Source organism: Rhizobium sp. BK376, assembly GCF_004341625.1.
Taxonomy (GTDB): domain Bacteria; phylum Pseudomonadota; class Alphaproteobacteria; order Rhizobiales; family Rhizobiaceae; genus Rhizobium.
Genome location: NZ_SLZG01000016.1, coordinates 1 through 115,343, shown reverse-complemented (window position 1 = coordinate 115,343; position 115,343 = coordinate 1). Strand labels below are relative to the sequence as shown.

Annotated in this window: 101 protein-coding genes (1 of these 101 running past the window's edge); 56 read left to right on the top strand and 45 right to left on the bottom strand. The window is 59.5% G+C overall.

Going from position 1 to position 115,343, the window contains the following annotated elements; genetic code table 11:
• Together EV561_RS27225 and EV561_RS27220 are read left to right on the top strand one after the other, a co-directional pair.
• On the top strand, positions 1-489 hold the 3' portion of the coding sequence (locus EV561_RS27225; RefSeq protein ID WP_132526396.1) for a sugar O-acetyltransferase. Its footprint begins 75 nt before the window's first position; the window shows 489 of its 564 coding nt (coding positions 76-564); its start codon lies off the left edge, out of view; it ends in the stop codon at positions 487-489.
• 375 nt (positions 490-864) lie between these two features.
• Entirely contained in the window at positions 865-1,788 is a 924-nt protein-coding gene (locus tag EV561_RS27220; RefSeq protein WP_132526394.1) for an SMP-30/gluconolactonase/LRE family protein, read from the top strand.
• 20 nt (positions 1,789-1,808) lie between these two features.
• Here the strand turns inward: EV561_RS27220 and EV561_RS27215 are convergent, their stop codons facing one another.
• Positions 1,809-2,840, bottom strand: a complete 1,032-nt coding sequence (locus tag EV561_RS27215) for a GH25 family lysozyme (RefSeq protein ID WP_132526392.1) — start codon at positions 2,838-2,840, stop codon at positions 1,809-1,811.
• Between the two features lie 362 nt (positions 2,841-3,202).
• Here EV561_RS27215 and EV561_RS27210 point away from each other — a divergent pair, with 362 nt between their 5' ends.
• From EV561_RS27210 to EV561_RS27200, 3 genes are all read left to right on the top strand, one after another.
• The gene (locus tag EV561_RS27210; RefSeq protein WP_132526390.1) at positions 3,203-3,910 is read left to right on the top strand and encodes an XdhC family protein; all 708 of its coding nucleotides are present in this window, start codon (positions 3,203-3,205) and stop codon (positions 3,908-3,910) included.
• Positions 3,907-4,563 (top strand): nucleotidyltransferase family protein, encoded by a 657-nt coding sequence (locus tag EV561_RS27205; protein ID WP_132526388.1) that lies wholly within the window; start codon positions 3,907-3,909, stop codon positions 4,561-4,563. The genes EV561_RS27210 and EV561_RS27205 overlap by 4 nt, the downstream gene beginning before the upstream one ends.
• A gap of 69 nt (positions 4,564-4,632) precedes the next feature.
• Complete coding sequence (locus tag EV561_RS27200; RefSeq protein ID WP_132526386.1) at positions 4,633-5,409, top strand: SDR family oxidoreductase; 777 nt, start codon at positions 4,633-4,635, stop codon at positions 5,407-5,409.
• A 31-nt stretch (positions 5,410-5,440) separates the two neighbouring features.
• Here the strand turns inward: EV561_RS27200 and EV561_RS27195 are convergent, their stop codons facing one another.
• A complete protein-coding gene (locus tag EV561_RS27195; protein WP_132526384.1) occupies positions 5,441-6,316 on the bottom strand; it encodes an amino acid ABC transporter substrate-binding protein in 876 nt (291 codons plus the stop codon).
• 197 nt (positions 6,317-6,513) lie between these two features.
• Positions 6,514-7,269, bottom strand: coding sequence for a histidine utilization repressor (gene hutC, locus EV561_RS27190; RefSeq protein WP_132526382.1), 756 nt, complete (start codon positions 7,267-7,269; stop codon positions 6,514-6,516).
• A gap of 194 nt (positions 7,270-7,463) precedes the next feature.
• On the opposite strand from hutC, the gene EV561_RS27185 reads away from it, so the two are divergent.
• The 5 genes from EV561_RS27185 (at position 7,464) to hutH (ending at position 12,159) form a co-directional block, all read left to right on the top strand.
• Positions 7,464-8,309, top strand: a complete 846-nt coding sequence (locus EV561_RS27185) for a transporter substrate-binding domain-containing protein (protein ID WP_132526380.1) — start codon at positions 7,464-7,466, stop codon at positions 8,307-8,309.
• A 115-nt stretch (positions 8,310-8,424) separates the two neighbouring features.
• Positions 8,425-9,147, top strand: coding sequence for an ABC transporter permease subunit (locus EV561_RS27180; RefSeq protein ID WP_132526378.1), 723 nt, complete (start codon positions 8,425-8,427; stop codon positions 9,145-9,147).
• A 9-nt stretch (positions 9,148-9,156) separates the two neighbouring features.
• Positions 9,157-9,861 carry an ABC transporter permease subunit gene (locus EV561_RS27175; protein WP_132526376.1) on the top strand — a complete coding sequence of 235 codons (705 nt, stop codon included), beginning with the start codon at positions 9,157-9,159 and terminating at the stop codon, positions 9,859-9,861.
• A 28-nt stretch (positions 9,862-9,889) separates the two neighbouring features.
• Entirely contained in the window at positions 9,890-10,666 is a 777-nt protein-coding gene (locus tag EV561_RS27170; protein WP_132526374.1) for an ATP-binding cassette domain-containing protein, read from the top strand.
• Complete coding sequence (gene hutH / locus EV561_RS27165; protein ID WP_132526372.1) at positions 10,663-12,159, top strand: histidine ammonia-lyase; 1,497 nt, start codon at positions 10,663-10,665, stop codon at positions 12,157-12,159. The genes EV561_RS27170 and hutH overlap by 4 nt, the downstream gene beginning before the upstream one ends.
• A gap of 70 nt (positions 12,160-12,229) precedes the next feature.
• On the opposite strand, the gene EV561_RS27160 is transcribed toward hutH, so the two are convergent.
• The 9 genes from EV561_RS27160 to EV561_RS27120 form a co-directional block, all read right to left on the bottom strand.
• On the bottom strand, positions 12,230-14,215 hold the full coding sequence (locus EV561_RS27160; RefSeq protein ID WP_132526370.1) for a mechanosensitive ion channel family protein: 1,986 nt from the start codon (positions 14,213-14,215) through the stop codon (positions 12,230-12,232).
• A gap of 383 nt (positions 14,216-14,598) precedes the next feature.
• Positions 14,599-15,318 carry a ParA family protein gene (locus EV561_RS27155; RefSeq protein ID WP_132526368.1) on the bottom strand — a complete coding sequence of 240 codons (720 nt, stop codon included), beginning with the start codon at positions 15,316-15,318 and terminating at the stop codon, positions 14,599-14,601.
• Positions 15,319-15,676: 358 nt separating this feature from the next.
• Complete coding sequence (locus EV561_RS27150) at positions 15,677-16,951, bottom strand: glycerate kinase (protein ID WP_132526472.1); 1,275 nt, start codon at positions 16,949-16,951, stop codon at positions 15,677-15,679.
• Positions 16,952-17,052: 101 nt separating this feature from the next.
• Entirely contained in the window at positions 17,053-18,126 is a 1,074-nt protein-coding gene (gene ugpC / locus EV561_RS27145; protein WP_132526366.1) for a sn-glycerol-3-phosphate ABC transporter ATP-binding protein UgpC, read from the bottom strand.
• 1 nt (position 18,127) lies between these two features.
• Positions 18,128-20,056 (bottom strand): glycoside hydrolase family 127 protein, encoded by a 1,929-nt coding sequence (locus tag EV561_RS27140; RefSeq protein ID WP_132526364.1) that lies wholly within the window; start codon positions 20,054-20,056, stop codon positions 18,128-18,130.
• A gap of 24 nt (positions 20,057-20,080) precedes the next feature.
• Positions 20,081-20,944 (bottom strand): carbohydrate ABC transporter permease, encoded by an 864-nt coding sequence (locus tag EV561_RS27135; protein WP_132526362.1) that lies wholly within the window; start codon positions 20,942-20,944, stop codon positions 20,081-20,083.
• Positions 20,941-21,861 (bottom strand): sugar ABC transporter permease, encoded by a 921-nt coding sequence (locus tag EV561_RS27130; RefSeq protein WP_132526360.1) that lies wholly within the window; start codon positions 21,859-21,861, stop codon positions 20,941-20,943. Before EV561_RS27130 ends, EV561_RS27135 begins: the two co-directional genes overlap by 4 nt.
• 73 nt (positions 21,862-21,934) lie before the next feature.
• Positions 21,935-23,173 (bottom strand): sugar ABC transporter substrate-binding protein, encoded by a 1,239-nt coding sequence (locus tag EV561_RS27125; RefSeq protein ID WP_132526358.1) that lies wholly within the window; start codon positions 23,171-23,173, stop codon positions 21,935-21,937.
• Between the two features lie 51 nt (positions 23,174-23,224).
• Positions 23,225-24,259, bottom strand: coding sequence for a LacI family DNA-binding transcriptional regulator (locus tag EV561_RS27120; RefSeq protein ID WP_348633757.1), 1,035 nt, complete (start codon positions 24,257-24,259; stop codon positions 23,225-23,227).
• 250 nt (positions 24,260-24,509) lie between these two features.
• Here EV561_RS27120 and yghU point away from each other — a divergent pair, with 250 nt between their 5' ends.
• A complete protein-coding gene (gene yghU / locus EV561_RS27115) occupies positions 24,510-25,385 on the top strand; it encodes a glutathione-dependent disulfide-bond oxidoreductase (RefSeq protein ID WP_132526354.1) in 876 nt (291 codons plus the stop codon).
• Between the two features lie 122 nt (positions 25,386-25,507).
• On the opposite strand, the gene EV561_RS27110 is transcribed toward yghU, so the two are convergent.
• The 4 genes from EV561_RS27110 to EV561_RS27095 form a co-directional block, all read right to left on the bottom strand.
• Positions 25,508-26,620 carry an ABC transporter ATP-binding protein gene (locus EV561_RS27110; RefSeq protein ID WP_132526352.1) on the bottom strand — a complete coding sequence of 371 codons (1,113 nt, stop codon included), beginning with the start codon at positions 26,618-26,620 and terminating at the stop codon, positions 25,508-25,510.
• 3 nt (positions 26,621-26,623) lie between these two features.
• Positions 26,624-27,565, bottom strand: coding sequence for a carbohydrate ABC transporter permease (locus tag EV561_RS27105; RefSeq protein WP_132526350.1), 942 nt, complete (start codon positions 27,563-27,565; stop codon positions 26,624-26,626).
• Complete coding sequence (locus EV561_RS27100; protein ID WP_132526348.1) at positions 27,562-28,515, bottom strand: sugar ABC transporter permease; 954 nt, start codon at positions 28,513-28,515, stop codon at positions 27,562-27,564. Before EV561_RS27100 ends, EV561_RS27105 begins: the two co-directional genes overlap by 4 nt.
• A gap of 81 nt (positions 28,516-28,596) precedes the next feature.
• Positions 28,597-29,856, bottom strand: coding sequence for an ABC transporter substrate-binding protein (locus EV561_RS27095; RefSeq protein WP_132526346.1), 1,260 nt, complete (start codon positions 29,854-29,856; stop codon positions 28,597-28,599).
• A 267-nt stretch (positions 29,857-30,123) separates the two neighbouring features.
• Between EV561_RS27095 and EV561_RS27090 the strand changes: the two genes are divergently transcribed.
• Entirely contained in the window at positions 30,124-31,251 is a 1,128-nt protein-coding gene (locus tag EV561_RS27090) for a LacI family transcriptional regulator (protein WP_132526344.1), read from the top strand.
• Between the two features lie 33 nt (positions 31,252-31,284).
• Here the strand turns inward: EV561_RS27090 and EV561_RS27085 are convergent, their stop codons facing one another.
• Entirely contained in the window at positions 31,285-32,451 is a 1,167-nt protein-coding gene (locus EV561_RS27085; RefSeq protein WP_245512963.1) for a dihydrodipicolinate synthase family protein, read from the bottom strand.
• Positions 32,452-32,721: 270 nt separating this feature from the next.
• On the opposite strand from EV561_RS27085, the gene EV561_RS27080 reads away from it, so the two are divergent.
• From EV561_RS27080 to EV561_RS27055, 6 genes are all read left to right on the top strand, one after another.
• Positions 32,722-33,768: a LacI family DNA-binding transcriptional regulator gene (locus EV561_RS27080; protein ID WP_132526340.1), complete on the top strand. Its 1,047-nt coding sequence runs from the start codon at positions 32,722-32,724 to the stop codon at positions 33,766-33,768.
• Between the two features lie 120 nt (positions 33,769-33,888).
• On the top strand, positions 33,889-35,502 hold the full coding sequence (locus EV561_RS27075; protein WP_132526338.1) for an acyl CoA:acetate/3-ketoacid CoA transferase: 1,614 nt from the start codon (positions 33,889-33,891) through the stop codon (positions 35,500-35,502).
• The gene (locus EV561_RS27070) at positions 35,495-36,274 is read left to right on the top strand and encodes an enoyl-CoA hydratase/isomerase family protein (protein WP_132526336.1); all 780 of its coding nucleotides are present in this window, start codon (positions 35,495-35,497) and stop codon (positions 36,272-36,274) included. The genes EV561_RS27075 and EV561_RS27070 overlap by 8 nt, the downstream gene beginning before the upstream one ends.
• Positions 36,274-37,797 carry an aldehyde dehydrogenase family protein gene (locus EV561_RS27065; protein ID WP_132526334.1) on the top strand — a complete coding sequence of 508 codons (1,524 nt, stop codon included), beginning with the start codon at positions 36,274-36,276 and terminating at the stop codon, positions 37,795-37,797. Before EV561_RS27070 ends, EV561_RS27065 begins: the two co-directional genes overlap by 1 nt.
• Before the next feature lie 79 nt (positions 37,798-37,876).
• Positions 37,877-38,650 carry a 3-ketoacyl-ACP reductase gene (locus EV561_RS27060; protein ID WP_132526470.1) on the top strand — a complete coding sequence of 258 codons (774 nt, stop codon included), beginning with the start codon at positions 37,877-37,879 and terminating at the stop codon, positions 38,648-38,650.
• A 13-nt stretch (positions 38,651-38,663) separates the two neighbouring features.
• Entirely contained in the window at positions 38,664-40,319 is a 1,656-nt protein-coding gene (locus EV561_RS27055) for a GMC family oxidoreductase N-terminal domain-containing protein (protein ID WP_132526332.1), read from the top strand.
• Positions 40,320-40,382: 63 nt separating this feature from the next.
• On the opposite strand, the gene EV561_RS27050 is transcribed toward EV561_RS27055, so the two are convergent.
• Both EV561_RS27050 and EV561_RS27045 read right to left on the bottom strand, forming a co-directional pair.
• Positions 40,383-41,879 carry a DegQ family serine endoprotease gene (locus EV561_RS27050; protein WP_132526330.1) on the bottom strand — a complete coding sequence of 499 codons (1,497 nt, stop codon included), beginning with the start codon at positions 41,877-41,879 and terminating at the stop codon, positions 40,383-40,385.
• 328 nt (positions 41,880-42,207) lie between these two features.
• A complete protein-coding gene (locus tag EV561_RS27045) occupies positions 42,208-42,543 on the bottom strand; it encodes a DUF6665 family protein (RefSeq protein ID WP_132526328.1) in 336 nt (111 codons plus the stop codon).
• Positions 42,544-42,716: 173 nt separating this feature from the next.
• Here EV561_RS27045 and EV561_RS27040 point away from each other — a divergent pair, with 173 nt between their 5' ends.
• Positions 42,717-43,625 (top strand): LysR substrate-binding domain-containing protein, encoded by a 909-nt coding sequence (locus tag EV561_RS27040; protein WP_132526326.1) that lies wholly within the window; start codon positions 42,717-42,719, stop codon positions 43,623-43,625.
• Positions 43,626-43,640: 15 nt separating this feature from the next.
• Here EV561_RS27040 and EV561_RS27035 read toward each other — a convergent pair whose 3' ends face one another.
• From EV561_RS27035 to EV561_RS27000, 8 genes are all read right to left on the bottom strand, one after another.
• The gene (locus tag EV561_RS27035) at positions 43,641-44,537 is read right to left on the bottom strand and encodes an NAD(P)-dependent oxidoreductase (RefSeq protein ID WP_132526324.1); all 897 of its coding nucleotides are present in this window, start codon (positions 44,535-44,537) and stop codon (positions 43,641-43,643) included.
• 64 nt (positions 44,538-44,601) lie between these two features.
• Positions 44,602-45,381 (bottom strand): SDR family oxidoreductase, encoded by a 780-nt coding sequence (locus tag EV561_RS27030; protein WP_132526322.1) that lies wholly within the window; start codon positions 45,379-45,381, stop codon positions 44,602-44,604.
• A 148-nt stretch (positions 45,382-45,529) separates the two neighbouring features.
• Positions 45,530-46,504: an aldo/keto reductase gene (locus tag EV561_RS27025; RefSeq protein ID WP_132526320.1), complete on the bottom strand. Its 975-nt coding sequence runs from the start codon at positions 46,502-46,504 to the stop codon at positions 45,530-45,532.
• A gap of 421 nt (positions 46,505-46,925) precedes the next feature.
• Positions 46,926-48,308: a dipeptidase gene (locus EV561_RS27020; RefSeq protein WP_132526318.1), complete on the bottom strand. Its 1,383-nt coding sequence runs from the start codon at positions 48,306-48,308 to the stop codon at positions 46,926-46,928.
• A complete protein-coding gene (locus EV561_RS27015) occupies positions 48,305-49,063 on the bottom strand; it encodes an SDR family NAD(P)-dependent oxidoreductase (protein WP_132526316.1) in 759 nt (252 codons plus the stop codon). Before EV561_RS27015 ends, EV561_RS27020 begins: the two co-directional genes overlap by 4 nt.
• Positions 49,060-50,079 (bottom strand): 2-dehydropantoate 2-reductase, encoded by a 1,020-nt coding sequence (locus EV561_RS27010; RefSeq protein WP_132526314.1) that lies wholly within the window; start codon positions 50,077-50,079, stop codon positions 49,060-49,062. The genes EV561_RS27015 and EV561_RS27010 overlap by 4 nt, the downstream gene beginning before the upstream one ends.
• Positions 50,076-50,777 (bottom strand): creatininase family protein, encoded by a 702-nt coding sequence (locus EV561_RS27005; RefSeq protein WP_132526312.1) that lies wholly within the window; start codon positions 50,775-50,777, stop codon positions 50,076-50,078. The genes EV561_RS27010 and EV561_RS27005 overlap by 4 nt, the downstream gene beginning before the upstream one ends.
• A gap of 26 nt (positions 50,778-50,803) precedes the next feature.
• Complete coding sequence (locus tag EV561_RS27000; RefSeq protein WP_132526310.1) at positions 50,804-51,817, bottom strand: GntR family transcriptional regulator; 1,014 nt, start codon at positions 51,815-51,817, stop codon at positions 50,804-50,806.
• Between the two features lie 189 nt (positions 51,818-52,006).
• Between EV561_RS27000 and EV561_RS26995 the strand changes: the two genes are divergently transcribed.
• The 6 genes from EV561_RS26995 to EV561_RS26970 all read left to right on the top strand — a co-directional run bounded on the left by EV561_RS26995 (position 52,007) and on the right by EV561_RS26970 (position 58,993).
• Positions 52,007-53,584 (top strand): ABC transporter substrate-binding protein, encoded by a 1,578-nt coding sequence (locus tag EV561_RS26995; RefSeq protein WP_132526308.1) that lies wholly within the window; start codon positions 52,007-52,009, stop codon positions 53,582-53,584.
• 76 nt (positions 53,585-53,660) lie between these two features.
• Complete coding sequence (locus tag EV561_RS26990) at positions 53,661-54,599, top strand: ABC transporter permease (RefSeq protein ID WP_132526306.1); 939 nt, start codon at positions 53,661-53,663, stop codon at positions 54,597-54,599.
• A complete protein-coding gene (locus EV561_RS26985) occupies positions 54,596-55,453 on the top strand; it encodes an ABC transporter permease (protein ID WP_132526304.1) in 858 nt (285 codons plus the stop codon). The genes EV561_RS26990 and EV561_RS26985 overlap by 4 nt, the downstream gene beginning before the upstream one ends.
• Positions 55,450-56,454, top strand: coding sequence for an ABC transporter ATP-binding protein (locus EV561_RS26980; protein ID WP_132526302.1), 1,005 nt, complete (start codon positions 55,450-55,452; stop codon positions 56,452-56,454). The genes EV561_RS26985 and EV561_RS26980 overlap by 4 nt, the downstream gene beginning before the upstream one ends.
• Positions 56,451-57,461 carry an oligopeptide/dipeptide ABC transporter ATP-binding protein gene (locus EV561_RS26975; protein ID WP_132526300.1) on the top strand — a complete coding sequence of 337 codons (1,011 nt, stop codon included), beginning with the start codon at positions 56,451-56,453 and terminating at the stop codon, positions 57,459-57,461. Before EV561_RS26980 ends, EV561_RS26975 begins: the two co-directional genes overlap by 4 nt.
• A gap of 17 nt (positions 57,462-57,478) precedes the next feature.
• A complete protein-coding gene (locus EV561_RS26970) occupies positions 57,479-58,993 on the top strand; it encodes a carboxypeptidase M32 (protein ID WP_132526298.1) in 1,515 nt (504 codons plus the stop codon).
• Positions 58,994-59,007: 14 nt separating this feature from the next.
• Here the strand turns inward: EV561_RS26970 and EV561_RS26965 are convergent, their stop codons facing one another.
• Positions 59,008-59,655 (bottom strand): TetR/AcrR family transcriptional regulator, encoded by a 648-nt coding sequence (locus EV561_RS26965; RefSeq protein ID WP_132526296.1) that lies wholly within the window; start codon positions 59,653-59,655, stop codon positions 59,008-59,010.
• 134 nt (positions 59,656-59,789) lie between these two features.
• Between EV561_RS26965 and EV561_RS26960 the strand changes: the two genes are divergently transcribed.
• Both EV561_RS26960 and EV561_RS26955 read left to right on the top strand, forming a co-directional pair.
• Positions 59,790-61,010, top strand: coding sequence for an HlyD family secretion protein (locus EV561_RS26960; RefSeq protein ID WP_132526294.1), 1,221 nt, complete (start codon positions 59,790-59,792; stop codon positions 61,008-61,010).
• 28 nt (positions 61,011-61,038) lie between these two features.
• Positions 61,039-62,637 (top strand): DHA2 family efflux MFS transporter permease subunit, encoded by a 1,599-nt coding sequence (locus tag EV561_RS26955; protein WP_132526292.1) that lies wholly within the window; start codon positions 61,039-61,041, stop codon positions 62,635-62,637.
• A gap of 118 nt (positions 62,638-62,755) precedes the next feature.
• Here EV561_RS26955 and EV561_RS26950 read toward each other — a convergent pair whose 3' ends face one another.
• A complete protein-coding gene (locus EV561_RS26950; protein ID WP_132526290.1) occupies positions 62,756-63,931 on the bottom strand; it encodes an adenylate/guanylate cyclase domain-containing protein in 1,176 nt (391 codons plus the stop codon).
• Positions 63,932-64,012: 81 nt separating this feature from the next.
• Positions 64,013-64,657, bottom strand: coding sequence for an HD domain-containing protein (locus EV561_RS26945; RefSeq protein WP_132526288.1), 645 nt, complete (start codon positions 64,655-64,657; stop codon positions 64,013-64,015).
• Positions 64,658-64,993: 336 nt separating this feature from the next.
• On the opposite strand from EV561_RS26945, the gene EV561_RS26940 reads away from it, so the two are divergent.
• Complete coding sequence (locus tag EV561_RS26940; protein ID WP_132526286.1) at positions 64,994-66,268, top strand: carbohydrate porin; 1,275 nt, start codon at positions 64,994-64,996, stop codon at positions 66,266-66,268.
• Positions 66,269-66,319: 51 nt separating this feature from the next.
• Here the strand turns inward: EV561_RS26940 and EV561_RS26935 are convergent, their stop codons facing one another.
• Complete coding sequence (locus tag EV561_RS26935; RefSeq protein ID WP_132526284.1) at positions 66,320-66,937, bottom strand: isochorismatase family protein; 618 nt, start codon at positions 66,935-66,937, stop codon at positions 66,320-66,322.
• 177 nt (positions 66,938-67,114) lie between these two features.
• Between EV561_RS26935 and EV561_RS26930 the strand changes: the two genes are divergently transcribed.
• The 13 genes from EV561_RS26930 to ugpC (EV561_RS26870) all read left to right on the top strand — a co-directional run bounded on the left by EV561_RS26930 (position 67,115) and on the right by ugpC (EV561_RS26870) (position 81,168).
• On the top strand, positions 67,115-68,026 hold the full coding sequence (locus EV561_RS26930; protein WP_132526282.1) for a LysR substrate-binding domain-containing protein: 912 nt from the start codon (positions 67,115-67,117) through the stop codon (positions 68,024-68,026).
• 104 nt (positions 68,027-68,130) lie between these two features.
• Positions 68,131-69,009, top strand: a complete 879-nt coding sequence (locus EV561_RS26925; RefSeq protein WP_132526280.1) for a pirin-like C-terminal cupin domain-containing protein — start codon at positions 68,131-68,133, stop codon at positions 69,007-69,009.
• Positions 69,010-69,110: 101 nt separating this feature from the next.
• Positions 69,111-70,058 carry an alpha/beta hydrolase gene (locus EV561_RS26920; protein ID WP_132526278.1) on the top strand — a complete coding sequence of 316 codons (948 nt, stop codon included), beginning with the start codon at positions 69,111-69,113 and terminating at the stop codon, positions 70,056-70,058.
• Between the two features lie 99 nt (positions 70,059-70,157).
• Positions 70,158-71,327 (top strand): NAD(P)/FAD-dependent oxidoreductase, encoded by a 1,170-nt coding sequence (locus EV561_RS26915; protein ID WP_132526276.1) that lies wholly within the window; start codon positions 70,158-70,160, stop codon positions 71,325-71,327.
• A 262-nt stretch (positions 71,328-71,589) separates the two neighbouring features.
• Positions 71,590-72,249 (top strand): DUF1684 domain-containing protein, encoded by a 660-nt coding sequence (locus tag EV561_RS26910; RefSeq protein WP_132526274.1) that lies wholly within the window; start codon positions 71,590-71,592, stop codon positions 72,247-72,249.
• Positions 72,250-72,486: 237 nt separating this feature from the next.
• Positions 72,487-73,221 carry a GntR family transcriptional regulator gene (locus tag EV561_RS26905; RefSeq protein WP_132526468.1) on the top strand — a complete coding sequence of 245 codons (735 nt, stop codon included), beginning with the start codon at positions 72,487-72,489 and terminating at the stop codon, positions 73,219-73,221.
• Positions 73,222-73,356: 135 nt separating this feature from the next.
• A complete protein-coding gene (locus tag EV561_RS26900) occupies positions 73,357-74,427 on the top strand; it encodes a substrate-binding domain-containing protein (protein ID WP_132526272.1) in 1,071 nt (356 codons plus the stop codon).
• Positions 74,428-74,673: 246 nt separating this feature from the next.
• Positions 74,674-75,603: a sugar phosphate isomerase/epimerase family protein gene (locus EV561_RS26895; protein WP_165927925.1), complete on the top strand. Its 930-nt coding sequence runs from the start codon at positions 74,674-74,676 to the stop codon at positions 75,601-75,603.
• Between the two features lie 10 nt (positions 75,604-75,613).
• Positions 75,614-76,738 carry a Gfo/Idh/MocA family oxidoreductase gene (locus EV561_RS26890; protein ID WP_132526268.1) on the top strand — a complete coding sequence of 375 codons (1,125 nt, stop codon included), beginning with the start codon at positions 75,614-75,616 and terminating at the stop codon, positions 76,736-76,738.
• A 209-nt stretch (positions 76,739-76,947) separates the two neighbouring features.
• The gene (locus EV561_RS26885) at positions 76,948-78,195 is read left to right on the top strand and encodes an ABC transporter substrate-binding protein (protein ID WP_245512961.1); all 1,248 of its coding nucleotides are present in this window, start codon (positions 76,948-76,950) and stop codon (positions 78,193-78,195) included.
• 73 nt (positions 78,196-78,268) lie between these two features.
• Entirely contained in the window at positions 78,269-79,156 is an 888-nt protein-coding gene (locus EV561_RS26880) for a sugar ABC transporter permease (protein WP_132526266.1), read from the top strand.
• 29 nt (positions 79,157-79,185) lie between these two features.
• Entirely contained in the window at positions 79,186-80,064 is an 879-nt protein-coding gene (locus EV561_RS26875; RefSeq protein ID WP_132526464.1) for a carbohydrate ABC transporter permease, read from the top strand.
• Positions 80,065-80,082: 18 nt separating this feature from the next.
• Positions 80,083-81,168: a sn-glycerol-3-phosphate ABC transporter ATP-binding protein UgpC gene (ugpC, locus tag EV561_RS26870; RefSeq protein WP_132526264.1), complete on the top strand. Its 1,086-nt coding sequence runs from the start codon at positions 80,083-80,085 to the stop codon at positions 81,166-81,168.
• Positions 81,169-81,191: 23 nt separating this feature from the next.
• On the opposite strand, the gene EV561_RS26865 is transcribed toward ugpC (EV561_RS26870), so the two are convergent.
• Positions 81,192-81,614: a helix-turn-helix domain-containing protein gene (locus EV561_RS26865; protein ID WP_132526262.1), complete on the bottom strand. Its 423-nt coding sequence runs from the start codon at positions 81,612-81,614 to the stop codon at positions 81,192-81,194.
• Positions 81,615-81,686: 72 nt separating this feature from the next.
• On the opposite strand from EV561_RS26865, the gene EV561_RS26860 reads away from it, so the two are divergent.
• Positions 81,687-83,981, top strand: coding sequence for a heavy metal translocating P-type ATPase (locus tag EV561_RS26860; RefSeq protein WP_132526260.1), 2,295 nt, complete (start codon positions 81,687-81,689; stop codon positions 83,979-83,981).
• 25 nt (positions 83,982-84,006) lie between these two features.
• Here the strand turns inward: EV561_RS26860 and EV561_RS26855 are convergent, their stop codons facing one another.
• The 3 genes from EV561_RS26855 to EV561_RS26845 form a co-directional block, all read right to left on the bottom strand.
• Positions 84,007-85,194: a YcaO-like family protein gene (locus tag EV561_RS26855; RefSeq protein WP_132526258.1), complete on the bottom strand. Its 1,188-nt coding sequence runs from the start codon at positions 85,192-85,194 to the stop codon at positions 84,007-84,009.
• Between the two features lie 66 nt (positions 85,195-85,260).
• The gene (locus tag EV561_RS26850; protein ID WP_132526256.1) at positions 85,261-85,971 is read right to left on the bottom strand and encodes a TfuA-like protein; all 711 of its coding nucleotides are present in this window, start codon (positions 85,969-85,971) and stop codon (positions 85,261-85,263) included.
• A 137-nt stretch (positions 85,972-86,108) separates the two neighbouring features.
• Positions 86,109-87,017, bottom strand: coding sequence for a LysR family transcriptional regulator (locus tag EV561_RS26845; RefSeq protein WP_132526254.1), 909 nt, complete (start codon positions 87,015-87,017; stop codon positions 86,109-86,111).
• Positions 87,018-87,125: 108 nt separating this feature from the next.
• On the opposite strand from EV561_RS26845, the gene EV561_RS26840 reads away from it, so the two are divergent.
• The gene (locus EV561_RS26840; protein ID WP_132526252.1) at positions 87,126-88,553 is read left to right on the top strand and encodes an aldehyde dehydrogenase family protein; all 1,428 of its coding nucleotides are present in this window, start codon (positions 87,126-87,128) and stop codon (positions 88,551-88,553) included.
• Positions 88,554-88,648: 95 nt separating this feature from the next.
• Here EV561_RS26840 and EV561_RS26835 read toward each other — a convergent pair whose 3' ends face one another.
• Complete coding sequence (locus EV561_RS26835) at positions 88,649-89,281, bottom strand: DUF1062 domain-containing protein (RefSeq protein WP_132526250.1); 633 nt, start codon at positions 89,279-89,281, stop codon at positions 88,649-88,651.
• A 552-nt stretch (positions 89,282-89,833) separates the two neighbouring features.
• On the opposite strand from EV561_RS26835, the gene EV561_RS26825 reads away from it, so the two are divergent.
• Positions 89,834-91,327: an MDR family MFS transporter gene (locus EV561_RS26825; RefSeq protein ID WP_132526246.1), complete on the top strand. Its 1,494-nt coding sequence runs from the start codon at positions 89,834-89,836 to the stop codon at positions 91,325-91,327.
• A 30-nt stretch (positions 91,328-91,357) separates the two neighbouring features.
• Here EV561_RS26825 and EV561_RS26820 read toward each other — a convergent pair whose 3' ends face one another.
• Positions 91,358-92,155, bottom strand: coding sequence for a FadR/GntR family transcriptional regulator (locus EV561_RS26820; RefSeq protein ID WP_132526244.1), 798 nt, complete (start codon positions 92,153-92,155; stop codon positions 91,358-91,360).
• Between the two features lie 440 nt (positions 92,156-92,595).
• On the opposite strand from EV561_RS26820, the gene EV561_RS26815 reads away from it, so the two are divergent.
• Positions 92,596-94,059: a DHA2 family efflux MFS transporter permease subunit gene (locus EV561_RS26815; protein ID WP_245512959.1), complete on the top strand. Its 1,464-nt coding sequence runs from the start codon at positions 92,596-92,598 to the stop codon at positions 94,057-94,059.
• A 324-nt stretch (positions 94,060-94,383) separates the two neighbouring features.
• Here EV561_RS26815 and EV561_RS37990 read toward each other — a convergent pair whose 3' ends face one another.
• Together EV561_RS37990 and EV561_RS37985 are read right to left on the bottom strand one after the other, a co-directional pair.
• Complete coding sequence (locus tag EV561_RS37990; RefSeq protein WP_245512957.1) at positions 94,384-94,686, bottom strand: hypothetical protein; 303 nt, start codon at positions 94,684-94,686, stop codon at positions 94,384-94,386.
• A 33-nt stretch (positions 94,687-94,719) separates the two neighbouring features.
• Complete coding sequence (locus EV561_RS37985; protein WP_245512955.1) at positions 94,720-95,088, bottom strand: MgtC/SapB family protein; 369 nt, start codon at positions 95,086-95,088, stop codon at positions 94,720-94,722.
• A gap of 450 nt (positions 95,089-95,538) precedes the next feature.
• On the opposite strand from EV561_RS37985, the gene EV561_RS26805 reads away from it, so the two are divergent.
• Positions 95,539-97,278, top strand: a complete 1,740-nt coding sequence (locus tag EV561_RS26805; protein WP_132526242.1) for a cation:proton antiporter — start codon at positions 95,539-95,541, stop codon at positions 97,276-97,278.
• A 10-nt stretch (positions 97,279-97,288) separates the two neighbouring features.
• Here the strand turns inward: EV561_RS26805 and EV561_RS26800 are convergent, their stop codons facing one another.
• Together EV561_RS26800 and EV561_RS26795 are read right to left on the bottom strand one after the other, a co-directional pair.
• Entirely contained in the window at positions 97,289-97,891 is a 603-nt protein-coding gene (locus EV561_RS26800) for a methylated-DNA--[protein]-cysteine S-methyltransferase (protein ID WP_348633755.1), read from the bottom strand.
• Between the two features lie 133 nt (positions 97,892-98,024).
• Positions 98,025-100,268: a glycoside hydrolase family 2 TIM barrel-domain containing protein gene (locus EV561_RS26795; RefSeq protein WP_132526240.1), complete on the bottom strand. Its 2,244-nt coding sequence runs from the start codon at positions 100,266-100,268 to the stop codon at positions 98,025-98,027.
• 271 nt (positions 100,269-100,539) lie between these two features.
• Here EV561_RS26795 and EV561_RS26790 point away from each other — a divergent pair, with 271 nt between their 5' ends.
• The gene (locus EV561_RS26790; RefSeq protein ID WP_132526238.1) at positions 100,540-100,749 is read left to right on the top strand and encodes a molybdopterin-binding protein; all 210 of its coding nucleotides are present in this window, start codon (positions 100,540-100,542) and stop codon (positions 100,747-100,749) included.
• A 6-nt stretch (positions 100,750-100,755) separates the two neighbouring features.
• On the opposite strand, the gene tsaA is transcribed toward EV561_RS26790, so the two are convergent.
• Complete coding sequence (tsaA, locus tag EV561_RS26785) at positions 100,756-101,280, bottom strand: tRNA (N6-threonylcarbamoyladenosine(37)-N6)-methyltransferase TrmO (RefSeq protein ID WP_132526236.1); 525 nt, start codon at positions 101,278-101,280, stop codon at positions 100,756-100,758.
• 145 nt (positions 101,281-101,425) lie between these two features.
• On the opposite strand from tsaA, the gene EV561_RS26780 reads away from it, so the two are divergent.
• The 3 genes from EV561_RS26780 (at position 101,426) to EV561_RS26770 (ending at position 103,859) form a co-directional block, all read left to right on the top strand.
• A complete protein-coding gene (locus tag EV561_RS26780; protein WP_132526234.1) occupies positions 101,426-102,829 on the top strand; it encodes a PLP-dependent aminotransferase family protein in 1,404 nt (467 codons plus the stop codon).
• Between the two features lie 164 nt (positions 102,830-102,993).
• Positions 102,994-103,419 carry a DUF983 domain-containing protein gene (locus EV561_RS26775; RefSeq protein WP_132526232.1) on the top strand — a complete coding sequence of 142 codons (426 nt, stop codon included), beginning with the start codon at positions 102,994-102,996 and terminating at the stop codon, positions 103,417-103,419.
• 212 nt (positions 103,420-103,631) lie between these two features.
• Positions 103,632-103,859, top strand: coding sequence for a hypothetical protein (locus tag EV561_RS26770; protein WP_132526230.1), 228 nt, complete (start codon positions 103,632-103,634; stop codon positions 103,857-103,859).
• A gap of 166 nt (positions 103,860-104,025) precedes the next feature.
• On the opposite strand, the gene EV561_RS26765 is transcribed toward EV561_RS26770, so the two are convergent.
• Complete coding sequence (locus tag EV561_RS26765; RefSeq protein WP_348633756.1) at positions 104,026-104,886, bottom strand: AraC family transcriptional regulator; 861 nt, start codon at positions 104,884-104,886, stop codon at positions 104,026-104,028.
• A gap of 245 nt (positions 104,887-105,131) precedes the next feature.
• Here EV561_RS26765 and EV561_RS26760 point away from each other — a divergent pair, with 245 nt between their 5' ends.
• The 6 genes from EV561_RS26760 to EV561_RS26735 all read left to right on the top strand — a co-directional run bounded on the left by EV561_RS26760 (position 105,132) and on the right by EV561_RS26735 (position 114,135).
• Positions 105,132-106,598 (top strand): alpha-glucosidase/alpha-galactosidase, encoded by a 1,467-nt coding sequence (locus EV561_RS26760; RefSeq protein ID WP_132526226.1) that lies wholly within the window; start codon positions 105,132-105,134, stop codon positions 106,596-106,598.
• Between the two features lie 128 nt (positions 106,599-106,726).
• A complete protein-coding gene (locus EV561_RS26755; RefSeq protein ID WP_132526224.1) occupies positions 106,727-108,811 on the top strand; it encodes an ABC transporter substrate-binding protein in 2,085 nt (694 codons plus the stop codon).
• Positions 108,812-108,931: 120 nt separating this feature from the next.
• Complete coding sequence (locus EV561_RS26750; protein ID WP_132526222.1) at positions 108,932-109,942, top strand: ABC transporter permease; 1,011 nt, start codon at positions 108,932-108,934, stop codon at positions 109,940-109,942.
• Positions 109,942-111,069: an ABC transporter permease gene (locus EV561_RS26745; RefSeq protein ID WP_132526220.1), complete on the top strand. Its 1,128-nt coding sequence runs from the start codon at positions 109,942-109,944 to the stop codon at positions 111,067-111,069. Before EV561_RS26750 ends, EV561_RS26745 begins: the two co-directional genes overlap by 1 nt.
• A 10-nt stretch (positions 111,070-111,079) precedes the next feature.
• Positions 111,080-112,747, top strand: coding sequence for an ABC transporter ATP-binding protein (locus EV561_RS26740; protein WP_132526218.1), 1,668 nt, complete (start codon positions 111,080-111,082; stop codon positions 112,745-112,747).
• Between the two features lie 20 nt (positions 112,748-112,767).
• Positions 112,768-114,135, top strand: a complete 1,368-nt coding sequence (locus EV561_RS26735) for an alpha-glucosidase/alpha-galactosidase (protein WP_132526216.1) — start codon at positions 112,768-112,770, stop codon at positions 114,133-114,135.
• A gap of 288 nt (positions 114,136-114,423) precedes the next feature.
• Here EV561_RS26735 and EV561_RS26730 read toward each other — a convergent pair whose 3' ends face one another.
• On the bottom strand, positions 114,424-114,636 hold the full coding sequence (locus tag EV561_RS26730) for a hypothetical protein (RefSeq protein WP_132526214.1): 213 nt from the start codon (positions 114,634-114,636) through the stop codon (positions 114,424-114,426).
• A 76-nt stretch (positions 114,637-114,712) separates the two neighbouring features.
• On the bottom strand, positions 114,713-115,343 hold a 631-nt coding region (locus tag EV561_RS37310), incomplete at its 5' end, for a hypothetical protein (protein ID WP_165927924.1).

The following is a 115,343-nucleotide window of genomic DNA, read 5'->3' as shown; positions in this document are numbered from 1 at the left end:
CTGCAGCGTCGCGCCCGTGAGGCGGTGCACCAGCACAATAGTATGCCGCCGGCAGAGCGCGGCAGCATGGCGCCGGCGCTGAAGGCACTCTTTTCCGAAGTCGCCGAGGGGAGTTTTATCGAGGCGCCGTTCCATTGCGCCTATGGTATGAACATCATCCTCGGGGAGAATGTATACCTCAACGCCGGCTGCGCCATCCTCGATACGGCGCCCGTGCGGATCGGCGCTTCGACGATGCTTGGGCCCGGCGTGCAAATCTATTGCGCACAGCACCACAAGGATCCGGCGCTCAGAAAAGACGGGCTTGAGATCGGCCTGCCGGTCACGATCGGCGAAAACGTCTGGATTGGCGGCGGCGCAATTATCCTGCCCGGTGTGACGATCGGGGACGATGCAATCGTAGGCGCAGGCGCGGTTGTCACTAAGGATGTGCCGAAAGGGGCTACGGTCATCGGCAATCCCGCGCGGCCGATATCCGTCAAATCATAATTCCGGACAGCAAAAAGGGCCGCTGCTGGCGGCCCTCCATGAGCTTTGGTCTTGTGAAAGACCCGGACTGCACATAGCAACCCGTAGGAAGGTTGGCTTAGAGCGAGGGCTGCCTCGCAATCATTACCTTAACTCCCATGTCCTTCACGAGCACCGAAATCTCATTAGACATTGGATCACCTTCCTTTCGTTACGTTTCAGATGATTCAAACATAGGCCGATTCTCCTGACATGCAAGCGTTTGGCGGGATTATCCGTCGATGCCGGGGTGGCGTGTCGCTATATCTCATTGTTTTCATCTTGATTCCTGACGGCGTTGATCGTTAGCTGCGCTTATCGATTTGGCGTGGGAAGCGCCGCTCTGGGAGGAGCAAGATGAGCCTTTACGACAGTCTCGACCAACGCTTTTCGGCGCTGATTCACGGATCCGCCAGGCTGGAGCAATTGTGGACCGGCGGACGCTGGACCGAAGGCCCGGTCTATGTTCCCTCTGCCCGCCACGTCATATGGTCCGACATTCCGAACAATCGCATTCTGCGCTATGACGAAGTGACCGGGTCGGCGGGCGTCTTCGAAAGCCCCTGCGGTCATCACAACGGCCACACAATCGATGCCGAAGGCCGCATCATCGCTTGCGAACATGGCAACCGCCGAGTGAGCCGACTGGAGCACGATGGGCAGTGGAAAACACTGGCTGACCGCTTCGAGGGCAAGCGCCTGAATTCTCCGAACGATGTAGTGGTCAAGTCCGACGGCTCGATCTGGTTTTCCGATCCGACCTACGGGATAGACAGCGATTACGAAGGATTTGCCGCCAGCTCGGAAATCGGCGCTTCGAATGTCTACAGGCTCGATCCTGCCGACGGATCGCTGTCCATCGTGGCGACCGATCTGGTCAAGCCGAATGGCCTGGCATTCTCTCCCGATGAAAGCATCCTTTATGTCTCCGACACCGGCGCGACGCATGTGCCGGGTCATCCGGCCGCCATGCGCGCCTACCCGGTGTCTGGAAATGGATCCAGCCTTGGCGAAGGGCGGAATTTCGCCATCTGCGATGTCGGCCTGTTCGATGGCTTCAGGGTCGATCGGTACGGCAACATCTTCACCTCAAGCGGCGATTCCGTGCGTGTCTATGCCCCGGACGGCACATTGATCGGGCGGATCCTGACGCCCGAAGGTGTCTCGAACGTCTGCTTCGGTGGCCCAAGGCGAAACCGGCTCTTCATCACCGCAACAACCTCGCTTTACGCCATCTATGTCAGTACAGGTCCTGCCGGCTTCGTGCCGCCGACCGTTTGAGGTTAAGCGCGCGAAACGCCTCAATTCGCGCGTGACGCCACCCAGTTGTGCCAGTCGCCCGGGCTGCCATTGAAGACATTGAGGTCGATATGGCCATCCACGCCGTGCGAAACACCGGAGCCGGAATACTGCCAGAACAGCCACTTTCGTCCCGGATAGACCTTGGACGGATGGGCGGCGACCGAGCGGAGCCAGAAGGGATAGTTGAGCAGTTCGCCACGCAGGTTGTCGCGATAGAAGTCCGGGGCCGTGTAGACAATGGGTCGTTGGCCGTAATGCTTCTCCAGCTTGTCCAGGAAGACCTGCATCTTTTCCAGGACTCGCGCACGCGAGATGCGCTGGCTGCAACTCGACTCGCTGTTCCATTCAACGTCGATGACAGGAGGAAGGGCACCCGCCTCCTTCGGCACGTTGCGGATGAACCAGTCGGCCTGTTCGCCGGCCGTTCGGCACCAGTAGAAGAAATGATAGGCGCCACGCTTCAGGCCGGCCTCCTTGGCCTTTCGCCAATTTTCCTTGAACATCGGGTCGAGATGATCGCCGCCATCGGTGGCCTTGATATAGACGAAATTCGCGCCCTGGCTTTGTAGCTTTGCCCAGTCGATATCGCCCTGCCAGCGCGAAACGTCGACGCCGTGAACGGCAAGCTTCTTTGGCGAGTAGGAACCGAAGTTGATCGGTTTGGCGTCTCGGAACTGGCGGCTGTAAATCCGCGCTCGGATTCCTGGCGGTGCCTCGATGGCGGGACTGGTCTGCATGATCAGTGCGACCGGCCTCTCCGACGGAACGGGTAAGCCAGGTGTCTCAATGGCGTCAGGGAATGGCTGCGCTTCCGGAGCTGGCCCTGTCCAGGCCAACTCTTTGGGCGGCCGTGCCACAGTGGAGGCTCCCTTGCCGACGTCGACCGTAGGCACCGGCACCGGGAGGCGGACGGAGCCGGTCGTTTCCGGTGACGGCTGCTCGCTCACGGCGACTTCCGGGCCTGATTTGGCGGTGCATCCTGCCATGACCAGGGACACAAGGAGCATTGCCGGCAAGATGATTGGACGCATGAAAACCCGTACGCAAAACAACGGCCGACGGACGAATCCCTGCCGCGGAAAAACACAGAGAGCAAACGCTAACGGAGAATTACCAAAAAAGGCTGAATCCAATCTTTACGATGCAGTGGACGCGGCGTTGGGGCCAAAAAATGGATAATGGACACTGTCGATCTTCGGAAAGCGTCAGCCCGTTCATCCTCAACGCAAATTGATGAGGCTTATGCACGCTTGCGCTTGCCGAACCAGCCGGTTCCGATAACTATGATATTTCAAGCCAATCGCGCTTCGCTTGGTCCTGCCTGTCGGGATCAATTTCCCTCCTGCAAGCTCGGTGTCATGCCGCGACAAACATACCCTGAAAGGCTCGGCTGATGAATGCTTCAGACTTGATGGCGCTGAACAGTGCGAGGCGCGCTCGCAAAGCCGTGGTACAGGTGACTGACCTTGCGAGTGGAAAGAGCGATCTCCTCCTGGAAGGCGAGTTGGTGGATGGTAGTCTCGGCGAGGCCGTCGCCGACAGATTTCGATCCGGAAAATCGGGCGTGGTGGAGGCCGACAGTCGATCGTTTTTCGTGAACGCCTATCTGCCTCCCGTCCGAATTGTGGTCATCGGAGCGGTACATATCAGCCAGGTGCTGGCGAATATGTCGGCGCTTGCCGGATTCGATATTCGTATCATCGATCCACGCACCGCTTTTGCCACACCGGAGCGCTTCGCCGGCGTCGATCTCGTTGCGGATTGGCCGGTTGACGTTCTCAGCGATCAACCGCTCGACCGGTACACGGCGCTCGTTGCTGTTACGCATGATCCGAAGATAGATGACTACCCGATCGGCCAGGCATTGCGGGCCGGCTGCTTCTACGTCGGAGCGCTTGGTAGCCGCAAGACCCATGCTGCTCGTCTCGAACGTCTGAAGAAAGCGGGGCTCGATGACCTCGAACTGGCAAGAATCCGTGCTCCCATAGGATTGGCGATCAAGGCGGCAAATCCGGCAGAGATTGCGGTCGCAATCCTTGCCGAGATCATCCAGTCGCTGCGCACACGAGAGCACATCTTGCCGGGCAGGAGCGAGCCATGATGGCCTCTGGTGTTCCGCAATCAAGCGATGAGGTCGGCAAGCCGCCGATATCTGTGGCCGTCGTGCTGCTTGCTGCGGGAAGGGCGAGCCGTATGGGTGAGGGCGGACCGCACAAGCTGCTTGCGGAGTTCGATGGCGTGCCTCTCGTCCGGCGTTCCGCAGAGGCTGCGGTCGGGAGCGGAGCAGATTCTGTGATCGCGGTGACGGGCTATAGGGCAGACGAGATCGTCGGGGCTCTTTCCGGACTGAGGGCTGTTTTTGCTCATAACGCCGATTTCGCCTCGGGCATGGCGAGTTCACTGATTGCAGGTTTTTCATGTGTCGAGGCCCGTCAGGCGGACGGAATCCTCGTCATGCTGGCCGATATGCCCGGCATTACGACGGAGGATTTACGGTTGCTGTTGGCTGCGTTCCGCGGTGCGGGCGGCAATGCAATTGTCCGTGCCGTCTCGCGGGGTAAGCGCGGCAATCCGGTCATTCTGCCCCGCGCGGTTTACGGCGAGGTTATGCGGCTTAGAGGGGATGTCGGCGCGCGGCATATCATAGAGGGCTCGGGAATCCCGATTATCGATGTCGATATAGGCGAGGCAGCCCACCTCGATGTCGATACGCCAGAGGCGGTCGTTGCTGCTGGTGGCGTTCTGAAAGCCTGATCACGAGCTTGGAAGCGATGCATGGCCAGCGCGACATGCGATCTGGCTGAAGATGGGAAAGGAAATGCGATGCAATTGGATTTGAACGGCAAGATCGCCCTCGTCACAGGTGGTTCAAAGGGTATCGGACTTGCCTGCGCCCGCTCTCTCGCGTCTGAGGGCGCACGCATCGTTATCTCATCGCGCTCGCAAGCAAATATCGATACTGCTCTGCAACAAATTCCCGGCGCAATCGGCTTTGCTGCCGATCTGACATCGGACGAGCAGGCCCGTGCGCTCGTTGAGAAGATCGAAGCGGAGATCGGTAGCCTGGACATCGTGATCAATAGCGCCGGCGCTGCCCGACGTACTCCGCCGGCGGAGCTGACACCAGCTGCCTGGCGGGCGGCGATGGATGCCAAGTACTTCTCCTATATCAACGTGATCGATCCGGTGGTGAAGCGAATGGCCGACCGACGCGACGGCGTGATCGTGAATATTATCGGGTCAGGCGGAAAGGTCGCGTCCCCGACGCATCTTGCCGGCGGCGCTGCCAATGCCGCGCTCATGCTGGCGACGGTTGGCCTAGCCAATGCCTATGCCGATAGCGGCATCAGGATCATCGGGCTGAACCCCGGCACGACCGAGACCGACAGGGTGGCCGAGGGTATAAGGGCTGAAGCAAAGCTTGCCGGGACCACGGAAGAGGAGGCGCTTTCACGGGCGGTCAGTCGCATCCCGCTTGGTCGGATGGCAACGCCTGAAGAAATCGCCAACGTCGTGACGTTCCTGAGTTCGGCCAAGGCAAGTTATGTGACCGGCGTGGTGGTTAGTATGGATGGAGCGCAGGTCCCGATCGTCGTTTGATCCTGACGACCTTCCGCCGGGTGCTTTCAGTCTATTGCGGGATCGACTGCATCATGATTTCGGCTCGGAGCGTCCCGGCCTCCCCTCCGAAATATGTCTTCAGCAGCTTTGGAAAATCGTCGGAAAGATAAAAATCTGTCAAGGCACGATCTACGAGGAGGCGGAAGGCGGAATCGTCTCGCCGTAATGCGATTGCGTAAGGCTCATGCGTGAACAGACGATTACCGATCTCAAGTGCCGTAGGATTGCGAGCGCGACTTGCCAGGCTAATAAGAAGAGCCCGGTCAGCGAAGTATGCGTCGATCCTGTGATCCTCCAGCGCTTTGAGCCCGTCTTCATGGGTCGCGAAGTCAGCAACCCGCGCTTCCGGTATCCCGGTGCCGAGCGCGCCGCGCAGCGTAGTGCCTGTCGTCGTGTCTGCGCGCACTCCAATGCTGCTGTTTGACGTCGGCCGTGCGTCCACCGCGCGTACCGAGGGGCTGTCGAGAAAGAGTATCTGGAGATAGTCCGGCGAGTCCTTCCGCAGGAGGGCGCTTGCGCCCGTCACGAAGATCGGCTGGGAAAAATCGACGGTTTCGCGCCTGGTAAGATTGACGGTCAAGGCGCCACATAAGAGATCGATGCGTCCGCTCTTCACCGCTTCAAAGCCGTCGGCCAGTGTGGTTTCGACGTATTCCCGCTTGATATTGGGAAGGCTGCGTTTGGTTTCGTCACTAATCTTCCGGCAGAGATCGATGGTGTAGCCGCCGGGCGTGCCATCCTTCTTCTTGGAGGAGAACGGCGCCTCGTCTGCTATGTAGCCGATCCGAATAGCCCCTCTTTGCGCGATGAGATCGAGGGTCTGGGCCGCCATGGCCGCATAAGACGAAAAGCAGAGAGCAACGCCGGCTAAAATCAACCGTTTCATGCGTTTGGCCAGGTTGTGCTGCACTGTTCCTGCATCGGCATGATCTTTATCTCCGAGGATCAAGTCGGTGGCGTAGGGTGCGGCAGAGCTTATGAACTGCTTGCCATTTGTCAACGGTCGCCCTTCTTCTCATCTCGGACGCGAAGGGCCTTGGCACGAGAAAAATAATACCCTCCATATACAACTCAAAGAACCGGCTATTCTTCGAACATTTTACCGCTATGCGTCTCGAGCCTGTAACGATGGCCGGGATAGATCAGCCTGGCAATTGAGACGATTTCCTTTCCCGACCATGTCCGCCGCCGGATGGTGAGACACGGCTCGCTTTTGAGGATCGTCAGAAGCTTGCATTCCCAGCCTTGCGGCATCGCCGCCTCGACGACATGTTCAGAGCCGCTTAGCGGTGCCGCTGCCGTCAGGTACGCGTTGGGCGTCAGGGAGGAGAAGTCCTGTTCAAGGTAATCCGGCGCGGCGGACGGATTGACGAAGCGATCTTCGATTTGCACCGGTACGCCATTCTCGCTGTGAACGATAAGCGAGTGAAAAACCGGATCTCCTATGTTCAATGCTAGCCCGTCTGCCACCTCAGGGGATGCGGTTTCCCGCGCAAGAACAATAACAGTCGCCTCGTGGACATGGCCACGCTCGGCTATCTCCTCCGCGATATTGCGTACTTCGAATAGGGCTGAAGAGCCTTTTCGCTCCGCGACGAACGAGCCTACGCCCTGGATGCGGATAAGTTCGCCTTCGCTGGCAAGTTCTCGAAGGGCGCGATTGGCGGTCATCTTGCTGACGCCGAGTTCGACAACGAGTTCGTTTTCGGATGGAACCCGATGCTTCGGAGGCCACTCGCCACTGTGGATCCGATCGAGGATCATTTGCTTGACGCCCGCATAGAGCGGACCATTATCGTTTTCCGTCAGCTCGCGTCTTCGATCGGTGGGGCGTCTCATTGCCTAATCCTTGTGCATGCGCGAAATTGGCCTATAAATCGACTTGCCACTTGCATAACACAAATTTTATCATATGGTACCCTATACAACTTCCCGATCAATCCGGCTAGCCTATGTCGGTGCATGAGCGGCAAGCCGGCAAAGACCGGCGTAAATATTGAAACGGCCATTTCGATCTCAAGAGGAGAACATAGATGAAGATTAAACACGCCCTTCTTTCCGGCGCGCTTGCGCTCTCCGTTCTTGCCGGCCCCGCCGCCCAGGCGAAGGACTGGAAGACCGTGACCATCACGCTCGAGGGCGCCTATGCGCCTTGGAATATGACCAATTCGGACGGCACGCTCGGCGGCTTTGAGCCGGAACTCGCCAAGGTTCTTTGCGAACGCGCGAAGCTCGATTGCAAGCTCGTAGCGTCCGATTGGGACGGCATGATCCCGGCGCTGAACGCCGGTAAGTTCGACGTGATCATGGACGCACTGTCGATCACCGACGAGCGCAAGCAGGTCATCGACTTCACCGTTCCCTATGCCGCGACGCCGGCCGCCTTCGCGACCGCCAAGGATAGTCCGCTGGCAAACGCTGCCGGCACCGGCGCGACGGTTACCATGACGCCCGGCCAGACTGGCGTTAAGGAAATCGCGGCGCTGAAGGAAGCCTTCAAGGGCAAGACCATCGGCATCCAGGCGGCAACCGTCTATGCGAAGTTCATCTACGACAACTTCGGTGATGTCGCCACGATCCGTGAATACAAGACCGGCGCAGACCGCGACCTCGACCTGCAGAACGGTCGTATCGACCTCGGCTTCGACGACGCCGTCTATTTCCAGACTGCTTTCGACGCCGCCAACGGCGCTCTCGTCTTTACCGGCCCGCAGGTTGCAGGCTCGATCTGGGGCGTTGGCGAAGGCCTCGGCGTGCGCAAGGCCGACACAGACCTTCGCGATATGCTCAGCGCAGCTATCAAGTCGGCGCTGGCGGACGGTACCGTGAAGACCCTGTCGATGAAGTGGTTCAAGACGGACGTTTCGCCGAAGGAATAATCGGTCGCCGGCGCATCGGGATCCGAGGCGCCGGCTTTCGGCTTTGATGCCGCAATTCGCATGTTATGCTTGCATACAAAAGAAAACTGACCACTCGCTGCGGGGAACGAATGCGATGGCGACACTGGAATTGATCGGTTTCGGCTCGACCGGCTGGGGCGCACTGCTGTTGTTGGGTGCGTTGATGACGCTCTGCGTCACCGCAGTCGCGTTGGCGATTGGTGCAGTTTTCGGGACCATCGTCGCTTCGGCCAAGCTCTCGGGCAACATCATTCTCGTAACGCTTGGAAACGTCTATACGACCGTCTTTCGTGGCGTACCGGAACTGCTGATCATCTATCTCATCTATTTCGGCGGATCGACGGCCGTCACCACGATCGGCAAGGCGTTGGGCTACGAAGGCTTTCTCGGCCTGCCGTCCTTTGCTGCTGGCGCACTTGCCGTCGGCATCATCTCGGGCGCCTATCAGGCCGAGGTTTTTCGCGGCGCCTATCTCGCAATCTCGAAAGGCGAGCTTGAAGCCGCTTCCGCGATCGGGATGCACAGGGGGCTGCGTTTTCGGCGTATCATCATGCCGCAGGTGCTGAGACTCGCCATCCCCGGTATGGGCAACGTCTGGCAGCTCAGCCTGAAGGATTCTGCGCTTGTCTCCGTGACCGGCCTTGCCGAGCTAATGCGCACCAGCCAGGTCGCGGCGGGCTCCACACGACAATATTTCCTGTTCTTCATCGTCGGCGGCGCGCTCTACCTGATCCTCACAAGCCTTTCGGATCGGGTCTTCAATGGCGCCGAGCGCCGCGCCAACCGCAGCATGCCTGCCGCGATGGGCCAGGCCTGAGGATCGATCATGGATTTCGCCTTTCTCAGCCAGACGATGATCACCCTGCTTCAGGCGCTCCCCATGACGCTTGCGCTGTTCATTTGTTCCATCACGATCGGCGGCCTTCTAGCGCTCCTGATCGTTTGGATGCGGGTGGGCGGCAACCCGTTCCTATCGTCGATCGCCAAGGGCTATATCTTCGTCTTCCGCGGATCGCCGCTGCTCATCCAGATGTTTCTGATTTTCTACGGGCTCGCCCAGTTCGGCATCATTCGCTACGGCCCGCTCTGGCCGCTGCTGCGTGAGCCTTTTGTCTGCGCCGTACTGGCGCTGGCGCTCTGCACCGGCGGCTATACGGCAGAGATTTTTCGCGGCGGTATTCGCGCCATCTCTCCGCGCGAGATAGAGGCGGCGCGATCCATCGGCATGTCCGGCTTCCTGCTCGTGCGCCGGATCATCGCGCCGATCGCCTTTCGGCATGCCTTGCCCGCCTATTCGACCGAGATCGTCCTGATGATGAAATCGACGGCGCTTGCAAGCCTTGTCACCGTCTGGGAAGTGACCGGCGTGGCGCAGCGGCTGATCTCACACACCTACCGGACGATGGAGGTCTTTCTCTGTGCGGCCATCATCTATCTCGCTTTGAACTTCATCATCCTGCAGGGCCTGGCCCTGCTCGAATATTCTCTTTCGCGACATCGCCGCGCGGTCCCGCCGGCGCTGAAGGCGTGAGGGAAGACTGAATCTGATTGGAGCTTCCATGCCCGGCGTAACCCGACTTTCGGTCCGCAATATCCGCAAGAGCTTCGGCACCCACGAAGTCCTTCGCGGCATTTCCCTCGATGCAGAGGATGGCGACGTGATCTCGCTTCTCGGCGCTTCGGGCTCGGGAAAATCGACATTCCTTCGCTGCATCAACCTGCTCGAGACCGCCACCGATGGCGAGATCTGGGTCGATGGTGAAGAAATCCGCATGGTGCACAAAAACGGCAGGAGCAAGCCGGCGAGCCAGAAGCAGGTGGATCATATCCGCTCAGAACTCGGCATGGTGTTCCAGCAGTTCAATCTCTGGTCTCATATGACGATCCTGCAGAACGTCATCGAGGGGCCAGTGCATGTCTTGAAGCGGCCGCGCGCCGAGTGCATCGCGGAAGCCGAAAAGCTTTTGCAAAAGGTCGGTATTTTCGAGAAGCGTCACGCCTATCCCGCCCATCTTTCCGGCGGCCAGCAGCAGCGCGCTGCAATCGCCCGCGCACTCGCCATGAAGCCAAAGGTCATGCTGTTCGACGAGCCGACCTCGGCCCTCGATCCCGAATTGGTCGGCGAAGTGCTGCGCGTCATGCGCGCGCTCGCCGAGGAGGGCATGACGATGCTCGTCGTCACCCATGAAATGAGCTTTGCCCGCAACGTCTCCAACCGCGTGGTCTTCATGCGCGAAGGGTTGGTCGAAAGCAGCGGTGCTCCTCAGGAAATGTTTGGCGGTGGCGCCTCGCCGGCCTTCCGGCAATTCATCGGTCATTTCGGAAGCGGTCAATGAGCACTGTCACCATCGATGACCTCGTCACGTGGCGGGACGTGGCGCGCGTCGGCGCAGGAGACGCGCTGGGGCTGTCGCCCGCTGCTTGGGATCGGGTCCAAAATGCAAGCAGGATCGTCGAGCGTATCGTCGAAAGCGGTGTGCGGGCCTATGGTATCAATACCGGCGTTGGTGCTCTTTCCGACACCGTGGTAGACAGGGCCTCTCAGAGCCGCCTGTCGCGCAATATCATTCTAAGCCATGCCTGCGGCGTTGGCCCGCTTCTGGCGCCGCGCGAAGTTCGCGCTATCATCGCGGCACAGATCGTCAATTTTTCGCATGGCCATTCCGGTGTGCGGCCAGAGATCATCCGTCATCTGGCAGCCTTTCTCGAAAAGGACTGTATCCCGGATGTCCCGTCGAAGGGCTCCGCCGGCTATCTGACCCACAATGCCCATACAGCTTTGGTCCTTATTGGTGAAGGAACCGCCCATGTTGGTGGCAGGTCGTTTAATGGCCGCGATGCGCTTGAGGCCATTGGTCTTGAGCCGCTGGTGCTGGGTGCCAAGGAGGGTCTCAGCCTCGTCAACGGTACGGCCTGCGCAACTGGGCTGGCTTGCGTCGCGATTGCACGCGCAGAGCGGCTGCTCGATTGGGCGGATGCTATCGCCGCCCTCACGCTTGAGGCCGTGGGCTGCCAGATGGCGGCCTTCGATGAGGCTGTCCTTGCGCTGCGGCCATCGAAAGGGATTGCAGAGGTCGGCAGGTCGCTTCGCAAGCGGCTCGCAGGCAGCGGGCTTGTGGCTGCCGCCCATGGCAAGCGCACACAGGATGCGCTCAGCCTGCGATCCGTCCCGCATGCACACGGGGCCGCGCGCGACGTGTTCGAAAACAGTGCGGCGGTCGTCAATCAGGAACTCGCCTCCGTCACCGACAATCCCGCGGTGTCAGGCACGCCGGAAAATCCCGTCGTGTCATCGGAGGCACATGCGGTCGCTCCGGCCCTCGCACAGGCGGCCGACAGTCTTGCAATCGCAATCGCGCAGATATCGGCGATGAGCGAACGGCGCATGGACCGGCTCGTCAATCCGCTCGTGAGCAGCTTGCCGCCGTTTCTCGCGAGTGACGCGGGCAGCAATTCCGGCTTCATGATTGCGCAATATACGGCTGCGGCGCTGAGCAACGAGAGCCGCCGGCTTTCGGCTCCGGCCTCGGTGGATGGCGGGCTGACCTCAGGTCTTCAGGAGGATTTTCTGGCGCATCCGACGGCGGCCGCGAACAAGCTTTTGTCCGTTATCGACAATGCCGAATATATCCTCGCGATCGAGCTGATGGCGGCGGCTCAGGCGCACGATTTCCTGACATCGATGGCATTGCGAGCAGACGGCACGGACAGGATTCATCGGGCTGTCCGTGAACGCATACCGCACTACGCCGACGACCGGCCGCTATCGCGTGATATGGAAACGTTGCGCACGGTCTTAAGCGAGACGCCGCCGCCTGCGTTGGACTGAGCGAAGGACCGGCCGCGTTGTCAGGCGACTGGCTGCCCGATGGCAATCCCCCCACTTGCATGTGCTTCGATCAGGACTGGCCTTCGCCCCCGCCGGCGGCCAGTGCGGCTTTCTGGACAGCCCTGTTATGGGACGCCGATGCTGCGGCTGCGCTGGCGGCCTTCTCCTCGCCTCCGACCTGGACGGTGGGCTGGGCGAAGTCTATACCGTTAGTCCTGAAAGCATCACGGATCATCGTATAGGCGCGTCGGCGGACCGCCGACTGATGTCCGGGATGTGCGGTAAAGGCGAAGCTCAGCTCGATCCCGAAGTCGCCGATCTGTTCGACGCCTTTCATCTTGACCGTCTGAATGATGAAGGGTGCCAATTCCGGGTCTGCCATCATCTCGGCCCCCACACCCTTCACCAGCCTCTTCACCTGGGCAATGTCGGTGTCGAAGGGGACGCGGAGCATGAACTTGTCGATAACCCAGTCGCGGCTCATGTTCTGAACCGCTCCCAGGGATCCAAAGGGCACGGTGAAGATGGGGCCACGGTGGTGGCGCAAGCGAACGGAGCGAAGGCTGAAGGATTCGACCGTTCCCTTGTAGCTGCCGCTCTGGATGTATTCGCCGACGCGGAAGGCATCGTCGAGCATGTAGAAGATGCCACTGATGACGTCCTTTACCAGCGTCTGCGATCCGAAACCAATTGCCACACCAAATATGCCGGCACCGGCGATGAGCGGGCCGATCTGAACGCCGAGCTCGGCAAGCACGGTCAGCGCGGTGGCGACGAGCACCAAGACGGCGAGCGCGTTCTTGAAGATCGGCAGCAACGTGGCGATGCGATGCTGGCTTGCAGCCTCCTTGCCTTCGACGGAAGGATCGGCTGAAAATGTTTTGAGTCTTTTGTCTATGAAGGCCTTGGCCATTTGCCAGACAAGATCGGCGATGAGCAGGATGATGATACCCTTCAACAGTCCGTGGACGATTGCGCTCAAGGTTGGATCCTGATGCGCCAGCGATTCTGGATTGAGGTGCCAGACGACGGCCAGCCATCCGACCGCCAGTGCTATGACGCATGCGCGACTGCCACGGACAAAAAGGACGGTTTTGATATCGTCGCCGGGCGACCCGTCTGGCGGGGTGAGGGCTTCTGCCACGGTTTTTCCTACTGCCCTCAAAATGGGAGGCAGTATCAGTATATAGATACCGATCCAGACAAGACCCTTGAGGCTGAGGCACCAGAGCACCCAGATGCCAAGCAGCCAAAGGCTCAATATGCCTTTGGTCGTTCGCGATTGTTTTGACGTCCGCCATATCGCTTCCATTGCGATCAGAAAGAGGATGGCCGAGAAACAGAAGGAGATCGCTTTGGTGACGGCGGGATCGACGCCGAGCGGCGGGCCAAGCTTGGCGGTGGCGGTCGCGAAGGCCAAAACGCCTATGAAGAGCAATACCCGCCGGCGCAGCGGACCGCTATCGACGATGAAGCCCGTGACAACGGAAAGGCAACGATATGCGATGAAGGCGAGCAGATAGGCCAGGAGGGCGGTGCGGGCGAGCGGAGGCCAATCAAAAGCGAAGAAAATCAGCCCAATGACGACCGTGAAAACACCGATCGGAATAAACTCGGACAGGCGGCTTGTGGTGGCGTTGGCCAATTTTCGAGATCGCGAGGCGTAGAGACGGAGAAACAATCGCTCTATGATGATCCCGATTGCGACCATGATAGCGAAAATAATCATGACAGGTGCGTAGCCGTGCGAGATGGCGTCCGCCCTTGTCCGTGCGGACGCGGCGGCGATCTCGGATGGTATTCTCGGAATTGCCGAAACGATCTGGTTGACGCTCGCGCGCGTCTGTTGATCCCAGTCCTGGAGATCGGTGTCGGCCTTGGCGGCCGGCGAGGCCGCGGCGGTCGAAGGTTTCTGGCTGTCCAGCCATGCCTTCATCTCCGGATCCTGCAGCAGACGCACGAGATCGTTGATCTTGGCTTGAGGGGGTGCAGCACTTTGCGCCTGCGCGATCGTCGGGAAAAGAGACAGAAAAAGGACGATCGCCAGCCATCTCATCTCGTCACCTCCGGATCGAGGGTTGATTATTCGTGCCAACCCTAAAGTCGATTGGTATCAAGTCCGCCGGCAAGGACGGCCTCGCGGACTTGTCGGGAGTGCCGATCTGACTGGTGTTGTGATAACTCCGAAGCTTCAGGAGATCGGTGGTCCGGTCGGTATGGTTGTCTTCCCCGAATGCGACCATGTGGGCAGTCGCAAAAGTGATCGATGCGGCGATCGTCACAGAATTTATCTCCCCTCTGCCGGTGCATTATTAGATAGCACGAATTCTACGGCAGCGGGAGTATGTTACGGTAAACGCTGATGTAACGGCGGAAGGCATTTACGCTGCCGTCGATCGGAAATGCCCGTTACGCGGGCATTTCCGGGGGCTGAGCGGACTAAGCCGCCTTTTTGGTGGTAGCGGCCCGCTTCCGCGGAGCTTTCACCGGTGCAGCCTCGAGGGGAACGAGGCGTTGAACCTCGTCTGCGAGCAGCCGCGCATTGTGCTGCGCCTTGTCCAGGTTGCTGACGCCTTGCGGGTTCATCATGGAGATTGTTCCGCCGGCATTGAACATGTCGCGGAACGCTGCACGCTCGATCAGGGCCGTGTCGAGCACGTGGACCTTCTGCCGTGCCAGCATGGCCTTCACGGTCAGCAGCGCTCTTGTCGTGATGATGGAACTGACGCGAGTCAAGACGACGGAGTGTGCGATCCTGATATCGCACTTCGCCTCCAGCTCTTTCAGGATTTCAAGCACCTGCGCACCACCGACGGCATCCATTGCACAACCTTGAACCGGCACGAAAACATGGTCGGACAGGCCGATCGCTTTTGCGAGCAGGGGGCTGAGGCCACCTGGCAGGTCGACGATGATATAGTCCATCTTTTTCTTGAGCGTCTTGATGCTCTGCTCGATAGAGCTTTCATCTATATCCGAAACGACCGTGAAATTTACAGCCGCGGCGGAAAGCCTGCTCCAACGCGAGACCCACTGTTGCGGGTCGGCATCGACGACAGCGACCCGCTTATTTTGGCGTGCGAGTTCGTCTGCTAGAACGAGTGCGACGGTCGTTTTGCCGGCGCCCCCCTTGGTATTTGCAAATGTAATAACTGGCATGTTCACCCTCAGAGACCGTTGACTAGAACCAACCATCGCGGTGAGCAGGTGGAAAACGTCCCCTGCTTTGCAGTCCTCACTTTGATGATCTGCGGATGCTTCAGGAGGAACCTTGCCTGACGCTTGATTATTCTCTCAACGACAGGTTTTACTTCCTAATTTCCCGAGCCGACATCGACGGTCGGATCAAACCGATCTTGATGAGCATTGTTTCGGTCTTGCTTGAGGGGTGTTGTGCGTGCCCGCGTCCGAATCGGGAGCACACGCAACGTCTTAGCCGCCTGCAAAAATCGTAGGGACCGCTATGTCAGATCGGCCTTTGTTGTCGGGTGCTGACGACCGATCATCCGCTCATTTTTCAATCATCGGGATTGATCAGGATCGCCCGCAAATCATTGACGTTCGTTCCGGTCGGGCCGGGAACGAAGAGGTCGTCGATCGCATTGAAGGCGGACCAGGCGTCATTGTTGCGAAGCATCACTGCCGGATCGATGCCTGTCGAGCGCAGGCGTGCGACCGTGCCTGCATCCGCAAAAGCGCCGGCATTATCCTCGCTGCCGTCGATGCCGTCGGTATCGGCGGCCATGGCATGGATGCCGGCATGGCCATCGATGTCAATCGCCAGCGACAGCAGGAATTCCGAGTTGCGTCCGCCCTTGCCCTTGCCGGTCAGCGTCACCGTCGTCTCGCCGCCCGACAGAAGCACGATCGGCTTTGTGAAGGGACGGTCGCGATGAAGGATCTCGCGGGCGATCGCGGCATGCATATGGGCCGCCTCGCGCGCCTCACCCTCGATGGCATCGGAAAGGATCGCCGCTTCGATACCGGCCTTGCGGGCGGTCTCCGCTGCGGCCTCCAGCGAGACGCCGGCAGAAGCGATGACGTGGACTTCGTTGCGCGCAAAACGCGGATCGTCCGTCCGCGGCGCGTCCGCTTCGGCTTTTTCCATGTGAGCCATGACGGCAGCCGGCAGCTCGATCTTGTAGAGGCGGATCAGGTCGAGCGCTTCGCCGCGCGTGCCGGCGCCGGGAACGGTCGGGCCGGAAGCAACGAGAGCGGGATCGTCACCTGGAATATCGGACACGACCAGCGATACGACGCGCGCGGGATAGGCCGCCGCGGCAAGCCGGCCGCCCTTGATCGTCGACAGATGCTTCCGGATGACGTTCATGGTGGCGATCGGCGCACCCGAGGCGAGAAGCGCCTTGTTGACAGCGATCTCGTCTTCCAGCGTCAGGTCGCCGGCGGGAGAGGGCAAAAGAGCCGAACCTCCGCCGGAGATCAGCGCAATCACCAGGTCGTCTTCCGTCAGGCCCTCGACAAGCTTCAGCAGGCGGCGCGATGCCACAAGGCCTGCTGCATCGGGAACGGGATGGGAGGCCTCGATGATTTCGATATGCTCGCATTTGGTCGCAAAGCCGTAGCGGGTGACGACCAGCCCTTCGAGCGGCCCGTCCCAGCATTGCTCAAGGGCGGCAGCCATCTGCGCCGACCCTTTGCCCGCGCCGATGACGACAGTGCGACCCTTGGGCTTTGCGGGCAGATTGGCGCGTATGCCTGTCAACGGATTGGCGGCTTCAACAGCGGCATCGAAAAGGGAGGTGAGGAAGGCACGCGCATCGGCAAGGGTCATGATCTCGTCACTCATCTGTGGAAATCAGGCGGATGGGTATACTGACTATCAGCCGTCATTCCCCTTTGGCAACCGGTCATCGCCCTGATGCTGACAATGCGTCACAAGAGACGTCGCCCCTCGGCATCGAAGAACCGCCTGTCCGCGGGTGAGCAGCCAAGGTGAACCGGCTCGCCGGCGGCGATCGGAGCGGATGAGCGGTATTCGACCGTAACCGACTGGCCATCCTCCAGCTGGCAATACAGATATTGCGTTCCTCCGAGATACTCCGAAAAATCCACCTTGGCCGGCAAGGCTTCTGCTCCGCCTGCGCAAAGCGTAAAATGTTCGGGACGGATACCGAATGTCAGCTTGTCGCCCGGCAACAGACTGCCTGCCGTGATTGCAGACGACAGCCGGTTGGCGCCGAGGCGTATTGCCCCATCGCTGTCCCAAGTGGCTTGCAGGAGGTTCATTCGTGGTGAACCGATGAAGCCGGCCACGAAGATATTCGCGGGGTCCTCATAGACTTCCCGTGGCGTTCCGGTCTGCTCGATCCGACCGTCACGCAGGACGACGATCTTGTCAGCCAGCGTCATGGCCTCGGTCTGATCATGCGTCACATAGATCATCGTGTTGCCGAGCTCGCGATGCAGGCGGGCGATCTCGATACGCATCGAGACACGCAGTTCCGCATCCAGGTTCGACAGTGGCTCATCGAAGAGGAAGACATCCGGCTTGCGCACGATGGCGCGGCCGATCGCGACACGTTGGCGCTGGCCGCCGGATAGCTGGCCCGGCCGGCGTTCCAGAAGATGGTCGATCTTCAGGATCGAGGACGCTGCCTTGACGCGCATGCCGATTTCGGCCGCCTGCGTCCGCGCCATCTTGAGGCCGAAGGCGAGATTTTCGCGAACGCTCATGTGTGGGTAGAGCGCGTAGGACTGGAAGACCATGGCGATGCCGCGGTCGGAGGGATCGAGATCAGTGACATTGCGCCCCTTGATCTCGATCTCGCCATCCGTCACGTCTTCAAGACCGGCAATCATGCGAAGCAATGTCGACTTGCCGCAACCGGACGGGCCGACGAAGACGACAAAGGAGCCCTCGGCGATCTCGAGATCGATGCCGTGGATCACCTCAAGGCTGCCGAAATTTTTGCGGATATCGGTCAGCACTACACCGGTATCGGCCATCTTACTCACCGTGACGTTCGCCCGCTCGAACCCAGACGAGCATCTCGCCGGGCTGCCTGTTGTCCCAGAAAGGATAGGGCACGAAGCGCACCGTGGCATCCCTGGTCTTGGGCGGCGTGGTCCGGTAGAGTGCATTGCCCCAGTCCGCCTCGTCGCGCCTGACGGGAAGATCGAGCGCGATGGCCCCGCGCAGCCCTGCGATTTCGCTTGTCGTTGCCCTGGACACGTCGCCTGCGAGTTCGATGCCGTTGAGACCTGCGCCGTTGTCTGTCGCCTCGACGCAATAGACCATTGGGCCGCGCATGAGCGCGGTACGGCCCGCATCCTGGCGCACGAGCGGGTTGGCGAAAAGTGCTCGCGTTTCAAGCGGAATATTGAGATCGACGTTGTCGCCGCTCTTCCATTCACGTTCGATGCGGGCATAGCCGTCGACGCTTATGGACTGGATATCGACGGTTTCGCCGTTGACCTTGAGCGCCGACCCATCCGCCCATTCCGGGATCCGGAGCGAGAGGGCAAAGCGCGCAGGTTTGTCAGTCGTGACATCGAAGCGGATCGCACCGTCCCAGGGATAGTTGGTCTTCTGCGCGAGCTCTACTCTTGCCCCGGCAAGCTCGAAGCGGGCCTTGCTTTCGCCGTAGAGGTGCACCGCGATCTCGTCTTCGGCGATCGCATACATATAGGAGCCGACGGAGGCGAGCAGACGGGCGATGTTCGGCGGGCAGCAGGGGCAATGGTGCCAGACCCAGCGGTGATGCTTGCCGGCGCTTTCGAGCGGGTTCTCATAGAAGAACGTCTTGCCATCGAGCGAAAGTCCGGCCATCGCGCCGTTATAGAGCGCCTGTTCCATGACATCAGCATAGCGCCGGTTCGGGCCGCGGCCGAGCATGCGGTTCGCCCAGAAAACCAGACCGACGGAGGCGCAGGTCTCCGCATAGGCGCTTTCGTTCGGCAAATCGTAATAGTCGGTGAAGCCTTCGTTGGCCGCCGCGGGGCCGATGCCGCCGGTCACATACATCTGCTTCGTCGTCAGGTCGTCCCACAGTGTCTCCAGCGCCGCGGTCAGGCTGTCGTCATTGTACTCAGTGGCGATATCGGCCATGCCGGAATAGAGATACATCGCGCGCACGGCGTGGCCGACGACCTTCTTCTGCTCGCGCACCGGCTGATGCGCCTGTCCATACTGATAGGTCTTCTGGTGGAAGTCGGCCGCGTCACGTCCGTCACGGACGGCTTCCGCGGTGAAGAAATGCGGCTCGGTGCCGCGTTCGTCGATGAAGTATTTCGAGAGATCAAGATACTTCTTCTCGCCGGTTACGCGGGCAAGCTTGATCAGGGCCAACTCGATCTCCTCGTGGCCGCAATAGCCGGCAATCTGGCCCTCGCCACGCCCGAAGATCTTGATCATGTAGTCGGCGTAGCGGCTCATGATATCCAAGAGCTTGCGCTTTCCGGTCGCTTGATAGTAGGCGACGGCGCCCTCGATGAGGTGGCCGGCGCAGTAGAGCTCGTGATGATCGCGCAGATTGGTCCAGCGGCGATCGGGTTGGACACGCTGGAACCAGGCATTCAGATAACCGTCTTCGTCCTGCATCTTCTCGTAGAGGTCGATGATCGCATCGACGCGAGCCTCGAGCTCGGGATTGGCGCGACGATAAAGCGAGTAGGCGACAGTCTCGATCGATTTTCCAAGGTCGCTGTCCCAAAACATCTGGGTCGTGCCGCCCCAGGGCTGAATGGGTATGACGATGCCCGGGCTTGGTTGGCTGACGTCGATCGCCCGCACCATGCCGGCTTCGACACAGCGGTCGAGCAATGTCTTCGCGGTTGAGTCACAGATGGCGTCCTGGCGGTCGCCGAAGAGGCCGTAGAGATCGACGCTGGGAACGGGGAGGGGACGGAACTGGCGGTCTCTCGTGGTGTTTGTCATGGTTTCATCCATTTCTCTTGAAAGTCATTTCACTGCGCCGGCCATCAGCCCGCGCATGTAGTAGCGTTGCAGAAGCAGGAAGACGATGAGGCAAGGGATCGTCATGACAACGACACCGGCTTGGACCGCGCCCCAGTTGATGGCGCCAAGACGCCCGGCGCGCACGGCCGTCATCAAAACGGGCAGTGTGTATTTCTCGTTGCTGGAGAGCAGGACGAGAGCGGCGAGGAACTCGTTCCAGGCGTTCAGAAAGGCGAAGATCGCAACGGTGGCGACGCCCGGCAAGACAAGTGGCAGCAGCACGCGGGCAAGCAGCCTCAGGTCACGCGCGCCATCGATCCGGGCCGCTTCCTCGATCTCCTTCGGCACGGCGTCGAAGGCGTTGCGCATCATGAAGACGGAGAAGGGAAGCTGCAGCGTCACGTAGACGAGCGTCAGCCCCAGCAGCGAATTGTTCAATCCGAGCCTTGCGAGGATGATAAAGAGCGGCGTGAGGATCGACTGAAACGGGATCATCAGCGTTGCGATAATCAGCACGAACAGCATGTTCTTCAGCGGGAACCGGTAGCGGGAGAAGCCATAGCCGGCCAGCAGGCTCACCGCGACGGTCAGGACGACGGTCGCGATCGAGACCACCAGCGAGTTCAGTGTATGGCGCCAGATGCCAGCCCCGAACGTATCCAGCAGCTTATAGGAATCGATGCTGAATCCCGTTGTCGGCCAGGGTGGCAGGGGCGCAAGGCTTGCCTCTGTGCCATGCCGGAAAGACGACAGGAAAGTAATGATGAACGGTGCCGCAAAGAAGATCGATACGACGATTCCGATGACATGATAGGTTGTGTTGGCGCGAAGGGCCTTGCGGGCGCGGCGCTGTTTGGAAAGGCTCATGGCCGTTCCTCCCCGACCCTGAGCAGCCAGAGCTGCGCAACGCTGATGATGACGAGAATGGCGAGCAGCGCGATCGAGAGGGCGGCACCGTAGCCGAGATTGAAGGACACGAATGACTGGATGAAGATGTAGTAGACGACGGAGATCATCCGGTTCTGCGGTCCGCCCGATGTCATGATGTAGAACTGGTCAAAGGCAAGGATCGAACCCGTCACCGAGACGATGAGCGCGAGCGCAATGGTCTTGCGCATCAGCGGCAGCGTCAGATGGCGGAAGCGTTGCCAGCGGCCAGCGCCGTCGATGCGAGCCGCTTCCGTCAGTTCTGATGGAATCGCCTGCAAGCCGGTCAGGAGGATGACCATGGTGAACCCGGCGATCTTCCAGACGACCATGACGATGACGGTCAGGAATGCCGTGTCGAAGCTCGCCAGCAGATTGGGGTTTTTCTCGACCAGGCCGAGCGCCTTCAATGCCGGGCCGATGAAGCCGCTGTCGACGTTGGCGAGCCATACCCAAAGCAGCGATGCGGTGGCGAGGCCGACGACAACGGGCAGGAAGATGATCGTTCGATAGGTGCTGACGAAGCGCCGTTCGCGCTCTACGAAGATCGCGAGCGGAAATGCGATGGCGAAGATCGCGATCGTCACGACGATCGTATAATTGGCGGTGAAGCCCAGAGCGGTCATGAAGCGGTTGTCGTGCAACATACGGGTATAGTTCGCAAAGCCGATCCAGCGCGAGGCGCCCATCAAGGGCCAGTTGTGCAGGCTCATCCAGCCGGTGAAGATGACAGGTATGACGAAAAACACGATCACCAGCGCCATGGCAGGGGCGATGTAGAAAAGCCCGCGCCAACCCGCCTTCCTGCGTCTTCGTCGACGCACAGGCGACGCATCTGTTCGACCGGCAGCGGTCATTTGAACACTCCGCATGATGGATGAGAAATCGACCGGAAGGCTGCCACACCCTCCGGCCACGGCCGGGAGAGACTTATTGGCCGCTGTCTATGATCGACTGCATTTCCGACTGTGCATTGGCAAATGCGCCGTCGACGTCATCGCTGAACATTGCTGCGTTGGTGAAAGTCGCCCAGGGGCCGTTGGCGCTGTTGATCAGGTCGTTGAACTGCAGCGTATAGGGCGTCTTTGCGACCGAAATCGCCTTCAGGCCGACCTGCATTCTGGGATCGAGCCCCTCAAGCACCTTGTCGGCGATATCACCGCGTGTCGGCAGACTGCCGTATTTTGCCATGATCTTCTGGCCGTCCATTGAATAGATATATTCAAGGAAATCCTTCACTGCCGCGATCTTCTTCGTCCCCTTGGTGATGACGAAGTTGTCGCCGCCAGCAAATGAGGACGGCTTGCCGTTGACGCCAGGGATCAGCGTCACGCCGAAATTGATGTCCGGATGCTGCGTCACCAGCGTGCCGATCGCAAAGGCGCCGAGGCTCTGCTGGCCGATCTTGCCGTTGGTGAAGGTCAGGAAGTTTGCGCCGTTGTCGCTGGCAGCGCCGGCAGGCACGAGGTCCTTCTTGATCATGTCGCGATAGTATCCGACCGCCTTTCGCATTTCAGGCGTATCGAGCGTTGCCTTCTTACCATCATCGGAAAGGATATCCGCGCCGGCACCCCAGATGAGGGGTGTGAAGGTGAAGATCATGCAGCCGCCGCAACCGCCGCCGGAGAAGTAGAAGCCGTAGGTATCATCCCCAAGCTTGCGGATCTTTTCGGCATTGGATTCGATCTCGTCCCAGGTGGTCGGCGCCCTGTCCGGATCGAGACCCGCTTTCTTGTAGAGATCCTTGTTCCAGGCGAATACGGAGGTCTCGACCGAAAGAGGCAGGCCATAGATGTGGCCTTGGTAAGTCCCCAAGCGAACATGCGATGGCGAAAGCGAATTGAAATAGGGCAGGCTCTTTGCCCAGTCCGTCAGGTCTTCAAGCTGGCCGGCAGCGGCAAAGGCCGGTGTATAAATAAGGTCCATCGAAAGCGCATCGGGCGCCTGGCCGCCGGCAATCGCGGTCGCATATTTCTGCACCAGTTCCGAGAAGGGGACTTCCGTCGCCTCCACCTTGTTGTTGTGACTGGCGTTATAGCCCTCGACGACCTTCTTGAAAGAGTCTCCGATGCCGGACCGGACCCACATCTGAATGGTTTCGCCCGCCGAAGCGGCTGATACCAGGCATAAGGTCGCGATGCCGGTCGCGGCCAGTAGACGCTTGATCATGACATTCCTCCCGTTGTGGCGCGTCTCCTTCGCGCCGTTTCCCAATTCCCCTTAGGGGCTTTCATCGGCCCCGCATGATTGCCGCACGACGAGTCGGCACGGCAGTTTCCTGACACCCGGCTCGACCTGACGCCCCTCCGCAAGCGCAAGAACAGTCAGGCCCGCCTGTCGCCCAAGCTCCTTCAACTCCATGTCGACAGTCGTTAGCGGCGGCCTTGTCTGGTCGGCGACGATTTCCCAATTGTCGAAACCGACCACCGACACCTCCTGCGGGACACGAACGCCGCGTTCCCGAAGCGCGTCGATCACCCCGCGGGCGATCTGGTCGTTGCCGCAGAAGATGCCATCCGGCTTATCGTCTTCGCGGCTCCATGTCTTTTCAACGGCCTCATGTCCCCAACTCTCGGACCAAGCGCCGAACATTACAGGCTCACTTTCGCCTGCCACCTTGCAGAAAGCATTGGCACGCTCCCGCACCGAGAAGAATTGCTCCGGGCCGGTAATATGCAACAAACGGCGACGTCCGCATTTCATCAGCCATTCGGTGGCAAGCGTTGCGCCCTGGGCGTCATCCGACCGAAACGTCACGCTCTCCTGATCTCCCTCGGTGAAGGCGTAGACCACCGGAACGGACAGGTTCGACAGATCGACAGGTAACCGTCTATCCACGCGCTTTCCCGTCGCGATAATCCCGTCGACCTGCTTGTCGAGCATGGCGTCCACGTGGATCTGACCGAGCGCCGGATCATCCTCGATCGCACACAGAAAGACAGACACGCCATGATCGACAAGAGCGTCGGACACCCCGGCCATCAGGGGCAGGGTGAATCGCCCATAGGTATCGTTCGTCAGAAGACCGATCGTGAAACTGCGTTTGCTGAGCAACCCACGCGCCAGCGCATTCGGCCGGAACCCAATTTCGCTCGCAACTCGCTTTACCCGCTCCCGCGTCTCGTCCGCCATGCGGCCAGTGTCGTTGAGTGCCTTCGATGCTGTCGAAATACTGACATCCGCAGCCGCAGCTACGTCGTGGATCGTAATTCGCCCGAGCTTTCCTCCTTTTGTGTTCAGCCTATCCTCCTGAATTTTCGATTGAGAAAACCTTTTCTCATTGTCGCTGTCAAGTGGGAAAAGGTTTTTTCACCTCAAGATCAAAACTATGGTAGGCGACCGGCTTTCGGTGAGGCCGGACGCGCTCGGTAAATCTTTTTTGAACCGGCAGATGACACCAGGAGAGACGCTTGCCGCTGACAAGGGCTGGTTGCGTCTGTTATGTCCCAAGGGAGCAGGCGAGGTCTCGTGATCGCTCGCAGCAGCAAACGCCAGGAGTTTAGGAATGACCGATTCGTCCGAATATACGCCCCCGAAGATCTGGACCTGGAATAAGGAAAGCGGAGGCCGGTTTGCCAATATCAACCGCCCGATCGCTGGACCGACGCATGACAAGGAACTGCCGATCGGCCGTCATCCCCTCCAGCTGTATTCGCTGGGAACGCCGAACGGCGTGAAGGTCACCATCATGCTGGAAGAGCTGCTGGCGCTTGGCCACAACGGTGCGGAATACGACGCGTGGCTGATCAAGATCGGCGATGGCGACCAGTTCGGTAGCGGTTTCGTCGACATCAACCCGAATTCCAAGATACCGGCGCTGATGGACCGCAGCAGCGAAAAGCCGATCCGCGTTTTCGAATCCGGTTCAATCCTGATGTATCTCGCGGAAAAGTTCGGCGAATTCCTGCCGACTGACCCGGCCAAGCGCGCAGAATGCCTGTCTTGGCTGTTCTGGCAGATGGGCAGCGCGCCCTATCTCGGCGGCGGCTTTGGCCATTTCTATGCCTATGCGCCGTCGAAGATCGAATATGCAATCGACCGTTTCGCGATGGAAGTGAAGCGCCAGCTCGATGTGCTCGATCGCCGCCTTGCGGAAAGCGAATATATGGCGGGAGCAGAATACACCATTGCCGACATCGCAATCTGGCCCTGGTATGGCGGTCTCGTGAAGGGATGGCAGTATGGCGCTGCGGAATTCCTGCAGGTCGAAAGCTACGAGAATGTTCAGCGCTGGGCGAATCTGATCGGCGATCGGCCGGCAGTGAAGCGCGGGCGCATGGTCAACCGCGTCTCCGGCGAACCGTCAAGCCAGTTGCATGAACGTCACGACGCCAACGATTTCGATACAAAGACCCAGGACAAGCTGGCGGCAGGGAACTGACCGTTCCCAATCGAATCGAATGGACGGTTGTCGCAAGGGCGATCGTCCATCTAACCGCGCAGCCTGAATAGGGTTGCGCGGCGCCGGTTTGGAATTCCATCCAATCAGCTATTGAGCGGCGCTCAAGCGATCCGCTGCTGGCTTTGCGGATCGAAATAAACGGCCTTGTCGAGATTGAATGCCAGGCGCGCATTCTGTCCGGGCGCTATGCGGGCATCGGCTCTTAGGCGGGCGACAACTTCCTTGTTGCCGAGCTTCGTTACCGCGAACGTATCGGAGCCTGCCGGCTCCACAACGTCGATCAGGCAGTCGCTTTCAACGAGCGAACGGGCGTTCTTGTCCGCACCGTCAGTGTCGGTCAGCGCTTCGGGGCGTATGCCGAATATGATCTGCTTCCCGGAATAGGACGACAGGCCCGAGACATGCGTCGCCGGCAATCGTATTGGCTGAGCATCGGGCCGCGGCAGCGAAACATGAAGGTCGTTGCCGGAGCCCTCAACCGTTGCAGTTAGAAGGTTCATGGCGGGCGATCCCATGAAGTCAGCCACAAAGAGATTGGCCGGGTTATTGTATATCTCGGCGGGCGTTCCGAACTGCTGCACTTCCCCGTCGCGCATCACGGCGATCTTGGTGGCGAGGGTCATCGCCTCGATCTGGTCGTGGGTGACATAGACGATGGACGTTCCAGTCGCCGCATGCAGACGCTTGATTTCGATGCGCATGTCTACGCGCAGTTTGGCATCGAGATTGGACAGCGGTTCGTCGAACAGGAACAGTTTGGGATCGCGAACGAGGGCCCGCCCCATCGCCACGCGCTGGCGCTGGCCGCCGGAGAGCTGGCTCGGCTTGCGGTCGAGCAGATGGCTGATCTGCAGCACTTTCGCGACTTTATCGATCGCCTTCTTGCGCTCGTCTGCGGGGACGCCGCGCATCTCCATGCCGAAGGATATGTTTCCCGCGACGGTCATGTTGGGATAGAGCGCATAGCTCTGGAACACCATTGCGATATCGCGCTTGGAGGGATGCAGATCGCCGATGGCGCGGCCGTCGACACGGATCTCGCCTTCGGTGACTGTTTCCAGACCCGCAATGGTATTCAGCAACGTGGATTTGCCGCAACCCGAGGGGCCGACGAGCACGAGAAAGCCGCCCTTCTCCAGCTCGAGATTGATCCCCTTGAGGATTTCCAGGGAGCCGAAGCGCTTCCGAAGACCAGAAATTTCGAGGAAAGCCATGGGTTATCCTTTGACGGCGCCTGCCATCAGTCCGCGCACGAAGTAGCGGCCGGCGACGACATAGACGATAAGAGTGGGCATGGCTGCGATCATCGCCGCTGCCATATTGACGTTGTATTCGACCACGCCGGTCGATGTGTTGACGACGTTGTTCAATGCGACGGTCATGGGCATGGAATCCCCGGTCCCGGCGTAAGCCGAGGCAAAGAGGAAGTCGTTCCAGATGTTGGTGAACTGGTAGATGACCGTCACCACGATGATCGGAACCGAATTCGGAAGCACGATCCGCCGGAAGATCTGGAAGAAGCCTGCGCCGTCCACCTGGGCAGCCTTGATCAGCTCGGTGGGGAAGGCTTCATAGAAATTGCGGAAGAACAGGGTCGTGAAGCCGAGACCATAGACGACATGCACGAAGACGAGATTGACGGTCGGATTGCCGAAGCCGAAAGTGAAACCAGTGGCACCCTGCAGCGTACCACCGAAGCGTCCAAGGCTGCCGAGGATCGTCGCCATCGGCAGCAGCACCGACTGGAAAGGGATGAAGCAGGCAAACAGCATCAGTCCGAACACCAGCGTGTGGCCGCGGAAACGCCATTTGGTCAGCACGTAGCCGTTCAACGCGCCGAGCAATGTGGAGATCAACACTGCGGGAACCACCATCTTGATGGAGTTCCAGAAGTAGCCCTTGATGCCGGCGCAGGTCAGGCCGACGCAGGCCTGGTCCCAGGCCTTGATCCAAGGCTCGATGGTCGCCGATGTCGGCAGCGCCAACATATTGCCGTTCTGGATCTCGTCCATCGTCTTGAATGAGGTCACCAGCATGACGAACAGCGGCATCAGGTAGACGATCGCGAAGAGAAGGAGGAGCCCGTAAATCACGATCCGGTTGAGCAATCTCATTCTGCTGAGGTGACGTCCGGCGTCCGAAGATATGGCGACGCTCATCGTGCTTTCTCCCGAAGCTCGGAATAGAGATAGGGAACGATGATGGCGGTGATCGTCATCAGCATGATGATGGCGCTGGCCGATCCCACTGCCATCTCATTTCGCTTGAAGGTGTATTCGTACATGAAGTTCGAGGGCAGCCATGCCGATCCGCCCGGCCCGCCGCTCGTGAGCGCGACCACCAGGTCGTATGATTTGATTGCCATGTGGGCGAGCACGATAAAGGCCGAAAGGAAGATCGGCCGCAGAAGCGGGATGATGATGCGTCGATAGAGCTGAAACGGGGTTGCGCCATCGATCTGCGCCGCTTTCAAGATCTCCCCATCGATGCCGCGCAAGCCTGCCAGGAACATGGCCATGACGAAGCCGGAAGCCTGCCATACGCCGGCGATGACGACCGTGTAGATCACGAAGTCCTTGTTCTTTATCCAGTCGAAGTGAAAACTGGTCCAGCCCCAGTGATGCAGCGTTTGCTCCAGTCCGAGACCGGGATCGAGAAACCATTTCCAGGCAACGCCGGTCACGATGAAGGACAGCGCCATCGGATAGAGATAGATCGGCCGGAGTACGCCTTCGCCGCGGATCTTCTGATCAAGCAGGATTGCGAGCAGAAGGCCGAGCGCCAGGCAGATGCCGATATAGAGTAGGCCGAAGATGGCCATGTTGGTGATCGAGGTATACCAACTGGACGGAGGATCGCTCTCGAACGTCCAGCCCCAAAGTCTTTGATAGGCGCGCGCGCCCGTCAGCGTGTAGTTGGGGAAAGTCTTGGAGTTGGTGAAGGAGAGATAAGCGGTCCAGACGATGAAGCCGTAGACGAAAAACAGCGTTATCAGAAAGCTGGGCGCGAGCACGATCTTCGGCAGCGCATTCTGCATTCGCGTACGGATGGAATTTCGCTGAGCACGCTCCGGTGTCAGGCTGATTTGGGGGCTTGTAACGGTGCTCATTGATATCATCCCCTCCCAGGGACTTGGTCGCTTGAACTCCCCCGCGTGAAGCGGGGGAGAAGCCGTTCGCAGAGGAGAAGCTTACTTGGCGTCGTCGATTGCCTTGACCAGCTCGGTAACCGCCTGGTCGGATGTCTTGATCTGGCCGTGGACGAACTTGGACACGACGTCCTTGTAGGCATTGGCAACGGCAGGTGGTGCGCCGTAGCCCTGGGCCAGCGAGCCGAAAAGAGTGCCGCCGCTGTTGGCAGCCTTCAGGTCGGCCATGCCCTTCTTGCCGCAAGCGTCGAAAGCGGTGTCAGGCACGTCAGTGCGGGCCGGGACCGATCCCTTTACGACGTTGAATGCCGACTGGAAGCTCTTCGAGAGTGTCGCTGTCGCCAGAGCAACCTGAGCTGCCTTGCGGTCTGCCGGCACGTTGAACATGCCGAACATGTCCGAGTTGTAGATCACGCTGCCTTCGGTGCCCGGGAAGCGGTAGCAAAGGAAGTCCTTATCCGGGGTCTTCTTGGCTGCGACGAATTCGCCCTTGGCCCAATCGCCCATGACCTGGACGAGAGCGTCGCCCTTGATGACCATTGCGGTTGCAAGGTTCCAATCGCGGCCGGAGAAGTTCGGATCGACATACTTGATGATCGTTGCGAGGTTGTCGAAGGACTTCTTCATCGTGTCGGACTTCAGCGAATCCTCATCGAGATCGTTGAAAGCCTTCTTGTAGAATTCCGGTCCACCCGTCGAAAGAACGATCGAGTCGAACATCGTGGCTTCCTGCCAGTTCTGGCCGCCGAGCGCGAGCGGAACGACGCCTGCAGCCTTCGCCTTGTCAAGCAACGCGATCAGATCGTCGAAAGTCTTCGGCTGCGTGCCGCCGATCTTGTCCATGACGGCCTTGTTGATCCAAAGCCAGTTGACGGAGTGCACGTTGACCGGTGCGGCAACCCATTTGCCGTCATAGACGGAAAATTTCTGCAGAGCCGCCGGAACGGCCTTGTCCCAGCCTTCCTTCTTGGCGGTCTCGGTCAGGTCGCCCATGACGCCGGCCTGTGCATAGTCGAGAACGGTGTATCCGAGCATCTGCGATGCCGTCGGATAAGTGCCCGCTGCGACCATCGCCTTCAGCGCGGTCATGGCAGCGTCGCCGCCGCCGCCCGCGACAGGCACGTCCTTCCACGCAAAGCCTTCCTTGGCCAGATCGCCCTTGAGCACGTTGAGCGCCGCTGCTTCGCCGCCCGACGTCCACCAGTGAAGCATCTGGACTTCCTTGACGTCAGCCGCATGAGCTGCGCCGCAGCCCGCCGCCATCAGCGCTGCTATTGCCGTTGTTACCATGAACTTGCGCATCGTAATCCTCCCGTTTGCAAGTCGTCCAAGCGAAGGCAATCCTTCGCTCCCCTCAAAGCCGTCCCGCGTTCAGCGGGAAGCAATTCTCCCAGCGCGGCCTCACTCACCGCAAAAATATTTAAAACGTTATAAATTCTCGGAAGTCAAGTCCCCGTCGGCCATTTCAGCGATTCTGTTAAATCATTGATAAGATGAAATATTTCTGCAAATAATTTCCGTGATGCCACGGAGATTCGCGTTGGTAAACCACCGCAAACGTTTCTGCAAATGCATTTGCACTTACCGGCCGAACGGCGTACAAAGCGGTTAATTCGATGCTGGCCGAGTATTCCCTTGAAAGACACCCCCGGAAGATCGGCGTCCTCCCCGGCGCCCGTACGCAAAAGCACCAAGCCGACGCTCCGCACGATTTCCGAAATGACTGGGTTTGCTGTTACGACGGTCTCCCGGGCGCTTGGAAACGCTCCGCAGATTTCGGTCGAAACGCGAAAGCGGGTTCATGAGGTCGCAGCCCAGATCGGCTATCTGCCTGACCGCGCCGCGCAACGCCTGAAAACCGGCAAGACGAACGTCATCGGCGTCCTGCTCGATCCGCACGAGGAAATCCTCGGCTACGGCATTTCTCTCATGCATGGATTGGCCAAGGCGCTGAAGGACACACCCTATCATCTCATCATCACGCCCAACTTCATAAATGGCAGCAATGTCGATGCCGTGCGCTATCTTGTGCGCAACGGCATGGCGGACGGGCTGATATTTTCCCGGACCGAGCCTTTTGACCCGCGCGTTCGGCTGCTGCTCGAAACCGGTTTCCCCTTCGTCACCCACGGAAGGACGGAGTTCACGACCGAGCACCCCTATGTTGATTTCGACAATTTCAGTTTCGCTTACGAGGCGACTAAGCGCTTGATTTCGCGTGGTCGGCAAAGGCCAATGATCATTCTCCCCCCGAGAAGACTGACTTTCTCGCAGCACATGCTGCACGGTTTCATGACGGCTGTTCGCGAAGCGGGAGTTGATTACGAAATCCCCGAGGAAATCAATCTGGACTGTCCCGTGGACCAGATCAGAGATTTCATGAGTCGGCGGGCAGCGCAGCCGAATGCGCCTGACGGGTTTGCCTGTGGGGGCGAGGTCTCGGCGCTGGCGACCATAACCGGGATGGGCGACCACGGTCTGACACTGGGCAAGGAATATGATGTCGTTGCCAAGCGCACTTCGAAATTGTTGAGCCAGATCCAGCCCAAGGTCGAGACCATCTACGAAGACCTGACCGATACTGGTGAGCGGATGGGGCGCGTCCTGCTTGCCAGAATTGCGCGTGATGCCACGACCGAAATGCAGGTTTTGCTGAAACCTCAATTCAGCTTTCCGATGTGGGCTGGCGCTGTTTAGCATCGCTTTTGTCCCGATCTGTGATCGATGGCGTCATCCCATTCCGTACACGCTCGCAAGGCTGGTCATCCGACGAGCGGCGAGCTCCGGCCTGTCCAGAACATTGGCTTTGTCGGCCAGCCGGAAAATGTCGGCGTAGTGGAGAATCCCGCGCGCCGATTGCAGGCCGGCAGGCATCGAGAAGTGAGACTGGTGACCATTCAGCCAGGCGAGAAAGACGACGCCGGCCTTGTAGTACTGTGTCGGCGCCTCGAATATCTTTCTCGACAGCGGGACGGTGGGTTCGATCACGGATCGGAATTTTGAAATGTCGCCGTCTGCCAGCAATGCGAGCGCTTTCGACGCTGAGGGCGCCACGGCGTCGAAGATGCCAAGAAGCGCATGGCTATAGCGTTTGCCATCGCCTTCGATCAGTTCGGCGTAGTTGAAATCGTCGCCGGTGAAACAGAGCACGCCTACCGGGAGGTTGTTGCGAAGACGAACTTCCTTCTCGTTGTCGAGAAGCGAGATCTTGATGCCTTCCACTTTGCTTTTGTTCTCGGCGATGATCGAGAGCACACATTCCAGGGCCGGCTCGAACTGCTGGCTGCCCCAATAACCCCTCAGGTTCGGATCGAACATATCGCCCAGCCAGTGCAGAACAACCTTGTCCTTTGCCTGGGAAAGAATGCGTCCGTAAACCTTGCCGTAGTCGTCTGCAGACTTTGCAACTCTGGCAAGCGCGCGGCTGGCCATCATGATCGCGCGACCGCCGTTCTTTTCCACGAATTCGATCTGGGTTTCGTATGCCTTGATGATGTCATCAAGCGATCTGGCGTCCGCTGCGGGAAGGTGGTCCGTTCCTGCTCCGCACGCGAGGTCGGCGCCTTCTATATGCCTTGCCTCGGCGAGCGACCGGCCGATCAGTTCCTGCGCGCCGGCCCAATCAAGGCCCATCCCTCGTTGTGACGTGTCCATTGCTTCGGCAATCCTGAAACCCAGGCTCCAGAGATGGCGGCGAAAAGCGATCGTCGCATCCCAGTCGATCGCCGGGCGGTCCCAGGGATCGGTCTCTGCCTTGGGGTCGGACACGACATGGGCGGCGGCATAGGCGATGCGATTGAAAACCGGCGGTCGGGAAGGTCGCTCTATCGGTGTGCCGACAAGCCGATATTCCTCGACGGAACCGTCGGCAGCGGGAAGATTTACTGTCAGCGTCACGGTGCTCCTCCTCATCGTCGACTGGTGAAATAATTTAGAACGTTCCAAATAGCAAGAGGATTTTTCCGAACGGATGGCCGAGTTTTCGGCACATCAGATAGGGAGAGTCATCGTTATTTTTGGATTTAATGCAGTTGCATCAGATAGATAATTGTTTCGAAATTTCCAAGAATGCTATTAGTTGTTCTTTTGGGCCGTGATCTCTTGACTTATATGGAACGTTCCAATTAATTAATAGCCGTAATTGGCGATCACTGAAGGAGGAGGTCCGTGGCGAAGGGGCGCGTTACCGTCGTGGATATTGCGAAGGCTGCCGGCGTATCGAAGTCGACGGTCTCGCTGGTTCTGCAGGGGTCGCCGCTGGTCAACGAGGGCACTCGGGCAAAGGTCACTGCGACAATGCGCGATCTTGGCTATGTCTATAACAGGGGTGCGGCCAGTCTCAGGCAGGCAAACGGCAGGTCGAAGATCATCGGCATTGTCGTGAATGATCTGACCAACAGCTTCTTTGCGGAGCTTGCCGTGGGCGTCGACATGGTCGTTCAGTCTGCCGGGTTCGTCCAGTTCCTTTCCAACACCGGCGAGAGCATCGATCGCCAGCGTGAAGTGATTGCGTCGATGCGGGAGCACGGGATTTCGGGTCTCATCGTTTCGCCGGCACGCGCGACCGAAGCGGCTGATCTCAAGCCGCTGGTCGCCGCTGGAATTCCGGTTGTCGTTGCGGTTCGAAACGTGCCGGGAACCAAGGTCTCGTCCATCGTTTCCGACAATCGCGCGGGGACCTATGCCGCGGTCGAACATCTCGCGTCACTCGGCCATCGACGGGTCGCTTTCCTCGGCGGGTTTCCTGATACGGCCGTGTTCGACGAAAGGCTGGATGGCTACCGCGAGGCGCTGTCGGCCGCAGGGCTGGAAAGCCCCCCGGAGCTTGTCATCTCCTCGGCGCCTTCCAGGGCAGGTGGCGTGGACGCGATTGGTCGAGCTCTGTCTATACCGGACAGGCCTACCGCGGCGGTCTGCTTCAACGACGCGGTTGCCTTCGGCGTCTGTGACGGGTTGCGTGCACGCAGAATGGAACCCGGCCGCGATTTCGCGGTCGTCGGGTTTGACGATGTCATCGAGGCGAAGACCGCAGTTCCGGCTCTCACGACGATATCGGTCGATCCGCAGGGCATGGGCAGGCGCGCGGCCCAGCTGCTGCTGAAGCAGATCAATGCCGGGAAGGCCGATGCGGAATCGATCGTGAATTCAGTGCGGCTCGTCATCCGAGAGAGCTGCGGCGCCAAACAGAAGCAGTCGGAGAGGAAGTTGGCGTGATTCTGCGGCACGGCGAGCAGCGCGCGGGGAAGGATCGATCTCTCACGAGCGATCCTATGATCTGGAAACGCTGCCGCAGCGGTGCGGCGCTGAAAAGTGAAACGGGAATTTGAGCAAGAGATGAGCAAACACATCACCCCGACCGAAGCGGCAGCCCTGATACCTGATGGCGCGATCGTCTCGGTCTCGTCCTCCAGCGGCCTCGGCTGCCCCGACCTCATGCTCAGCGCAATCGGCGAACGCTTCGACGCGACGGGGCATCCAAGGGACATCACGACGCTTCACCCTATTGCCGCGGGTGATATGAGCGGCATTAGGGGTGTCGATTACATCGCGAAGAAGGGCTTACTGAAGCGCATCCTCGGTGGCTCCTATCCCTCGGGGCCATCGACGTCAGAACCGCCGCTGATCTGGCAGATGATAACGAACAACGAGATCCCGGCCTACAATATCCCGTCGGGCATCATGTTCGACATGCACCGCGAAGCCGCAGCGAAGCGACCGGGCGTGCTGACGAGGATCGGCCTCGATACGTTCGTCGATCCGAAGCGCCAGGGCTGCGCGATGAACGCAGCGGCGGGCGAAGAGCCTGTCGTCAAGCGCGTTTCGTTCGAGGGAGAGGAATGGCTTTATTTCCCCGCGATCATTCCACAGGTGACGATCATACGGGCGACCACTGCCGACGAACGCGGCAATCTTACCTATGAGCACGAGGGCGCCTATCTCGGCGGCCTCGACCAGGCGCTTGCTGCCCGTAACAACGGCGGAATTGTCATTGCCCAGGTCAAGCGCATTACCAAGCAGGGCTCGCTGAAACCGCACGATGTCCGGGTTCCGGGGATGCTGGTTGACTATGTTGTGGTCGACCCTGATCAGAAGCAGACGACGCAAACCCTTTATGATCCTGCGATCTCAGGCGAGATTTTTCGTCCGCTCGAGACCTTCCGGGTGCCCGAATTCAATATTCAGAAGGTGATCGCACGGCGTGTCGCACAGGAATTGCAGGCAAACAGCTGCGTTAACCTGGGCTTCGGCATTTCGGCGAACGTCCCGCGAATCCTGATGGAGGAGGGGCTGCATGGTGCCGTGACATGGGTGATCGAACAGGGTGCTGTGGGCGGCGTTCCACTGCTGGATTTCGCCTTCGGCTGTGCTTCCAATGCTGACGCGTTCATGCCTTCGCCCTATCAGTTCACTTACTTCCAGGGTGCCGGTTTCGACGCGTCGCTGCTCTCCTTCCTCGAGATCGGCCGCGATGGTTCCGTCAACGTATCGAAATTGTCCTTTCGGCCGCATGTGACTGCTGGGGCCGGCGGCTTTGTCGACATTACAGCGCGGGCAAGAAAGATCGTCTTCTCCGGCATGTTCAATGCCGGCGCAAAGCTCGCGATCGCCGACGGCAAGCTGATCGTCGAGAAGGAGGGCAAGCTGAAGAAACTGGTGAACGAGGTCGAGCACGTCACTTTCTCTGGTCGCCGTGCGATCGAGCAAGGCCAGGACATTACCTATGTCACCGAACGTTGCGTCATGAAGCTCACCGGGGATGGCATCACGCTTACGGAAATAGCGCCGGGTGTCGACCTGCAGACGCAGGTCCTGGATCAGGCGGAATTCCCATTGATCGTAGCCGACAATCTCAAGCTCATGGATGCCAGGCTTTTTGCCGAGGACCTTATCGGTCTCTCCCTGCCGACCAAGCCCGCGCGTGTTCTGGAGGGAAGTTTCAATGGCTGAGGGAACCGTCCGGGTCGAGGTCGACGATCACATTGCAGTCCTGACCGTTTCGCGGCCGCAGAAGCTGAATGCGCTCGACCTCGACATGCTCAAGGCTCTTTCGGCGGCGGCAGACGAAGTCGAAGCCAATCCGGTCGTTCGCGTCGCAATTCTCACCGGCGAGGGAAAGGCATTTTCGGCTGGCGGAGATATTAAGGCTTGGGGTGGAATGGAAGCGCAGGAGTTCGGGCACGCATGGGTGCGCTACGGGCATCGCGTCTTCGAGCGATTGGCAACGCTGCGCGTTCCCCTGGTTGCCGCGCTGAACGGCCATGCCCTCGGCGGTGGCCTCGAACTCGCCGGTCTTGCCGACATCCGGATTGCGGAAGGGCAGATCAAGATCGGATTACCGGAGACGGGGCTCGGTATGGTGCCCGGCTGGTCCGGTACGCAACGTCTGGTGAAGAGATTCGGCGCCCAGGTCGTCCGTCGCATGGCGCTCGGCGGCGAGGTGTTCACGGCGGAGGAAGCTCGCTTGCTCGGCCTCGTCGACATCGTCTCGCCAACCGGCGGCGCTCTTGAGGCAGCCAGGAGCTATGCGAAACGGGTCGCATCGCGAGGACCGGCTGCACTTGAGATCGTAAAGCTCATGATCGCCTCGGCGAGTGGCGAGGATAACGGATCGGCCGTCGAAGCGCTGGGATCGATCCTAGTCGCCAAGACCGCGGACCTTAGGGAAGGCGTTGCCGCATTCAGCGAGAAACGCCCCGCAAATTTCGAGGGAGGATGGTAATGACGGTTCTAGTGAATCCAAGGGCGCTGCGCGACCATAAGGCTCGCCATTTCAAGATGCTGATCGGTGGTGAGTGGGTGTCCGCCAGCGCGGACCCGATTGAGCGCGTTGCGCCAAGTCATGGCGTTGTCGTCAGCAGCTTTCAGGCGGGTTCCAAGGCTGATGCGGAACGGGCCATCTCCGCTGCCCGAAACGCCTTTGACACGGGACCCTGGTCGCGCATGACCGGATCGGAGCGCTCCAGAATCCTCTTGAAGGCAGCCGATCTCATAGCAGCCCGTTCGGAGGAATTGGCCTATCTGGATGCGATCGAAGCGGGAAAGCCGATCAGCCAAGTGAAAGGCGAGATCGCCGGCTCCGTCGACATATGGCGCTACGCGGCAGCGCTCGCACGCGACCTCCACGGCGAGAGCTACAATACGCTGGGCGAAGCTACGCTCGGCGTCGTTCTTCGCGAAGCCATCGGCGTTGTCTCCATCATCACCCCATGGAATTTTCCGTTCCTGATTGTCGGCCAGAAGCTTCCCTTTGCCTTGGCAGCGGGCTGCACGACCGTGGTGAAGCCGTCGGAGTTGACGTCCGGATCGACGCTGGTGCTGGGCGAGATCCTGCAGGAGGCGGGGGTTCCTGATGGCGTCGTCAACATTGTGACGGGCACCGGCCCCGAGGTGGGAGCCGTCATGACATCCCACCCGCAGGTGGACATGGTCTCCTTCACCGGCTCTACCGGCGTCGGAAAGCTGACGATGACAAATGCGGCGCAGACGTTGAAGAAAGTCTCGCTGGAACTGGGCGGCAAGAACCCGCAGATCGTCTTCCCAGATGCCGATCTCGAAGCGTTCATCGATGCCGCGGTGTTCGGCGCCTATTTCAATGCCGGCGAGTGCTGCAATGCAGGCTCGCGGCTCATCCTTCACAAGAGCATCGCCAAGGACGTGGTGAGCCGCGTCTCGGAACTGGCGAGGGGTGTCAAGGTTGGTGATCCGCTTGATCCGACGACCAAGGTCGGCGCGATGATCACTCCGCAGCATCTTGAGAAGGTTGCCGCCTACATTGCCGGCGCGAAAGACAAGGGCGTCGAAGTGGCGCATGGCGGTGAAACCCTGGATCTCGGTATGGGTCAGTTCATGGCACCGACCATCCTTTCAGGCGTGACGCCCGATATGGCGGTCGCGCGTGAAGAAGTCTTCGGGCCGGTTCTCTCGGTTCTGACATTCGAGACGACCGCAGAGGCTGTCGAGATCGCAAATTCGGTCGACTACGGCCTTTCTGCTGGTGTCTGGAGCCGTGATTTCGATACCTGCCTGACGATCGGGCGAAAGGTTCGGGCCGGGACTGTCTGGATGAACACCTTCATGGATGGTGCGTCCGAGCTTCCGTTCGGCGGATACAAGCAATCCGGTCTCGGCCGCGAACTCGGTCGCCATTCGGTCGAGGACTACACCGAAACAAAGACGCTCAACATGCATATCGGCGCCCGCACGGGTTGGTGGATGCCGCAGGCCGCCGACAGGCGCGGATAGAAACAGCACGCCGGGGAGGGCGGCTCGGGGGCATACGCTATGTGCCTCGGGCATCGAAGGATATGAGGGCATGGGAGAGATGAGTGAAAAGCCCGTCGCCGTCGTGACCGGCGGTCGACGCGGCATTGGCTTTGGGGTCGCCACAGCGATGGCCAGGGCCGGATACAATATTGCGATCACCGGTGTCGACGACGTTGATGCCGCCGAAGGCGCGGTCGTCAGCATCAAAGAGTTGGGTGCGGAAGTCGTCTATCTCCAGGCCGATATCCGTGCTGTCGAGAAACATGAGGAAACAGCGCATGCCGTGCTTCGCAAATTCGGGCGGATTGACACTCTGGTGAATAATGCCGGCGTGGGAGCCGTTGTGCGGGGAGATTTCCTCGGGCTTGCACCAGAAAATTTCGACATTGTCATGTCGACAAACCTCAGAGGCACGGTCTTCTTCACGCAGGCGGTGGTCAAGGCGATGCTGGTATCGGGTGCTGTGCCGCCGCATCCCCGTTCCGTCATCAACATTACTTCCGTATCTGCCGAGGCCAGTTCGCCGGAGCGCCTGGACTATTGCATAAGCAAGGCAGGCCTTTCAGCGTTTTCGCAGGGGCTTGCGCTGCGATTGGCAGAGTCAGGCATTTCCGTTTTCGAGGTGCGGCCGGGGATCGTTCGCACGGACATGACGGCGGGCGTCGCGTCCAAATACGACGCGCTGATCGAAGGCGGCCTGGTTCCTATGAAACGCTGGGGCGACGCCGAGGATATCGGCAGGATTTGCACAGCGCTTGCCAGCGGCAGCTTTGCTTTTGCGACCGGCACGGTGATCAACGCCGACGGTGGTCTTTCAATACCGCGCTTGTGACAGGGTGGAGACAATGAGATTCGATTACATCATAACGGGTGCGGGTCCTGCAGGCTGCGTTCTGGCCAACCGATTGAGCGAAGACCCCAATGTCAATGTCCTGTTGCTTGAGGCCGGTGGCCGCGACTGGAATCCGTTGTTCCACATGCCGGCCGGTTTCGCGAAGATGACAAAGGGCCTGGCAAGCTGGGGCTGGGAGACCGTTCCTCAGAAACATATGAAGGGAAGGGTGCTGCGCTATACCCAGGCCAAGGTCATTGGCGGCGGATCGTCGATCAATGCGCAGCTCTATACACGCGGAAATGCCGTAGATTACGATCTCTGGGCTTCGGAGGACGGCTGCGAAGGCTGGGACTATCGCTCCATACTGCCATACTTCAAGCGCGCCGAGGACAATCAGCGCTTCGCCGACGATTACCATTCCTATGGCGGCCCTCTCGGCGTTTCAATGCCGGTATCCGCGTTGCCGATCTGCGATGCCTATATCCGGGCGGGGCAGGAACTTGGCATCCCTCACAATCACGACTTCAACGGTCGGCAGCAGGCCGGCGTCGGCTTCTATCAGCTGACCCAGCGCAATCGGCGCAGATCATCGGCATCTCTGGCCTACCTTTCTCCGATCAAGGACCGAAAGAACCTCAGGATCAGAACGGGGGCTCGGGTCGCGCGGATCGTGCTCGAAGGAAATCGTGCGACAGGCGTGGAAATTGTCACCGAAAAAGGCTCTGAGATCGTGCGAGCAGAGCGGGAGGTGTTGGTGACATCAGGCGCGATCGGGTCCCCAAAGCTCCTTCTGCAATCGGGAATCGGCCCTGCGGATCATCTGAAATCGGTCGGCGTAAAGGTTCTCCACGATCTCGCCGGCGTCGGCGGAAACCTTCAGGACCATCTCGATCTCTTCGTTATTTCCGAATGCACGGGCGATCACACGTATGACGGTGTCGCAAAGCTTCACCGGACCGTTTGGGCCGGTCTCGAATATATCCTGTTTCGCAGCGGTCCTGTCGCCTCGTCGCTCTTCGAGACCGGCGGCTTCTGGTATGCGGACCCCGATGCACGCTCTCCGGATATCCAGTTCCATCTCGGTCTCGGTTCCGGGATCGAGGCCGGCGTGGAAAAACTGAAAAATGCCGGCGTTACCTTGAATTCCGCCTATCTGCATCCTCGTTCGCGCGGAACGGTGAGACTGGTTTCGTCAGACCCGACGGCTGCGCCGCTGATCGATCCCAATTACTGGTCCGATCCGCACGACAGGACGATGTCGATCGAGGGCCTGAAGATCGCGCGGGAGATCATGCAGCAGCAAGCGTTGAAGCCGTTTGTGCTGGCGGAGCGCCTCCCAGGTCCGAAGGTCGTCACCGACGAGCAGCTTTTCGATTATGGATGCGCCAATGCAAAGACCGACCATCATCCTGTCGGGACCTGCAAGATGGGTACTCGTCCTGATGCCGTCGTCGGCCTTGATCTGAAGGTGCATGGTCTGGAAGGTCTGCGTGTCTGCGACTCCTCCGTCATGCCACGGGTTCCGTCGTGCAACACCAACGCGCCGACGATCATGGTCGGCGAGAAGGGCGCGGACATTATCCGCGGACTTCCGCCTCTGCCGGCGGCTGTCTTTGCCCATGAGCGTAATGATATGCGTCCGCGGGCACGCGCTGGAGTCCGGTGAGCTCATAAAAAAGGCCCCAGGATGAAGCATCCTGGGGCCCTAGCGTCGTAGCGATGGCGCCCCTTAAGCGGCGGAGAAGGGGACCGCTACGAACGACTTGTTTTCGCCGCGCTCGATCAGCAATAGCACTGACTTTCTGCCCGACTTTGCAGCATCGGCGACAGCGAGTTTGACCTGACGAGCATCCTGAACGGCCTTTCCGTTCACGGACACGATGACATCACCCGTCTGGATGCCGGCAGCGGCTGCGGTTTTGTCCGGGTTAACCTGGGCGACGACAGCACCTGTCGCGTCGTCCGGCAGGTTGAGCTGAGCCTTTGTCTCGGCGGTAAGGTCGGCGAGTGCTACGCCAATGCTCGGGCCTGACTGCTTCATGTCACCGCCCTTGGCGTCGGCTGTCTGAAGCTTGCCGTCATCGTTGCCGCCGATCGTGACATTCAGGTCCATGGACTTGCCGTCACGAACAATGCTCATCTTCTCTTCTGCACCAGGAGAGAGGTCAGCCACGAGACGCGACAGATCCTTGGGGCTCTTTACAGTCTCGCTGCCAACGCCGGTGACGATATCGCCTGCCTTCAGGCCGGCATGTGCGGCTGCCGTCCCGTCGGTTACTGCGGCGACAAGCGCGCCTTCGGCCTTTGACAGCCCGACTGCATCGGCGACATCCTGGGTTACCGGCTGTATCTGAACGCCGAGATAGCCGTGGTCGATCGAGCCGTTCTTCTGGAGCTTGGCAACAATCGCCTTTGCCTCGTCAGAGGGGATGGCGAAGCCAACACCGACGCTGCCGCCATTCGGCGAGTAGATCGCGGTGTTGATGCCGACGACATTGCCATCGCGGTCAACAAGGGGGCCACCGGAGTTGCCATGATTGATCGGGGCGTCAATCTGGATGAAGTCGTCATAGGGACCGCTATGCAGATCGCGTCCGCGCGCCGACACGATGCCCGCCGTTACCGTGGTGCCGATGCCGAACGGATTGCCGATTGCAAGAATCTGGTCACCGAGCTTCAGTTTCGAGGAGTCGCCCCAGGCGATCGTCGGGAGCTGCTTTCCGGCCTCTACCTTCAGCACTGCCAGATCCGACTTGGCGTCTGCTCCAAGGAGCTTGGCGGGAAGCTCGGTCCCGTCGTCCAGCGTGACCTTGATGTCCTTGCCGTTCTGGATGACGTGGTTGTTCGTTACGATCACGCCATCGGAGCTGAGGATGAAGCCCGAACCGAGGGCTTCGCCGGCCGAATGACGCGGAGAGCTTTGGCCCTGGCCTTGGCCCGGCACCGGAATGCCCTGGTTTTCGAAGAACTGCCTGAATTGCTCGTCCATCGGGCTGCCGTTTTCGTCGTCGCTGACATTGGTCGGCTTCAGGGTTGTGGTAATCGTGACCACTGCCGGCTTGTCGGCGTCGACAACCGACGCGAACGAACCGCTGGATGCGACTGGATTGCTGACTTCCGCCGGAGCTGCGAAGGCATCGATTGCGAAGGGCAGGGAAACGGATCCTGCAATGATGGCAGCCCCTACGAGCGCGGCTGTACGACGGTTTCGAAGAATGTTTGACATATTTCTAGTCCCTTGAGAGCGGTGGGCTGGCGGCACAGTTACTCACGATCCAGGAGTTTATACTGCCAGGATTGAAGTTATGTTTTCTGATGTCGAGTATCTATCGTACAAGTGAGGGTGATTTCCTCTTTTGTACGTTTGTTCTGTAACGATCTCTTGAGAAGAATATGAGTAGATCGAAATCTATTTGCAAATTAAATGTAGGTTATATTCAGATTGCCGAAAATTAAGAAATTACAGATGTTTAATGTTGGGCATACATACCTTTAGGGGAGGTTGCTCGCCGCTCTGAGGCAGCCTTTCGCCGAAGCAGCTTGCGATTTTGAGATCAGTCCGGTTGCTTGCGCACCGATCCCACCTTGGCAATCACTTCATTTGGAATCCGATAGCGCTGGATCACATCGCGGCCATTTCGCAGGCCGCAAATTTCCCTCTGGATGAAGAAGGCCCAAACCGCGTCCGAGGCGTCGTTCACGAGGGCTTCGCGCTGCGCAGCGGTAGACCGGTCCGCATTCCATGCTGCCAAGGCAGCCAGCGCGTTCTCCACCTTTAGTCCATTGCGTCCAAGAGAACTCGCGCGCTCCGACAGGAGTTCGTATTCGAGAACGTTGAATCCACCATCGGCTGAGAACTGCCGGAACGATTGCGGGGGACGAACGGACATAGCTGGATACCTCGGAATTTCTGGCGATGCTAACCGATCATTTCGAGCAGATCGAGAGGCAAGCTTGCCGCAACACCATGGCGGCAATGTAACCTTCGGAAAGAGCATTATCTTTGAAACCGAACGGGACGATGTTATTGATCGCCACAACCGCTGAATAAAGGGGCGCGTTCGTGGAATTGAGGCAGTTACAGCATTTCGTGGCGGTTGCCGAAGAGCAGCACTTTACCCGGGCTGCCCAGCGGGTAAATGTCGTCCAGTCCGCGCTTTCCAGTTCGATCAGGGCGCTGGAGGAGGAACTGGAGGCAAAACTCTTCGTTCGCAGCACGCGACAGGTTCGGCTGACCTCTGTCGGCCGCGCGTTCCTCGACAAGGCGCGTATTGCGCTTGATGCGGTGCGCGATGCCCGCGATGCGGTGACGGCTATACAGGGGCTCAATCGTGGAACGCTGAGTATCGGCACCGTCCAGAGCCTGCCCGCTTTTCTTGATCTGCCGTCTCTGCTTGCCTCGTTTCACGGGCTTTATCCCGGCATCGAGGTGCGGCTCTGCCAAGGCAGTTCGTCGCATCTTCTCGACAAGGTCCGCAGTGGCCGGCTTGACCTTGCCATCGTGCCGCTCTGCGATCCACCGGTCGGCATCGCGACGACCATGATCGCTTGCGAGGCCCTCGTGGCGGTATGTCCGCCCGACCACCCCCTGGCCGGCCGCGAGAATGTTCCCCTCTCGGCTTTTGCCAATGAGCCGTTCGTAGATTTCGAGCCGGCCTGGGGAACGCGCCAGCTCGTGGACCGTGGCTTCAATGAAGCGGGAATCGAGCGGCGAATCGCGTTTGAGGTCAGCGATCTCGACACGCAATTGGAATTGGTCGCTCGTGGTCTCGGCGTTGCTCTTGTTCCCGAAGTTGTGGCGGAAGAGCAGCATCCTTCGCTCGGCATTGCCCGGCTTGCGGAACCGGAAATCTGCTGGGAACTGGTGATTGCCTGCGCGTCCCACGGCGAGGCAGAACAGGCGCCCGCCGATCGGGCGCCCAAGGCGTTTCTGGACCTCTTGCTCGGCGCCGGACGCTTTCAGACGTCCTGACGGCCAAGTGTTACATCAGGTCTTGGGGACGTAGTTGCGCCAGTTGTGCTCTTCCTTGAAGCCCAGCACTTCGCGAATTTTCTTGTTGGCGATGGGGGCTTCGTATTCACCAAGTTCGCGATGAACTGGCGTGTTCGGCGCCCAACGCTTCAGGAAGTCACGCGTCGGTTCGTTGGCGGTGATCGTATCGTTCACGGCATTGAACACCTGATAGCCGAGACCATCCTTCTCCACGCAGAGGTGGACGATCTGGCCGAGGTCCCGGGCGTCGATATAGCTCCAGGCGTTGCGCTTGCGGGATGGCGGGTCCGCGACGAATGCCGGGAAACGATCATATTCATGCGGTTCGATGACGTTGCCGATGCGCAGCGCATAGATATCGGCGCCCGTCCGCATGGCGAAGGCACGAGCCGTCTTTTCGTTGACGACTTTCGAGAGACCGTAACTGTCCATCGGATCGACGTCATAGTCTTCCTCGAGCGGGAAGGTGTGGAAATCCTTGTCGCCTTCCGCAAAGCAGACGCCGTAGGTGGTTTCGCTTGAAGCAATTATCACCTTGCGGATGCCAAGCTTCACCGCAGCCTCGATGACGTTGTAGGTAGATGCAACATTGGCCTGGAAAGTCGTGTTGTCGGGCCGGATGAGGATGCGCGGAACGGCAGCAAAATGCACGACGGCGTCTACGGGGGCGGGGCCTTTGCCCGTCTCCAATCCCTTGAAGTCGAAGTGCATGGAGAGTGCGTTGAAGGTCTGGCCGCTGTCTGTCAGGTCGGTGATCAGCGTGTTGACGCCGGGATGGTTCAGCGGAACGAGGTCAAGGTTGAAGACCTCGTGGCCCTTGTCCAGCAGGTAGGGCACGACGTGACGGCCAGCCTTGCCGCTGCCGCCGGTGAAGACGATACGCTTGCTCATGGTCGAAATCTCCCAATGTTATGGTCTGCAACTTGGCCCGCGCGATTGGCGCGAGAACAGTTCGTCAGGGCATCAGCTGGCCACCATTGACCTCGAGCGTCTGGCCGATCATGTAGCCGGAGAGCGCGGACGAAGCCAGGAACAGGTATGCACCGACGCAGTCTTCGGCGGTGCCAAGCCGACCTTGCGGGATCGTTGCGAGCTGGGCGGCAAGCTGCGCCTGGGTCGAATAGCGCTCATGGAAGGGCGTTTCGATAACGCCAGGTGCGACGGCATTGACGCGGATGCCGAAGGGGATCAGTTCCTTTGCCATGCCGCGGGTCACGTTCGCGACAAATGCCTTGGAGGAGCCATAGAGACCGGCTCCGTTGCTCGCGCCGTTGCGGGCAGCAATGGAGGTGGTGTTGATAATGAAGCCACCGCTGACCTTGAGGTGCGGGATCGCTGCTGTCGACGCCGCAATCACCGACCGCGCGTTGAGATCCATGACGGCGTCATAGCTGCCGTCGGTTGCTTCCTGGTAGGGGACGCGCGCAACCATGCCACCGGCATTGTTGATCAGACCCTCGAGATGGCCGAAATGAGCGGCGGTTTCTTCGACCACACGCACCATTTCACCCGAACGCGAGGCATCGCCACGCGTCAGGAAAACCGTGCCGTCGGCGTCGCGGATTTCGGCGGCCAGCTTCTCGGCGGCATCGACGCTCGAATTATAATGCAGGCCGACTAGGGCGCCCTGCGCGGCGAATGCGCGGGCCAGCGCTGCCCCGATGCCGGTCGATGCGCCTGTTATCAGCACCGCCTTGCCGGCGAGATCGGAAATTTTGAGCGATGGTGTCGTCATGTCTTCTCCTGGGGCGTTCCCCTGATGAATGGCCGGCCCGAACCGGGGCCGGAAAATTGGAAAGAGAGAAAGGATTTTCCAATCCATTCTCTCTTTCTGTTTGAATGGCAAGCCGCATATGCAGTATGCGATTGCGCATGCCTCGATTTCAGAACCCGTTGACCTGGATCGGCGTATATGGCGCCTCCAGGGAAGCGATCTCGTCAGCGGAAAGCGTCAGATCCACAGCGGCAATGGCGTCTTCGACATGGCCGAGTTTGCTCGCCCCGATGATGGGAGATGTCACCCCATTCTTTTGCAGCACCCAGGCGAGCGCCACCTGCGCCATGGAAACACTTCTTTTTTTGGCAACGGTCTCGACCGCCGCGACGATCTCCGGGGCCCCACCCGCGGTGTTTTCATACATGGTCTTATTATAGCGGTCCGTGGTGGCGCGCTTGGTTTCAGTGCCCCATGGGCGCGTCAGCTTGCCGCCGCCAAGCGGGCTCCAGGGGAGGATCGCGATGCCCTGGTTCAGGCAGAGCGGCAGCATCTCGCGTTCTTCTTCCCGGTAGACGAGGCTCAGCTGATCCTGCATCGAGACGAAGCGGGTCCAGCCGTTGCTGTCGGCTGCGTGCTGCAGCTTTGCGAACTGCCACGCCCACATGGAGGAGGCGCCGATATAGCGCGCCTTGCCCGATCGAACGACGTCGTTCAGGGCCTCCATCGTTTCTTCGACCGGGGTGAAAGAATCGAAGCGGTGGATCTGGTAGAGGTCGACATAGTCCGTGCCGAGCCGGCGCAGGCTGTTGTCGATTTCGCTGAGAATGGCTGCTCGCGAGAGCCCCTGGCCGTTCGGGCCGGGTCGCATGCGGCCGAAGACCTTGGTCGCCAGCACGATCTCTTCACGCGGCGCCAATTCCTTGATGAGCTGGCCGGTGATCTCCTCGCTGGTTCCCTGAGCGTAGACATTGGCGGTGTCGAAGAAATTGATACCGGCATCCCAGGCGCGCCGATACATCGGACGTCCTTCATCGAGGCCGAGGACCCAGGGCCGTTCCTCCGTCACTTTGCCGAAGGACATGCAGCCGAAGCAGATGCGGCTGACTTCGAGGCCGGTCTTGCCGAGACGTGTATATTTCATGATTTCTCCTCCCATTCTTCATCGGACATGGTCGCCCGTCGAACGGTCCGGCGACAGTAGCTGCCGCGGCTTTGATCTGTCCAATTGATTGTGTCGATTACATTAATCGATCGGGCCGCTTAATGGGCGATCGCTGATCTTTAGGCAATTATAAAGAAGACCTCGGCCCCTTGCCTATTGGTCCGCCGACCGAGGTCTTTCCCTGCCGTCGACCGAATTTGAGGTGAGGCAACCGGCTTTCTGCAATGTCATCAAATTGCCGTCCAATCGGACCGCACGAAAAGCTTTACGGTGAGTAAATATCGACTGCGCCTGCGTCGAAACACGACACCCCGATAGAAACGCCTGTCCCGTTCCGATGTTCCCTGCTGATCGCAAACAGCGGCCCTGCAGGCGATGCAGGGCCGATCATTCCGGCGGATTACGAAGCCTTCACATCCGAAAGACGCTGAAGAAGCATTGCCCACGCGGTAAGTCCGAGGCGAAAATTCGCAAGCCGGAAGAACTCGTTGGGTGCATGATAATCTTCGTCCGATGTCGAAAAGGAGAAGAAGATCGCTTCCCGGCCGAGATGCTTGCGAAAGGATGCGCCGATCGGAATGGTCGCGCCCATGGCAACACGCAGCGGTGGCTGGCCCAGAAGTTCCGACAGGACGCCTTCGGCGACCTCAAGCGCGGGCAGGTCAGGATCGACGAAGAAAGCCTCGCTGCCGGGGCCGTGGCGATGAACATCGAGAGAGAAACCGGCCGGCAAGCGTTCCTGCAGGTGCCGGTTCAGGACCTCCTCGATATGGTCGGGCTTCTGCCCGGCGATCAATCGGCAGGTAATCTTGACGCTGGCATAGGTCGGAATAACGGTCTTCGTGCCTTTCCCCTGATAGCCGCCGGAAATCCCGTTGAACTCCAACGTCGGCTCCAGCCACTGCCGGATCAAAAGATCGCGGCCGTTGTCGATCGGGTCAGGCTTGGCCGAGCCGATCTCGCGGTAATAGGCATCTGCATCGAACTGTGCAGCTTCAATCGCAGCTATGATGCGGGCATCCGGCGGGCTTGTGCCATCCAGGTAGCCCTCGACGCTTACGCGCCCGTCGGGACCGTGCATGGATGCGATCAATGCCGCCAGTGCGGCAATCGGATTCGGTGCGCTACCGCCATGACGGCCGGAATGCAGATCCTTCGACGCACCCGTTACCGTGACCTCGAAGGCGACGAGGCCACGGCTCGCCACCGTCATCGACGGACGATCCGGCCGCCACATGGCGCCATCGGCTGAAATGACCATGTCGCAGGCAAGGAGGTCCCGATATTTTTGAAGAGTACCGTCGAAATGAGGGCTGCCGGATTCCTCCTCCCCTTCGATCAGGACCTTGAGATTGACCGGCAACCGGCCCTCGGTCTGCATGAAGGCTTCGGCGGCCAGGATCGGGATCAGCAAAGGTCCCTTGTCATCAGATACGCCGCGCGCATAGAGACGGCCGTCGCGCTCATCCGGCTCGAACGCCGGCGTCTTCCATTTGTCGAGCGGATCCGGCGGTTGAACGTCGTAATGTCCGTAGACAAGAAAGGTCGGAAGCGCGGGGTCGCTGATGATCTCGCCATAGACGGCGGGATGTCCCCCGGTTTCCAGCTGCTTGACGCCGGAAAAGCCTGCCTTCGCCAACCGTTCCGCAACGAAATTGGCCGCAGCGGCAATGCCCTCGGCATAGGCGGGGTCGGTGCTGACGCTCGGGATGCGGCAGAAGGCTTTGAGGTCCTCCAGCCCCGCATCGAAATGCTCATCGAGATAGGCCTGAACCTTGCTCATTTGCCACCGTCCACGCTGATGACCTGGCCGGAAATCCAGCCGGCATAATCCGAGGCGAAGAACATAACCATGCCGGCAATGTCTTCAGGCGCGCCGAGGCGCTTTAGCGCGATATTCTGCAGGAGCTTTGCCTGGCCCTCCTGACCCATCGCTTCCCACTGTCGCTCCGTCGTCGGGTTCGAAAGGACAAAGCCGGGCGCGACGTTGTTGACCGTGATGTTCCACGGGCCAAGCTCGTGAGCGAGCTGCCGTGTCAGACCGATCTGCCCGGCCTTGGCGCTGGCATAGGCCTGGATACCCGTGAGCGAAATGCCGAGACCTGCGCCACTCGAGATATTGATAATGCGTCCGGCCTTTTTCTGCTTCATGCCTGGCGCTACCGCCTGGGACATGAAAAAGGCACCGGAAAGATTGACGTCGAAGATGGTCTGCCAATCCTCTTCGGAAATATCCTCGATCGGACGACCCACCTGGCCGCGAACGCCGCCGGCATTGTTGACGAGGACATCGACCGCGCCGGAGGAGGCTTCGATCGCTGCAACCGTCTCCTGCACCGCGGTACGGCTGCCGACGTCTAGAATATGGGTTGTCGTCTTGGCGCCGCAGAGATTGACCGTTTCGAGAAGCCCGGTTTCGTTGACGTCGCAGACGTGCACGTTAGCACCACGCTCGGCAAAGCCCTGCGCGATGGCGCGGCCGAAACCGTGGGCTGCGCCTGTTACGATGACGGTTTTGCCGTCGAAGTCGATATTCATGCCGCAGTCCTCGCAAGCTCGTCGAGATTTGCGAGATCGAGCGGTCGCTTGCCGTCCTCGATCTCATGGATCATTTTCACGACCTGGGCAGCGATAGGTGTCGGTATTCCAAGCGAATGTCCGATTTCGACGACAGGCAGCACCTGCGCGTCCACCTCTGTCCGGCGCTTGCGAATTGCAAGATCGCGCCAGATGCCGGAATGGGATTTCAGCGATTTCCGGTTATGCACGACCATCTCGTCGAAGGAGCGTGCGGTCTCGGAAGCAGGCGCGGTCGGTGCAAAGGCAGCAGGGTCGAAACCGTCAAAAGCCTGCGTTGCGATATTGTTGGCGGCGGCGACCGTGCCGACTTCATGGGCAAGCCGCGTCAGCACCGGCCGATAGGCCTGGTTGGCGAATACGTCGGCGATGCTGTCGTTGGTGAGGGCGGTGCCAAAGAGCAGGGCGCCGTAGATGAGCTTGCCCCAGAGATAACCCCAGATGTTGTCGGTAAGCACGGCCTTGGGCTCGAACTGGTGCATCAGCGCGTAGATGTCCTCGATGCGGTCAGTCGTCTTGCCATCGAGTTCGCCGACCACAACGGCGCCGTGGCCGCTATAGTGAACGACGCCCGGCTCCAGGTAATCCGCACCGAAATTGACGAAGCAGCCGATGACGCGATGATCGCCAACAATGCGGCCGATCACCGGCTCGTTCAGACCGTTCTGAGCCGACACCACGTAGCCGTCGGATGCCAGATGCTCGACAAGAGCCTGGGCCGCAGCCTCGGTGTGCTGTGCCTTCACGCAAAGGAACATGCGCTCATAGACGCCTTCGAAAGTTTCCGGCGTGAACGCCTTGGCTTTGACGGTGTCCTGGAAGATCGGCCCATCGATCCTCAAACCCTTCGCGTTGATTGCGTCGACATGATCCTTGGCGTTGTCGACGAAGACCACCTCATGGCCGGCCCGAATGAAGGCCGCGCCCAGCGTTCCGCCGATTGCGCCGGCGCCCCAGATGATGATGGGATTGGTCATGCCCAATCTCCTTCGAGAAGCGCGCGGGTTTCCTTGACCGCAACATCCCAGATCGCCAGCATTTCTTCATCCGGACGCTCGTAGTAGCCGCCGAAATTGCCGTCGCCGAGATAGGCCTTCACGGCATCAGGACCCATGACGCGCATGCGCGGAAGGTCGATCATCGGCTTCTGCTGCGTCGGCAGCTTTTCGCCGGGCAGGCGGGTCCAGGGGAAATTCTCCATCCAGGATGCGTGCGAGGCGACCGTGTCGATTTCCTGCACCTTCGCGAAGGTCTTCGGAGAATTCCACCAGTTGTGGAACTTGACGGCACAATCCTGGTTGTCGGCCATCCATTCGATCGCAAGGCTGCCGGCCGGCTGATTGCCGCCGTGGCCGTTGACGATGAGGATGCGGCGGAAGCCCTGGCGCTTTAGTCCGTCGAGGATGTCGCGGACGATGGCGATATAGGTCTCTTGCCGCAGGCTGATCGTGCCGGGGTAGGAGAGGAAATAAGGCGTGATGCCATAGGCGACGACAGGGAAGACCGGGATGCCGAGCGGCTCTGCGGCCTCGGCCGCAACGCGCTCCGAAAGGATGGAATCGACCGACAGCGAAAGCTGCGCATGCTGCTCCGTGCTGCCGAGCGGCAGGATCGCGCGGTCGTCATTCTTCAGGTAGGCCTCGATATGATGCCAGTTTGCTTCGGAAACTCTCACGATATAGTCCTCTCTATTCGCTGTTTTTATTTCTCTGAATTGGCTGCGGCTCGGGCCGCGGGCTTGTCCGATGGTTGCAGCTGCTCCTCCGCTGCCCGGATGATGGGAACGATGACGCGCTCGATATCGGCCGTGTCCGGCGCGTGACGATATTCGATCGCCTGCAGCCCCGGCGGCAGGCGCGAAACGATGTTCTCGGCACCCGACGCGTAGATCACGACGCTGGATCGCGCGATGAGCGCATCAAGCCCTGATGTTTCGAGTGTTGCGGCTGAGATTTCGCTCACATGGGGCGCGAAACGCTGGACGCCGCTCTTCATGATCGGCAGGAAATCGGGAAAGCGCGACACAACAGCGATCGACGCAAGGGAATCCAGCGAGGCCAGGGCCAGGCGTGTCTCTTCCGATGGCGTGAAGCTGATGGTGACAACCTTGGTATTGGGAACAAGCCCTGCCACCTCGCGGTGCCGGTTGGCGAAGGTGACGGCGAGATCCGCCGAATTGGCTCGCGCCCTGGCATTTACGTCCCGCTCGATGGCCGAGACGGTCAGGGGCTCGACGGTGACGGACCGTCCAAGCCGCGCTGCGATAAAACGCGCATAGCTTGCCGTCGCTTCCGGAAACAGGCCGATCATGACGATGCGGATGCGCGGGCCGATGCTGTCGCGATAGAAGACGCGGGCGCTGACCAGCGAGACGAGCTCGGCGGGGCGAATGCCGAGCGTGCGGCTTTCGTCGATCAACTGATCGATATGGCGATGCAGGCCGCTCGCATCGGCGCGTCCGGCCAAGCGGGATTGCAGGCTGTCGGTCACGAAGGTCCCGGAGCCCGGTTTGGCATCGATCAGGCCCGCAGCCTTCAGATCGGCATAGACCTGGCTGACCGTCATCGGCGCGACGCCGATCTTCTCCGCAAGCTCGCGTACCGACGGAAGCGTCTCGCCGGGAGTAAGCTCGCCGCAGGCAATTCCATATTCGATGAGGCCGTGGAGCTGCGTGCGCAAGGGCACGGGCAACTCGCGATCGACGAAGAACTCCATGAATCCCGTTCGATTTTAGCTGTTATAGTAGATTATGACAATTAATCGTGCCGCGCAGAAAGCGGCCTGTCAACCGCCCATCTGCTCCCGCAGAAATTAATGAAAAAACGGTTGACAGTAAAAAAATCACATGAAATCGTTATAGTCAACAATAACACTTTATGCGTTCATAAGAACAAGGGGAATGCAATGAGGACGTTTACCAAAGCAGCTTTCGCGACAGCTCTTTTGCTGAGCACTAGCATTTCGGCTTTCGCCGTCGAGCGCGGTGGCACGCTTACCTACGGTCGCTACGCCGACAGTCTTTTCCTTGAGCCGGTGCTCAACGACGCCAACGTCGATATCTGGGTCCTGTCCAACCTTTACGATACGCTACTCCTGCCGACAGACGACGGCAAGGGCGTTCAGGCCGGCCTTGCAACCGATTGGAAAGTCGCTGACGACGGCCTCAGCGTCACGCTGACGCTGCGCGACGGCATCAAGTTCTCCGATGGCACGCCGATCACGCCGGCCGACGTGGCCTGGTCCCTGAAGCGCGCTTCGAAGCCCGACAACGGCGAATGGACCTTCCTCGTCAGCTCGATCGACGATGTGACGACGCAGGGCGACAAGACCGTCGTTATTAAGCTGAAGCATACCGATCCCGCGATCCTGACGGCGCTGACCGTCTTCAACACCGGCATCATGCCGCAGAAGGCATTCGAGGCGGCGGCTGGCGCAACTGAAGCTGACAAGGCGAAGGCATTCGCCGAGCATCCGATCGGCTCCGGTCCGTTCATGCTGCAGTCGTGGAACCGCGGCTCGGAAATGAAGCTGGTTCGCAACCCCTATTATTGGGGCAAGGGTGAGGACGGCAAGCCGCTGCCCTATCTCGACGGCATCAATTTCGAAGTCATCCCGGATGACGCGACGCGTATCCTGAAGCTGAATTCGGGCGAGCTCGATGGCGCCGAGTTCATCCCCTATTCGCGCGTCGACGAGCTGAAGTCGGCCGGCAACCTGAACATGGAGCTCTATCCCTCGACCCGCGTCCAGGGCATTACGCTCAACGTTCGCCCGCAGCTTGGTGGCAAGGACAATCCGCTGTCAAACGCCAAGGTTCGCCAGGCGATGAACTATGCCACCAACAAGGACGCGATCATCCAGATCGTGACCCATGGTGTCGGCACGCCGATGACCTCCTTCATGTCGACGGCAACCCCGCTGCATTCCGGCGACAAGCCGCTCTTCCCCTATGATCTCGACAAGGCGAAGGGCTTGATGAAGGAAGCCGGCTTCGAGAAGGGCTTCTCTACGAGCCTGCTCGTCCTTGCCGGCAACCAGGACGAAATCGGCATCGCAACTGCGCTGCAGCAGATGTGGGGCGCGATCGGCATCAAGCTCGACCTGCAGCAGGTCGACAATCCGAGCCGCACCCAGCAATATCGCGATGGTACGTTCACGATGCGTGAATCGGCATGGACCGACGACATCGCCGACCCGAACGAGATCGCCTCCTACTTCGTCTATTCTCCGAACATCCAGGCCCTGCACAGCGGCTGGAAGAGCGAGGAAGCCGACAAGCTCTTCGAGGCTTCGCAGAAGGAGATCGATGCCAAGAAGCGTGCCGATCAATATGCTCGCATCCAGGAGATCTACAATGCCGACGGCCCGTTCCTGCCGCTCTATGAGACCCCTTATCCGGTCGCGCTGAGCAAAAAGGTCCACGGGTTCCTGCAGATCCCGCTCGGCAACAACATCTTCACCAAGACTTGGATCGAGAAGTGATTTCGACTTCAGGCGCGGGCGGGTTCAACCCGCTCGCGCCGAAGTTTGACGTCACAGTGTGTTCGGGAGCGGCGATTTGCCACTTTTCAGTTATGTAATCCGTCGTATCCTGCAGATGATACCGACGATCATTTTCATATTGATCGTCACCTTCGTTCTGATCCGATTGTTGCCGGGCGACCCCGCCAGCGCCATGCTTGGCGACCGCGCGCGTGACGCCGACGTTGCTCGCATCAATGCGCAACTCGGGCTCGACAAGCCGATCATTATTCAATTCTTCTATTTCGTCGGTCGTGTCTTCACCGGCGATCTTGGGGATTCCATCAGCCTGAAAGTGCCTGTCGCAACCCTGATCCTGCAGCGGCTGCCCGTAACCCTGATGCTGATCGGGCTGGCGGCACTGATTGCGCTGGTTTTGTCAGTGCCGCTTGCCTTCATCGCAGCGCTGAAGCGCGAACAGGCGCCGGATGCCGCGATCCGGGGTGTCTTTCAGGTGGGCCTCTCCATGCCGGTCTTTTATATCGGCATCCTGCTGTTGACGCTGTTTGCCGCCAATCTGAAATGGTTTCCCGTCGGCGGCTATGGCGACACCTTTGGTGCAAGGCTCTATCACCTCTTTCTTCCCGCCTTGACGCTTGCCGTCAGTCTCGCGGCGATCCTCATGCGCAACTTGCGCGCAGCCATCATCGGAGTGATCAACGCCGAATATGTTGACTTTGCCCGGGCGAAGGGCCTGCGGACGCGCATCATTCTGTTTCGGCATGTGCTGCGCAATGCACTCATTTCGACGATCACGCTGTTCGGCCTGCAGATCGGTTCGCTGCTCGGCGGCGGCGTGATCACCGAAACGGTGTTTGCCGTCCCAGGCGCCGGGCGCCTGATGATCGACAGCATCTACGGTCGCGACTATCCGGTCCTGCAGGGGCTGACCATTGCACTCGCCGTTCTCGTGTCACTGACCTTCCTGGTGACAGACATCGTTCAGGCCTGGCTGGACCCGAGGATTTCGCGATGAGCATTGCAGTCGTTGAAAAAGCAGCCACCAAGAAGAGGCGGTTCATCCTGAAGGGAATGCCGAGAACGCTGATATCGGGCGGCATCATTCTCTTTCTCAGCCTGATGCTTGCCTTCTTCCCATCGTTCTTTGCGCCCTATGATCCCGTGGCATTCGACTATAATGCGCTTCTGAAGGGACCGAGTTGGGCTCATCCTTTCGGCACGGACAGTTTCGGACGCGATGTCCTGTCCCGTGTGATCCACGCCTATACGATCGATATGCAGATTGCGATCTTTGCCACCCTTGGCCCGTTCATTTTCGGGACGCTCGTCGGTGCCTTCGTCGGCTATGTCGGCGGGGTCGTCGAAGCCATCTTCGGCCGCATTGTGGATGCGGTCCTGACCTTTCCCTTCCTCGTGCTTGTGATCGCGGTTGTGTCGGTGCTCGGTCCCGGGCTTGGAAACATGTATATCGCCGTGGGTGTCGTCGGCTGGGTGTTCTATGCCCGGCTGGTGGCGGCAGAGGTCAAGGTCCAGAAACGGCTTGATTATGCCGATGCCGGTCGCGTCATGGGTTACACACCGGCGCGGATCGTCTTCCGCCACCTGTTGCCGAACGCGATCACGCCCGCCATCGTCTACTGGATGACCGATATGGCGCTTGCGATCCTTCTGGGCTCCAGCCTTGGCTATCTCGGCCTCGGCGCGCAGCCGCCGGCTGCGGAATGGGGTGTCCAGATCGCCGATGGCAAGAACTACATGAATACCGCGTGGTGGATTTCCGTCTTCCCCGGCGTGGCCATCGTCCTGACCGGCCTTGGTTTCAGCTTAGCAGGGGACGGCATTGCTGAATTGTTGAGGGTGCGTCGATGACGGTGGTGGCGAACGAAAAACTCGGCCTCACCGTCCGCGGGCTGACGACCACTTTCGAGACGTCTCGCGGCACTGCGATCGCCGCAGCCGACATCGATTTCGATGTTGCTCCCGGCGAAGTGGTCGGCCTCGTCGGCGAATCCGGCTCGGGCAAGAGCGTGACGCTGCGCTCGATCATGAGACTTATCCGCGAACCGGGCCATGTAAGCGGCCATGTCGAGTGGCGTGGGCGCGATCTTATCGGCATGCCGGATGAACAGCTCCGGCGCATCCGCGGCAGCGAGATCGCGATGATTTTCCAGGAGCCGATGACGGCACTGAACCCGGTCTTGCCGGTCGGGATGCAGATCGAGGAAAATCTCGTCGCTCATACCACGCTGAACCGTCGGGAACGGCGGGCGAGGGCGCTCGAATTGATGAATATCGTCGGCATTCCGGCCGCCGAGCGTCGCCTTGAGGAATATCCGCACCAGTTCTCCGGCGGCATGCGTCAACGCGCGATGATCGCCATTGCGCTTGCCTGTTCGCCGAAATTGCTGCTGGCCGACGAGCCGACAACGGCGCTCGATGTGACCATCCAGGACCAGATCCTGAAATTGCTGCTGGACCTGCGCGATCGCCTGTCGATGAGCGTGGTTCTGGTCACCCATGATCTCGGTGTGGTCGCCGGGACCTGCGATCGCATGGCGGTCATGTATGCCGGCCGTATTGTGGAGAAGGGCACCGTTGCGGAGGTCTTCGCGCAGCCGCGCCATCCCTATACACGCGGATTGCTGGGCTCGGTTCCTCGGGGCAATGCTGCGCGCACGATGCTTTATTCCATCGATGGTACGCCGCCCAGCCTGACGGCGCTGCCGACCGGATGCGCCTTCCATCCGCGCTGCAGCTTTGCGACGGATGAATGTCGCCGGGAACGGCCGCCGCTCGCGGCGGTCGGGGAAGGTCGGATGGTCGCCTGTTTCCACCAGGATCAGGTCGCGGCCTTGGAGGCAATCATATGAACGTCGCGACCCCGATCATTTCCGTCGACGGCGTCACCAAGCGCTTTGCTGGCCCGGATTCGCTTATGCGCAGGCTTTCCGGCAAACCGCCCTTGGCGGTGCATGCCCTGAACGAAGTCAGCCTTGATGTTTACCGCGGCGAGACGCTGGGGATCGTCGGCGAGTCCGGCTGCGGCAAGTCCACGCTGGCGCGTTGCCTTGTTCGCCTGCTTGATCCGGATGGCGGTGTCATCCGCTTCGAGGGGAAGGACATTTCCCATCTGAAGCCGTCGGAACGCCGCCTGTTCAACCGTCGGGTCCAGATGATCTTCCAGGATCCGTATAGCTCGCTCAATCCGCGAATGACGGTCAGCCAGATTCTCGGCGAGGCCCTGTTCGTTCACAAGATGCGGCCGAAGGGCGAAATCCCGCACCGGATAGCGGAACTGCTGGAGCTCGTGCGTCTGCCGCAGGATGCGGCGGGGCGCTACCCCCACGAATTCTCCGGCGGTCAACGCCAGCGTATCGGCATTGCACGAGCGCTTGCCGTCGAGCCCGATGTCATCGTTGCGGATGAGCTTGTGTCGGCGCTCGATGTCTCCGTGCAGGCGCAGGTCGTCAATCTCCTGCTGCAGCTGCAGGAACAGCTGCATCTGACCGTCATCTTCGTTGCCCATGACCTGCGTCTTGTCCGGCATATATCGCATCGCGTCGCCGTCATGTATCTCGGGCAGGTGATGGAGATCAGCACGTCAGAGGCGTTGTTCACCTCACCGCGCCATCCCTATTCCAAGGCGCTTCTGGATGCTGCCCCGGAGCTCGATCCTGCCCATCGCAGCCGTACGGCCGCAACGCGGGGCGAACTGCCCAGCCCGCTAAACCTGCCGCCCGGCTGTCCCTTTGCCGGTCGCTGCCCTCATACCTTCGACCGGTGCCGTGTCGAGCGGCCAATGCTGACGTCGCGCGGGCCTGAGCATCGCGCCGCCTGCCACCTGACGGATTTCGGCGCGGTCGACGCTTCGATTTAATTTCAGAGGATATTTTCATGAGCTTCGCCGCCTTCGAAACCGAAATCGCAAAGGTCAACGATATTCTCTGCGCGGTAAACCTCCTGACCTGGGATTCCCGGACCATGATGCCCGCGGGCGGTGTTGAGGCGCGCGGGAAGCAGATTGCCACCCTTGCCGGACTGGCACGCGATCTGGCGACCGGCGACACGATGCAGCGCGCGATCGAGGGCGCTCGGGGCGAGCTGAAAGGTGTGCCGGCCGCGGACATCCGGATCGTTGCTGTGGAGCAGGCTGCCGATGCGATCGGAACGCTGTCGCGTATCCCGGCATCTCTCGTTGCAGCTGCGGCAGAATTGAAGACCGTTGCCCAGTCTGCCTGGGCCAAGGCGCGCGCCGCGAACGACTTCCAGAGCTTTGCGCTTTTTCTTGAGCGAACGATGGAGATGCAGCGCGAGATTGCCGGCGCAATCGGATATGCCGAACATCCCTATGATGCGCTGGTCGCGACCTACGAGCCCGGAATGAACTGGTCTCGTTTGAGGGAGCTATATGCCGAATTGCAGCGGGCGCTGATCCCTTTGCTCAACGAGGCAAGGCAGGCGAAGGTCCGCAACGAGATCCTCGACCGTGCCTATCCGGTCGAACAGCAGCGCGCCTTTTCAAGCGCGATGGCGACCCGTTTTGGCTATGATTTCGGTCGTGGCCGCCTCGACGACACCGTCCACCCATTCGAGATATCTTTTACCCGCTCCGACGTGCGCATCACCGGCCGCTTTCGCGAAACCTGGCTGCCGGGCGGTCTCTTTGCCGTCTGGCACGAGGCGGGCCACGGCATTTACGAACAGGGAATTGCCGAGCAGTTCAGCCGTTCGGTCTTCACCACGGATTTCGTCAATCTGTATGCCGTGGGTGGCACGAGCTTCGGCACGCATGAATCGCAGTCACGGCTCTGGGAAAACCGGGTGGGCCGCTCGCGGCGCTTCTGGGAATTGCACTTCGGCGATCTCAAGGCAGCGTTCCCCGATCAACTCTCCGATGTCTCCGTCGGCGAGTTCTGGCAGGCGGTTAATGCAGCACGTCCAAGCCTGATCCGCGTGGAGGCCGATGAACTGACCTATGACTTCCACATCATGCTGCGCTCCGAGATCGAGGCCGGCTTGATGGCTGGTGACATCCGGGTGGCCGATCTGCCTGATATCTGGCGCGAAAAGATCAAGGCCTATCTTGGGCTGGATGTCTCGACCGACACGCAGGGCGTTCTGCAGGACGTACACTGGTCATCGGGGATGGTCGGATCCTTCCCCACCTACACGATCGGCAACATCATGTCCTCTCAGTTCTTTGCGGCCGCCCGAAAGGAAACGGCGGTGGAGAAGGGGCTTGATGCTGGCGAATACGCGCCGCTGAAATCCTGGTTGAACGAGCATGTTCACCAACATGGCCGGTCGAAAAGCCCGAGCGAAATCCTCATCGCGGCAACCGGCTCCGATCTTTCGGCCACGGCCTATATCGACGATCTCAAGCGAAAGGTCGGCGAACTGACGGCCTGAGGCCGAGGCGGCGACTACGCTCTGCAGCCGCCGAGGAACAGACGGGCGCAGATTTTTGCGCGCGCGCGGATCTCGTCCCGGGTCGGTGATTCCTGCTGACCAAGCATCGTGGCGCGCTGCGGCTCCATGATCATCATCCCGCGCAACATGCCCGTCGCGGTGCGCGGATCCTCGAGCTTGATCAATCCCTTGTCGCACTGGGCCATCAGCCATTTCTCCATGATGGCATTGGTGCCGACGATTGCCGTCTCGTAGAATGTGTTGGCGATTTCCTGAAAGCGATCGGACTCGCCAAGCACCAGCCTGGTTATGCCGATCGTCTCCTGCGACAAGGTCAGTACACCGTAGCTCGTCAGGATACGCCTCAATCCTTCCTCCAGTTCCATTGCCGCCAGGACGCTGTCGTCGAGACAGAGGAGAAACTCGCCGATCTTGCTCGAAATGATGCTTGAAAACAGATCGGTCTTTGCAGGGAACAGACGGTAGAGCGTCTTGGTGGACACGCCGGCGGCCTGGGCGATGGCGCTGATATTCGCGGCCGCATAGCCATTCTCCAGAAACTGCGCCTTGGCGGCTTCAAGAATGACAGCCCTTGTGTCGTCGTCGCAGCGCAATTGCGGGCGGCCTCGGGAGCGTTTCTCAATTATTTGAATTTCGACCATGATGATTTTCCAAATTCCTGTTGACATCCATTTTATAGCGCTTATTTTGGAAAACATCAAGTTTCCAAATATGGAAACCGAATAATTCCGAGCCGCCACCGCATCCCGCGACCGGCCGGTTCAGGAGAGAGACAATGGTCCCGAAACTGCATGCATTGAACAACAACAGTGCCGAAGCGGTCGATGTGAAAGCGGAAGCCCCTGCGCCAGTCGTGCCCGTCATGGAAGCCAGCACGCCAGTGGTTGCCAAGGACGTGGCCGCTCCTGCCGCCGCTGTCGCCGAGACATCAGCCAAAAAGGGTTGGACAAAGAGGATTCTGATGGGTGCCACGGCACTCGTCGTCATTGCCGGCGCCGCCTACGAAGGCAACCAATACTGGACGACCGGCCGTTTCGAGATTTCGACCGACGACGCCTATGTCCAGGCTGACAACAGCTCGATTGCCCCGAAGATATCCGGTTATATCAAGGACGTGCTGGTTGCCGACAACCAGTCCGTCAAGGCCGGCGACATATTGGCGCGCATCGATGACCGTGACTATGCCACCGCATTGGACCAGGCGAAGGCGGATGTCGATGCAGCGCGCGCCGATGTAGCCGCCAAGCAGGCATCGCTTGATACGCAGCGGTCACTGATCGCTGCAGCCAGCGCAACCGTCGATGTCGACCGTGCCAACGAGACCTTTGCTGAAGAAAACGACAAGCGCTATGCCAACCTTGCGACGAACGGCGCTGCCGGCGTTCAGATTGCGCAACAAGCTGCTGCGCAGATCATCGCTGCCCGAGCCACCATCGCACGCGACAGTGCCTCACTGACGGCCGCCCAGAAGCAGATAGATATTCTGAAGGCGCAGGTTGCGCAGGCACAGGCGACGCTTGCTCATGATCAGGCGGTCCAGAACCAGGCTGAACTCAATCTGTCCTACGCATCCATCGTCGCCCCTGTCGATGGCGTCGTCGGCAACCGCACGCTACGCGTAGGCCAATATGTCCAGGCGGGCACGCAGCTGATGACCGTTGTACCGACCTCGGCCGTCTACGTGATCGCCAACTACAAGGAAACGCAGCTGACGGACGTTCATGCCGGCCAACCTGTCGATGTGGAAGTCGATATGTTCCCGGGCAAGGTCTACCACGGTCACGTCGATAGTCTGGCGCCCGCCAGCGGCCAGGAATTCGCTCTGCTGCCGCCGGATAACGCGACGGGCAACTTTACCAAGGTTGTTCAGCGCATTCCCGTAAAGATCACCATCGATGCGGACAGCGCCGCCTCAGGCGATCTGCGCCCGGGCATGTCCGTGCAGCCGAGCATCGACACCAAGATTGCCGCAACAGGCAAGGGCAATGGCGCTTGATTGAGCCGAGGTCCAGGAGGACCATGTCATGTCCACTCTTACTGCAAATGCATCGCTAGCCGCTCCGGCCCCCGCATCTTTCCAGCGCGCCAGTACCCGTGATTGGATTGCCGTCCTCGCCGGCATGATCGGCGCTTTCATGGCGATCCTCAATATCCAGATCACCAATGCTTCGCTGCTCGATATCGAAGGCGGCATCGGAACAGGCGTCGACAACGGCGCCTGGATCTCGACCTCCTACCTGATTGGCGAGATCGTGGTCATTCCGCTGACGGCCTATTTCAGCCAGGTCTTCTCGTTCCGGCGTTACATGCTCGCCAACGCGATCCTGTTCCCGATCTTCTCGATTGCCTGCGCCTTCACGCATGATCTCGGCTCGATGATCGTGATGCGCGGCCTCCAGGGTTTTGCAGGTGGCATCCTGATCCCGATGGCCTTCACCATGGTGCTGACGAAGCTGCCCAAGCCGCAGCAGCCGACCGGGCTTGCGATCTTCGCGCTCTCCGTGACCTTCGCCCCGGCCATCGGCCCGACGATCGGTGGCTATCTGACGGAAAACTACGGTTGGCAGACGATCTTCTTCATCAATGCGGTGCCGAGTGCCATCATGGTTGTCGCGCTGGCTGCGACGCTGGAAAAGCAGCCGATGCAGTTGCATCTGCTGAAGGAAGGCGACTGGGCCGGCATCATCACCATGGCGATCGGGCTCTCCGCCTTCCAAACAGTGCTGGAAGAAGGCAACAAGGACGACTGGTTCGCCTCGCCGTTCATTCTTCGCCTCGCCATCATCGCCGCGGTCTTCCTAACCGCCTTCATCTGGATCGAGCTGAAGGTCGAGAAGCCGCTGGTCAAGCTCAGCCTTTTCAAGCAGCGCAACTTTTCCATCGGCGTGCTGGCAAATGTACTGGTCGGTTTCGCGCTTTTCGGCTCGGTTTATATCCTGCCGCAATATCTCGGCCAGGTGCAGCGCTACAATGCGGAGCAGATCGGCAATGTGCTTGCCTGGACCGGCCTGCCGCAGCTGATCCTGATCCCCGCAATCCCAATGCTGATGAAGCGCTACGATGTACGCTACATCGCCTTCCTCGGCATTGCGATCTTCGCGATTAGCTGCTTCATGAACATCACGCTGTCGCTCGACAATGCCGGTGACCAGTTCTGGGTGCCGAACATCGTCCGCGCCATCGGTCAGGCCATGGTCATTACGCCTGTTACCGCAATTACGACCGGCCTGATTGCCCCGAAGGATGCGGCAGCCGCATCCGGCCTGACGAACATGCTGCGCAACCTCGGCGGCGCCGTCGGTACCGCGACATTGTCCACCGTCCTGACCAAGCGCGAGCAGTTCCACTCGAATATCATCGGCCAGTCAGTGACCGTTGGGCGAGAAGAAGTGCGCGACCGCATCGCCCAGATGACTGCCTATTTCGAGGCGCATGGTATCTCCGACGCCGCTATTGCCAAACAGCAGGCGATCGTCGCGATCGGTAGTGTCGTCAAGCGCCAAGCCCTTATCATGGGGTTCAGCGATACCTTCGCCGTCATCGGTATCCTTCTGGCGATCGCAGCGGTCGCGGTGCTCTTCGCCCAGAAGCCGAAAGCTGGTGCAGGCGCCGGCGCTCATTGAACCGGAATAATGCTCCAAAGGGATCGCGACAGTCTTCTGTCTGTCGCGATCCCTGTCGGTTTTGTCAGGCCAAGCGATCGGGTCGCCTAATCTTCTCCCGGAAACCGCAATTCTTCGATCATTCGGTCAGCGCATAGATCTCGGCTGGGCGGGTGACGCCCTTGAGCGAAAAGGTGCCGACTTTTTCGAACCCGGTTTCAAAATGCGATACAAAAGCCTTCGATGCTAGCAGGCTGCGATCGACGGTGTCGCACAGCTTCTCCATACGGGCCGCTTCGTTGACCGCTTTCCCGATTGCCGTGAAATCGAGGCGCCTGGCTGCGCCAACGTTTCCATAGAAGACCTCGCCTACATGCAGGACAATATCGGCGAGGATTTCCGGCTGCGAGGCGTCCGAGCGTCTCTCGTTGAGCGCCGCGTTGGCTTCCGCTGCCGTCCTGGCTGCCGACAGCGCCCGGCGGCAGGCCTCGGCGGGATTTTCCATGTCAGCCGGAAAAATGGCGAGCAGGCTGTCGCCCATGAATTTCAGGATTTCGCCGCCTTGCTCCTCGACCGGCTGTCCTATCGCCTCGAAATGCTCGTTCAGCCACCCGACGATGTTATCAGGTGCATGATTTTCGTTGAGCGAGGTGAAATTCTTGAGATCGGCGAGCAGGATGGCTGCGTAGATGGCCGATCCCTCGCCACGCCGTGTCTGTCCGCTGAGAATTCGCTCGCTGGTGCGTGTGCCCGTATAGACCGCAAGCATGTCTGTCGCGACTCGGGTCGCGGCGATCCGGTAGCAGGCCAGCGCAAGCGCGGGCAAAAAAATGTCGAGATCGGCAATTTGCTTTTCCGAGAAGCCCGCAGGGCCGTCGCCTGCCAGTGAGAACCCGACACCGGCCAAAGCAGTTCCTCCAGGGTAGGGGGTCAGCTTCAGCAGGTACTCGGTCGCGCCGAGATCGGCCAATTCCTGCAGCATAGCGTAGGATGGGCCATCCTCATCGGGCGGCAGCTTCCACCGGCCATACTGGAGATTGTTCGACAAAAGATACGAAACGGGTGACCTGCGAAACATCTCCTGGCCCGCATCGTCATGCCCTTGAACATGGACCGAAATGCCGGAGGATCGCGACCATGCGACTGCGAAACCCCGTTGCAGCGGATCGATGGATGGCATCGTGATCGAAGCCCGAAGAAGCGGATAGCCAAGCGCCACCAGTTGCTCTGCGACGCCCTGCAGAATATCTTCGATACTGTCAGTGGACAGGCCTTTGCCGACGATCCAGTCGACCAGTTCCTGGAACTCCTGCATTCTGGAAATCCTTGAAGGTTTTGAGCTTTCGAGGAGACAGAATGCCGCCATAAGCGGCCATCGGCAATCGGCGAAGGTGAATCAGCGTTCCCAATGCGAACTCAGGATGATGCTGCACACATCGGCGCGCTGAAAACCGGGATCCCTGAACGCGAGAAAATCGTCATTGAAGGTGCCGAACGTGCTGGCTGGCCGATGCTTCATACCATGATAGAACGCGTCGATGACCTCGTGGCCGAAGTCTTTGCTGCGTGGATAGGCCGCGATCACGGCCTCTCGTTCCTCATCGGTGAAATGCTCATAATTGCGGCCCGCTATATCCATTCCCGCCCCGACCTGAACAAGGGAAATCTCCGGATGCATGTGTTCCGGGATGCCTGGGGTCGTGTGGAGGGCGATGGCAAGCCAGACCCTCTCGACGTCCGCTTCTGATATCCCGTGGCTCCGCAGAAAGTCGCGGGCGGCGTTTGCGCTATCTACTTCGAAACGCAGCTGGCTCTCGTGATAGTGATGCGTCAGGCCGACATCGTGGAACATGGCGGCGGCGTATAGCAGTTCCGGATCAAATTTCTGGCTGTCCCGCTTTCCCGTCAAGGCGCCCCAGAAATAGACGCGCGTGGAATGGTGGAAGAGCAGGTTGCTCTCGGTGTCACGAATGAACTGCGTTATATTGGCTGCCAATTTGCTGTCCGGGATCTTCGCGCCGAAAATGTCGTTATTTGTCATGATCTTATCCTATGCCGTGAAGGTGCGATTTCAAGCGCCGCTGCGCGACTATAGCTTCACCGAACGGCAAAGCCGTCAGGGAAGAGATGCGCCCTGCCGTGGTCAAAAAACAGCACCAAGAATGGCGAATTTCAGTGTACCAGGAATGGTGGCGCTGCCCTGACCCTGATCGGTTCAAGAAACGTCACGACATCAAGGCCCGCATATGTTGCGCCCGCGCACCATTGATGAATTTGCGGTGCAAAGCCTCAAACCAACTGTGCGTTAGCATTTCACAAGACCCCGTCGCAGGTTAAGCTCCACTGAATATTCGTGGGGAATCAGTGGGGAAACAACATGCAGCGTGCGGACTTGGCCAGAGCGGCCATCGTGCTCATTGCCCTTATCGGAGCCGGCAGCGTTCACGCCGGCGACGTCGTCGCTCACGCCCCGGATTCCACGCCGGCCGTTACCGAGGTTCCGTGGCTGTTTGGCGACTGGGGCGGAGCTCGCACGCGTCTCAAGGATAGTGGCATCGATTTCCAGTTCGGCTATACCGGCGAATTCGCCTATAACGCGACCGGCGGCGTCGAGAGCAAGAGCGCCTATGCCGATCAGTATACAGGCGGCGTAACGTTCGACCTCGATCGCTTGCTCGGCATCCACGATGCACAGTTCCAGGTCACTCTCACCCAGCGTACCGGAAACAACCTCAGCGCCGCCGCGCAGCTCGGCACGCTACAGCAGGTGCAGGAAGTCTACGGTCGAGGCCAGACCATTCGTCTCACCCAATTCTGGTACGATCAGAAATTTGCTGACGGATTGATCGACTGGAAGATCGGTCGGGTGACTTTCGGCGAGGATTTCGCCTCGTTTTCCTGTGATTTCCAGAACCTGACATTCTGCGGCTCGGACCCGGGCAACCTTGTCGGCAACTACATTTACAATTGGCCGATAAGCCAGTGGGCCACCCGCGTTAAAGTCAATCTGAATGACTTCGGCTATTTCCAGACGGGCGTCTATGATGCCAACCCGAAATATCTGAGCCTTCAGGATCAGGTCCTGCCGGTATTCTTCAGCGACTCGACCGGCGCCATCATCCCCGTCGAGCTGGGGTGGCTTCCCACCATCGGCAGCAGCAAATTGCCGGGCAGCTACAAGTTTGGTGCATGGTACGACACGTCGACGGCGGATGATGTGGCAGAGGACATAAACGGCGATCCCATCGCCCTGACCGGCCTGCCGGCACGCCAGCACCACGGCCGATATGGCGGCTACATCAATTTCCAGCAACAGGTTACCGACAATCTCAGCCTGTTCCTGAATGTCGTTATGGCGGACAAGCAGACGTCGACAACCGATCGCCAGATCGCCGGCGGCCTAGTCTATACCGGCCTCTTCGAGTCGCGCCCCAAGGACGATATCGGCTTTGCTGCAGGCACGACGCATCTGAACAGCCGTGTGTCTGATTCCGACGATTCGTCCGAGTATGCTTTCGAGTTGTATTATACGTACCGTCCTAGGACCGGTCTGCTCTTTCGCCCTAATCTCCAATATGTCGTCCATCCAGGCGGCACCAGCCAGAACGACGACGTCTTTGCGCTCGGGCTGAAGACCTCGGCGAACTTTTGATAGCCGCTCGACCTCGGGAAATACTCGAAGTCGAGCTGATTTCTGCATGGGTTATTTGCCGTAAGCGCTGGCAATCTGGCCAACGAGCGTGGCCCAGGGCATGTCAAGCGCGCCGTAGACGGCACCCGCTTCCGGCCTGCCGTTATCCCTGAGGATTTCGACCATCATGGTCGCATAGTCAGAAAGGACGACGCCTGCTTGCTGCATCCGCAGCAAACCGGCCTGGCGCTTTGTCTCGCTAAAGGTCCCCGACGCATCGACGGCCACATAGGCGTCCAGACCCCGTGCCACCGCCGTCATGGCAGGGAAGGCAGCGCAGACTTCCAGGGAGATGCCGGCGAAAATAAGCTTCTTGCGGCCGGTCGCCTCGATTGCTTTGGCAACGCGGGCATCGTCATAGGCATTCACCGAAGAACGGTCGATGATCTCGACGCCGGGCAGAGCTTCGACAAGTTCCGGAAAGGTCGGTCCCCACATGCTATCGCGTGCAGTCGTTGTGACGACGATCGGCAGGTTCAGAGCCTTGGCAGCCTTTGCCAAAGCCACGACATTGTGTTTCAGCTCACCGGTGGAATAGTCTCTGACACCGGTCATCAGTCCAATCTGATGGTCGACGAGGATTACAGCAGCATTGTCGGCGGTGAGTGGTTCATAAGCGCGATTGGTCATTTCATTCTCCTGGACAATTGGGTTGCTTTTGCATGCGACAGAGACGATCCGCGGCTCTGTGAAAGCTGCCGTCGGACAGCCTTCGTTGGTGACGAGTAAAAGCTAGCGGCTGGACGATCGGCCCAAAAGTCATCAATATTGAAACCAACCGTCCGAACAGTTGAACGATGGATATCGATGCTTGATCTGAACGATTTCTTCTTCTTCGTGAATATTGTCGATCGCGGCGGCTTCACGGCCGCAGGCCGGACGCTGCGGATTCCCAAATCGACCCTCAGTCACCGCATTCAGGAGTTGGAGCGCAATCTCGGTGTCCGGCTGCTGAACCGAACATCACGACATTTCGGGATGACGGATGCCGGCCAGGATTTTTACCGGCATGCGGTTGCAATGCTGCGGGAAGCGGAATTGGCGGAAACGACGATCCGGCATCGATTGACCGAGCCAACGGGGACAGTGCGATGCACCGCCGGCGTGGCGACCATGCAGTTTGCAATGTCTGGCATCATCGCTGACTTTCTCTTGCGCTTCCCCAAGGTCAATGTCGTCGCGCATGCCGCGGACCGGACGGTCGACATTGTCGGAGAAAATTTCGACATTGCCGTGCGCGCCCATTCCGAACCGCTTCCCGATTCCAATCTGGTGCAGAGGACGCTTGCCCCGGCGCCCTGGTTCCTCTTTGCCGGATCGGCCTATCTCGACGCCAACGGCATGCCGGAATCGCCGCAGGACCTTCAAAATCATCCGTCCCTTTTCATGATGAGAAGCGATATCGCGCCTGTCTGGCGGCTTCGTCACGCGAGACAGGCGCGAGACGAGATCGTCATGCCACTGGCGCCGAGGTTGCTCGGCGACGACATGATAGGGCTTCAGCAGGCTGCGATCAGCGGCCTCGGCGTGGTGGCGCTGCCGAGCTATGTCTGTCGCCAGGCCGTGCTGTCCGGAACGTTGCGGCGTGTGCTGCCGGATTGGATTGCCGGGGATTCGACGCTTACGGCCCTTATCCCGTACCGCCAGGGGCTTTTGCCCTCCGTTCGCGTCTTCCTGGATCATCTGGCCGCCGAGTTTCCCAAAGCGGTGCTTATCTAGATCGTCCATCCTATCGGACGCTAGGTCGCGAATTCCGTGACTTCTCGTCTGATGCGTCATTCTCCTAGATTGATGACCAACACCGGTTCTCAGGAGAAATGGCAATGCGCAACGTCCAGATAGAAGAAAAGGCCAACGCTCCCCTAAGTCGATTGGGGGCGGTCGTTGCCGGGAAATCCCACACGATCGGAAACGGGTTCACAGCAAATCATTTCTCCGAGGAGATGTTTGGCGGGCGCATGGATCCGCTGCTGATGGTGGACCACTTCGTCATGACGTCTCCAACGTTCGCGCCGCATCTTCACGCCGGCATCTCGGCGGTCACGGCGATGTTCGAGGATTCGACCGGCGGCTTCGTGAATCGGGACACACTCGGAAGCAACGTAGTCCTGAAGAGCGGGGATCTCTACTGGCTGGCCGCTGCCAGCGGCGCCGTCCACGAAGAGCTGCCGGCGCCCGGAGCCCGGACGCACGCGCTACAGATTTTCGTCAACCTTCCCGCCCGCCTCAAAGGCGAGCCGGCACGCGCGCTCCATGTGCATGCGGAAAAGGTGCCGATCATCGAGGGGCTGGGATATCGAGTGCGTGTCGTTCTCGGCCGTATCGGGAACTTGGTCGGGGCCGAAGGTACGCCGGAGGCGATGACGATGCTCGACGGCTCGCTCGCAAAGGGCGGCCACTTTTCTCACCATCTGCCGGGCGGCAGACAGGCCTGGATCTATACCGTCTCCGGCAAGCTCACCATTCGATGCCTGAGCGAAGTTAGTTCGCTGGAAGCGGGCAAGGCAACCACTCTCAGCGCCGGCGTGGATACCGATATCGTTCTGGAATCCGACGAGCCGACGCACTTCGTCCTTTTGGCCGCAAGGCCGATCCGCGAGCGGTTCGTCAAGCACGGCCCGCTGGTTATGTCCACGGAAGAGGATGTCCGCAAGACGCTCGCCAACTACGCGAGTGGCCGTTTCGGCTCGCTCCCAGCTTGATACCAAACCACCGTCAACCCTTCATCACGGCGCGGGGCGGGAGGCCTGTTGGGCACCGCTGAATATTGCCCGACCGCGGGCATGCAACATGGAGAGTGATCATGTTCAATTTGACAATGTCGGAAAGCACAGCGGCAGAAACGACGCTCGTCGGCGTCTCGGACGGCGAGCGTACGCGTGAATCCGCTCTTCGTGAGAGGTTCGCCAGTTTCTGGGGGCCTGCGACCGGCGATATGAGATCGGTCTACGACGCCTTCATCTCGGCATGCCCCATGGTTGACGGCGTCGTCATCCACGAGGTCGATGCGGAAAGAGTGAACGGCTGGTGGCTTCGCCCGGTCACTGCGAAGCCGGGCGCCGCCATCCTGTATCTCCATGGTGGGGGCTATGTCCTTGGCTCAGCGAAGGCCTATCGCGGTTTCGTCAGCCAGCTTGTCAGCCGCACGCAGGTTTCTGCCTTGGTCATCGACTACCCGCTCGCGCCCGAAGCGACGCTACCGTCCGCTCCGGCTGCTGCCCTGGCCGCGTGGAAATGGCTGACCGACCAGGGATTCGAGCAGATCTCGATCGTCGGCGACTCCGCCGGCGGTGGTCTGACGCTGGTCACTCTTGCAGAGCTAAAGAAACGAAGCCTCGGCGCTTCCCCAGTGGCGGGTGTCGTCTTCTCGCCGTGGACCGACATGACCTTCGCCGGTCCGTCGATGACCGATGCGACAGTGGAAGATCCGCTGATCGGCTACGACTATCTGCAGGATTGCGCACAGAAGTATCTGGGGTCCGTGTCTGCCTCCGATCCACTCGCTTCGCCTTTGCTCGGCGACTTGCATGGGCTGCCTCCGCTCCTGATCCAGGTCGGTACTGACGAGCGCCTGCGCGACGACTCCGTGCGATATGCCGACCGCGCGGCGCGGGCAGGGGTCTCTGTTCAGTTCGAGATCTGGGAGGGCATGCATCACGTCTTCCAACTCGATGTCGCCCATCTCGAAAGCAGCCGCCGTGCGCTCGATAACGCCGCTCGCTTCCTTTCCGATGCCTTTGCGCCCAAGTGAGATCAGCTTCGGAGAGTAATCTCGCGAACCAGATGACAGCTGTTGCATGACCGATTCATGGTAGGGTGCGGCCAACGCTTTGCTTGGTTGGTGACATCAGTGACGGATTCCGAGACGATCATTGTCGGTGCCGGCCCTGCCGGATTGGCATGCGCAGCAGCGCTTCGCACACGTGGCCATTCCTCGCTGATACTCGAAAAAGCCGAAACCCTGGCTGCATCCTGGCATCGACACTACGATCTGCTGCATCTCCACACCCACAGGAGACATTCCGGTCTTCCAGGGCGGCCCATGCCGCGCAGCTTCCCGAAATATCCCTCGCGGCTTCAGGTGATCGAGTATCTCGAGAACTACGCGCGGGCCAATGAAACAAGAATAACCTACGGTGCGGCGGTTACGGCAATTCAGAGGAACGGGGGTTGGATCGTTGACAGCCTTGCCGGACGCTTCGAGGCAATGAATGTCATTGTGGCGACCGGTCTCTCGAACGTGCCCGTGCGGCCATCCTGGCCGGGGCAGGAGCGGTTCGCAGGAAAGCTCCTTCATTCCTCCGAATTTAGAAATGCCGCGGACCTCGGTGCAAAGCGGGTCCTTGTCGTCGGCTTTGGAAATTCCGCGGGTGACATTGCGCTGGAATGCGCTGAAGCGGGCCTCTACGTGGGACTGTCAGTGCGCGGGCCGGTCAATATCGTTCCGCTCGAGATATTGGGATTGCCCACCGCCAGCATAGCGATTGCCCAGCAATTCTTTCCCCATCGTTTCGTCGACTTCGTTAACGCTCCGATCTTACGATTGCGCTTCCGGGATGCCGCCAAACTCGGTCTTGAATTGGCGCGCAAGGGTCCCTTGACAACAATCAAAGAGAAAGGGCAGACCCCATTGATCAACGTTGGCACGATCGAACGGATCAGATCAGGCGATATCCATGTGTTCGGCGGCATTTCAGACTCCGACGAGCGGCAGGTTCGGTTTGCTGACGGTCGGCGCGATGTCTTTGACGCCATCGTGATGGCGACGGGTTATCGTCCTGCGCTCCGCGAGATATTGCCTGATGTCCGGCAGCGATTTGGCGACGCCGCCGGTCCGCCGCGTGGGCAGCTTCAACCCAACGGCGACGGATTATATTTCTGCGGCTTCGACGTCGTATCGACGGGACTTTTGCGACAGATCGGAAAGGAAGCCAAGGAGATTGCCGCCTCGATCTGCGGCGGTGCTGAACTGAATCTTCCAAAACCGACCTCTAGCGCCGCGGCAAATCAAGGCTTCTGATTTTTAGCCACTTTGAAAGTTCCAATTTGCAGCGCCAGGCCAGAGCTTCGGCAAGTAGCTCTGGGTTCATGGATTTCATGGAGCGGGCAAAACAGGATGGGTTCAACAAAGCCAGCCAATGGATCGAGTTGAAAGATTACCCCAGCTTTTTTAGTGGTGGTCTTGTCCTCGTTGATATGACACCCAAATGTGTGTCGCAAACATTGGCACAGCAAATCCGGCGAGTAACCGATTGCGCCGAGATGGTTGAGCGAGCGTTTCGATGAACGAACGACGTGATCTCCGACATGGAGGGGCTGATTTGAACGAAACTATACAACTGTGGGAATGGCGCGAGAAGATCGCAAATCTCTATTACGAGATACGTACCAGCAAAGATGCGGCTGCTGCCTGGCAGCTTTGGCGCGACACCCGTTCGACCATGTTTCGCGACCATCCGCAGTCGCCAATTGAACCGGCGGACCGTATGACGTTTGAAGGACCGACGACGTTTCCCTATGATCCCTCATTGCGCCTGACGGTACAGCTTGCCCCGGTAGCGTCGGAGCAGATAACCGTCGCAACCGGGCTGGATGGTGACCTGTCGATGCATACGTTCGCCCGTACAAGCGGGCTGGAGGCCAGATTGGGCGGCGAATTGACCCTTTACTGGATCGAGGGGTACGGCGGCGGCGTGTTCCTGCCGTTTGCCGACGCGACCTCCGGGACCGAGACGTACGGCGGTGGCCGATATCTCCTCGACACCATCAAGGGAGCGGATCTCGGAATTGTCGGCCCAGATGGCACGCTGGTGCTCGATTTCAACTTCTCTTATTTTCCTTCGTGCGCCTATTCGCCCCGCTATGTCTGCCCACTAGCGCCATCAGGCAATCGACTGAAAGGCGCGGTGAGAGCCGGGGAGCGACTTCCTATCTCGAAATGATAAGTGTCGGGGCCAGAACTGAATCTCCGTAGCCGGCCATTTGGAAGTCATGCCTGCTTCCTTAGTCTCCAATTACCTGGGCGGTTTCCGTTCTTCAATGCGAGCGAGGAGGGTGGCTGGCCGCCATCGTGGCTTCAGGGGTTCTGCTTGTACGGTGAAATGTGATCTGGTATACACAAAGGATGAATTTGGGCGCCCCTCATCGTTCCAACATTCGGCTTCAGGACTAGGTTGGTGATGTCAGATCCTGTCGTTCCGGCTTCCCCGCAATCCAGGTCGGGAGCTGCTCGCGTCTATCCGCACGATCCGCTGACGCAGGCGCAGCGGAAAGATTCCCTGGTCGATGATGCCTATCGTGCACTGAAGGCAAGTGTTCTTGATGGCACGCTGCCGGCTGGTTATCAGGCGGTCGAACAGCGTATTGCCGAGCAGCTGGGCATGAGCCGAACCCCGGTACATGAGGCAATCATCCGTTTGCAGCACGAGGGTCTGGTCCGTGTCCTGCCGCGTCGTGGCGTTCAGGTCCTGCCGATTTCCACGGCCGACATGGTTGAAGTCTATCAGCTTTTGGTTGCAATGGAGGGCATGGCTGCTGTGCTCTTGTCGCAGCATCCGGAGCGCTCTGAGCGATCGGTGCGCTTGATGGAGGAAGCAACGAACGAGATGGATCGTGCGCTAAAGGCCGGAGATCTGCGTGGATGGGCAAGAGCCGATGATCAATTTCATCGACTGCTGGTAGGCGAGTGCGGCAATGCCCGGCTGGCGCGAGTCGCGTCGACAATGATTGATCAAGCGCAGCGCGCCCGGATGTTGACCCTTCCTTTCCAGCCTGCGTCGAACGTGTCCGTCCAGGAACATCGACAGCTGCTGTCGGCAATCAGGGCAGGGGATGCGACCGGCGCCCGCGCCGTCGCGGAAGGTCATCGCACGCGGGCCAGCGGCGATATTCTGAAAGCCATCGAGCGGCTTTGACCCCAGCGTCGATCCTGTTCTGACTATTTGCAATATGTTGCCGATGGTTGATGAGAATAATGGGCGGCATCACGCTTGCGTGTGGAATTCCCGAGGCGCATTGTCGCCCGGGAGACACAGGGGGAGCAGACGGACGTGCCTAAACCGCAGGGATCGATGATTGGGCGCAAGTTGCGGCGGGATGTAGGCCAGCGCGTGACGCTGCGAACGGTTGCGACCACCCTTGGTCTTTCGGTCACAACGGTCAGCCGTGCGCTGAAGGAGGGACCGGAGGTCAACCGCGAGACAATCGAGCTGGTCAAGAAGGTTGCGGGAGAGCTTGGCTACCGGCCCAATCTCGGCGGCCTCAATCTCAGGACCGGCAAGACGCATGCGATTGGCATCGTGCTACCCTTCGAGCGGCAGGGCGAGATGAACATCGTTGTCGCTTCAGTGGTCGAGGGCGTGTCGCGCAGCATGAAGGGCCTCGGCTACAGGACGACGGTCGTTCCGCAACTACAGGCGGATGACCCGCTGGCAACGGTACGCGATCTTGTCGAGGAGGGGTCGGTGGATGGCGTTATCATCACCCATACCCGTCCGCAGGATGATCGCGTCAAATATCTTCTCGAAGTGGGGATGCCTTTTGTCACATTCGGGCGAACCGAACTTCTGAGCAAACATCCAAGTGTCGATCTGGATCACGAAACCATCGGGGCCGAAGCAGCGCGGTTGCTGCTGGATGCCGGTCACGACGCGCCCTTGCTGATCGCGCCGTCGAGCCAGTTCACCTATAGCCTGCAATTCGTAAAGGGTTGGACGAAGACATTCACCGCGCGCAATCTCAGCGTCCCCGATACACTCATCCATTTTGCGGCGACCACGCCGAACAGTGGGCAGGAGATCGCGAAGAACATTGCTTCCTGGCATCCTGACGCAACCGGCGCCTTTGTCGCCAGCGAAGAGGCTGCACTCGGCTTTCTGGCCGGATTGCGGATGAAGGGCCGCCAAGCGGGCCGCGATTTCGCGCTGGTCACCTATGGCGGCACGACGCTTCATGATTTCTTCAATCCGCCGCTCAGCTCCTACTATTACTCCAATTACCTCATCGGCGAGCGGCTGGCATCGCTCCTGCATCGATCGATGGCAGGTGAGGATTTTTCGAAGCTTAGCGAGCTGGTCCAGGCCGAATTTGTTGATCATGGCAGCCAGTCTCTCCGTCCTTGATCCCCTGTCGGCGATACCAAGGTTCCCACGAGAAATCGGCTGAGTAAAAGCTATCCATAACGTTACCATTTCGCGTCGCTCCTACTTTCGTTCCATTCGATGCGGTACGTGCATCAGTCTTGACAGTTTCGGCAATATCGATCATTCGTAACGTTACAAATTGCAAATTGGCGGGTTGGAACGCCTTTTTGCAGTTTAGCGGGGACGATGGAGTCCAAGTCGGGGCTCCTTTCATGGGAGGATGACGTGGGCGGCAGCTCGCTTTTTTTCGGGTCCCCAATCTGGACCTTCAACTGGAACCCGCCGTTTGAGGAGCCGCTAAAGCGGCTTGCGCGAACAGGCTGCAAGGGCTTCGAGCTGACGGCCTGGTCCGTCGACATGCTCGGCTACTACACCTCGGAGAAGATTCGGGAACTGAAGGCGATCGCGGAAGGCGAGGGGCTGACGCTCACCAATTTCTTCTACAATCTGCCGTTCAGCTACAAGGAGGGGGCGCCCACCTCGACTGTCGATCTCGATGGTTTCCGGCGAGGTGTCGATGTGGTGGCCGAAATCGGCGCACCGATCGTGACCAGCATGACGCCCTATCCCTTCCAGTCGGACGTAAAGCCGATCCTTCAGCGGCCGATTTCGCAGGAGTGGAGTGCGCGGGTCGAGCCGGAATGGAACTGGACGGCTGAATATGATGCAGTCGTCGATGGCTTTGCCCAGGCATGCGAGATTGCGGCAAAGGCCGGTCTCAGGGTTGCGATCGAGCCGCATCCTTATCGCTGGGTCAGCTCAGGTCAGGGCATGCTGCGGCTGATTGAGCGGACCGGCGCCGCAAATCTCGGCATGAATTTCGACCCGAGCCATCTCTTCCCGGCCGGCGACATGCCGCATTATATCGTGCTTTCGCTGGGCAACCGGATATTCAACACGCATTTCTCGGATAACGAAGGCCATACCAACGCCCATTGGCGGCCGGGTCGAGGCAAGATCGACTGGAAGGCGATTTTCGCGGCCTTGCGGACGATTGGCTATTCGGGGCCGATCACGCTCGAGCTGGAGGACGCACCGGGCGCTTCTCACTGGACGCATTTCCGCCCAGCCACGCCTGAATTCGATGACGAGATGCGCCGAGGCATGGACTATCTGCGCGCTGCCGCCGCCGAACTTGATATCAAGATTTCCTGAGGACAGAACAATGACCAGCAATTCGCAAATGAAGGTCGGCATCGTCGGCGCCGGCAATATCAGCGCCACCTATGTCGCGACCCTGCATATGTTTGATTTCATCCGCGTGAAGTCGGTCTATGACATGTATGAGGAGCCGGCCAGGAAGCTTGCCGAGCAGTTCGGCCTGGAATCCGTGTCGCTCGATACCATGCTTGCCGATCCCGAGATCGGCCTGGTGATCAACTTGACGACGCCGACTGCCCATTACCCGATCTGCAAGAAAGCGCTGCTTGCGGGCAAGCATGTCTATTGCGAAAAGCCGCTCGGCGTCAGCATGGCAGAGGCCGAAGAGCTGATGGCGATTGCCCGCGCCGGCGATCTGCGCCTCGGCTGCGCGCCCGACACCTTCCTCGGTGGTGGCCATCAGCTGACGCGGCGTTTGTTGGACGAGGGCCGCATCGGCAAGCCGGTTTCGGGAACGGCGATGCTGCTTCTGCCCGGCCATGAGCATTGGCATCCGAACCCGGCATTCTTTTATGGCCGCGGCGGCGGGCCGATGCTCGATGTCGGTCCTTACTATGTGACCAATCTGATTGCCCTGCTCGGACCGGTCAAAGAGGTCTTCGGTGCGGCCAAGATCACGCGCATCGAGCGCAAGGTGAAGACCGATCCGCGGCGCGGCGAGGCCATCAAGGTACTGGTTCCTACGCATTTGACGGGCGTGATGGAATTCCACAGCGGCGCCACGATTACCATCGCCACCAGTTTCGATGTCATAAAACACAAGCATAATCAGATCGAGATTTATGGCTCGGAAGGCTCGATGGTGACCCCGGACCCGAATAATTTTAGCGGCAAGGTGGAAATCTTCCGCGACGGCGCCGAAGCCTGGGAGGAGATCCCGGTCGATCATCCCTACACGGAGGGCGTGCCGGGTCACCTTGGCCTGCGCGGTCTTGGCGCAGCCGAAATGGTCGATTCCCTTCGCGCTGGCCGCCAGCATCGCGTATCGTCGGAGCTGGCATTCCATGCGCTTGAGGTGATGACCGCTTTCGAACGCTCCGCCCAGTCGCGCAAGGTCGTAGCAATCCATAGCAGTTGCGGTCGGCCGGACCCGATCCCACAACAAATTAAAGAAGGGCATTTCACTTAAGGTAGAAATCTGAATAGATTGTCAGTTAGCAGTCCTCCCAGACTGCATGCGTGACGGGCGGGCGATGCGAAGAGGACGCATCAGCCCGGCCGCCCGCCGGAAGAGGAGGCCCGAAGCGATCAGGGAGGCATAGCTTGGCTTTCAACGCCGAGACGGCGTGGGGAGCTGGAACCAGGCGTCGGGGAGACGTCGTCAAGAGGAGGAGCAACATGCGTAAATTACTTATGGCGTTGGTCGGTGCCACGGCGTTGATCACTGTTGGCGTCACCGGTGCCGACGCGGCCGGAAAGAAGGCCGAAGTGCTTCACTGGTGGACTTCAGGTGGCGAATCCGCTGCCGTGCGCGAACTTGCGAATGCCTTCAATGCCGCAGGCGGCGAATGGGTAGATACAGCGATTGCCGGTTCCGGCTCGACGGCACGCCCGATCGGCATCAACCGCATCATCGGCGGCAATCCGCCAACCGCCATGCAGTTCAACACGGGCACGCAGATGAACGATCTTGCCGAGCAGGGCCTGCTTCGTCCGCTTGACGACCTTGCACAGCAACAGAACTGGAAGGCTGCTCTCACACCTGCATTCTATGAGGCGATCCAATACAAGGGTCACATCTACGGCGCCCCGATCAACGACCACGGCCAGAACTGGCTGTTTTATTCGAAGGCCGTCTTCCAGAAGGCCGGCGTAACCGACGAGCCGAAGACCTGGGATGAAATGTTTGCGGCTCTCGACAAGATCAAGGCCGCCGGCCTGATCCCCATCGCCGTCGGCGGTCAGCCCTGGCAGCTGCAGTCCATGTTCAACGCCATCTTGCTCGGCGAAGGCGGCAAGGACCTTTACTCGCAGGTCTGGAAGGATCTCTCTCCGGATGCGGTCAAGTCCGACAAGTTCAAGCATGTGGCCGAAATCTTCGCCAAGCTGCGTAACTATCAGGACCCCGGCAGCCCGAACCGCGACTGGAACGTAGCAACCGGCATGCTGATCGACGGCAAGGCCGGCATCCAGTTCATGGGTGACTGGGCCAAGGGCGAGTTCATCCATGCCAACATGGTTGCCGACAAGGACTTCGGCTGCATTCTCGGACCGGGCGAATCCAACTTCATGATGGGCGGCGATATCTTCGTCTTCCCGGTCCTGAAGAATGCCGAGGCAACCGACGCCCAGACCCTGCTTGCAACGGTGATCATGTCGAAGGAAGGCCAGCTTGCCTTCAACTCGAAAAAGGGCTCCGTGCCGGTTCGTCTCGACGTCGATACGTCGAAGCTTGATGCCTGCGCCCAGAAGGGCCTGACGGCACTGAAGGATCCGAGCCGCCAGATCCTGGCGCCCGACGTTCTGACGCCTCAAGACATTGTCCAGTCCGTCGGCGACCTTATAGCCCAGTATTGGACGACCCCGAGCATGACCGCCGATCAGTTTTCCGATCAGTGGAACCAGATCGTGGCACAGGCGAAATAACCCGATCCGACATCCATGCGGCGGCAGGCCAACCTGCCGCCGACTTTCGTGATGTGGAGGAGGAATCGAAACCATGAAGTCCATGCGCAAGCGGCAGCTTTCTGCCTATGTCGCTCTTTTTCCGGCTTTCGTGATCGTGCTGCTCGCCTATGTCGTGACGGTTGTCTGGAATATCTGGATATCCTTCACCGACTCGAAGCTGCTGCCGGTCAATAGCTTCATCGGATGGCGCCAGTACGACCGGCTGTTCAACACGGCCCGCTGGATAGTGTCGCTCGAAAACCTCATCATCTTCGGCGTCCTCTTCATTGCGGGCTGTCTTATCCTCGGCTTCTTGCTAGCCGTGGCGCTCGATCAGAAAGTCCGCTTCGAAAACACGTTCAGGACGATCTTTCTCTATCCCTTCGCCATGTCCTTCATCGTGACCGGCTTGGTGTGGCAGTGGATCATGAACCCGACGCTCGGCATCCAACGCACGGCTGAAATGTGGGGCATCACCTGGATCCATTTCGACTGGATCGTGCGAAGCGATCTCGCGATTTATGTCGTCGTCCTTGCCGGCGTCTGGCAGTCCTCGGGCCTCGTCATGGCGATCATGCTCTCGGGCCTGCGCGGCGTCGACAACGAGATATGGAAGGCGTCGCGCATCGACGGCATTCCGACATGGCGCGTCTATCTCCACATCGTTATCCCGATCCTGCGACCGACGATCATTACGGCCAGCGTGCTGCTGGCGATCGCCGTCGTAAGGGTCTACGAACTCGTGCTCTCCACGACGGGCGGCGGGCCTGGGATATCGACCGAAGTACCTGGCAAGTTCATCATGGACTATCTCTTCGGCCGCGCCAATATCGGCCTCGCGACCTCGGCATCGAGCTTCATGTTCGTCGTCGTCGTGATCCTGGTCACGCCCTGGCTCTACTACGAATATTTCCGCGAAAAGCCGAGAGGATCAAATTGATGGCTGTGGTTGATTCCGTTAAGCCTGTCATGTCTGGCCCGACCGGGCGCAAGCCCCAGCATCTGTCGCCCGGGCGCATCGGCCTCTATGTCTTCCTCGTCATGGCGGCGATCTTTTTCCTGCTGCCGCTCTACGTGATGATCATGACCTCGCTGAAGTCCATGCCGGAAATCCGCCAGGGCAACATCTTTTCCTTCCCGCAAGCCTTCTCCCTCGATGCATGGATTCAGGCCTGGAGTTCGGCCTGCACGGGCCTCGATTGCGGCGGTATCCGCGTCGGCTTCTGGAATTCGGTGAAAATCCTGATCCCGAGCATGATCCTGTCGATCTTCATCGCATCGCTTACGGGCTACGCGTTGTCCTTCTGGCGGGTGCGTGGTGCAAACGTGCTGTTTGCGATCCTGCTGCTCGGCGCCTTCATTCCCTATCAGGTCTTCATCTATCCGCTCGTTCGGCTCTACGCGGCGATCGGCATCTACTCGACGCTCCCCTGCATCATCATCACCCACACGGTCTTCGGCCTGCCGGTGCTGACGCTGCTCTTCCGCAACTATTATGCCAGCCTGCCGCTTGAGCTTTTCAAAGCGGCGCGCGTCGATGGAGCCGGTCTTTGGCAGATCTTCTTCCGGCTGATGCTGCCCATGTCCGCGCCAATCCTGGTGGTTGCGGCAATCCTGCAGGTGACAGGTATCTGGAACGACTTCCTCTTCGGCGTGGTCTTTGCAGGCCGCGAGAACCTGCCGATGACGGTGCAGCTCAACAATATCGTCAATTCGACGCAGGGCGAGAAACTCTACAACGTCAATATGGCGGCGACCATTCTGACGGCGCTGGTCCCGCTCATCGTCTATTTCGGCTCAGGGCGCTGGTTCGTTCGTGGCATCACGTCAGGTGCGGTCAAGGGATAATAGGTCAAGGAATGATATATGGCTCATGTTTCCATTCGTGATCTCGCGATCGACTTCGGCAGCCTCAATGTTCTGAAGAGCCTGAACCTGGAGATCGAGACGGGCGAGTTCGTCGTCCTTCTCGGCCCTTCGGGTTGCGGCAAGTCCACCTTGCTTAATGCAGTCGCGGGGTTGATCGATGTCAGCGACGGTCAGATCTGGATCGGCGACAAGAACGTGACCTGGGAGGAGCCGAAGGATCGCGGTATCGGCATGGTGTTCCAATCCTATGCGCTCTATCCGACGATGACGGTCGAAGGCAATCTGTCCTTCGGCTTGCGGATTGCCGGCATGGCGAAGGAAGAGATCGAAGCCCGCGTCAACCGGGCAGCGCAGATTCTCCAGATCGGCGCTTTGCGGAAGCGGCGTCCCAGCGAGCTATCCGGGGGCCAGCGCCAGCGCGTTGCGATCGGCCGCGCGCTGGTCCGCGATGTCGACGTCTTCCTCTTCGACGAGCCGCTGTCCAACCTCGATGCCAAGTTGCGAACGGAGCTGCGCGTGGAGCTGAAGCGGCTTCACGCCGAGCTCGGCTCGACGATGATCTACGTGACCCATGACCAGATCGAGGCGTTGACGCTTGCCGACCGGATCGCCGTCATGAGCGGCGGTGTCGTTCAGCAATTCGCAACGCCCAAGGAGATTTACCGCCGGCCGGTCAACCGCTTCGTTGCCGGTTTCGTCGGCTCACCGGCGATGAATTTCCTGTCGGGTCGGGTTGTCAGTGAGGCCGGTTCACCCACCTTCGTACTGGCGGACCAGCGCAGGATCGATCTTTCCGGTTACGAGTTCGCGGAGAGTCCGGGCGAGGGGCGGCCGGCAACGCTTGGAATTCGGCCAGAGCAGATGCTATTTGCCGCTTCGAACGGAAAGACCTCCAGTCTTCCCGCCACTTTCTCCATCGTCGAGCCGATGGGTTCGGACAATCTCGTCTGGGGGCAGGTCGGCAAGGAGACGATGTCGATCCGCATCGATGCCGACGAGACAGTGGATCTCAATAGCGAGCAGCCTGTCTATTTCCAGCCGGCCTTGTCGTCACTCTTCGGCGAAGACGGCGTAAGGCTCTGACTTTGTCAGTGAGGGATGCAGGGTCAGTGATGCGGATGCATGCATTTGCCGTGGTCGGCCAGTACCTCGATGACCCGGCACTGGTCGACGCGGCCGTGACCGCAGCCCTCGACCATGACTTCGAGTTCTGCTTTTAGGGCCAAAAGGCTGCGAATGCGCTGCTCCACTTCGATGAGCCTTGCCTTGGCAATGGCATCCGCCGAGGAGCAGGATTGGCCCGGATTGTCCTGTAGGCTCAGAAGCGTGCGGATGGACTCCACTTCGAAGCCAAGCTCGCGGGCATGGCGGATGAAGGCGAGACGGTCGAGGTCGGAAGGTTCGTAGGAGCGCTGGTTGCCCTCGCTGCGGCTGGGGGCGGGAAGCAGTCCGATGCCCTCGTAGTAGCGGATGGTCGGTACTTTCACGCCGCTTTGCCGTGCGGCTTCGCCGATCGTGATCTTTTTCATGATTTTTCCTCTTGCACCTCTAGTCGCTAGAGGATGTAGGAAAGAGGCCTCACTTTAGCAAGGAAACGGATCATGGCTGAAGCGGCACAGACGAAATACAGGGTTGGCGGCATGGACTGCGCTGCCTGCGCGTCCAAGATCGACACCGCGGTTCGGCGTGTCCCCGGCGTCACGGATGTCTCCGTTTCCGTCGTGGCGGGCACGATGACTGTGAAGCACGACGGCAGCGATCTCTCTGTGATCGAAAAGCGGGTGACCGGTCTTGGTTATTCTGTTGCCCTTTTCAGCGGGGCGGCTGATACAACTGCTCAAGAGGCTGGGAGAGGCGAGACCGACGATCATGCCGCCTGCTGCGATGACCACCACGATCATGACCATGATCATGGTGATCACGAAGGTCACGGTCACCATCACGAGCATAACCACGCCCATGAGCACCATCAGCATCCGGCGGTAGAAGTCGAGGGCCTTCATGGCCACGATGATGCGCCGATGGCTGGCCCCTGGTGGCAGAGCAAGAAGGGTCAGTTGACGATCTTTTCAGGGCTGGCGCTGGTCGCGGCCTATGTCGTCGGCCATCTCGTTCCGGTGGTCGCGCCCTATGCTTTTGTCGTCGCAATGCTGGTCGGTCTCGTCCCGATCGCGCGGCGGGCCTTTGCGGCAGCCCTTGCCGGCACGCCATTTTCGATCGAGATGTTGATGACGATAGCAGCCGTCGGCGCGGTCATTATCCACGCAAGCGAAGAGGCCGCCACGGTCGTCTTCCTCTTCCTGGTCGGTGAATTGCTGGAGGGCGTGGCTGCGCGTAAGGCACGCGCGAGCATTCAATCGCTGACCAGCCTGGTCCCCAAGAGCGCGCTTCTTGAAGAGAACGGGCAGATGCGCGAAGTGCCGGCCGAAAGCCTTGCCGTCGGCTCTGTCATCCTTGTTCGACCCGGCGATCGCATCTCGGCGGATGGCGTCATTCTGTCCGGTGAAAGCGCCATCGACGAGGCTCCGGTGACGGGCGAAAGCACGCCCGTGCGCAAGGGTGTCGATGATACGGTCTTTGCCGGCACGGTCAACGGAGATGCAGCATTGCGCATACGCGTGACCGCCGCTGCTGCCGACAACACGATTGCTCGCGTCGTTCGCCTCGTCGAGGAGGCGCAGGAATCCAAGGCACCGACCGAGCGCTTCATCGATCGCTTTTCTCGCTACTACACGCCGGGCGTCGTGGTCGTCGCGGCGCTGGTGGCCGTGCTGCCGCCGCTCGTCTTTGGCTCCTCATGGAACGAATGGATATACAAGGGCCTGGCAATCCTTCTGATCGGTTGCCCCTGCGCTCTCGTCATTTCGACACCTGCCGCAATCGCAGCCTCGCTGTCGTCAGGCGCGCGGCGCGGGCTGTTGCTGAAGGGCGGCGCGGTTCTGGAGATGCTGGGCAAGATAACAGCGGTGGCGCTGGACAAGACGGGAACGCTCACCGAGGGCAAGCCGAGAGTGACCGATATCGTCGGCTTCGGGCGAACGGAGGCGCAGGTGCTGTCCCGCGCTGCCGTGCTTGAAGGCGCGTCCAGCCATCCGCTCGCGCTCGCGATCCTCGATCGCGCCAAGAGCGATGGAGTGCCGGTGCCACCTGCATTCGAGATCAGCGCTATTCCCGGCAAGGGCGTCACCGGCAAGGTCGGCGGCGAAAAGCTCTCTCTTCTGTCTCCCTCTGCCGCGCGTGAGCTCGGTGCTTTCGAAGCGGACATGGAGCGGCAGATCGCGGTTCTGAACGACGAGGGCAAGAGTGTATCAATGCTGTTGATCAACGATGTCGTCTCCGGCCTGATCGCAATGCGTGACGAGCCGCGGGCAGATGCCGCTGCTGGCTTGGCGGTGCTGAAGGATGCCGGCATCAAGATCGTGATGCTGACGGGCGATAACAGGCGCACCGCGCAGGCGATTGCAACGGCGCTGGATATCGACGTGCGCGCCGAGCTGATGCCGGAAGATAAGCAGCGCATTGTTGGGGAATTGAAGAGGGAAGGCTATGTCGTTGCCAAGGTCGGCGATGGCATCAATGATGCGCCCGCATTGGCCGCGGCCGACGTCGGAATTGCCATGGGCGGCGGCACGGATGTCGCGCTTGAGACTGCCGATGCAGCCGTGCTTCACGGACGTGTGGGCGACGTGGCGCAGATGATCGACCTTTCGAAGCGGACCATGCGCAACATCACCCAGAACATCACCACCGCTCTGGGGCTGAAGGCGGTCTTCCTGGTCACTACAATCGCTGGCATAACCGGCCTCTGGCCTGCCATCCTTGCGGATACGGGCGCGACCGTATTGGTAACGATGAATGCGCTGCGCCTGCTAAGACCTATTTCGGCCAAGGCCTGACGTCTGGTGCTGGCGGCACGCCCGCTCAGAATAGTTTGAGCTGCTGGGAGATCGCCCTTTCTCCGAACCTGCGCTTGCGCGCACCATCGGGGTTTTCAAGTTGCGGCACGAGCACCTTGACGACGGAGAAGGGGAGATCCTTCGCCGTCAAGGAGACCGCAATTGCTGATGTGACGCCTGCCCGTTTCAGGCGATCAAGGGTGAAATCTAGAAGCGCGTCGGCGCCGTGAACAGGTGGCGGTTCTCTTATCTCAGCCGGTCCGGGTTTCGCCGTCAGACTGCGCCGCGTTGTTTCGGGGAGAGGGTGACTGAAGCTGTCGGGATCGATGTCGTCGCGCGCACCGCTAATGAACGTCAATCTCGACTGTGCCGTCTCTGTAATGGCGCGGATGGCGGCACGGATGGGATTGGGGTGCGCACCGCTTCCATGCGTGACATCGAGAAATCTCGGCTGTTTCCGCTCCAAAACGTCTGTAGGCGCTAGCAATGCCAGGTAGCAGGGGATGCCGATATCGCTCGTGATGTCGAACAGCCGCAACCTCAGGCCCGTCCGCTCCAATCTTTGCAGCAGGCCCTCTATGATGGGATCATCAAAAGCGTGAGGGTCGATGCTGCGCTCCAGCGCCTTTGCTATCGGAGTGACCTGCCAAAGCACATAGGCGTCCCGCTCGATGCGCTCGAGCAACCCGTGAAGTGTCGCCTCATTGTGCGTATTGCCGGACGCCAGTCCGTCCGAGGACTGCCAGAAGCGATTTTCGAACCGGGTCCGATCCAGCGTGACGGCCTCAAGGGGAACGAAGGTCTCTCGGCCGCCAATCAGGTCGACACCCTTTACCCATTCAAGTTGATCCTGAGGACCAACATCGTCTTTGCCGATCGCGACCAGGCCGGGAAGAGGATCGAGATTGTGTCCAGATTCGGCCAATGCTCTCCAGCTTCCAGTGACGGTCTCGACATCTGGAGCGCAGGCAACGGCGCGTTCCAAAGCTTCCATGGCAGCGGAAACCTTCGCGTCGATATCCGTAATGCCTTTCCCTTGATTGATGACGATCGACTTCGCGTTTGGGGTGACCGCGTTCCAGACGGGTATCCCGTTACTGTCCAGGGTCGTGAGCCTAGACAGCCGTGTAATCCCATAGCTCGCAAGCCATGGCTTCACGCGTCGCAGTGTCTCTCCAGGTGAGAAGGACCGATCTGAATATTCAATTTTCACAGGTACTTCACTCCGCTGGTTCACGTTGTTTGTCAACGGGGAGAAAGCATCGGATCGGGCCGGAACTCAATCGGGAAAGATATCGGCCCAGAGGGTGGTTTTCTCGAATGTCCAGTCGGCCGGTGGCTTCACTCGTTCGTCAGGGGCGTCAATGACAGCGGCGATCAGGACGAGTGCGTCCGCCAATTTCTGATCAACGGCATTCTCCTTGAGGATCGTGCCGAGTTCGCGCGCCCGCTCGGATGGAATAGCGGCAGATGCGGATAGAACGCGCCGGTAGGTTCTTTCCTTGAAGAAGATCGAGGCGGCTGTCTCCAGCAATTCCTGGTGTTCCGCGGCAGAGATGAGTTGTTTTTCAAGGCAATGGCCAAGGGTGGCCCTCACATTCACCAGCGGTTCGCTGAGCGGCAGGAAGCCAAGCTCGGCCGGACCGTGCGCCTGAGCGACGTCGGCATCGTCCTCCAGCGCACCGCTGGCGTAGTCTTCATAGATACGGCCGAGACCTATCATGCCGAAGGCAGCGCATTCCGCCGCTCGCAGAGCCCCCATGCTGGCTCCGCCAAAGACGCGGACGCCCTTTGAAAGCCCGAACAGGATCTCCTTGTGCCAGATGGCCGGTACATATTCGTAGACGCCGTCGATAAGCCCGATCACGTTGGCGCCGTCCTGCACCGCTCGATAGACATCTCCCTGTCGAGCCGGCGGCAACAGCCGAAAGCCGGTATCTGCGGAGACATCGACCCCATGAAGCGTCGGGCCGGCGAAGATCACTTTCATCGTCATAGACCCCTAGAACAGCAAGTCATTTGGCAACGGTGCTCAACACGTTAGCGCCTTTTGTTCATGGAAGGCTACCGCGAGAGGAGCGATGCCCACAGAAATAGCCGAAATCCCGCAGCCTTTGCGTTGGGAGGTCAATCGGCGGCACGCGCGTGATCGACTTCTCTGATGAGATTTATGAAGGCGCGCAATCCGGCAGGCACGTTGCGGCGTCCTGGGTAATAGAGACAGAAGCCAGGCGAAGACGTGGTCCAGTCGTCAAGCACTCGTACGAGGCGTCCTGCATCAGTATCGGCAGCAACGGCGGCTTCCCACATATAGGCAAGCCCCGCTCCTGCCAGCGCCGCATCGCGCATTAGGGTTGAATCATCCAGGGTGAGTTCACCCGGCACATCGATGGTCATCTTCTCGGCACGCCGCTCGAACTCCCAGCGGTAGATCGTGCCGCTCGGCCAGCGAGCGCGAATGCAGCGATGCGTCAGGAGGTCGCCCGGTGTTCGAGGAGCCGGACGTGCCGCAAGATAGGCGGGCGAAGCGACAACCACGAAACGAAGCGGCGGACCGAAGGGCACGCCGATCATGTCGCCCGGGACGGCGTCGATCGTGCGGATGCCGGCGTCAAACCCTTCCATAACGATGTCGATCAATTGAGCATCGGTGACAATGTCGACCCGCATGTCGGGATAGCGCTTCATATATTCGAGAACGACTGGAACGAGAATCTGATGTGCCGCGCCGACCGTGGTGTTCAGTCTCAGTGTTCCGGCAGGGGTGTCGCGATGCGTGTTGACGCCTTCCATGGCATCGCGGATTTCGGAAAGAGCTGGAGCGACCCGGGCGATGAATTGTTCGCCTGCTTCCGAGAGAGACACGCTTCTCGTCGTGCGATTGAACAGTCGCACGCCTAGCCGTGACTCCAATGCCGCCACCGCATGACTGAGTGCTGTCGGCGACATTCCGAGTTCCGTGGCTGCTGCCCTGAAACCGCCTTTGCGCGCGACGGTCACGACAGCATCCAGTTCGATCAATCCAGATTTCCGCATTGTCCCGATTTCCACGATAACTTGTGTCGGTTTGTCTTTCTTATCGGTTCAATTCTATCCGCTTATATCTTCAGCGAGAAGATGAAATGAAAGGGAAAGAACACGCCAGTGCCAGTCATCGACCGGATTTATATCGACGGCGCCTTCGTCGAGCCGCATGGAAGCGAGCTTTTTGATCTCTTCAACCCCGCTACCGCCACGGTCATTGCGCAGGTGAAGCTGGGGGACGAGGAAGACGCGCGTCGCGCGATTGCTGCCGCCAAGAAAGCCTTCCCGGCTTCTTCGCGCACGACCAAGCAGGAACGCATCGACATGCTCCGGCAGCTGCATGATGTGGTCCTGGCGGATGCCGAGCGTCTGGCGGAGATCTCGATCGAGGAATATGGTGCGCCGGTTGCCCGCGCCGCCTGGACAGCCCGTTACGCTGCGGACGCCTTCCTTCATGCCGCGAAGACACTGGAGGACTATCCGCTGGCCCGACAGATCGGCACGGCCGAGGTTGTGATGGAACCGGTGGGCGTGGTCGGCTTGATTACGCCATGGAACAACAATTACGGGTTCATCTGCAGCAAGCTCTCCATGGCGATAGCGGCTGGCTGTACCGCGGTCATCAAGCCAAGCGAGATGAGCGCGCTTCAGACGCAAGCGCTGACGGAATGCCTTCACAGGGCCGGGCTTCCGGCGGGGGTCTTCAATATCGTCACCGGTCGCGGGGATGTCGTCGGCGCCGAATTCACGGCCAATCCCGATGTCGCAAAGATTTCCTTCACGGGTTCAACGACGGTCGGCAAGTCGATCATACGTGCGGGCGCGGAAACGATGAAGCGCGTGACATTGGAACTGGGCGGCAAATCGCCGACGCTTACTCTTGATGATGCGGATCTCGCAGCTGCCATCCCGCACGTGATTTCGGCAGGCTTCGCCAATAGCGGTCAGGCTTGCATAAACGGTACGCGTGTACTGGTGCCCGAAGACCGGATCGTGGAGTTCAACACCCTGATCAAGCAGGCGGTGGAGAAGATCAAGGTCGGCGATCCCAGGGATCCCAGCACCGCGATCGGTCCTCTGGTTAGCCGGAAGCAATTCGAGCGCGTCGAGCGCTACATCGCGACGGGTATCGCCGAGGGTGCCGAGCTTTTGGTCGGCGGCGAGGGTCTGCCGGACGGGGTGACGGGTGGCTACTTCGTCAAGCCGACGGTATTCACAGGCGTCACCAGCGACATGACCATTGCGCGAGAAGAGATATTTGGCCCCGTCATCGCTGTCCTGACTTATCGCACCGAGGAGGAGGCGATCGAGATCGCCAACGATACCGTCTATGGCCTCCAGTCCTATGTCATATCCTCGAATCCTGAGCATGCTCGAACGGTAGCGGCTCGAATTCAGTCAGGACGTGTGGTGATCAATGGCGCGCCCCATGAGCCGCTTGCTCCCTTTGGCGGGTTCAAGCAATCGGGTCTCGGCAGAGAGTATGGTGTTTTCGGGCTGGAGGCGTACCTCGAGCCAAAGGCCATACTTGGAGGCCAGCCCGCGTAGCCGGTAGCGGGAAGCTAAAATGGGCCGAAACCTTTGCTGAACATGAAGCGTGACGTAGCGAAGGCCCGAGGTTTCAGGCCTTCGCTACGAAGCTACTATGGACTACCCGTCGCTAAAGGCTTCCAAGATTGCTCTCGGTTGGTTTCGGCAGAGAGGTCGATCGTTATCTGCGTTCCAGTTTTAATGCGCCGCCGCAAAATGTCGGCGCGGTCGGAATTTGACCTAAGAGTTCCTCTGTCATGAAGCGTTTGGAGCTGTTTACGCGAAAGTTTCAGCTCCGAAGCCAGCAGACGATCAAGACGCGTGCTGATCGGAAATGGGGCCTTCAGCTCGATTTTGAGTTTCGTCCAATCGCCGGTTTCGGATAGCCTCTCCTTTTCGATATCAAACTCGGAAAACTCATCGACACGCTTCGACCTGCTCCTCAATGCTTCGAGGTTGAAACTCTCAGTCCGGATCCATTGTGGATCGTTGGACTGTAGCGCTGCAAAGACGAGAGGATCGATGTCACGGACATTCTGTCGCTCAAAGATTGGCCGGTTCCATGTCTTCTCGCAGGTCAAGCACTTATAGATAAGCCACGCATCGAGCTTGCGACCGTTGGCGTTCAGCCGAATCTTGCCGCTGGATTGGAAAGCCCTGAGGCCTCCGCATCCGCTACATGCAGTCCAAGGCTGGGGAGCTATTTGGGGGATGATGGTCCACCGGACCGAAAGTGTATCGCACATATCGCGTTGGTCTTCCGTTCGGAAGTCCACCAAGATGGTGCATGAGAAAACCCTTGCGGGCGCGGTATGGCGATGTTTTGGGCGGCTGAAGAGCTGAGACAGCGGAGCTGCACATGGCACATTTTAACAATGCCAAACCGGTCTCTTGCCACCACCCGATGAACATAAACATACGCCGACAGCTTGTCGCTATCCGGCAGTACGGGTGAAACTGGGTTGAGACCGGTTATTACTTAGGCAAAGTCTACCTCGATGCGCCAATGCTCTTCAACTGCAGCGATAACAGACATCGGGTCTGGAATGGAGTCGTCTCCTACATGTCGAAGCAAAGGTTGCGGCGTTGCGGCTTTTGCGCAACTTCACGACGAGGGTCAGATGGTTGACATCCAGCTGTGCAAGGATGCATTCATATCCTAACGATCGTCGGAGCCGCCGGCCTTGCGATCACTTAGCCCTCCATTATGACTTCAAAAATTTGTCGCCCGCCGGACGGCTGCTGTATCAGCCCATGCGTTTACGATCAGGCAGGAAATTGCGCGGAAAGGAATAATCATGACTGGCTCGGCCGATCGCTCAAGGCGTCCGCTCGTCATTGCCTCGATCATGCTGGCGACGTTCATGGTTGCGATCGAAGCAACCATTGTCGCGACGGCCATGCCGCGTATTGTCGGCCAGCTCGGCGGCTTCACCTACTACAGCTGGGTATTTTCGGCGTTCCTGCTGGCGCAATCCACGACGACGGTGATCTACGGAAAGCTGTCGGATATCTTTGGTCGCAAGCCGATCCTGATCGGCGGCATCCTGATCTTCCTCGTCGGCTCAGCGCTCGCAGGCTTTGCCTGGTCGATGGCGTCGCTGATTGCCTTTCGTTTGTTGCAGGGGCTTGGGGCCGGTGCGATCCAGCCGGTTACGATGACTGTCGTCGGTGATCTCTACCGGCTCGAAGAGCGCGCAAAGGTGCAGGGCGCGCTTGCCAGCGTCTGGGCCATATCGGCGGTGATCGGTCCGCTGGCGGGCGGCATCATCGTCGATAACATCTCTTGGGCCTGGATATTCTGGATCAATCTTCCGATCGGCCTTCTGACCATTCTCGGCTTCGTGCTCTTCCTGCATGAATCGATCACGCCACGCGAGGCGAAGATCGACTATCTCGGCACCATCCTCTTCTCGATCTCGATCGTTTCGCTGCTGGTCATCCTGACGGAGACCGATTCCGGCGCGACCATACTCGGCGGTCTCGGATTGCTGTTCGTAGCAAGCGGCGTCCTCTTCCTGATGCAGGAGCGTCGGGCGCCGGAGCCGATCATCTCCATTGCCCTGTGGAGCCAGCGCCTGATAGCGACGAGCAATGCAGCGACATTGCTTGCTGGTATGGCGTTGATCGGCTTGACGACAATCTTGCCCATTTATGTACAGGGCGTCCTTGGCCGCTCACCGCTGGTCGCCGGCTTTACGCTGACGATGCTGATCGTCGGATGGCCACTCGCCGTGATGATGTCCAGCCGGCTGTTTCGCAACTTCGGCATACGGCGGACGCTGCGGGTCGGCAGCGTGATTTTCCCTGCTGGCTCCATCTTCCTGTTGTTCCTGACGCCAGAGAGTAGCCCGGTGCTTGCCGGTGTAGGGTCGTTCCTGATGGGCTTCGGCATGGGTCTCATTAGCCTGACCAGCATCGTTCTGGTTCAGGAAAGTGTGGAGTGGTCGATGCGCGGCAGTGCCACGGCCTCGATCATCTTCTCGCGTAGTCTTGGCAATACGCTCGGCGCGACTGCTCTGGGCGCCATTCTCAATGTCGGCATCGCCCATTTCGACAGCGGTGATCTGGCGACCAAGCTACATGATCTTCTCAACCAGCCGACCGGCCTCTCCGATCTGTCAAGCGATCCTGCGATCCAATCGATCTTCGATCATTCCCTGCACTGGACCTTCTGGGGCGTCGTTGTCGTTGCGGTGCTGACATTCGTTACCACATGGCTGATCCCTGTTTCTCGCGACGCCGGTCGCCGTGGACCCAAGGTCGATGCGCAGGAGGCGATGTCCCATTAAGGCCCGGCCGCAGATGCGCGGCCTTCTCGCCTAGAAATCCACGTTTGCGATCCGCCACGCATCCAGCTGACCGTGTGATGCCTTCACGGCCGCATCGGCATCTCGCGCCAGGATCGCGTCAAGGATTGCCTTGTGATAGGGGAGTGCACGCTTCTGCCTTTCTGCGACTTCGTCATAGGCCGACATCGTGCGATTGGCATAGATTGCGACCGCGATGAGATCGATGAGCTGCGCATAGACCATGTTCTTCGTCGCCGCGAAGATCGCCGTGTGGAAGCGAAGGTCCGCGTCGGCATTGGCCTGCACATCGCCGATGGACGCGACCATGTCGTCATAGGCGGCGGCGATCGCGGCAAGGTCTTCCTTCGTGCCCCGCGCTGCGGCTCGCGCCGTCGCTTCCGGTTCAAGAACCCTGCGGAGGTCCTTGATTGATCTCATGATTTCGACAGACGGGCCTGTCTCGTAATACCAGACCATGACATCGGTATCCAGATGATGCCAGTAGGATCGCTCCCGCACGCGGGTGCCAACGCGCGTTTTGATCTCCACCAATCCCTTGCCGGCAAGGCATTTCATCGCCTCGCGAACGACCGTGCGGCTGATGGCGAATTGCTCGACCAGCTCCGGTTCGTTCGGCAGATTGGAGCCGACCGGATATTCACCCCCGACAATCCGCCGGCCGAGTTCATGTACGAAAAAGCCGAAAATGCCCCTGCGCGGGATAGTGCCGTATTTTCGCACGTAACCATCGAATGGCGACTGGGTGATGATCGATCGTGTTTCGAAGCCTGCGGTCTGTGCCGGCATCGCATCAAGGCCGTATTTCATGGCTCGTCCCCTTCGTTGTCGATCGAAAATCGTCGCGGGCGAAACTACGGCTCCTGATCGCTTTGCTCCACTTTCCCTCACGCCCATCCGGCGGATGAGCCCATCTGTCATAGTTTGTTCGCGTCGATTCGACTATTCGGCATTATATTATCAAATTCGACTTTAACACCTCAGATGAATCCAGCACATCCGTCAGTGGTTTGTCGCCATCGGCGTCCCTCAACGGGAAATTTCATCCCAAGAGGCTACTTTGTGCCCTTGCGCCGAGGCCTGACTCATTGTTTGTTGGCGTTGCGGCGCCTTGTCGTCTGTTCCCTGTGGGAATGGCAGGACGGCTGCCGCGCTTTGATCTTGATGTGATCCCGCCAAGATACCTCTCGACAGCTCCCGGAGCGCTTAGACCGCTTGAAACCCCACGTTCGGATTCGGAATAATCGCTGATGACTGACATGCCCGCACGCCGACCGGCAAATGCCGCACCGGCTACTACGTCCCGGTCGTTGCTGATCGCATTATTGGTCGCCGGCGCCTTCTTCATGGAAAACCTGGATGGGACTGTCATTGCCACTGCCTTGCCGCAGATGGCCGTCTCCTTCGGCGTCAGGCCCGTGGATCTCAATATCGGCATGAGCGCCTATTTGCTGACGCTTGCGATCTTCATTCCGATAAGCGGCTGGATCAGCGACCGGTTCGGTGCGCGTTCGGTCTTCGCTACAGCGGTTATCGTGTTCACGGTGGCCTCCGTTCTCTGCGGCTTCGCGAATGGCGTGGGCATGTTCGTCGCCATGCGTATCCTCCAGGGCGTCGGCGGGGCAATGATGGTACCGGTCGGGCGCCTCGTCGTCCTCAACAATACTCCGAAGGATCAGCTCATCTCGGCCATCGCCACGATCACATGGCCGGCGCTGGTTGCGCCGATCCTGGGGCCTCCGCTTGGCGGCTTCATCACCGACCATGCCACATGGCGGTGGATTTTTTTCCTCAACCTTCCGCTTGGGATATTGGCGTTCGTCTTCGCGATGATCCTCATTCCGAATATCATGCGCACAGATCGCCGGCCTTTCGACTGGACCGGCTTTGTTGTCAGCGGGCTGGGCCTCGCTGGCTTTATGTATGGTCTGGAATTGATCGGCAGGCCGGATCCTGTGTGGGTTGAGGCTGGAGGCTATCTCATTGTCGGAGCCGTCCTGCTCGCCGTAGCAACCGTTCATTTCATGCGCACCGAGCATCCGCTCGTGGAGCTTGTCGGCCTGAAGAAGAAGACATTCGCGGTCACCATCGCCGGCGGCTCGCTCTTCCGCATTGCGATCGGCGCAGTTCCTTTCCTGCTTCCCATTATGCTGCAGGTCGGCTTTGGCCTGACGGCCTTTCACGCCGGATTGCTGACCCTTGCGGTCTTTGCCGGCAATCTCGCGATGAAGCCGGGGACGACGCCAATCCTGAGGCGGTTTGGCTTCAAGCCCGTGCTGATAGTGAATGGCCTCATCAATGCAGTTCTGATCGCGGCCTGCGCATTGTTTTCGCCTGATACGCCGCTCTGGTTCATATTGCCCATTCTCTTCATCGGCGGCATGTGCCGTTCGATGCATTTCACAGCGCTGAACACCATCGCTTTTGCCGATATTCCTCCTCAGCAGATGACAGGTGCCAATACGCTTTTCAGCACAGCCTTTCAGCTCACCATGGGCATGGGCATTGCCGTCGGAGCCATCGGTATCCGGATAGGGCAGGTCGTCGCCGGTCAGATAGGTCTCGCCGGTGTGACCGGTATCGAATATCGACTGACATTTGTCATGCTGGGCTTGATCGCCCTTCTTGGCATTGTCGACTGCCTGTCGCTCGACCCGAAGGCAGGCGACAATGTCTCCCGCAAGCCCAAACCGGGTGCAAGGAAAGCTGCATAGGTTTCTGGAGATCACAGACCCGGCTTGCCGGACCTGACTGTTTTCGATGAGGAATTATATCTGCAGACGATGCTAGCGCAGAAGAAGTGCGGGTACGCCTAGTAGCAGCATCAATAGTATCACCACCGCCGTGGCACGAATCAGTCTTATCCGGCGTGTTCGCTGACCGGTCCAATCATAGGCCATCTACATATCTCATGTTTATCGCCAGGGTTAAATGTAACAGGCTCCCTGCCTGTCAATGGCGTTATACTTCGATATTCTTGCGCAAGGCTTTCCTAAATTAAATATTGGAAATTTATAAACGAGTGGTGAATCGCGTTCTCAATGCCCCGGCTCCGCGGTGACGTCGAACGCCTCGATCGGATAACGCGTTGCGACCTGTCCCTGCAAGGCACGAGGCGGCGTATGCCAGTCTCCATCTCGCCAGCGGACCTCATAGGAGACGATATCTCTTCCGGTTTCCGCCTGCCGTTTTCGGCTGACAAATCGTGTTTTCCATTGGGCGCTTTCAAGCGGGTCGGAAAGATCCGGTATCGCCTCCTCGCTGCCAACGACAAGTGACAGGGAAGCGCGCTGCTGACGAGGAACGTGGATTTCAAGCCATTTGAGAAGCCATAGCGTCATAAGGGTAATGGCTGTTGCGGCGATGCCGATGCCTCATTGCCCGCCCCCCAAGCAAAGGCCGATGGCAGTCGTGACCCAAAGCGTGGCCGCTATCGTGATGCCCGTCACCAGATTTCCGCGCCGGAGAATGGCACCGCCTCCGATGAAGCCGACACCGGTCAGAACGCCCAGCGGGAAGCGCAGCACATCCATAGAAGTGAAGGAGACAGGGCTCTTGCCCTCGGTGGAAAGCAGGAGATTTGCCTGTATCATCGTGATGCAGGCCGCAACACTGACGAGGATTGTCGTGCGCAAGCCGGCCGGGTGTCCGTCGACCTCCCTGTTAAGGCCAACAAATGCGCCCGCGATAACGGTCAGAAGCAACCGCAACGAAAGATCTTCCCATGTCGGATGAAGCGGCATGTATCTCTCCTCCCGCCTTCCATTGGCCCGTCTGACGTGAGCCTTATCGTCTGGGAGAGATAACTTGTCTGACGCGTCCGCCTTTCGATTGGCGTTGGGGTCGGAATCTCGCGATTTTCCGCAGGGAATAGGTCAGACAGCATTTTGCGGCCCCAGCCGGAGTTATATAACGGCAACGGAATATCCCTCGTCCCAAGGGTGGTAGCAGGTTGAAAAGCAGACGAAGATGCGTGCCGTTGTCGAAGCGCGCTCCACAGACGTCAAGCTGCAGATCGAGCTCGATCAATGGGACTGCATCGCTTCAGGAGGATCGGGCAGCCGCTGGCTGTCCGATTTTTTTTGACATGTCACGCCGCCTCCCGCATAGCCAATGGACGTTTGAGGCCGGGCAGGGTAGCTTGCCCGACCACATAAGGACCGGGGTGGAACTGTGGAAAAGGGGACGCAGGCGTGGAGCATAATGTAGCGCTTTTGGCGATTGTTGCCGGCGGCTTCGTTTTTGCTGCCATCTTTGGTTATCTTGCGGATCGTCTGCGCTTGCCGCCTCTCGTGGGATATCTCGTGGCCGGCGTGATGATCGGCAGCTCCACGCCGGGGTTTGTTGCTGACAGCGCCCTGGCTAGCCAGCTGGCCGAGATCGGCGTCATTCTCCTCATGTTTGGTGTCGGCCTCCATTTCTCGGCGGCAGATCTGCTGGCGGTTGGTGGCGTGGCGATCCCCGGCGCGATCCTCCAAATCGCCGTTGCTACGCTGCTTGGCATCGGCCTCACTGAACTATGGGGCTGGAGTATCGGCGCGGGACTGGTCTTTGGCCTCAGTCTTGCTGTCGCCAGTACGGTCGTTCTTCTCAAGGCGCTCGAGGAACGCAATCTGATCAACGCCTCGAGCGGCCGCGTCGCCGTCGGCTGGCTGATCGTCGAAGACCTGGCGATGGTGCTGGCCTTGGTCCTACTGCCGGCATTCGCGGGTGTTTTGGGCGGTCACGCCGAAGCGGAAGCCGGAGGCAATGCCGCGGTTGCGATCACGATCGCGATCACCTTGCTCAAGGTCGCGGCCTTTGCGGTCCTCGCAATCTTTCTGGGGCCAAAAGTCGTTCCCTGGATTTTGACGCGTGTCGCGCGGACCGGCTCACGCGAGTTGTTCACGCTCTCGGTTCTGGCGATCGCGCTCGGTATCGCCTTTGGCGCAGCCGAGATTTTCGGGGTGTCCTTTGCGCTCGGTGCGTTCTTTGCCGGCGTCGTCATGAGTGAATCGAACCTCAGCCATAGGGCGGCTGCCGATTCCCTGCCGTTGCAGAATGCCTTTTCCGTGCTCTTTTTTGTGTCCGTCGGCATGCTTTTCGACCCGTCGATCCTCGTGCGCGAGCCGTTGGCCGTGGTCGGGGCGCTTGCGCTCATCATCCTGGGCAAGTCTATCAGCGCGTTCATTCTGGTGCTGCTGCTGCGCTATCCGATGGGAATGGGCCTGATCGTCGGCGCCGGCCTGGCGCAAATAGGGGAATTTTCCTTCATCCTGGCCGGACTCGGTTCTTCGCTGGGCCTGTTGCCACAGGAGGGGCAGGACCTGATCCTGGCGGCGGCGATCCTGTCGATCACACTCAACCCGTTGGTCTTCATGGCGGCCGAGAAACTGCTGCCGGTCATGCCGGCGCTGCTTCCGTTCGTGCCAAGCGGTTACGGGAAGAGGAAGCGCGATATCCTAAGCAGGGAGTTGGAGAGAATAAGGGCGCAGCGTGACGAGCGCGACCGGCGGCACCAGCTGGAGATGGAGCACTTAGTCGAGACTTTCCCGATGTTTGCCGGCGTCGACGAGCATTCTCAGGAGGAGCTTCTGCTGCTCTTTCGCCCCAAATCCGCAGATCCCGGCGACCGGGTGATCAGGGTCGGCGATCGCGGCGACGGCATGTATTTCATCTCGTCCGGTGCGGTGCAGGTTCAGCTGGAGGACGACGAAATCGAGCTTGGCGCAGGCTCGTTCTTCGGCGAGATGGCCCTGCTCAGCGGTGCGCGGCGAACAGCGGATGTTGTCGCCGTGGATTTCTGCCAGTTCCTTGTTCTGGAGCGCCGCGATTTCAATATGTTCATGTCCCGCCATCCGCAACTGCGCGCCGCCGTCAGCACCATGGCCGAGCAGCGCAGGGAGAGGAACGCGTCGCGACAGCAACGGAGCCAATCCCTGGAAGCGAAGTGATCCGTACGGTTTACGTCAGTTCGAAGGGAGTGTTGGCGTATCTGGCTTCGTGGTCCCGCAGCCATCGCTTCCGCGCAATTCCGCCGGCATACCCGGTGAGATTTCCATTCGCTCCGATCAGCCGATGGCACGGGATAATGATGTTGAAGGGGTTGCTGCCGTTGGCATGACCGACGGCGCGCGCAGCATTCGGTTTGCCCAACTGAGCGGCCAGGCCTGAATAGCTCATGCTTGTCCCGGCGCGGATATCCCGCAGAGCCGCCCAGATCGACTGCTGGAAGGGCGTGCCGCCGGTGCGCAGCCGTATGGTCCGTAGCTGGTCGAGGTCTCCCATGAAATAGGCAGCCAATGCCTTCTCGATGCCCGCGGGAGCGGGGCCGGGCGAGAGAGTGTAACCCGACCTGCTAAACCGCCGTTCAAGGAGACGAAGCAGCCGCTGCTCGTGATCGGTAAAGTCGGCAGCGCAAAGATCGCCATTGCTATCGGTGGCAAGGATCAGGACGCCAAGAGGCGTTTCGACTGAACCCACCGACAGCATCAGGGATGCGCGATCGTTCAGTTGCGATAGCCTGTTGCGATCCGTCCGGATATCGAGCGTCTTCTGTTGTTCCATCGCGATCAAGCCTTTGTTTCCAATCTCCGCTGAGCCAGCAGGCTTCCCATGGGAGCATGCTGGCGGCCACCCGAAAAATGCTCGCGCCCAACCAATACGAAACACGAGACAATCAACGGGTGTTCCTGCTGTCTCAGACAGCGCTGAGCTGGATAGTCTCTGCAGAAAAGCGCGGGGATGATACCTCGACGGTGATTGGTCCCGGGTGCCCTGTCGTCTCCAGCCAGAAGCCGGTCGTGCCGCCCTGGAAGGCAAGTCCATCCGGACCGATGACCTTGGCCGGGCCGCTGACCCTAATTGTCGCCACATCGTTGAGGAAGGGCAAACGCAAGCCGACCTGATCAAGGGCACGGACGATAATGCGCGTGCTGTCGCGGCCGCTGGCCTGGATCGTCTTGCTGTCGGGGACGACCTCGAGCTTGGTTGGAAGCGGATCGGCAACCATCTGCAGTCTGGCTGCCTCCTTCCCACCGACAAAGCCGGTGAAATGCGCATCCTCCCATTGCATGCCCCAGACGCCGAGTTCGTCTTTGGTGAAATGGCGATGGTCGATGACGACGGGCGGATGCGGCAGATGAGGAAAATTTTCGCGGTCGGGCCCAACGCGTTTGACGATTGGCCCGTAGCGCAGCTCGATCTCGTCGCAGTTGGTCAGGACGATCAGCGGCAGCACGCCGCCGATGTTGCGCTCGCCACGCGCCCAGAAGGTCACCGGCTTCATGACGACCTCGTCGGACGGCTCGCACTGGCTTGAATAGACATAGGCCGCAAATTTTGGCTCGCGGAACATGTCCATCACGCCGTGATAGCAGATGCGGTCGCCGGAGCCGAAATCCTTGTGGGTGTTGTAGTCGAACATGCACCAGCCGATACATCCCGAAATCGAGGGATCGCCGTAGGCGGCGTTAAGGACTTCCAGATGGCGACGAACATGCTCGGCCTGCCGTTGTTCCTGATCATAGATCTTGGTCGGATACATATGCCCGCCGAATTCGGTGATCAGGTAGGGCACGGGCTTTGGCAGGCCTGTGCATTCCTGCTGCGGTCTCAGCGCCGTGCGTGGACGGTTCGCTCCGGGCAATTCCTCGTTGCCGAGGATGAAGTCGTTCATCGTGTAGACGTCTTCGAGGAATTCGCTTTCGGTGATGTAGCGCACGCCGCCGGTCTGGCGCGTCGGATCGAGTTCGCGCGCCAGGCGGTTGGTCTCGATATAAAAATCATGCGAATCCTGGGACTCGTTGATGCGCACGCCCCAGATGATGATCGACGGATGGTTCCAGTCGCGCTCGATCATGCGCCGGACGTTGCGCACGGCCTCCTGTTTCCATTCTTCGCCGCCAATATGCTGCCAGCCGGGGATTTCCTCGAAGACTAGCAGGCCAATGCGATCGCAATGGTCCAGAAACCACTTGGACTGCGGATAATGCGACGTGCGGACCGTGTTGCACTTCAACACGCTCTTCATGATCTCGGCGTCGCGCTCCTGTGCGGAGCGGCCCATGGCATAACCGACATAGGGGAAGGCCTGATGGCGGTTCAGGCCGCGGATCTTCAGCGGACGTCCGTTGAGCCGGAAGCCTTCTGCGGTGAATTCTGCCGTGCGGAAACCGAAATGTGAGGTGTAGCGATCGGTTCCTCGATCGCTTTCAAGCTCGACGCTCATCTTGTAAAGGACTGGGCTGTCGATATCCCAGAGCAAAACCTTGTCGAGATTGTCGAAGACCATACGCACACCCTCGCCAGACGTGTTGGCGGTCTGACTGGCGATCATTTTGCCGTCAGGTCCCGAAAGCGTTGCGGTCACGGCGCCGGAAAAGGTCAGTCCCTGCGGATTGGCGAAATCACACCGGACCGAGACCGACTTGCTGTCGCTGAGCACATTGGCGGTCTCGATCTTGATATTGGCAATCGAGACGGGCGCCGTGACCTTTAGCCAGACGTCGCGATAGATGCCGGCATAGGTGAGGTAGTCGATGCGTCCGCCGAAGGGTGGAATTTCCGGGTTCTCGCTGCCGTCGATCTTGACGGTGATCAGATTGGGGCCTTCGGTCAGGAGACCCGTCAGCCAGGCCTCGAAAGGCGTATAGCCGTCCTTGTGCGCAATGATTTCCTTGCCGTTCAGGTAGACGACGGAGTCTGCCATAGCAGCATCGAAGACCAGGGATACTTCCCGGCCGGCGAATTCCGGCTGCCAGTGCAGGATCCTCTGGTACGCGAAGGTGCGTTGATAGGAGGTCTCGTCGAAATAGTTGAAGGGAAGATCGACCGCATTATGCGGCAGGCTGACAGCCTTGCCATCGCGTCGCTCCGCGATCAGAGCGCTCTCGAAACCTTCGTGAAATTCCCATGAGTCATTGAAAGAGACAACAGAACGCATTTTCATTCCTATCTGTCCAAGCCCTGTCTGCACGGGCGAATGATTGCCTGCGGGAAAAGAAGCGATGAGGGGTGGCGCGTCGCAACCAGCCTCCCCAGCCGACACCGCCATGAATCCGGTTACTCTGCTTTTGCCTGCTTGCAAACCACCGAGTCTTCAAATTGCCGCATCGTGGCAAAAATGCCCGGGGTGTTGCAGCGAAATAGCCTTGCTGGGCTCAGTCGAGCGAGCTAGGTTTCCTCGAAAGGCGCTCCTTGAGGAGACAAGGCGGATGAAGATCAGCGCGCGCAACCGGCTGAAAGGCAAGGTAACTGATATCGTCAAGGGCGCGACGACAGCGCATGTCCGCATCGACATTGGTAACGGCACGATCGTGACCGCCTCGATTACCAATGAAGCGGTTGACGAGCTCGCGCTGACGGTCGGCGGCGAAGCTTATGCGGTCGTCAAGGCATCCGATGTGATGGTGGCAATCGACTGATTTATTTCAGCTTTTCTGGCAGCAATGGGCGGAGCCCGCATCGCCGGTCTGGAAATCGCCGGGCTGCGGCGGAGCGATCGGCTTGAAGAGCGTTCGGTCCGGCTTCAGGTCAATCAGTGGCGCCCCGTCGAGGCAATCAAGCCCGCGCACCAATAGCGTTGCGCCTTCGACCGCCTCGAGTTTGACGATGGAGGTGCCGATCGGGTTCGGGCGCACCGGCGAACGCAGCGAGAAGGTGCCGTGGACCTTTCCGTTGCGCGCCGGACTCTGCAGGACGAGGTCGCGGCGCGAGCGGTCGAGCCAGTATAGGATTTCAAGCCTCTCGAATGCCTCGACGCCGGTCAGAGCCAATGACCATGGTTCGAAAATCTCGATGCGACAGATCGGGCCGTCATGGCGGCCTTGGCGAGGGCAGTCCAGCCGCGAGGTCCAGGGTGTGGATATGCGGCCAATGAAGACCAGACCGGCATCGGTTGCGTCAGGAAGATCAACCGCGACCTCGTTTTCACGAATTTCACTTTCGCGCACCATCGGCTTGCTGCTCCCTATGAGACCCCGAGATATTTATTCAGATATATCCCTATAAGGCAATGAACGACGTCCGCCGATCTGAAAGCGCTTGCATCACCGCTAAAAACATACAATATACATACATTCAGTATTGAGATGGCAGGATATGGCGGACGATCAGACAACAGTACTTTGGATTCCCACGATCAATAGGGCAGCCGGTCCGCTTTATCTCGCCATTGCCGATGCGCTCCAGGCCGATATCCGCTCCGGTCGTCTTGCGGCGGGAGTGCGCCTGCCACCCCAGCGGGCCCTTGCGGAAGCCTTGGGGATCGATTTCACCACAGTGACGCGTGCCTACGCGGAGGCCCGCAAGCGCGGTCTCGTGGAAGGCAAGGTGGGGCAGGGAACCTATATACGCCAGCTTCGCGCCATGCCCGCACGGTCGAGTTCCGCTCCTTCCGGCCTTGTGGATATGAGCATGAACCTGCCGCCGCGTTTCGACGACCCGGCGCTGACGGCGCGAATGTGGGGAGGCATTGCCGAACTTGAGGCGGAGGAGGGCCTTGATCTCCTTTTGCGCTATCAGCAGCCGGGCGGAGCCGAACGCGACCGCGCCGCCGGGGCAGCCTGGCTTTCGGGTCGCTTGCCATCGATAGCGCCGGAGCGTCTGCTGATCTGCCCGGGTGCGCAGGGGGCGCTTCTGGCGGTAACAAGTATGCTTGCTGCGCCCGGCGACACCGTATGCGCTGAGACGCTGACCTATCCCGGCTTCCGCTCGGTGGCAGCCCATCTAAGACTTACCGTGGCTGGCATTGCGATCGACGATATGGGCTTGATTCCGGAGGCGTTTGAGGAAATCTGCCTGAGCCGGCGCCCTAAGTTGCTCTATTGCAATCCGACCCTCAACAATCCGACGACGATCACGCTATCGCTCGAACGCCGGCAGGCTCTGCTCGATATTGCCGTCCGCCATGATGTGGCTGTCATCGAGGATGACGCCTATGGGGCGCTGCCCTCGAACCCCGTTCCTCCGCTTGCTGCGCTGGCGCCCGCACAGGTCTATCATATCGCCGGGCTGGCAAAATGCCTGTCGCCGGCCCTGCGGATCGCCTATCTCGCGGTTCCCGATTTTCGGACCGCGACCCGGCTTTCCGGCGTCATTCGCGCAACAGCAGCCATGGCTTCGCCCCTGTCGGCGGCTATCGCCAGCCGATGGATCGAGGATGGAACAGCAGACGCGGTGTTGGCTGCTATCCGCGGGGAGAGTAAAATCAGGCAGATGGTGGCAGCGGAAATACTGCCCCAAGAGAGCTTGCTCGCTGATCCCGAAGGCTTTCATGCCTGGCTGCGTCTGCCCTCGGCATGGACCCGGGGGGATTTTTCCGCAAGGCTTCGTTCCGCGGGTATCGGCGTCGTTGCCAGCGACGCTTTTGCCATTGGTTCTGCACCGGAAGCGGTGAGGATCGGGCTTGGTGCGGTGCAGAATATCGATCATCTCCACCAAAGCCTGGGAATAGTCGCTGATCTTCTGGTACAATCGCCTGTCGCATCCGGACTCGTCGTCTAGGCCGGGCATACAATGTAGCTTTATATGCATACATTGATTGACAATGCATGCATACTAGAGCATACATAATCCCAACGGACGTTATTGCAGCGATAGCTGCTGCGCCCTGCTTCGCGACGACCCGCATGGGGCGCTTCGCCTGCGAGCCACAAAGGGACAAAACAATGTCATCCGACGACGCATGGCCCCCGCTTTCTCCTGTTCAAACCGGGCTTCGCTGCCGTTGCCCGCGCTGCGGCCAAGGACATCTTTTCAACGGCTTCCTCACGCTCCGGCCTTCCTGCGAGGTCTGCGGGCTTGATTACTCGTTCGCCGATCCCGCGGATGGACCGGCATTCTTCGTGATCTGCTTTGCCTGCATTCCGAGCGTGGCGCTCGCCGTCTGGATCGAAGTGGCGTTCAGTGCGCCCTATTGGGTGCATCTCTTCACGACGCTGCCTTTCATGCTTTTGACCTGCATTCCGCCACTGCGCCCGCTGAAAGGCTGGCTGGTCGCCAGCCAGTATTTCTACAAGGCGGAGGAAGGCAAGCTCGTTAGATCCGAGCAGGTTTCGAGCAACGATAACCTGCCCCATCCGCGATCCGTCTAAGGTCTGTGGGATTCATCTTGAATTGATGACGGCTGCGGCGAGATGAATGACAGCGCCACTTTGGCACCATCTATGCCGTGCGGATGGGAATGTCATGGCCGAAGTTATATTTGACGATGGTTTGAACACAAAACGGAGCTGCTGAAGCGGCAGTTTTGAGTTGGCGCTCCTCACGATGGATAGTGCCAAGTAATAGTATGGAAATATTCAAAATGATTGATTGGTTCCCTATAGTCGCCATTGTGTTCAAGGTTCTCGCATTAGGCACGGGCATGTTCTTCGCCATCAAGTGGCATTACGATCAAGGGAAGAAGGAAAGACGCGCGGTGCTACGCGCGGGCGCCAAGCTGGGCGCAGTCTTCGTGCTATCGCTCCTAGGCGTGGGGCTCGTCACCTTCTTCCTTAGCAGGATGCTCGGTTTGGACTTGGGCTTCTCATGATGGCATCTTAATGTCCTAGGGATCGGTTGGTCTGCCCAGACAATACAGCTCCATCTTCACCCATTGGGCGTCATTCAGAATAAAACGGTCCATCAGAAGTTTGAATCACATCTAATAAATGTGGTGAACCCCCGGACCTTAGGTCCACATTCGGTTTGGCATTCGCCTATCGTTCGCTATCGGCCGCCGATCTGTTCCGGACGGCCGCGTACATTCCCGTGGTTCGGAATTCCGTCGGGTTGATGCCGTAGACCCGACGGAAGACCTTCGAGAAATAGTTCGCATCCTCGAAACCGCAGAGAATGGCCACCTCCTTGACCGGCAGGAAGGCGGTGTTGGTCAGCAGTTTCGCCGCTCTTTCCAGGCGAAGCTGCAGGACGAATTCCGCTGGCGGCAGGCCTTCGCTTTCGCCGAAACGTCGGGAAAAATGCGCCCTGCTGAGGCCGAGAATGTCCGCAAGTTCGCCGACGGGCAGGGGCTTGTCGAGATTGGCATTGATATGGTCTATGACGGGCTGCATCGCGCTCTGCTCCTGGATAAAGGCGTGCGATCCGAATATGTCGTCATAGAGCGCCATGGCCGCCTCATAGGCGATGGCGGACGCACTTCCCGGTGAGTTCGCGCCTTTCACGAGACGAAGGCTGCAGTCGGCGAGATGGTCTATCGTCGGCTGCTGGAGCTTCAGGACCGGTCCCGCGACGGCGAGGATGGAACGATGTACCCGCAGCGCTTCCTCACCGTTCATCGAAATCCAGAAATATTCCCAGCGTTCATCCTTGCCGAGCCAGTAACGATGATTGTGCGGCACGAGTACGAGGAGCGTATCGCCCGCGCCAAGGCGATGGTTTCTGCCCTCATAGCGAAGCCGGCCGGTCCCGCTGATCGTATGCTGCAGAACTGTAAAGGGCGTCTGTCCGCGCTTGCGGCCGTCCCAGTCATAGGTCTCCCCCTGCCGGATCTCATAACCGGCGCTGGTCGGCATGGCGTGCAGCCTGTGGCGCCCACGCGGTAGGGAAACAGTCCGCATCGTCGGTCCATTGGCGATCAAATCCTGCAGCACAAAATTACCCTTGATAGCATAATAGTTCTCTGTTCGGCCTTTCGATTATAGGCATAATCGCCGGCGGAAGACAGCAGGTCACGCCGATGAGGAGCGGCGGGAGGAGACAAAAGCGGTCATTTGCCGGGATTTTCGCAGATTCCGGCCAGGTCGCTTATGTGATTTTCTTCCCGTTTCCCGATCCGTCGTGCGACTTTACCGAGGTCAGGATCATGAGTTTCAAAATCGCTATTATCGGTGCCGGCAGCGTCGGCTTCACCAAGAAACTATTCACGGACATCCTCTGTGTGCCCGAGTTTAAAGATATCGAGTTCGCGCTCACCGATCTCAGCGAACATAATCTCCAGATGATCAAGGCGATCCTCGACCGGATCGTGGAAGCCAACAAGCTGCCAACCAAAGTGACCGCGACGACGGACCGTCGAAAGGCGATCGAAGGCGCGCGTTACATCATCAGCTGTGTGCGGGTCGGCGGCCTGGAGGCGTATGCCGATGACATCCGCATCCCCCTCAAATACGGTATCGACCAATGCGTCGGCGACACGATCTGCGCCGGCGGTATCCTTTATGGCCAGCGCAACATCCCTGTGATCCTGGATTTCTGCAAGGACATCCGCGAGGTCGCAGAGCCCGGCGCCAAGTTCCTGAACTATGCCAACCCCATGGCCATGAACACCTGGGCAGCGATCGAATATGGCAAGGTGGACACCGTCGGTCTTTGCCATGGCGTCCAGCATGGTGCTGAACAGATTGCGGAGGTTCTCGGCGCCAAGTCGCGCACCAAGCTCGATTATATCTGCTCCGGCATCAACCATCAGACATGGTTCGTTGATCTGCGCCTGAACGGCCGCAAGATTGGCAAGGATGAACTGGTTGCGGCTTTCGAAGCGCATCCGGTCTATTCGCAGCAGGAGAAATTGCGGATCGACGTGCTCAAGCGCTTTGGCGTCTATTCGACCGAAAGCAACGGCCATCTGTCGGAGTATTTGCCCTGGTATCGCAAGCGGCCTGATGAAATCACCAAATGGATCGACATGTCGGACTGGATCCACGGTGAGACCGGCGGTTATCTCCGCCACTCGACGGAGACGCGCAACTGGTTCGAGACGGAATATCCGCAATTCCTCGAATCCGCTTCGAAACCGATCGATCCGTCCAAACGCTCGAATGAACATGCGAGCCATATCCTCGAAGCGCTGGAGACGAACCGGGTTTATCGCGGGCATTTCAACGTCAAGAACAATGGTGTCATCACCAATCTTCCGGGCGACGCGATCATTGAATCGCCCGGCTTTGTCGATCGCTTCGGCATCAACATGGTCGCCGGGATCACCTTGCCGGAGGCGTGTGCTGCAACCTGCATCGCCTCCATCAACGTCCAGCGCATGTCGGTCCATGCGGCAATCAGCGGTGATATCGACCTGCTGAAACTCGCCGTGCTGCACGATCCGCTGGTGGGCGCGGTGTCGACGCCCGAGGAAGTCTGGCAGATGGTCGACGAAATGGTCGTCGCCCAGGCTCACTGGCTGCCGCAATATGCGGACGCGGTCCCTGCAGCAAAGGAGCGGCTGTCGAAATCGAAGGTCAAAACCCGCGAATGGGCAGGTGCTGCCCGGCGCAACGTGCGCTCGATCGAGGAATTGAGAGCGGAAAAGGCGGCGCTGAAAGCGGCTGTCTGAGAATACGGGCGGGCCGGCCGCAGCATGTTTTCTGGAGGGAAAGCTGCTGCGGCTACCGGCTGCCTCTGTGAGTGGAGGAGCGGAGTGGTCTCTTGAAACGGGGCGCTCGCGACAGTGAGGGAGAGACAATGACGCATTTCCGACCGACCAGCATTCTCGCGGGACTGGCGCTTGCCACATCCGTCTTCGCGATGAACGCCCATGCATCCGATCCGACGACGCCCCCGGTTCCGCCGGTATTTCCGGCCGAAGGCAAGATCAAATACGTGGCCCGCGATTCCATCGAGGAATTCAAGGCACTTCCCGAATATCACGAGCCGGATTGGGTGACGGAGAAATTTGTCAAGACCGGCAAGCTGCCGCCGGTCAAGGACCGCCTGCCGAAGGAGCCTCTGGTCTTCAAGACCGGAAACATGCCCGACGGAACAGGTGTTTACGGCGATACGCTGCGCCATGTCATCGGCGGCAGGCCGGAGGGCTGGAATTACGGCGCCGGCCAGAGCCAGGGCTGGGGCGGCATCGATATCGGACTGTCGGAATGCCTAACGCGCACGGCGCCTCTTTTCCAGGTGGAAGCCAAGGATACCGAGCCTCTGCCGAACCTTGCAAAGAGCTGGGACTGGTCGCCTGATGGTCACAAGCTGACCATGCACCTGATTGAGGGCGCAAAGTGGTCGGACGGCTACCCCTTCAATGCCGACGACGTCATGTTCTATTGGGATGACGAGGTCGTCGATCCGAATGTTTCGCCGCTGAACGGCGCGACGCCGGAGACATTCGGTGTCGGCACGACGCTGAAGAAGATCGACGACTATACCGTCGAGTGGACCTTCAAGGATGCGTTTCCGAAGCAATATCTCTACGCCATGGCCTACGGCACCTTCTGCCCCGGACCTGCGCATATCCTGAAGCCGCAGCATCCGAAATATTCGAAGAACACCTACGAGCAGTTCAAGAACGCCTTCCCGCCGGAATATATGAACATGCCGGTCATGGGGGCGTGGGTGCCGGTCGAATATAGGCCCGACGATATTATCGTCATGCGCCGCAATCCCTATTATTGGAAGGTCGACGAGAAGGGCAATCAGCTGCCTTACCTCAACGAGCTTCACTACAAGCTCTCGACCTGGGCAGATCGTGACGTCCAGGCCGTCGCCGGCTCGGGCGATATCTCAAACCTGGAGCAGCCGGAGAATTTCGTCGCTTCGTTGAAGAAGGCGGCTCAGCCCGATGCGCCCGCCCGCCTCGCCTTCGGCCCGCGGCTTATCGGCTATAATCTGCGTATGAATTTCTCGGCCAATGGCTGGGGCAATCCCGACGAACGCAGCCAGGCGATCCGCGAACTGAACCGCAATGAGGATTTCCGCAAAGCCGTCACCATGGCGCTCGACCGCAAGGCAATCGGCGATTCCCTGGTCAAGGGACCGTTCACGGCAATCTACCCCGGCGGCCTGTCATCCGGCACGAGCTTCTACGACCGGAACTCAACCGTCTACTATCCGTTCGATCTGGCCGGCGCCAAGGCAGAGCTGGCGAAAGCGGGCCTGAAGGACACGGATGGCGACGGCTTCGTCAACTTCCCGGCTGGAACAGCCGGTGGCAAGGATGTCGAAGTCGTGTTGCTGGTGAACAACGATTACACGACAGACAAGACGCTGGCGGAAGGCGTCGTTGGCCAGATGGAAAAACTCGGCATACGCGTCGTCATCAATGCCCTGAGCGGCAACCAACGCGACGATGCGAACTATAGCGGGCGCTTCGACTGGATGGTCCAGCGTAATGCCACCGAGCTTTCGTCTGTCGTCCAGAATACCGAGCAGCTGGCTCCTATTGGCCCGCGTACGAGCTGGGATCATCGCGCGCCTGAAAACGGCCAGGTCGACCTCATGCCCTTCGAGAAGGATCTTGTCGACATCGTCAACAAGTTCACCTCGACCCAGGATAACGACAAGCGTGCCGAGCTAATGAAGCAGTTCCAGAAGGTATCGACGGAAAATGTCTACAATGTCGGTCTGACGGAATATCCGGGCGCGCTGATCATCAACAAGCGCTTCTCCAATATCCCGCAGGGAACGCCGATCTTCATGTTCAACTGGGCTGAAGACTCCATCATCCGCGAAAGGTTGTGGGTGGCGGCGGACAAACAGGGCAAATACGAACTCTTCCCCCAGCAGCTTCCAGGCAAGCCGGGTGCCTCAGGCCCGATCAACTAACCTCCCTGGGGAAATGGAGCCTCCGGTCGCACGTGGGTGCGGCCGGAAAAGGAAAAGCGGCAATGGTCTCCGAGATACACTTGGGTCAGCCGACAAGAGAGAAGAAGCGAGAACCGTCCGATGCTACGATTCCTGCTCGTCCGCATAGCCTCCGCAGTGCCCGTGCTGGTCATCCTCAGCCTGGTGACATTTGTGATCATCCACGCGCCACCCGGGGACTATGCCGACTATCTGCGCTCGCAACTTATCAATCAAGGCGGCGCATCTTTCGCGCAGGCAGATGCGCAGGCGCAGGCCTACCGGGTTGAACACGGCCTCGATAAGCCGCTGCCGATCCAATATGTGAACTGGATCGCCGGCATCGTTACTCGCGGCGATTTCGGCTACAGCATGTACTACAACAAGCCGGTCAGCGATGTGGTTGGGGAGCGCCTGCCGCGTACGCTTGCGCTTGCTCTGGTTTGCCACATCTTCGCGTCAATTCTCGGCATCACATTCGGCATATTGGCCGCGACGCGCCAGTATACCTGGGTGGACAGTCTTCTGTCGGGAATCTCGTTCCTCGGCATGACGGTGCCTCGCTTTCTGATGGCGCTGATCCTCGTCTATCTCCTGGTCTTCCAATTCAACGTCTCGCAGATCGGCAGCTTCTTCTCGCCTGAGTATGGCGGCGCGCCCTGGTCGTGGGCGAAGTTCGTCGATCTCGTCAGGCATGTCTGGCCGGTGGTCGCGATCGCCACATTCGGCGGGCTCGCCTACAATATGCGGGTCATGCGCGGCAATCTGCTCGATACACTGAATGCGCAATATGTCGAGACGGCGAGAGCAAAGGGGCTGAGCAGCGGCGCGGCTGTGCTTCGCCACGCCGTGCCGAACGCGCTTCATCCGCTCGTCATGTATCAGGGCGTTGTGCTGCCCTACATGCTGACCGGCGAAATCGAGACCGCGATCATATTTGCGCTACCGACGGCAGGACCTGCGATCGTCGGTTCCATGAATGTCGGCGACGTCTACGTTACCGCGACCTTTATGATGGTCCTCTCCGCCACCTTGATTGTCGGCAACATCATCGCCGACATGCTGCTTGCGCTGCTTGATCCGCGTGTGCGCCAACACGGAGGAGCTTTCTGATGCTGGCAGTCAGCGACACAATGCCGCCGACAGATGATCGGCTGAAGCCAAAAGCCGGGAACGAGAGCTATATCGCACTGGTCTGGCGCCGCCTGAGACGGTCCTGGACAGGCATGGGCGGGCTGGTTCTTGTGATCCTGCTGCTGTTGATGTCGATCTTTGCCGAATTCATCGCTCCGGTCGATCCGAAGGCGACCGATACCGGCTTCTCGCCTCCACAGGTGATGAGCTTCCACGACAAGGACGGCAATTTCGTCTTCCAGCCGCGTGTCTATGCGCTGGCGGATAGCGACCAGCTCGATCCTGTCACCTTCCAGCCCGTAGTCGGACCGGATTACGACCATCCCAATCTGCTCGGCTTCTTCGTCAAGGGAGCTGACTACAATCTCTTCGGCCTCATTCCCGGCGACCGCCATCTCTTCGGCTCGGTTGACGGCCAGCCGGTGCATTTCCTCGGCACGGACAAGTTCGGCCGCGACGTTCTCTCTCGCGCCATCTATGGCTCGCGCGTGTCCCTGATGATTGCGCTGACAGTCGTCTTCATCGTCACCGTCGTCGGAACCACGGTTGGTATGGTGTCGGGCTATTTCGGCGGCGCCTTCGATACCTGGGTGCAGCGGTTCGTGGAGCTTGTCCTCGCGTTTCCCCAGCTGCCACTCTATCTGGCGCTGACCTCGCTGATACCGGTCACCGCGCCGACGAACGTCTTCCTCGCCTTCGTCATCATAGTCATGTCGGCGCTCGGCTGGGCGCAGATGTCACGCGAAGTGCGCGGTAAGACGCTGGCGCTCGCACGCATCGACTATGTCAAGGCGGCGATGGCTGTCGGCGCCACCGACCGGCGCATCATCCTGCAGCACATTTTCCCGAACGTGATGAGCCATGTGATCGTGACCGTGACGCTGGCGATCCCGAGCGTGGTGCTATTGGAATCCTTCCTCGGCTTCCTTGGCTTTGCGGTCAAACCGCCGTTGATCTCCTGGGGCCTGATGCTGCAGGACACGTCCACCTATTCCGTCATCGGCTCCTATCCCTGGATATTGAGCCCCGTCGCCTTCGTTCTGATCACCGTCTTTGCGTTCAACGCGCTGGGCGACGGTCTGCGCGATGCCGTCGACCCCTATTGAGGTGATCCCGATGGCTCTCACGTCTACCAACCCCTTCGCACCGCCCGTCCGCCACGACCATGATAACAGCAAGTCTCGCCCGGTTATCGATGCCCGGAGCATTGCCGTCCAGTTCAAGGTCGAGGATGGTATGGTGGAAGCCGTCAAGGACGTCTCCTTCCAGCTCTACGCCGGTGAAACGATTGCCATTGTCGGAGAGTCCGGATCGGGCAAGTCGGTGACCGCACGGACGGTCATGGGCCTGCTCACCAAGCGCGCCGTCGTCGCCCGGCAGTCGACGGTCGATTATGCCGGCAAGAACGTGCTCAAGTTCTCTGAAAAGGCGCGCCGAAAACTCCGCGGCGATCGCATTTCGATGATCTTCCAGGAGCCGATGAGTTCGCTCAATCCGATCTACACGATCGGTAGCCAGATCGTCGAGGCAATCCGCGTCCACCGCCGCGTCTCGCGCGCCGAAGCCGAAAGGCGCGCGTTGCAATTGCTTGAGCAGGTACACATTCCCGATCCGGTGGCTCGACTAAAGCAATACCCGCATCAGCTCTCCGGCGGGCAGCGACAGCGCGTCATGATCGCGATGGCGCTTGCCAATGATCCGGATGTGCTGATCGCAGACGAGCCGACGACGGCGCTCGACGTGACAGTGCAAGCACAGATCCTGAACCTGATCCGCGAGCTGCAGCAGAGGCTCGGCATGGCGGTGATCCTGATCACCCATGACCTAACTGTGGTCCGACAGTTTTCCGACTATGTCTACGTCATGCAGCACGGAGAGGTGCGCGAGCACAATGTCACCGAGCGGCTGTTCAACCAGCCGCAGCATCCCTACACCCGCCATCTGCTTGCTTCTGAGCCGAAGGGGAGGGCTAATCCCCTGCCTGCCGGATCGGACGCCATTCTGGAAGCAAAAGCGGTGCGCGTCTCCTTCATGCTGCGCCACGGTACGCTCTTTAAGCCACAATTGCGGGAGCTGACCGCAGTAGACAGTCTCGACCTGACGCTTTGCCGGCACGAGACGCTGGGCCTTGTCGGCGAGTCCGGCTCCGGCAAGACGACCTTCGGCCAGGCGCTATTGCGGCTGATCAATGCCGACAGTGGCGAGATATATTTCGACCGTCAACCGATCCACGGTCGGTCGCGTTCGGAGATGCGGCCACTGCGCTCGCGTATGCAGGTCGTCTTCCAGGACCCGTTCTCGTCACTCAACCCGCGCATGACGGTCGGCCAGATCATTGAGGAGGGGCTGGTGGTCAACAACCTCGGCGCGACAAAGGCGGAGCGGATCGATCGTGTTCGCGAGGCGCTTATAGCGTCAGGCATGCCGGGCAATATCCTGTCGCGCTTTCCGCATGAATTCTCCGGCGGTCAACGCCAGCGCATCGCGATCGCCCGGGCCGTCGCGCTGGAGCCGGAATTCATTCTGCTCGACGAGCCGACCTCAGCCCTTGATCTCTCCGTCCAGGCGCAGATCATCGACCTGCTGCGTCGCCTGCAGGACGAACGCGGATTGAGCTACCTTTTCATTTCGCATGACCTGAAGGTGGTTCGGGCTCTATGCCACCGCGTCATCGTCATGCAGCAGGGCAGGATCGTCGAGCAAGGTCCCGTCGACGAAGTACTTTCTAATCCCAAGACCGCCTATACCGAACGGCTGGTCAAAGCCGCTTTCGAGATAGCCTGATAGATACGCCGGAGGTTTTAATGGCAACCAATCCCAAAATCACCTTTATCGGAGCCGGTTCGACCGTCTTCATGAAAAATATCCTCGGCGACGTGCTTCAGCGTCCTGCCTTGTCGGGGGCGAGGATCGCGCTGATGGACATCAACCCGCAACGTCTCGAAGAGAGCGCGATTGTCGTCAGCAAGCTGATTTCGACCCTAAATGCCACCGCAACGGTCGAAACCTTTACGGATCAGCGCAAGGCGCTCGACAAGGCCGATTTCGTGGTCGTCGCCTTCCAGGTCGGCGGCTATGAGCCGTGCACGGTCACCGATTTCGAAGTGCCGAAGAAATATGGGCTGCGCCAGACGATCGCCGATACACTCGGCGTCGGCGGCATCATGCGCGGGCTTAGAACCGTGCCGCATCTCTGGAAGATCTGCGAGGATATGCTCGCCGTCTGCCCTGATGCAATCATGCTGCAATATGTGAACCCGATGGCGATCAACACCTGGGCGATCGCGGAAAAATATCCCACGATCAAGCAGGTCGGCCTCTGCCATTCCGTGCAGGGCACGGCCATGGAACTCGCCCACGATCTTGATATTCCCTATGAGGAAATCCGCTATCGCTCGGCCGGCATCAACCACATGGCGTTCTACCTGAAGTTCGAGCACCGGCAGCCGGATGGTTCCTATCGTGATCTCTATCCGGATCTCGTACGCGGCTATCGCGAGGGCAGGGCGCCAAAGCCCGGCTGGAACCCGCGCTGCCCGAACAAGGTGCGCTATGAGATGCTGACGCGGCTCGGCTATTTCGTGACCGAAAGCTCGGAGCACTTCGCCGAATACACGCCCTATTTCATCAAGGAAGGGCGCGAGGATCTGATCGAAAAATTCGGCATTCCGCTGGACGAATATCCAAAGCGCTGCATCGAGCAGATCGCCCGCTGGAAGAACCAGGCCGAGGAATATCGCAGCGCAAAGACGATCGAGGTGAAACAGTCGAAGGAATATGCATCCTCGATCATCAACTCGGTCTGGACTGGCGAGCCATCCGTTATTTACGGCAATGTCCGCAATAACGGCTGTATCACCTCCCTGCCTTACAATTGCGCCGCAGAGGTTCCGTGCCTGGTCGACGCCTCCGGAATCCAGCCGACCTTCATCGGCGATTTGCCGCCGCAGCTGACCGCCCTGATCCGCACCAACATCAACGTCCAGGAACTGACCGTCCAGGCGCTGATGATGGAGAACCGCGAGCACATCTATCACGCCGCCATGATGGACCCGCACACCGCGGCCGAACTGGCCCTCGATCAGATCTGGTCACTGGTCGACGATCTGCTGGTCGCCCACGGAGAATGGCTGCCTGCATGGGCACGGCTCGATCGCAAGACTGCCGCTTAAGCGCATCTCTCCCCACATAACGGCAGAATAACCCCGCAGCCTGGCTGCGGGGTTTCTTTGTGTTGGTCGACAAACGGGCAGCGCGGAATTGAGCAGTCGGTTCACTTAAGGAACGGTTTTAGAATTACGCATTGAAAACAAATGATTTTTTCTCGTACATACCCGCGCTTATGGCACAATAGCCCAATCAGGTCGGTCGCGCTTCGAGCGTAGATACTAGATAAATACGCATAAAATAGCCCCGGCGTTTGACGCCAGGGCAAATTGGACCCGGTTGTTGCCGGAGCTTTACGGATTTTCGAGGCGGTAAGCTTTGACTTCTGCTCTTCGATAAAACGTGAGGGCGCGACGATGGCGTGATGCCCACACGGGGTAAATATTCGCCTTTTTCAGTGCCCGACGTAGCTGCCAGGGAAACATCCAACCGTCCGCCAGTTCCGCCAGACTGGCGTGTTCGCGGAAAAAGGAATCAAATGATTCCTTCGTGACTACGTCGCGCATCGAGTTATTTCCACTAAGGTCACGTTCGACCTTGAAGAAGCCGCTGTACATAAGTGCCTTTGCTCCAGCGTATTCGTTACACAGCCTTGCTAAAATGAACCAATGTCAAGCCGCGGGAAGGTCGGGGAAAGATCGCCTTGACATCGGCGGAATCGACCAGAATTCTGGCGAGGCCAACTTTGGAAGGATCCATGGAAACGTATCGCGTCACAATGCGGCCATCGATGAGAGCTCGGATGATATCCGCGATCTGACAGCGCGCCTTGGCCCTGGCATTTTCGAGCGAGACAATGTTGTCGTCTTCCTCCCGCGTTTCGGCCTTGCCGATCAAGTTTCTGAGCAAGGCATCGACAGACGCTCTAGTGAACTTGGCTCTCATGCCCTTTGCAACGCCAAAGGCTGGATGTAGGACCCCGCTCGCGACGCTCCTCAGTGCGGTTCCTTTGCTCACACCGAGGATCGGCAAAATTGCCTGGAAGTCGAGTCGGGCGCGGTGATCAGATACTGCGCGTTCGATATCCGCCACGCTGCAGACGACTTTGTTATCCGGCGTTTTTTCATCGTCTTTTCCGACGATTCCGCGCTCCATCATGATCTTGCGGAGTACCCCGGGATCGTGCCCCAGGAGATGGTGTAACTGGCGGGAGATAGCAAAGCCGAGTGCCCGCGCGCTTCTCGTTGCGCTGTAGCGGGTGATCGGCTTTGCG

Coding starts and splice junctions, on each gene's coding strand:
- EV561_RS27220 (WP_132526394.1), top strand. CDS start 865: ATGAGCCTTTACGACAGTCTCGACCAACGCTTTTCGGCGCTGATTCAC.
- EV561_RS27215 (WP_132526392.1), bottom strand. CDS start 2,840: ATGCGTCCAATCATCTTGCCGGCAATGCTCCTTGTGTCCCTGGTCATG.
- EV561_RS27210 (WP_132526390.1), top strand. CDS start 3,203: ATGAATGCTTCAGACTTGATGGCGCTGAACAGTGCGAGGCGCGCTCGC.
- EV561_RS27205 (WP_132526388.1), top strand. CDS start 3,907: ATGATGGCCTCTGGTGTTCCGCAATCAAGCGATGAGGTCGGCAAGCCG.
- EV561_RS27200 (WP_132526386.1), top strand. CDS start 4,633: ATGCAATTGGATTTGAACGGCAAGATCGCCCTCGTCACAGGTGGTTCA.
- EV561_RS27195 (WP_132526384.1), bottom strand. CDS start 6,316: ATGAAACGGTTGATTTTAGCCGGCGTTGCTCTCTGCTTTTCGTCTTAT.
- hutC (WP_132526382.1), bottom strand. CDS start 7,269: ATGAGACGCCCCACCGATCGAAGACGCGAGCTGACGGAAAACGATAAT.
- EV561_RS27185 (WP_132526380.1), top strand. CDS start 7,464: ATGAAGATTAAACACGCCCTTCTTTCCGGCGCGCTTGCGCTCTCCGTT.
- EV561_RS27180 (WP_132526378.1), top strand. CDS start 8,425: ATGGCGACACTGGAATTGATCGGTTTCGGCTCGACCGGCTGGGGCGCA.
- EV561_RS27175 (WP_132526376.1), top strand. CDS start 9,157: ATGGATTTCGCCTTTCTCAGCCAGACGATGATCACCCTGCTTCAGGCG.
- EV561_RS27170 (WP_132526374.1), top strand. CDS start 9,890: ATGCCCGGCGTAACCCGACTTTCGGTCCGCAATATCCGCAAGAGCTTC.
- hutH (WP_132526372.1), top strand. CDS start 10,663: ATGAGCACTGTCACCATCGATGACCTCGTCACGTGGCGGGACGTGGCG.
- EV561_RS27160 (WP_132526370.1), bottom strand. CDS start 14,215: ATGAGATGGCTGGCGATCGTCCTTTTTCTGTCTCTTTTCCCGACGATC.
- EV561_RS27155 (WP_132526368.1), bottom strand. CDS start 15,318: ATGCCAGTTATTACATTTGCAAATACCAAGGGGGGCGCCGGCAAAACG.
- EV561_RS27150 (WP_132526472.1), bottom strand. CDS start 16,951: ATGACCCTTGCCGATGCGCGTGCCTTCCTCACCTCCCTTTTCGATGCC.
- ugpC (WP_132526366.1), bottom strand. CDS start 18,126: ATGGCCGATACCGGTGTAGTGCTGACCGATATCCGCAAAAATTTCGGC.
- EV561_RS27140 (WP_132526364.1), bottom strand. CDS start 20,056: ATGACAAACACCACGAGAGACCGCCAGTTCCGTCCCCTCCCCGTTCCC.
- EV561_RS27135 (WP_132526362.1), bottom strand. CDS start 20,944: ATGAGCCTTTCCAAACAGCGCCGCGCCCGCAAGGCCCTTCGCGCCAAC.
- EV561_RS27130 (WP_132526360.1), bottom strand. CDS start 21,861: ATGACCGCTGCCGGTCGAACAGATGCGTCGCCTGTGCGTCGACGAAGA.
- EV561_RS27125 (WP_132526358.1), bottom strand. CDS start 23,173: ATGATCAAGCGTCTACTGGCCGCGACCGGCATCGCGACCTTATGCCTG.
- yghU (WP_132526354.1), top strand. CDS start 24,510: ATGACCGATTCGTCCGAATATACGCCCCCGAAGATCTGGACCTGGAAT.
- EV561_RS27110 (WP_132526352.1), bottom strand. CDS start 26,620: ATGGCTTTCCTCGAAATTTCTGGTCTTCGGAAGCGCTTCGGCTCCCTG.
- EV561_RS27105 (WP_132526350.1), bottom strand. CDS start 27,565: ATGAGCGTCGCCATATCTTCGGACGCCGGACGTCACCTCAGCAGAATG.
- EV561_RS27100 (WP_132526348.1), bottom strand. CDS start 28,515: ATGAGCACCGTTACAAGCCCCCAAATCAGCCTGACACCGGAGCGTGCT.
- EV561_RS27095 (WP_132526346.1), bottom strand. CDS start 29,856: ATGCGCAAGTTCATGGTAACAACGGCAATAGCAGCGCTGATGGCGGCG.
- EV561_RS27090 (WP_132526344.1), top strand. CDS start 30,124: ATGCATTTGCACTTACCGGCCGAACGGCGTACAAAGCGGTTAATTCGA.
- EV561_RS27075 (WP_132526338.1), top strand. CDS start 33,889: ATGAGCAAACACATCACCCCGACCGAAGCGGCAGCCCTGATACCTGAT.
- EV561_RS27070 (WP_132526336.1), top strand. CDS start 35,495: ATGGCTGAGGGAACCGTCCGGGTCGAGGTCGACGATCACATTGCAGTC.
- EV561_RS27065 (WP_132526334.1), top strand. CDS start 36,274: ATGACGGTTCTAGTGAATCCAAGGGCGCTGCGCGACCATAAGGCTCGC.
- EV561_RS27060 (WP_132526470.1), top strand. CDS start 37,877: ATGAGTGAAAAGCCCGTCGCCGTCGTGACCGGCGGTCGACGCGGCATT.
- EV561_RS27055 (WP_132526332.1), top strand. CDS start 38,664: ATGAGATTCGATTACATCATAACGGGTGCGGGTCCTGCAGGCTGCGTT.
- EV561_RS27050 (WP_132526330.1), bottom strand. CDS start 41,879: ATGTCAAACATTCTTCGAAACCGTCGTACAGCCGCGCTCGTAGGGGCT.
- EV561_RS27045 (WP_132526328.1), bottom strand. CDS start 42,543: ATGTCCGTTCGTCCCCCGCAATCGTTCCGGCAGTTCTCAGCCGATGGT.
- EV561_RS27035 (WP_132526324.1), bottom strand. CDS start 44,537: ATGAGCAAGCGTATCGTCTTCACCGGCGGCAGCGGCAAGGCTGGCCGT.
- EV561_RS27030 (WP_132526322.1), bottom strand. CDS start 45,381: ATGACGACACCATCGCTCAAAATTTCCGATCTCGCCGGCAAGGCGGTG.
- EV561_RS27025 (WP_132526320.1), bottom strand. CDS start 46,504: ATGAAATATACACGTCTCGGCAAGACCGGCCTCGAAGTCAGCCGCATC.
- EV561_RS27020 (WP_132526318.1), bottom strand. CDS start 48,308: ATGAGCAAGGTTCAGGCCTATCTCGATGAGCATTTCGATGCGGGGCTG.
- EV561_RS27015 (WP_132526316.1), bottom strand. CDS start 49,063: ATGAATATCGACTTCGACGGCAAAACCGTCATCGTAACAGGCGCAGCC.
- EV561_RS27010 (WP_132526314.1), bottom strand. CDS start 50,079: ATGACCAATCCCATCATCATCTGGGGCGCCGGCGCAATCGGCGGAACG.
- EV561_RS27000 (WP_132526310.1), bottom strand. CDS start 51,817: ATGGAGTTCTTCGTCGATCGCGAGTTGCCCGTGCCCTTGCGCACGCAG.
- EV561_RS26995 (WP_132526308.1), top strand. CDS start 52,007: ATGAGGACGTTTACCAAAGCAGCTTTCGCGACAGCTCTTTTGCTGAGC.
- EV561_RS26985 (WP_132526304.1), top strand. CDS start 54,596: ATGAGCATTGCAGTCGTTGAAAAAGCAGCCACCAAGAAGAGGCGGTTC.
- EV561_RS26980 (WP_132526302.1), top strand. CDS start 55,450: ATGACGGTGGTGGCGAACGAAAAACTCGGCCTCACCGTCCGCGGGCTG.
- EV561_RS26975 (WP_132526300.1), top strand. CDS start 56,451: ATGAACGTCGCGACCCCGATCATTTCCGTCGACGGCGTCACCAAGCGC.
- EV561_RS26970 (WP_132526298.1), top strand. CDS start 57,479: ATGAGCTTCGCCGCCTTCGAAACCGAAATCGCAAAGGTCAACGATATT.
- EV561_RS26965 (WP_132526296.1), bottom strand. CDS start 59,655: ATGGTCGAAATTCAAATAATTGAGAAACGCTCCCGAGGCCGCCCGCAA.
- EV561_RS26960 (WP_132526294.1), top strand. CDS start 59,790: ATGGTCCCGAAACTGCATGCATTGAACAACAACAGTGCCGAAGCGGTC.
- EV561_RS26955 (WP_132526292.1), top strand. CDS start 61,039: ATGTCCACTCTTACTGCAAATGCATCGCTAGCCGCTCCGGCCCCCGCA.
- EV561_RS26950 (WP_132526290.1), bottom strand. CDS start 63,931: ATGCAGGAGTTCCAGGAACTGGTCGACTGGATCGTCGGCAAAGGCCTG.
- EV561_RS26945 (WP_132526288.1), bottom strand. CDS start 64,657: ATGACAAATAACGACATTTTCGGCGCGAAGATCCCGGACAGCAAATTG.
- EV561_RS26940 (WP_132526286.1), top strand. CDS start 64,994: ATGCAGCGTGCGGACTTGGCCAGAGCGGCCATCGTGCTCATTGCCCTT.
- EV561_RS26935 (WP_132526284.1), bottom strand. CDS start 66,937: ATGACCAATCGCGCTTATGAACCACTCACCGCCGACAATGCTGCTGTA.
- EV561_RS26930 (WP_132526282.1), top strand. CDS start 67,115: ATGCTTGATCTGAACGATTTCTTCTTCTTCGTGAATATTGTCGATCGC.
- EV561_RS26925 (WP_132526280.1), top strand. CDS start 68,131: ATGCGCAACGTCCAGATAGAAGAAAAGGCCAACGCTCCCCTAAGTCGA.
- EV561_RS26920 (WP_132526278.1), top strand. CDS start 69,111: ATGTTCAATTTGACAATGTCGGAAAGCACAGCGGCAGAAACGACGCTC.
- EV561_RS26910 (WP_132526274.1), top strand. CDS start 71,590: ATGAACGAACGACGTGATCTCCGACATGGAGGGGCTGATTTGAACGAA.
- EV561_RS26905 (WP_132526468.1), top strand. CDS start 72,487: ATGTCAGATCCTGTCGTTCCGGCTTCCCCGCAATCCAGGTCGGGAGCT.
- EV561_RS26890 (WP_132526268.1), top strand. CDS start 75,614: ATGACCAGCAATTCGCAAATGAAGGTCGGCATCGTCGGCGCCGGCAAT.
- EV561_RS26885 (WP_245512961.1), top strand. CDS start 76,948: ATGCGTAAATTACTTATGGCGTTGGTCGGTGCCACGGCGTTGATCACT.
- EV561_RS26880 (WP_132526266.1), top strand. CDS start 78,269: ATGAAGTCCATGCGCAAGCGGCAGCTTTCTGCCTATGTCGCTCTTTTT.
- EV561_RS26875 (WP_132526464.1), top strand. CDS start 79,186: ATGTCTGGCCCGACCGGGCGCAAGCCCCAGCATCTGTCGCCCGGGCGC.
- ugpC (WP_132526264.1), top strand. CDS start 80,083: ATGGCTCATGTTTCCATTCGTGATCTCGCGATCGACTTCGGCAGCCTC.
- EV561_RS26865 (WP_132526262.1), bottom strand. CDS start 81,614: ATGAAAAAGATCACGATCGGCGAAGCCGCACGGCAAAGCGGCGTGAAA.
- EV561_RS26860 (WP_132526260.1), top strand. CDS start 81,687: ATGGCTGAAGCGGCACAGACGAAATACAGGGTTGGCGGCATGGACTGC.
- EV561_RS26850 (WP_132526256.1), bottom strand. CDS start 85,971: ATGAAAGTGATCTTCGCCGGCCCGACGCTTCATGGGGTCGATGTCTCC.
- EV561_RS26845 (WP_132526254.1), bottom strand. CDS start 87,017: ATGCGGAAATCTGGATTGATCGAACTGGATGCTGTCGTGACCGTCGCG.
- EV561_RS26835 (WP_132526250.1), bottom strand. CDS start 89,281: ATGTGCGATACACTTTCGGTCCGGTGGACCATCATCCCCCAAATAGCT.
- EV561_RS26825 (WP_132526246.1), top strand. CDS start 89,834: ATGACTGGCTCGGCCGATCGCTCAAGGCGTCCGCTCGTCATTGCCTCG.
- EV561_RS26820 (WP_132526244.1), bottom strand. CDS start 92,155: ATGAAATACGGCCTTGATGCGATGCCGGCACAGACCGCAGGCTTCGAA.
- EV561_RS26815 (WP_245512959.1), top strand. CDS start 92,596: ATGACTGACATGCCCGCACGCCGACCGGCAAATGCCGCACCGGCTACT.
- EV561_RS37990 (WP_245512957.1), bottom strand. CDS start 94,686: ATGACGCTATGGCTTCTCAAATGGCTTGAAATCCACGTTCCTCGTCAG.
- EV561_RS37985 (WP_245512955.1), bottom strand. CDS start 95,088: ATGCCGCTTCATCCGACATGGGAAGATCTTTCGTTGCGGTTGCTTCTG.
- EV561_RS26800 (WP_348633755.1), bottom strand. CDS start 97,891: ATGGAACAACAGAAGACGCTCGATATCCGGACGGATCGCAACAGGCTA.
- EV561_RS26795 (WP_132526240.1), bottom strand. CDS start 100,268: ATGCGTTCTGTTGTCTCTTTCAATGACTCATGGGAATTTCACGAAGGT.
- EV561_RS26790 (WP_132526238.1), top strand. CDS start 100,540: ATGAAGATCAGCGCGCGCAACCGGCTGAAAGGCAAGGTAACTGATATC.
- tsaA (WP_132526236.1), bottom strand. CDS start 101,280: ATGGTGCGCGAAAGTGAAATTCGTGAAAACGAGGTCGCGGTTGATCTT.
- EV561_RS26780 (WP_132526234.1), top strand. CDS start 101,426: ATGGCGGACGATCAGACAACAGTACTTTGGATTCCCACGATCAATAGG.
- EV561_RS26775 (WP_132526232.1), top strand. CDS start 102,994: ATGTCATCCGACGACGCATGGCCCCCGCTTTCTCCTGTTCAAACCGGG.
- EV561_RS26770 (WP_132526230.1), top strand. CDS start 103,632: ATGATTGATTGGTTCCCTATAGTCGCCATTGTGTTCAAGGTTCTCGCA.
- EV561_RS26765 (WP_348633756.1), bottom strand. CDS start 104,886: ATGCGGACTGTTTCCCTACCGCGTGGGCGCCACAGGCTGCACGCCATG.
- EV561_RS26760 (WP_132526226.1), top strand. CDS start 105,132: ATGAGTTTCAAAATCGCTATTATCGGTGCCGGCAGCGTCGGCTTCACC.
- EV561_RS26755 (WP_132526224.1), top strand. CDS start 106,727: ATGACGCATTTCCGACCGACCAGCATTCTCGCGGGACTGGCGCTTGCC.
- EV561_RS26750 (WP_132526222.1), top strand. CDS start 108,932: ATGCTACGATTCCTGCTCGTCCGCATAGCCTCCGCAGTGCCCGTGCTG.
- EV561_RS26745 (WP_132526220.1), top strand. CDS start 109,942: ATGCTGGCAGTCAGCGACACAATGCCGCCGACAGATGATCGGCTGAAG.
- EV561_RS26740 (WP_132526218.1), top strand. CDS start 111,080: ATGGCTCTCACGTCTACCAACCCCTTCGCACCGCCCGTCCGCCACGAC.
- EV561_RS26735 (WP_132526216.1), top strand. CDS start 112,768: ATGGCAACCAATCCCAAAATCACCTTTATCGGAGCCGGTTCGACCGTC.
- EV561_RS26730 (WP_132526214.1), bottom strand. CDS start 114,636: ATGCGCGACGTAGTCACGAAGGAATCATTTGATTCCTTTTTCCGCGAA.